The sequence below is a fragment of the Oceanispirochaeta sp. M1 genome (assembly GCF_003346715.1).
Classification (GTDB): Bacteria; Spirochaetota; Spirochaetia; order DSM-2461; family DSM-2461; genus Oceanispirochaeta.
The window spans coordinates 1-109,163 of the sequence record NZ_QQPQ01000019.1; the positions used below are offsets into that span (position 1 = coordinate 1).

The 109,163-nt window shown below is 44.8% G+C and carries 89 protein-coding genes; 55 read left to right on the forward strand and 34 right to left on the reverse strand.

What is annotated here, in order from left to right:
• Positions 1 to 260 precede the first annotated feature (260 nt).
• From DV872_RS14375 to DV872_RS14390, 4 genes are all read left to right on the forward strand, one after another.
• Positions 261 to 3,131, forward strand: coding sequence for a sensor histidine kinase (locus tag DV872_RS14375; RefSeq protein ID WP_114630647.1), 2,871 nt, complete (start codon positions 261 to 263; stop codon positions 3,129 to 3,131).
• A gap of 81 nt (positions 3,132 to 3,212) precedes the next feature.
• Entirely contained in the window at positions 3,213 to 4,661 is a 1,449-nt protein-coding gene (locus DV872_RS14380; protein WP_114630648.1) for an ATP-binding cassette domain-containing protein, read from the forward strand.
• On the forward strand, positions 4,658 to 5,437 hold the full coding sequence (locus DV872_RS14385) for an energy-coupling factor transporter transmembrane protein EcfT (protein WP_114630649.1): 780 nt from the start codon (positions 4,658 to 4,660) through the stop codon (positions 5,435 to 5,437). Before DV872_RS14380 ends, DV872_RS14385 begins: the two co-directional genes overlap by 4 nt.
• Before the next feature lie 25 nt (positions 5,438 to 5,462).
• Positions 5,463 to 6,011, forward strand: coding sequence for an ECF transporter S component (locus tag DV872_RS14390; RefSeq protein WP_114630650.1), 549 nt, complete (start codon positions 5,463 to 5,465; stop codon positions 6,009 to 6,011).
• 54 nt (positions 6,012 to 6,065) lie between these two features.
• Here the strand turns inward: DV872_RS14390 and DV872_RS14395 are convergent, their stop codons facing one another.
• The 3 genes from DV872_RS14395 to DV872_RS14405 all read right to left on the reverse strand — a co-directional run bounded on the left by DV872_RS14395 (position 6,066) and on the right by DV872_RS14405 (position 9,540).
• Positions 6,066 to 8,390 carry a family 65 glycosyl hydrolase domain-containing protein gene (locus DV872_RS14395; protein WP_114630651.1) on the reverse strand — a complete coding sequence of 775 codons (2,325 nt, stop codon included), beginning with the start codon at positions 8,388 to 8,390 and terminating at the stop codon, positions 6,066 to 6,068.
• A complete protein-coding gene (pgmB, locus tag DV872_RS14400) occupies positions 8,390 to 9,076 on the reverse strand; it encodes a beta-phosphoglucomutase (RefSeq protein ID WP_114630652.1) in 687 nt (228 codons plus the stop codon). The genes DV872_RS14395 and pgmB overlap by 1 nt, the downstream gene beginning before the upstream one ends.
• Before the next feature lie 113 nt (positions 9,077 to 9,189).
• Entirely contained in the window at positions 9,190 to 9,540 is a 351-nt protein-coding gene (locus DV872_RS14405; protein ID WP_114630653.1) for a TraR/DksA C4-type zinc finger protein, read from the reverse strand.
• 185 nt (positions 9,541 to 9,725) lie between these two features.
• Between DV872_RS14405 and DV872_RS14415 the strand changes: the two genes are divergently transcribed.
• Positions 9,726 to 11,345 carry an alpha-glucosidase gene (locus DV872_RS14415; RefSeq protein ID WP_114630655.1) on the forward strand — a complete coding sequence of 540 codons (1,620 nt, stop codon included), beginning with the start codon at positions 9,726 to 9,728 and terminating at the stop codon, positions 11,343 to 11,345.
• A gap of 124 nt (positions 11,346 to 11,469) precedes the next feature.
• Here DV872_RS14415 and DV872_RS14420 read toward each other — a convergent pair whose 3' ends face one another.
• Positions 11,470 to 12,330, reverse strand: a complete 861-nt coding sequence (locus DV872_RS14420; RefSeq protein ID WP_114630656.1) for a flagellin — start codon at positions 12,328 to 12,330, stop codon at positions 11,470 to 11,472.
• Between the two features lie 249 nt (positions 12,331 to 12,579).
• Between DV872_RS14420 and DV872_RS14425 the strand changes: the two genes are divergently transcribed.
• A complete protein-coding gene (locus tag DV872_RS14425) occupies positions 12,580 to 13,734 on the forward strand; it encodes a site-specific DNA-methyltransferase (RefSeq protein ID WP_114630657.1) in 1,155 nt (384 codons plus the stop codon).
• Between the two features lie 54 nt (positions 13,735 to 13,788).
• Here DV872_RS14425 and DV872_RS14430 read toward each other — a convergent pair whose 3' ends face one another.
• From DV872_RS14430 to DV872_RS14455, 6 genes are all read right to left on the reverse strand, one after another.
• Positions 13,789 to 15,111, reverse strand: coding sequence for a DUF6259 domain-containing protein (locus DV872_RS14430; protein WP_114630658.1), 1,323 nt, complete (start codon positions 15,109 to 15,111; stop codon positions 13,789 to 13,791).
• Positions 15,098 to 17,116 carry an HD domain-containing protein gene (locus tag DV872_RS14435; RefSeq protein WP_114630659.1) on the reverse strand — a complete coding sequence of 673 codons (2,019 nt, stop codon included), beginning with the start codon at positions 17,114 to 17,116 and terminating at the stop codon, positions 15,098 to 15,100. The genes DV872_RS14430 and DV872_RS14435 overlap by 14 nt, the downstream gene beginning before the upstream one ends.
• On the reverse strand, positions 17,113 to 18,201 hold the full coding sequence (locus tag DV872_RS14440) for an ABC transporter ATP-binding protein (RefSeq protein WP_114630660.1): 1,089 nt from the start codon (positions 18,199 to 18,201) through the stop codon (positions 17,113 to 17,115). The genes DV872_RS14435 and DV872_RS14440 overlap by 4 nt, the downstream gene beginning before the upstream one ends.
• A gap of 79 nt (positions 18,202 to 18,280) precedes the next feature.
• Positions 18,281 to 19,378: a carbohydrate ABC transporter permease gene (locus tag DV872_RS14445; RefSeq protein WP_199563485.1), complete on the reverse strand. Its 1,098-nt coding sequence runs from the start codon at positions 19,376 to 19,378 to the stop codon at positions 18,281 to 18,283.
• 2 nt (positions 19,379 to 19,380) lie between these two features.
• Positions 19,381 to 20,301, reverse strand: a complete 921-nt coding sequence (locus tag DV872_RS14450) for a carbohydrate ABC transporter permease (protein WP_114630661.1) — start codon at positions 20,299 to 20,301, stop codon at positions 19,381 to 19,383.
• Positions 20,302 to 20,379: 78 nt separating this feature from the next.
• Positions 20,380 to 21,618, reverse strand: a complete 1,239-nt coding sequence (locus DV872_RS14455) for an ABC transporter substrate-binding protein (protein ID WP_114630662.1) — start codon at positions 21,616 to 21,618, stop codon at positions 20,380 to 20,382.
• A gap of 155 nt (positions 21,619 to 21,773) precedes the next feature.
• On the opposite strand from DV872_RS14455, the gene DV872_RS14460 reads away from it, so the two are divergent.
• From DV872_RS14460 to hemL, 13 genes are all read left to right on the forward strand, one after another.
• Entirely contained in the window at positions 21,774 to 22,895 is a 1,122-nt protein-coding gene (locus DV872_RS14460; RefSeq protein WP_147283177.1) for a GntR family transcriptional regulator, read from the forward strand.
• 17 nt (positions 22,896 to 22,912) lie between these two features.
• Positions 22,913 to 23,800 (forward strand): phosphatase PAP2 family protein, encoded by an 888-nt coding sequence (locus DV872_RS14465; protein ID WP_114630664.1) that lies wholly within the window; start codon positions 22,913 to 22,915, stop codon positions 23,798 to 23,800.
• Positions 23,801 to 23,993: 193 nt separating this feature from the next.
• The gene (locus DV872_RS14470) at positions 23,994 to 25,142 is read left to right on the forward strand and encodes an ABC transporter substrate-binding protein (protein WP_114630665.1); all 1,149 of its coding nucleotides are present in this window, start codon (positions 23,994 to 23,996) and stop codon (positions 25,140 to 25,142) included.
• 65 nt (positions 25,143 to 25,207) lie between these two features.
• Positions 25,208 to 26,098: a branched-chain amino acid ABC transporter permease gene (locus tag DV872_RS14475; RefSeq protein ID WP_114630666.1), complete on the forward strand. Its 891-nt coding sequence runs from the start codon at positions 25,208 to 25,210 to the stop codon at positions 26,096 to 26,098.
• Entirely contained in the window at positions 26,099 to 27,211 is a 1,113-nt protein-coding gene (locus tag DV872_RS14480; protein WP_114630667.1) for a branched-chain amino acid ABC transporter permease, read from the forward strand. It begins immediately after the preceding gene.
• Positions 27,204 to 27,995 carry an ABC transporter ATP-binding protein gene (locus DV872_RS14485; protein ID WP_199563486.1) on the forward strand — a complete coding sequence of 264 codons (792 nt, stop codon included), beginning with the start codon at positions 27,204 to 27,206 and terminating at the stop codon, positions 27,993 to 27,995. The genes DV872_RS14480 and DV872_RS14485 overlap by 8 nt, the downstream gene beginning before the upstream one ends.
• Complete coding sequence (locus tag DV872_RS14490) at positions 27,985 to 28,722, forward strand: ABC transporter ATP-binding protein (RefSeq protein WP_199563487.1); 738 nt, start codon at positions 27,985 to 27,987, stop codon at positions 28,720 to 28,722. The genes DV872_RS14485 and DV872_RS14490 overlap by 11 nt, the downstream gene beginning before the upstream one ends.
• 14 nt (positions 28,723 to 28,736) lie before the next feature.
• Positions 28,737 to 30,041 (forward strand): phenylacetate--CoA ligase family protein, encoded by a 1,305-nt coding sequence (locus DV872_RS14495; protein WP_114630669.1) that lies wholly within the window; start codon positions 28,737 to 28,739, stop codon positions 30,039 to 30,041.
• A 7-nt stretch (positions 30,042 to 30,048) separates the two neighbouring features.
• Positions 30,049 to 30,669, forward strand: a complete 621-nt coding sequence (locus DV872_RS14500; protein ID WP_158546983.1) for a TetR/AcrR family transcriptional regulator — start codon at positions 30,049 to 30,051, stop codon at positions 30,667 to 30,669.
• Between the two features lie 375 nt (positions 30,670 to 31,044).
• A complete protein-coding gene (locus tag DV872_RS14505) occupies positions 31,045 to 32,529 on the forward strand; it encodes an NAD(P)-dependent oxidoreductase (RefSeq protein WP_114630671.1) in 1,485 nt (494 codons plus the stop codon).
• Positions 32,483 to 34,591 (forward strand): uroporphyrinogen-III synthase, encoded by a 2,109-nt coding sequence (locus DV872_RS14510; RefSeq protein WP_114630672.1) that lies wholly within the window; start codon positions 32,483 to 32,485, stop codon positions 34,589 to 34,591. Before DV872_RS14505 ends, DV872_RS14510 begins: the two co-directional genes overlap by 47 nt.
• 16 nt (positions 34,592 to 34,607) lie before the next feature.
• On the forward strand, positions 34,608 to 35,594 hold the full coding sequence (gene hemB, locus DV872_RS14515) for a porphobilinogen synthase (protein WP_114630673.1): 987 nt from the start codon (positions 34,608 to 34,610) through the stop codon (positions 35,592 to 35,594).
• Positions 35,595 to 35,641: 47 nt separating this feature from the next.
• Positions 35,642 to 36,919 (forward strand): glutamate-1-semialdehyde 2,1-aminomutase, encoded by a 1,278-nt coding sequence (hemL, locus tag DV872_RS14520; protein ID WP_114630674.1) that lies wholly within the window; start codon positions 35,642 to 35,644, stop codon positions 36,917 to 36,919.
• Between the two features lie 7 nt (positions 36,920 to 36,926).
• Here hemL and DV872_RS14525 read toward each other — a convergent pair whose 3' ends face one another.
• Entirely contained in the window at positions 36,927 to 38,333 is a 1,407-nt protein-coding gene (locus tag DV872_RS14525; RefSeq protein WP_114630675.1) for an MATE family efflux transporter, read from the reverse strand.
• 175 nt (positions 38,334 to 38,508) lie between these two features.
• Here DV872_RS14525 and cobI point away from each other — a divergent pair, with 175 nt between their 5' ends.
• Complete coding sequence (gene cobI / locus DV872_RS14530; protein ID WP_114630676.1) at positions 38,509 to 39,231, forward strand: precorrin-2 C(20)-methyltransferase; 723 nt, start codon at positions 38,509 to 38,511, stop codon at positions 39,229 to 39,231.
• Between the two features lie 21 nt (positions 39,232 to 39,252).
• On the opposite strand, the gene DV872_RS14535 is transcribed toward cobI, so the two are convergent.
• Positions 39,253 to 39,636: a nuclear transport factor 2 family protein gene (locus DV872_RS14535; RefSeq protein ID WP_114630677.1), complete on the reverse strand. Its 384-nt coding sequence runs from the start codon at positions 39,634 to 39,636 to the stop codon at positions 39,253 to 39,255.
• A 235-nt stretch (positions 39,637 to 39,871) separates the two neighbouring features.
• On the opposite strand from DV872_RS14535, the gene DV872_RS14540 reads away from it, so the two are divergent.
• The 7 genes from DV872_RS14540 (at position 39,872) to DV872_RS14570 (ending at position 47,111) form a co-directional block, all read left to right on the forward strand.
• A complete protein-coding gene (locus DV872_RS14540) occupies positions 39,872 to 42,265 on the forward strand; it encodes a PAS domain-containing sensor histidine kinase (RefSeq protein WP_114630678.1) in 2,394 nt (797 codons plus the stop codon).
• 208 nt (positions 42,266 to 42,473) lie between these two features.
• Positions 42,474 to 43,286 carry a transporter substrate-binding domain-containing protein gene (locus DV872_RS14545; protein ID WP_158546984.1) on the forward strand — a complete coding sequence of 271 codons (813 nt, stop codon included), beginning with the start codon at positions 42,474 to 42,476 and terminating at the stop codon, positions 43,284 to 43,286.
• Between the two features lie 5 nt (positions 43,287 to 43,291).
• Positions 43,292 to 44,026 carry an amino acid ABC transporter permease gene (locus DV872_RS14550; protein WP_114630680.1) on the forward strand — a complete coding sequence of 245 codons (735 nt, stop codon included), beginning with the start codon at positions 43,292 to 43,294 and terminating at the stop codon, positions 44,024 to 44,026.
• 10 nt (positions 44,027 to 44,036) lie between these two features.
• Positions 44,037 to 44,759, forward strand: coding sequence for an amino acid ABC transporter ATP-binding protein (locus tag DV872_RS14555; protein ID WP_114630681.1), 723 nt, complete (start codon positions 44,037 to 44,039; stop codon positions 44,757 to 44,759).
• Positions 44,756 to 45,433, forward strand: a complete 678-nt coding sequence (locus tag DV872_RS26850) for a 4Fe-4S binding protein (RefSeq protein WP_199563488.1) — start codon at positions 44,756 to 44,758, stop codon at positions 45,431 to 45,433. The genes DV872_RS14555 and DV872_RS26850 overlap by 4 nt, the downstream gene beginning before the upstream one ends.
• Before the next feature lie 14 nt (positions 45,434 to 45,447).
• Positions 45,448 to 46,320, forward strand: a complete 873-nt coding sequence (locus tag DV872_RS14565) for an AraC family ligand binding domain-containing protein (protein WP_114630682.1) — start codon at positions 45,448 to 45,450, stop codon at positions 46,318 to 46,320.
• 38 nt (positions 46,321 to 46,358) lie between these two features.
• A complete protein-coding gene (locus DV872_RS14570) occupies positions 46,359 to 47,111 on the forward strand; it encodes a metallophosphoesterase (RefSeq protein WP_114630683.1) in 753 nt (250 codons plus the stop codon).
• Positions 47,112 to 47,137: 26 nt separating this feature from the next.
• Here the strand turns inward: DV872_RS14570 and DV872_RS14575 are convergent, their stop codons facing one another.
• Positions 47,138 to 47,896, reverse strand: a complete 759-nt coding sequence (locus DV872_RS14575; RefSeq protein ID WP_114630684.1) for a DeoR/GlpR family DNA-binding transcription regulator — start codon at positions 47,894 to 47,896, stop codon at positions 47,138 to 47,140.
• 156 nt (positions 47,897 to 48,052) lie between these two features.
• Here DV872_RS14575 and DV872_RS14580 point away from each other — a divergent pair, with 156 nt between their 5' ends.
• The 5 genes from DV872_RS14580 (at position 48,053) to DV872_RS14600 (ending at position 53,730) form a co-directional block, all read left to right on the forward strand.
• Positions 48,053 to 49,465: an aldehyde dehydrogenase family protein gene (locus DV872_RS14580; protein ID WP_114630685.1), complete on the forward strand. Its 1,413-nt coding sequence runs from the start codon at positions 48,053 to 48,055 to the stop codon at positions 49,463 to 49,465.
• A 15-nt stretch (positions 49,466 to 49,480) separates the two neighbouring features.
• Positions 49,481 to 50,941, forward strand: coding sequence for an acetyl-CoA hydrolase/transferase C-terminal domain-containing protein (locus DV872_RS14585; protein ID WP_114630686.1), 1,461 nt, complete (start codon positions 49,481 to 49,483; stop codon positions 50,939 to 50,941).
• Entirely contained in the window at positions 50,938 to 51,825 is an 888-nt protein-coding gene (locus tag DV872_RS14590; protein WP_114630687.1) for a hydroxymethylglutaryl-CoA lyase, read from the forward strand. Before DV872_RS14585 ends, DV872_RS14590 begins: the two co-directional genes overlap by 4 nt.
• 6 nt (positions 51,826 to 51,831) lie before the next feature.
• Complete coding sequence (locus DV872_RS14595) at positions 51,832 to 52,668, forward strand: transketolase (protein ID WP_114630688.1); 837 nt, start codon at positions 51,832 to 51,834, stop codon at positions 52,666 to 52,668.
• A 96-nt stretch (positions 52,669 to 52,764) separates the two neighbouring features.
• Positions 52,765 to 53,730, forward strand: coding sequence for a transketolase family protein (locus DV872_RS14600; RefSeq protein WP_114630689.1), 966 nt, complete (start codon positions 52,765 to 52,767; stop codon positions 53,728 to 53,730).
• A gap of 81 nt (positions 53,731 to 53,811) precedes the next feature.
• Here DV872_RS14600 and DV872_RS14605 read toward each other — a convergent pair whose 3' ends face one another.
• Positions 53,812 to 54,822, reverse strand: coding sequence for a LacI family DNA-binding transcriptional regulator (locus DV872_RS14605; RefSeq protein WP_114630690.1), 1,011 nt, complete (start codon positions 54,820 to 54,822; stop codon positions 53,812 to 53,814).
• Positions 54,823 to 54,971: 149 nt separating this feature from the next.
• On the opposite strand from DV872_RS14605, the gene DV872_RS14610 reads away from it, so the two are divergent.
• The 14 genes from DV872_RS14610 (at position 54,972) to DV872_RS14675 (ending at position 70,118) form a co-directional block, all read left to right on the forward strand.
• Positions 54,972 to 55,874, forward strand: coding sequence for a TIM barrel protein (locus tag DV872_RS14610; RefSeq protein ID WP_114630691.1), 903 nt, complete (start codon positions 54,972 to 54,974; stop codon positions 55,872 to 55,874).
• 154 nt (positions 55,875 to 56,028) lie between these two features.
• Entirely contained in the window at positions 56,029 to 56,979 is a 951-nt protein-coding gene (locus DV872_RS14615; RefSeq protein WP_114630692.1) for a substrate-binding domain-containing protein, read from the forward strand.
• Positions 56,980 to 57,062: 83 nt separating this feature from the next.
• Positions 57,063 to 58,568, forward strand: coding sequence for a sugar ABC transporter ATP-binding protein (locus DV872_RS14620; RefSeq protein WP_114630693.1), 1,506 nt, complete (start codon positions 57,063 to 57,065; stop codon positions 58,566 to 58,568).
• 23 nt (positions 58,569 to 58,591) lie between these two features.
• On the forward strand, positions 58,592 to 59,581 hold the full coding sequence (locus DV872_RS14625; RefSeq protein WP_171832106.1) for an ABC transporter permease: 990 nt from the start codon (positions 58,592 to 58,594) through the stop codon (positions 59,579 to 59,581).
• A 102-nt stretch (positions 59,582 to 59,683) separates the two neighbouring features.
• Positions 59,684 to 60,367: an AAA family ATPase gene (locus DV872_RS14630; RefSeq protein ID WP_114630694.1), complete on the forward strand. Its 684-nt coding sequence runs from the start codon at positions 59,684 to 59,686 to the stop codon at positions 60,365 to 60,367.
• Between the two features lie 119 nt (positions 60,368 to 60,486).
• Positions 60,487 to 61,293: a 5-deoxy-glucuronate isomerase gene (locus DV872_RS14635; RefSeq protein ID WP_114630731.1), complete on the forward strand. Its 807-nt coding sequence runs from the start codon at positions 60,487 to 60,489 to the stop codon at positions 61,291 to 61,293.
• Positions 61,294 to 61,304: 11 nt separating this feature from the next.
• The gene (gene iolC / locus DV872_RS14640) at positions 61,305 to 62,315 is read left to right on the forward strand and encodes a 5-dehydro-2-deoxygluconokinase (protein ID WP_114630695.1); all 1,011 of its coding nucleotides are present in this window, start codon (positions 61,305 to 61,307) and stop codon (positions 62,313 to 62,315) included.
• Positions 62,305 to 63,159 carry a class II fructose-bisphosphate aldolase gene (locus DV872_RS14645; protein ID WP_114630696.1) on the forward strand — a complete coding sequence of 285 codons (855 nt, stop codon included), beginning with the start codon at positions 62,305 to 62,307 and terminating at the stop codon, positions 63,157 to 63,159. The genes iolC and DV872_RS14645 overlap by 11 nt, the downstream gene beginning before the upstream one ends.
• Entirely contained in the window at positions 63,156 to 65,018 is a 1,863-nt protein-coding gene (gene iolD / locus DV872_RS14650) for a 3D-(3,5/4)-trihydroxycyclohexane-1,2-dione acylhydrolase (decyclizing) (protein WP_114630697.1), read from the forward strand. The genes DV872_RS14645 and iolD overlap by 4 nt, the downstream gene beginning before the upstream one ends.
• A 10-nt stretch (positions 65,019 to 65,028) precedes the next feature.
• Positions 65,029 to 66,060: an inositol 2-dehydrogenase gene (iolG, locus tag DV872_RS14655; RefSeq protein ID WP_114630698.1), complete on the forward strand. Its 1,032-nt coding sequence runs from the start codon at positions 65,029 to 65,031 to the stop codon at positions 66,058 to 66,060.
• A 15-nt stretch (positions 66,061 to 66,075) separates the two neighbouring features.
• Positions 66,076 to 66,975 carry a myo-inosose-2 dehydratase gene (iolE, locus tag DV872_RS14660; protein WP_114630699.1) on the forward strand — a complete coding sequence of 300 codons (900 nt, stop codon included), beginning with the start codon at positions 66,076 to 66,078 and terminating at the stop codon, positions 66,973 to 66,975.
• A 15-nt stretch (positions 66,976 to 66,990) separates the two neighbouring features.
• Positions 66,991 to 67,815: a sugar phosphate isomerase/epimerase gene (locus DV872_RS14665; RefSeq protein WP_114630700.1), complete on the forward strand. Its 825-nt coding sequence runs from the start codon at positions 66,991 to 66,993 to the stop codon at positions 67,813 to 67,815.
• Positions 67,816 to 67,902: 87 nt separating this feature from the next.
• Positions 67,903 to 69,081, forward strand: a complete 1,179-nt coding sequence (locus tag DV872_RS14670) for a Gfo/Idh/MocA family protein (protein ID WP_114630701.1) — start codon at positions 67,903 to 67,905, stop codon at positions 69,079 to 69,081.
• 98 nt (positions 69,082 to 69,179) lie between these two features.
• Positions 69,180 to 70,118: an AEC family transporter gene (locus tag DV872_RS14675; protein WP_114630702.1), complete on the forward strand. Its 939-nt coding sequence runs from the start codon at positions 69,180 to 69,182 to the stop codon at positions 70,116 to 70,118.
• 87 nt (positions 70,119 to 70,205) lie between these two features.
• On the opposite strand, the gene DV872_RS14680 is transcribed toward DV872_RS14675, so the two are convergent.
• From DV872_RS14680 to DV872_RS14745, 14 genes are all read right to left on the reverse strand, one after another.
• Positions 70,206 to 70,499: a PG0541 family transporter-associated protein gene (locus DV872_RS14680; protein ID WP_114630703.1), complete on the reverse strand. Its 294-nt coding sequence runs from the start codon at positions 70,497 to 70,499 to the stop codon at positions 70,206 to 70,208.
• On the reverse strand, positions 70,496 to 73,603 hold the full coding sequence (locus tag DV872_RS14685; protein ID WP_114630704.1) for an efflux RND transporter permease subunit: 3,108 nt from the start codon (positions 73,601 to 73,603) through the stop codon (positions 70,496 to 70,498). The genes DV872_RS14680 and DV872_RS14685 overlap by 4 nt, the downstream gene beginning before the upstream one ends.
• A gap of 13 nt (positions 73,604 to 73,616) precedes the next feature.
• On the reverse strand, positions 73,617 to 74,582 hold the full coding sequence (locus tag DV872_RS14690) for an efflux RND transporter periplasmic adaptor subunit (protein WP_114630705.1): 966 nt from the start codon (positions 74,580 to 74,582) through the stop codon (positions 73,617 to 73,619).
• Positions 74,583 to 74,751: 169 nt separating this feature from the next.
• Complete coding sequence (locus DV872_RS14695; protein ID WP_114630706.1) at positions 74,752 to 76,101, reverse strand: sigma-54 dependent transcriptional regulator; 1,350 nt, start codon at positions 76,099 to 76,101, stop codon at positions 74,752 to 74,754.
• Positions 76,098 to 77,354 (reverse strand): PAS domain-containing sensor histidine kinase, encoded by a 1,257-nt coding sequence (locus DV872_RS14700; RefSeq protein ID WP_158546985.1) that lies wholly within the window; start codon positions 77,352 to 77,354, stop codon positions 76,098 to 76,100. The genes DV872_RS14695 and DV872_RS14700 overlap by 4 nt, the downstream gene beginning before the upstream one ends.
• A 59-nt stretch (positions 77,355 to 77,413) precedes the next feature.
• Positions 77,414 to 78,733, reverse strand: coding sequence for a TolC family protein (locus tag DV872_RS14705; RefSeq protein WP_158546986.1), 1,320 nt, complete (start codon positions 78,731 to 78,733; stop codon positions 77,414 to 77,416).
• A gap of 297 nt (positions 78,734 to 79,030) precedes the next feature.
• A complete protein-coding gene (locus DV872_RS14710; protein ID WP_114630709.1) occupies positions 79,031 to 79,657 on the reverse strand; it encodes an RpiB/LacA/LacB family sugar-phosphate isomerase in 627 nt (208 codons plus the stop codon).
• Entirely contained in the window at positions 79,654 to 80,619 is a 966-nt protein-coding gene (locus tag DV872_RS14715; RefSeq protein ID WP_199563489.1) for a transketolase family protein, read from the reverse strand. Before DV872_RS14715 ends, DV872_RS14710 begins: the two co-directional genes overlap by 4 nt.
• Complete coding sequence (locus DV872_RS14720; RefSeq protein WP_114630710.1) at positions 80,616 to 81,458, reverse strand: transketolase; 843 nt, start codon at positions 81,456 to 81,458, stop codon at positions 80,616 to 80,618. The genes DV872_RS14715 and DV872_RS14720 overlap by 4 nt, the downstream gene beginning before the upstream one ends.
• Positions 81,458 to 82,624, reverse strand: coding sequence for a Gfo/Idh/MocA family protein (locus DV872_RS14725; RefSeq protein WP_114630711.1), 1,167 nt, complete (start codon positions 82,622 to 82,624; stop codon positions 81,458 to 81,460). Before DV872_RS14725 ends, DV872_RS14720 begins: the two co-directional genes overlap by 1 nt.
• Position 82,625: 1 nt before the next feature.
• Complete coding sequence (locus DV872_RS14730; protein ID WP_114630712.1) at positions 82,626 to 84,512, reverse strand: thiamine pyrophosphate-dependent enzyme; 1,887 nt, start codon at positions 84,510 to 84,512, stop codon at positions 82,626 to 82,628.
• Positions 84,513 to 84,543: 31 nt separating this feature from the next.
• Positions 84,544 to 85,377, reverse strand: a complete 834-nt coding sequence (locus DV872_RS14735; RefSeq protein ID WP_114630713.1) for a carbohydrate ABC transporter permease — start codon at positions 85,375 to 85,377, stop codon at positions 84,544 to 84,546.
• The gene (locus DV872_RS14740; protein ID WP_114630714.1) at positions 85,370 to 86,239 is read right to left on the reverse strand and encodes a carbohydrate ABC transporter permease; all 870 of its coding nucleotides are present in this window, start codon (positions 86,237 to 86,239) and stop codon (positions 85,370 to 85,372) included. The genes DV872_RS14735 and DV872_RS14740 overlap by 8 nt, the downstream gene beginning before the upstream one ends.
• Before the next feature lie 88 nt (positions 86,240 to 86,327).
• Entirely contained in the window at positions 86,328 to 87,620 is a 1,293-nt protein-coding gene (locus DV872_RS14745; protein ID WP_114630715.1) for an ABC transporter substrate-binding protein, read from the reverse strand.
• 153 nt (positions 87,621 to 87,773) lie between these two features.
• Here DV872_RS14745 and DV872_RS14750 point away from each other — a divergent pair, with 153 nt between their 5' ends.
• The gene (locus tag DV872_RS14750; RefSeq protein WP_114630716.1) at positions 87,774 to 88,787 is read left to right on the forward strand and encodes a LacI family DNA-binding transcriptional regulator; all 1,014 of its coding nucleotides are present in this window, start codon (positions 87,774 to 87,776) and stop codon (positions 88,785 to 88,787) included.
• Positions 88,788 to 89,159: 372 nt separating this feature from the next.
• Positions 89,160 to 91,928: a DUF1266 domain-containing protein gene (locus DV872_RS14755; RefSeq protein ID WP_114630717.1), complete on the forward strand. Its 2,769-nt coding sequence runs from the start codon at positions 89,160 to 89,162 to the stop codon at positions 91,926 to 91,928.
• An 88-nt stretch (positions 91,929 to 92,016) separates the two neighbouring features.
• Here DV872_RS14755 and DV872_RS27285 read toward each other — a convergent pair whose 3' ends face one another.
• The gene (locus DV872_RS27285) at positions 92,017 to 92,211 is read right to left on the reverse strand and encodes an RQC domain-containing protein (RefSeq protein WP_114630718.1); all 195 of its coding nucleotides are present in this window, start codon (positions 92,209 to 92,211) and stop codon (positions 92,017 to 92,019) included.
• Between the two features lie 113 nt (positions 92,212 to 92,324).
• Between DV872_RS27285 and DV872_RS26600 the strand changes: the two genes are divergently transcribed.
• Positions 92,325 to 92,492 carry a hypothetical protein gene (locus DV872_RS26600; RefSeq protein ID WP_158546987.1) on the forward strand — a complete coding sequence of 56 codons (168 nt, stop codon included), beginning with the start codon at positions 92,325 to 92,327 and terminating at the stop codon, positions 92,490 to 92,492.
• Positions 92,493 to 92,667: 175 nt separating this feature from the next.
• On the opposite strand, the gene DV872_RS14765 is transcribed toward DV872_RS26600, so the two are convergent.
• Entirely contained in the window at positions 92,668 to 95,625 is a 2,958-nt protein-coding gene (locus DV872_RS14765; RefSeq protein ID WP_114630719.1) for a hypothetical protein, read from the reverse strand.
• A 243-nt stretch (positions 95,626 to 95,868) separates the two neighbouring features.
• On the opposite strand from DV872_RS14765, the gene DV872_RS27120 reads away from it, so the two are divergent.
• The gene (locus DV872_RS27120; RefSeq protein ID WP_304481679.1) at positions 95,869 to 96,039 is read left to right on the forward strand and encodes a putative quinol monooxygenase; all 171 of its coding nucleotides are present in this window, start codon (positions 95,869 to 95,871) and stop codon (positions 96,037 to 96,039) included.
• A 35-nt stretch (positions 96,040 to 96,074) separates the two neighbouring features.
• Here DV872_RS27120 and DV872_RS14775 read toward each other — a convergent pair whose 3' ends face one another.
• The 4 genes from DV872_RS14775 to DV872_RS14790 form a co-directional block, all read right to left on the reverse strand.
• Positions 96,075 to 97,568 carry a RecQ family ATP-dependent DNA helicase gene (locus DV872_RS14775; protein WP_114630721.1) on the reverse strand — a complete coding sequence of 498 codons (1,494 nt, stop codon included), beginning with the start codon at positions 97,566 to 97,568 and terminating at the stop codon, positions 96,075 to 96,077.
• A 125-nt stretch (positions 97,569 to 97,693) separates the two neighbouring features.
• The gene (locus DV872_RS14780) at positions 97,694 to 99,913 is read right to left on the reverse strand and encodes a glycoside hydrolase N-terminal domain-containing protein (RefSeq protein WP_114630722.1); all 2,220 of its coding nucleotides are present in this window, start codon (positions 99,911 to 99,913) and stop codon (positions 97,694 to 97,696) included.
• Positions 99,914 to 99,997: 84 nt separating this feature from the next.
• Positions 99,998 to 101,515 (reverse strand): helix-turn-helix domain-containing protein, encoded by a 1,518-nt coding sequence (locus tag DV872_RS14785; RefSeq protein ID WP_158546988.1) that lies wholly within the window; start codon positions 101,513 to 101,515, stop codon positions 99,998 to 100,000.
• Positions 101,508 to 103,181: a sensor histidine kinase gene (locus DV872_RS14790; protein WP_147283178.1), complete on the reverse strand. Its 1,674-nt coding sequence runs from the start codon at positions 103,179 to 103,181 to the stop codon at positions 101,508 to 101,510. The genes DV872_RS14785 and DV872_RS14790 overlap by 8 nt, the downstream gene beginning before the upstream one ends.
• Here DV872_RS14790 and DV872_RS26605 point away from each other — a divergent pair.
• From DV872_RS26605 to DV872_RS14810, 5 genes are all read left to right on the forward strand, one after another.
• Positions 103,180 to 103,350: a hypothetical protein gene (locus DV872_RS26605; protein WP_158546989.1), complete on the forward strand. Its 171-nt coding sequence runs from the start codon at positions 103,180 to 103,182 to the stop codon at positions 103,348 to 103,350. The genes DV872_RS14790 and DV872_RS26605 overlap by 2 nt on opposite strands.
• A 185-nt stretch (positions 103,351 to 103,535) precedes the next feature.
• On the forward strand, positions 103,536 to 104,852 hold the full coding sequence (locus tag DV872_RS14795) for a carbohydrate ABC transporter substrate-binding protein (protein ID WP_114630725.1): 1,317 nt from the start codon (positions 103,536 to 103,538) through the stop codon (positions 104,850 to 104,852).
• A 67-nt stretch (positions 104,853 to 104,919) separates the two neighbouring features.
• On the forward strand, positions 104,920 to 105,837 hold the full coding sequence (locus DV872_RS14800; RefSeq protein ID WP_199563490.1) for a carbohydrate ABC transporter permease: 918 nt from the start codon (positions 104,920 to 104,922) through the stop codon (positions 105,835 to 105,837).
• A gap of 1 nt (position 105,838) precedes the next feature.
• The gene (locus tag DV872_RS14805) at positions 105,839 to 106,684 is read left to right on the forward strand and encodes a carbohydrate ABC transporter permease (RefSeq protein ID WP_233516429.1); all 846 of its coding nucleotides are present in this window, start codon (positions 105,839 to 105,841) and stop codon (positions 106,682 to 106,684) included.
• A gap of 3 nt (positions 106,685 to 106,687) precedes the next feature.
• Positions 106,688 to 108,715: a hypothetical protein gene (locus DV872_RS14810; protein ID WP_114630726.1), complete on the forward strand. Its 2,028-nt coding sequence runs from the start codon at positions 106,688 to 106,690 to the stop codon at positions 108,713 to 108,715.
• The last annotated feature ends 448 nt before the right edge of the window (positions 108,716 to 109,163 follow it).

A 109,163-nucleotide genomic window follows, 5' to 3' on the forward strand; every position in this document is an offset into this window, starting at 1 on the left:
AATAATTATGGAAAATCAACTGTTTCTGGCAGAAGATTATATCAATAGGATATTGGATAAATTGATGGAATCTTTACCGGATTCTTTGAGAGGATTTATATGGCAAAATTAACTGCGAAAGTTGAGTTATAAAGAAAGACTCTGAAGGGCGACTCTGGTTTGTTCCTTCAGACGGCCGTCTTTATCTTCGTCATGAACTGACAGACAGATTCATTGATTCCGGACTTGATACAGATGCTCTGGATTCGCCAATTACCAATATGTTTACTGATGAAATAAATAAAACTCTTCTCCTTAGTACCAGGGAAGGTACTATCTATTCCTGGAATTACGGTGACAGTATTGTTCATAGAATTTCCATTTTTCAGAATGGAAATGTAAACTGTGTATTGTGGTATGCAGATGATCTTTATCTTGGTACCGATTCCGGTTGGGAAGTACTCGAAAATGGAGTAAAACATGTCCCGAAAGAGAAGCTTCCCCAGTGGTTGGGAGATACATCCCTGGCTGTTAAGGATGCTGTTCTTCAGGACTCAGTGATTTATGCAGCCAGAGGGAGTGGAGGCTTCAGTATCCATTATCCGGAACAAGGCAGATCCGATCTATATCCGGATATAGTAAGCAATACTATGGCCCTTGATTTTTCAGGTTCTGTGATTGCCGCCGGCGGCAGCAGTTACTGGCGCTTGACCCGGGATGGTACGGGTATAGAATTTCAGGAAAAAAAGCCTCCTTCTTCACTTTATATCAATACCATGACCCTCCTGCATACAGGACTGATAGCAATAGGTTCCAGGTCCACCGGATTATGGATGATTGATCCATATCTTCCCCGGGTGAATACCTGGAAACCATCAGAGAGTTCCTCTGTAAATAAGGATTTAACATTCAGCAGTGACTTTATGGCCTTTGCTGAGGACAGCAGGGGAATCCGCTGGCTTGCCAGTTTTGACGGAGGGATTATCCGCTGGGATAGGGATAAGGATCTTGTAAGCAGTTATACCGTGGGTCAGGGAAGGGTTCCCAGTGATAATTTCAAATTTCTTATGGTCGACAGCCATGATCAGATTTGGGCCGGGTCCTATGATATGGGATTATTTAGGTACAATGAATCTGAGGATCTCTTCGAATTCCCTTTTTCTGAAGAATATGAAAATGCAGAACTTATCAATACGGGCAAAATAAATCATATAATGGAACGGGAATCGGGGAACCTGATGATCAGTGGTGAAAATGGTCTGGTTGAGTATTCTCCCGAATTGAATAAGCTGACTGCTGTCAGCAGGCAGTTTGTTTCTGACGATCTTATGAAGACCTGCTGGACCACCCTGGAAGACCGGAATGGCAGTCTCTGGATAGGAACGGATAGGGGGATCTTTTTAATAGAAGATGACCGTCTTACTGATGTGGATAACAGGTTTGACAGAATATGGTTTCTTTCTCAGATAGATACAGGTGAAATTTTTGCAGCATCTCCTTCGGGACTGGAAATGATCACTCCTGAGGGAAGGTCGGTGAATATAGATGAGCTTGAGGAAGCTCTCTCAGATAAAAACGTTTATGGAGTCCTCCAGGATATGCAGGGACAGTTCTGGGTGACAACTAATGCCGGAGTTCTCCGCTGGGACAGAGAAAACAGTAAGATCCGTCATTTTTCAATTCAGGAAGGACTGCTCAGCCAGGAGTTCAATCTCTATTCAATGAGCCTTCTTGATTCGGGAAAGGTTGTTCTGGGTTGTATAGAGGGACTGAATATTATTGACCCTGAAACCCTTATACAGGATGAGAACCATCCCTGTGTCTTTATAGATCAGGTTCAGGTGTATGTTCACTCCCTGTCAATGGATACAACAGAATATGCATCGGATCTCCCTGCAGATCCTCTTGAACTGCAGCACTCCATTGTCCTTACGCCGGATGATCACCTGCTGAATATCGGCTTTCAGAGTATTGATCTCAGCAAAGGTTCACGAACCCGGATGTTTTATCGTCTGAAGGGGTTCAGTGATGAATGGATTGATGTGAGCCTTGAGCATAGAGTGAATTTTGTAAACCTTCCCCATGGAGAGTATGAGTTCAATCTAAAGGCAGTGAAAAATGATTCACTTGTTTCGGAAATACTGTCACTGCATATTGAAATTCAGCCTGCTTTTATTGAAACACCGGAATTTATACTGCTTATAGGGCTTGTTCTCCTGGTGGTCATAGCACTGGTTGTTCTTTATATTCTGAAGTTGAACGATGAAATAGTACATAGGCAGGACGCCGAAAATGACTTTGCTGTTCTGAATGCCAATCTTGAAGAACAGGTGGAAGAGAGAACCGAAGAGCTGAATAATGCTATTGAACATCTGAAGAAAACACAGGATCAGATTATTCATCAGGAAAAAATGTCTTCCCTGGGACTGCTTGTTGCCGGTGTCGCTCATGAAATCAATACCCCCCTGGGTGTCGCGGTACTGAGTAATTCCATCATCCGGCACAGGATCAAATTCCTTAATCAGAAATATGAGTCTAAGGATTTGACAGAAGAGGATCTAAGTGAATCTCTGGATGATCTGGCTGATGCTTCAGACAGGCTCTCCTACAATCTGGACAGATCCGTAGGCTTGATCAATAACTTTAAACAGGTGGCTGTTGAGAAGAACCAGCAGGATATCAATTCATTTGATCTTATTTCTTCTATCCGTTCTCTTGTAAACAGTCTATACAATGAGACTAAGAAAAACAGGGTTGAAGTTTTTCTAAAAGCTCCTGACCTTCTCCCCATGAGATCTTATCCCGGTGATATTGCTCAGGTTTTGACAAACCTGATTATGAACAGCCTGCATCATGCTTTTAAAAACAGTTCAGAGGAAAAACAGGCTGAAATTATCATTGAAATTGAACATGAAGAAGATTCGATCTACCTCCTTTTTCAGGATAACGGCTGCGGTATTCCCCCAGATATAGTGAAAAAGGTTTTTGATCCTTTCTTTACGACAAACAGGGAAGGAGGCGGAACGGGTCTTGGTCTCAATATTGTGTATAATATCGTTACCGAAAAACTGAGAGGTCAGATTGCTGTGAACAGCACAGTCGGGGAAGGTACAGTTTTTGCCTTGAACTTTCCCCGTGAACTTTCCCCGTGAACTGATAATTAAAGAGAAGGGTAGTGAATAAGCTTTACCGGAGTTCTATACAGAAACTGCCGGGCCGATTATAATGAGCCCATGGCAGCATCTGAGACTCTTCTGGAAATAAATGACTATAATTTTCGCTTTCCATCCTATCCCGGATTAGATAATAAAGCCCTCTTCAGCTCTTTAAACTTCAAATTGAGAAGAGGGGAATTCTGTATCGTTCTGGGCGCTCCCGAATCAGGGAAAACGACACTCAGCCGCTGTCTGACCGGAGTTTATCCGGGACTCACACAGGCGGAAGTCTCTGGAACTATCACCCTGGATGGTGAAAATCTTAGAAGCCGTTCAGCCTGTGACTGGATAGAATCGATCGGTATCGTCTTTCAGGATCCTGAAGAACAGATTCTCAGTACCCGCTGTGATGATGAGGCATCCATGACCCTGGAATCACTGGGGCGGGATCCTGCTGAGATCAGGAAGCAGCTGGAGATCTCATTTGAACATTTTTCAATAAATGGAAAGGAAGAAAGAGATCCCCTTTCCCTGTCGGGGGGAGAGAAAAAACGGCTTCTCCTCTCAGCACTTGAAATGCAGAATCCCGATTTATGGATTCTTGATGAGACAGTGGACGAACTGGATCGGGAAGGGCAGGTCTATCTTCTGGAATATCTTCTTGAGAAGGCTGAGGCAGAGAATAAAGGCATTATTTTATTTGCATCAAAATATCGGGAACTTTTTTCCGGTTCCCGGGCATCACTGGTACTTTTAAAGGACGGGAAGATTATAACTGAAGATTCCCGGCCAGAAAGTTTTATGACTCTTCTGGTTGAGGAGGGACTGATGTCAGGGCAGTCTGAGGCTATCCCTGATTTAGCTGCACCGGAAAAAGATCCTCTCATAGAGCTGAAGAATATACGTTTTGAATATCCCGGCAATATGGATTTTCATCTTGAAGTAGATGAATTTACTTTGTACAGGGGGGAAGCCCTGTTTCTATCGGGTCCCAACGGTTGCGGTAAGAGTACAATGGCCCATATTTTATGCGGTCTTATTGAACCGGATGCGGGGAAAGTTATTCTTAACGGAAAGACTGCCGGGAAGGATTCACTGAACCGCAGCTGTGCCTATCTGTTTCAGAATCCAGACTACCAGCTTTTTCTCCCCAGTGTGGAGGAGGAACTGGCCCTCGGATTAAAATACAGCGCTTTCAAGAGAATTGAAAAGAAGGCCCTTGTTGATGAGGCTATTGCTTTGTTTAATCTTCCATCGGGAGAAGCTGCTCCGGCACTACTCAGTTTCGGAGCCAGAAAACGTCTGCAGGGTGCAATCTATTACCTTCTGGAGAAAAATCTCTATATTCTGGATGAAGCCGACTCGGGTCTGAGTTTTTCTGACTATATATGTATTCTGCGGGAGCTGAAAAAGAAAGGAGCCGCTCTGATAGTTATCAGTCATGATCATAAGCTGCAGCAGCTGGAGACCCATAGGACTGTTAGAATGGAGAGAGGCCGAATACTGCCCGAGGGATCAGCAGAATGATTGATACCCTGTATAAAAAAGACAATACCCTGGTTCATCGTTTTGACTGCCGGATCAAGCTCTTTCTCCTTCCTCTGTTTCTGATCTACTTTTTTCTGCCCCTGCCTCTTGGTATTTACGGGGCCTTCACAGCTTTTTTTGTTCTTTTGATTATTACAATTTTGGGAATCAGAGATCTTTTTGTACCCCTGAAGATGATATTTCCCCTATTAATCATGATTTCTCTACTGACACCCCTGTTCCATAAGGAAGGCACTGAGCTTATACAGTTTGGATCCTTCACTTTTCTGACAACTGTGGGACTGGATGAAACACTCCGTTATATTGCCCGGTTCAGCGGTATCAGTCTCCTCTTTTTTGTCTTTTTCCGAAGCTCTGCCATGGATGATATACTTCTGGGTCTCAGCTGGTTCCGTCTCCCTTATACTCTGACCCTTGTCATCTCCATAGCCCTTCGTTATATTCCGCACCTTGCAGGTCTCTACGGACAGATCAGGGCCGCTCACGCTCTTCGCTGCAGTATCAATGATGTTGTACCCCGGCGCCGGGGGATAGGACGTATAAGGAACCTGTTTCCAGTGCTGGTCTCACTTGTTATTCAGAGTGTGAAGACCATACCTCTTTTGACCATGGCTCTTGAACTCAAGGGAATTGGGAGAAGCAATGTCCGTACGCAGAGTCGGATACTGGAAACTCCGGAACAAATAATCCTGCAGATTATTTGTTCAGTATTACTCCTTGTACTTATGATTAGTCCTCTGGTACTATTTCGCTAATCTAGAATATCAGGAGAATTTATTAATGAAAAATCAGACAGCTCAGTCAAAGCAGAACCTTGCTTTCCGTATTGCTGCAGTAGCGGTCCTCACGGCTCTGACGACAGTATGTACTATGATCATCCGGGTTCCTATTACTCCGACCAAGGGTTATATCAACCTGGCGGATGTGGCCATCTTTTTTACAGCTCTGACTTTCGGTCCGTTCACAGCACTTGCCGCCGGCGGTCTGGGAACAGCGCTGGCTGATATTATGGGCGGTTATGCGCAGTGGGCACCTATTACTTTTTTTGCTCATGGTGTTCAGGGATTGCTTATCGGTCTGATTTTCAGAGCCTCGGGAGTTGAGAACAGAGGAAGAATGATCCTCGCACTGGTTCTTTCATTTGTTGCGGGTACCCTGGTTATGGCGGGGACCTATTTTGTTACCGGCGGCCTGATGTACGGCTTTGGTGCAGCAGCCACCGAAATTCCCGGAAATATACTCCAGAATGTAGCCGGTATTGCAGTAGGATTCCCTCTCTACCTTGCAGTTAAGAAGGCCTATCCTCCCATCAGCGGCTACCGCTGGTAATTTTCAATCATACTCTGCCCCTTCTGTTAACAGGGGCAGAGTATGAAGCTGACTTTATTTAATCAGGTTTTCTCCTGCTTTCAATTCAATGGATTCAAAATTTTCGGCAGTTCCAAGCTTGAGTGAAATACTTTGGTTCCCCTGATTCTCCAGTTCAATCTTTCCATCAGATACGGATACCTGCATCTGAACACCCCGGTTCATCAGCTTAAAGCTGTATGCCTTCCACTCTTTCGGTCTGGAGGGATTCAGGAAGAGCTCACCCTTTCTGTGACGCAGACCTCCAAAACCCATTACTACTGACATCCATGTTCCGGCCATACTCGTAATATGACAGCCGTCTTCGGTATCGTTGTTATAGTCGTCCAGATCCAGCCGGGCTGTTCTCACATACATCTCATAGGCTTTCTCATCATATCCCAGTGAATCTGCCAAAATGGTGTGAACACAGGGACTCAGTGATGACTCATGAACCGTGAGGGGTTCGTAGAAATCAAAATTTCGTTTCAGGGTCTCTGTATCAAAATCATCTTCGAAGAAGAAAAATCCCTGTAGAACATCTGCCTGTTTGATATAACAGGAGCGGAGAATCCTATCCCAGGACCAGTTCTGGTTTAAAGGACGGACACTGTCGTCCAGTGAAGCCGCAGGCTTGATCTCCTTATCCAGATATCCGTCCTGTTGAAGATATATACCTTTTTCACTGTCTTCGGGCAGATACATCTGATCGGCTATTGATACAAAGTTTGTCAATTCCTCAGAACCCAGTTTCAGTGAAGCGGCGAGGGCTTTAAATTCGGCAGGCTTTTCATTTTCCAGCCCTGCTGCACATTCTGCTGTATAACGCAGACACCAGGCGGCAATATAGTTGGTGTACCAGTTGTTGTGTACATTATTTTCATATTCGTTGGGGCCTGTGACTCCCAGTATTACGTATTTATTTTTTGCTTCCGACCAGTTAACTCTCTGTGCCCAGAAACGGGCAATTCCCGTCAGTACTTCCATGCCCCCGGGGAGAAGATAATCCCTGTCCCCGGTGCAGTTGATATAGTCGTATATCCCGTAGGCAATGGCACCGTTTCTATGGATCTCTTCAAAAGTTATTTCCCATTCGTTATGACACTCCTCTCCGTTCATGGTTACCATGGGGTAGAGAGCAGCGCCGTCAGTGAATCCAAGTTTACCCGCATTTTCAATGGCTCTTTCCAGATGCTTATGCCTGTACACCAGAAGCTGTCTTGCAATTGATGAGTCATCGGTATTTAAAAAGAAGGGGAGGCAGTAGGCTTCGGTATCCCAGTAGGAGGCCCCACCGTACTTCTCGCCCGTAAATCCCTTGGGACCTATGTTGAGACGTTCATCTTTTCCTGTATAGGTTTGTTTGAGCTGGAAGATATTAAAGCGTATACCCTGCTGGGCAGCCACATCTCCCTCAATCGTAATATCACTCTTATTCCATATATGACTCCAGGCTTCTATCTGTTCTGCCTTGAGAGTGTCGAAACCTTTCTGCACGGCCTGAGCCAGAACTTCGGCTCCCCTGGGCAGCAGGTCTTCCGTTTTGTAATCTCTGTCTGTGAGGCTGGAGTTATATTTCTCAATCTGAACAGCTTCACCTGTTTTCAGTTCTGCTGTGAACTCCTGTGATACACGACCGGGAGCTTTAAGGGAGCCAAGTGTTTTCACAGGGCTCATGCTGTCTGAAATATCCAGATGATTTACAACTGTTGTAATCCGGCTGGCCAGTGTAAATGTTGTTTTTTTGGTTTCCAGCACTACCGCGGCAGAATCTGAATCAAGGATTTCTCCTCTGTGTTCCCAGAAGTATTCATCATAGTTGGCATCCTCGTTATGGACATTACCCTCAATAAAGCTGGAGATTTTCAGTTCTCCCTCACCTTCTGTCAGGCGCAGAATATAACGGTAGCTTCCCACTTCGGGTCTTGCCATAGATACAAATCGACTGCTTTCAATTTCTACAACCGTAGATAGATCCATACGGAGCCGGGCTTTTCTGTAGAGTATACCTGTCTTCATATCTATTTCTCTGTGAAAATCCTCAACAGTCCCTGCGGCCAGGTCAATCTCTTTTCCGTTCAATGCAAGCTTCAGACCTATCCAGTCAGGAGCATTCAGAACCTTGGCGAAGTATTCGGGATATCCGTTTTTCCACCAGCCCACTATTGTTTTATCAGGGTAGTACACTCCAGCCATATAGCTGCCGGGCAGGGTGTCACCGCTGTAGCCCTCTTCAAAATTGGCTCTCTGCCCCATGTGCCCGTTTCCAAGGCTGCAGAGGCTTTCAGATATTCTGTTATATTCGGGAATAAATCCCTCTTCAATGATTTTCCAGGGATCATGTTTGATATAATTTTTCATCAGGCTTCCTTGTTTTTTCCAGAATGCGCTTCAAGGCTGTCCTTAATCATTTGCCAGCTTATTCCGTTAAGGTCGGGGAACAGGGCATCTGCAGCACCCAGCTGATCTTTGTGTCCTATACCGACAGTAAGCATTCCTCCGGCAATTCCAGCCTCGATTCCTGCAGCCGCATCTTCAAACACGACACATTCTTCGGGTTTAAGATTCAAGTCGGAGGCTCCCAGAAGGAAGACTTCGGGGTTCGGTTTGGCCTGTGTGGTTCTGTTTCCGTCTACAACTGCATCCAGGTAGTCTTTCAGTCCCGTTTTTTCCAGAATAATGGGGGCATTCCTGCTGGCCGAACCCAGAGCCGTTTTTATACCGGCTTCCTGCAGCTCTTTCAGTAATTCAAGGACACCGGGCAGGATTCCCCGGGGTGACATATGGCTGATCATATCCACATAATTGGCATTTTTTCCTGCCATGGCTTCTTCTTTCTCTTTTTCAGTTAATGAAACGTTTCCAATGGTGAGGAGAATCTCCAGACAGGCCGCACGGGATACACCCTTTAGGCGTTCATTATCCTCTTCTGAGAAACTGAATCCCAGTGATTCGGCCAGCTTGCTCCATGCCTGATAATGATATTTAGCTGTATCTACCAGAACACCGTCCAGGTCAAACAAGACTCCCCTGATCTTTTGGTCCATTGTTTTCTCCAATTCTATTTGTAGTTTATGGTAACGTTTCCATTTTTATCTGTTTCATTTATAGCATTGCCGCGGCAGCAAGTCAATAAATTTATTATGGAGGGGGGAATATATTAGCGTTTTTGAGTTGATCTTTCCAGACAGGGAACACAGACAAGTGATTCTGGAACCGCTTCAAGCCTGCCGAAGGGCATCTCTTTCTGACAGCGGACACATATACCGTAAGTACCTTTTTCTATTCTGTCCAGAGCGTTGCTTAATCTGTCCAGGCGCTGCTTTACCTGGACGAGCATGGCTTCGTTGACGCTCTTTTCACCAATGGCTTCCATACGGGTAAGGCGCCCCAGGGCCACACTGGGTTCGATGGGCTGAGTTGCGTCCTCAAGATAGCTGTTACTCTCTTCCAGGTCAGAAATGGTTCTTTCAATAATATCTTTAAATTTACTCAGTTCATATCCTGTCATCTCCACAGGGTAGCATGAAATTTATCAGGAGTATATTGACTGTATCCGCTTTTAAAGTAATGAAGCTCATATGAATATATTTTTTATATCTGAGTTCTGCCCAATTGTAATTATCAGGGATTTTGCGATACTTTATTCTCTGCATTAAAAAATCTAATATTTGAATACCAATGGGGGAGGACATTATGTTCCATCACAAGCCGCTGGAAGAGCTGGTTGTCTACCAGATCTACACCCGCAGTTTTAAAGATAGCAATGGCGACGGAATCGGAGATCTGGCAGGTGTGACACAGAAGCTGGATTATCTGGCCGATCTGGGTGTTGATATGCTCTGGCTCAGTCCTTTCTGCTCATCTCCCAATGATGATATGGGCTACGATATTTCAGATTATCAGAACATTATGACCGAGATGGGAACCATGGAAGATCTTGATAATCTTCTGGAAGAGGCCCACAAGAGAAATATCGGTATCATGATGGATCTGGTGCTTAATCACAGCTCCGATGAACACTCCTGGTTTATTGAATCCAGAAGCAGTAAAGATAACCCCAAGCGGGACTGGTATATCTGGGCGGATAAACCCAATAACTGGGATTCCTATTTCTGCCCTGAAGCCTGGGAATACGATGAGGTCACAGGGCAGTACTATCTCCATATATTCGGAGTCAAACAGCCTGACCTGAACTGGCGGAATGAAGAGCTGAGAGCCGAAATCCACCGCATGGTGGACTGGTGGCTTGAGAAGGGAATCGACGGCATCCGTTTTGATGCCATTCATCTGATCGGCAAGCCTGAGGGGAATCCCGATTATGTACATGCTCCCGGAGAGAGTAAACGTTTCTGTCATTTCAGAAATCATGAACTGGGACATCACTATCTGCAGGAGATGCATGATAAGGTCATGAAAAAACATGATCCTGTCACTGTGGGCGAAACCGGAGGCTCCACCCCTGAGGGGGCCAGGCTCTATGTGGATAAAAAGCGCAACGAGTTTGATATGATCTTTCATCTGGGATTCCTTGAGGATGATGAGTTTGAGGATAATCCGGCTCAGAACTATAAAAAATTTTATGAGAAATGGTATAAGCAGCTCTCAATCGAGGGATGGGATGCAACATATCTGGGTAATCATGATCTGGCCCGTGCTGTCTCTGTTATCGGGGACGAGGAGAACTACTGGAGAGAATCGGCTACCTGTCTGGCAACCATGATCATGACCCAGTGGGGAACCCCCTACATCTATCAGGGAGATGAAATAGGTATGGTCAATGCCGGATTTACCTCTCTTGATCAGTTTCGTGATCCTCATACAACTATCCGCTATCATGCGGCAGAAGAAAAGGGTGACGATAGTGACGCCGTATTGAAGGAAATTATCAAGTGGGGCAGAGATAACAGCAGAACTCCCATGCAGTGGGATGCTTCTCCCAACGGCGGATTTTCCGATGCGGAGCCCTGGATTATGATGGCCCGGAACTGGGAACATATCAATGTGGCAGCCCAGGAGAATAAGAGGGGTACCATTTTCAATTATTACAAAAAAATGATTGCTCTACGGAAGAGTAATAAGAATCTGGCCTACGGAAAGATGGAGATGGTAAAGTCTGAACCAGCTGTCTTTGCCTATAACAGAATTCATGAGGGCAGGACCGTCCAGGTTGTGCTGAATCTCAGCTCATCTCCTTCAGCCCACAGAATAGATGATTTTAATGATGATCAGGTTCTGATCTCCAACTACCCATCACAGCGAAAGAATGTATCAGGATTGATGCTGCGGCCCTGGGAGGCTGTGGTTATTAGCTGATAAATTCTGACAGCTCTGACAGCGATTATAAATAAAAATACCCCGGAATCCCGGGGTATCTTTATTTTCCCTTCCGTCGGCACAGGCTACAAGCCCGCAGAGACGGAATAAGAAAAAGAATAGATTACTGCAGCAGCTGAAGAACTGACTGAGTTCTCTGGTTTGCCTGAGCCAGCATTGCGTTACTGGCCTGAGACAGAATCTGGTTTTTAGTGAAGTCAACAGTTTCTTTTGCCATGTCCAGGTCACGAATTCTTGATTCAGATGCCTGCATGTTTTCGGATGCTACATCAATACCCTTGATTGCCATTTCCATTCTATTCTGGTATGCACCAAGATCAGCTCTCTGTTTGTTCACAGTTTTCAGAGCACCGTCCAGAACTCCAATGTTTCTGTTGGACTGCTCGGGGGTAGAGATAGACATAATCTCACCTGTTCCGATCTGACGGAGACCTAGGGCCTCGGCAGTCATTGTTCCGATGAAAACCTGCTCACTCTGGTCCATGTTGGCACCGATGTGGAAGGTCATCTTCTGTGTAACTACATTATCGCCTGTATCAGCGGCAAAACGTCCTGTGAGCATGTTCATACCGTTGAACTGTGCGTGAGAGGCAACTCTGTCCAGTTCATCAACAAGCTGAGATACTTCCACCTGAATCTGCATTCTGTCTTCTGAGGAATAGATTCCGTTGGAAGACTGTACCGCAAGTTCACGGACTCTCTGAATGATATCTGTAGTTTCCTGCAGGTGTCCTTCGGTTGTCTGTATGAATGAAATACCGTCTGATGCATTCCTTGATGCCTGATTCAAACCGCGGATCTGTGATCGCATTTTCTCTGAAACAGCCAGTCCTGAAGCATCGTCTCCGGCTTTGTTGATTCGCAATCCTGACGAGAGTTTTCCCATATTGCTGGCTGAATTAGCTCCGGCAATACCAAGGTTTCTGTTTGCAGTCATCGCAGTAATGTTGTGATTAATAATCATAAATCCTCCATGAAGTTAGTACATTTTTCAGGCATCCTTGCCCGGCCAGTTTATTAGCTGACCTTATCTGTATCGGGGGTGGGTTCGCTTAAAATTTAATTATAATTTAAGCTCTCTGAATGGATGCCGATATATCGGCTTCCCTTGTATAGCTTTAAGTTATGAATAAAAAAAAAGTAATCATTTTTGCTTTTGAGCTTTCTGCCGATAGTCCTCGACAAAGGAAGGGGATCATTCTAAAATCATCCCATGACTGAGAGTCCCGATTTCTTTGATAAAAGCCCTGCAGAACTTAAAAAACTCTCGGAAGAACTGAATATTCCCCTTGATGAAATCAAGAGCTATTTTCGGGACCGGAAACTCCCATCGGGAGATCACCTTTCTCAACTTTCAGAGACCCTGGGGTACAACAGACAGCAGCTGAAACTGCTGTGGGGAGTCGTTGATGATGAGCTGCTCTCCTATCTTCAAAAGAATGTGAAGAGTATTCCGGAGATAGAAAAAAAGCCGAAAAAAGTAAAAAAACTCAATATCACCATGACAACGGAAATGGGGACACTCTATAGAAATGACTGCATGGATGTCCTGGCAGGTATTGAGGATAACTCATTGGATCTTATTTTTGCAGATCCTCCCTTTAATCTGAATAAGACTTACCCATCAGGGATGAACGACTTGATTAAAGAGGAAGAATATCTCCGATGGATGAACAGCTGGGTGGATGAACTGTGCCGTACTCTTAAATACGGAGGGGCTCTGTTTTTATGGAATCTTCCCCGCTGGAACAGTGAGATTACAAAAGGGCTTAACAGTAAACTCTATTTTAAACATTGGATCTCTGTAGATCTCAAATCCAGTCTGCCTATCAAGGGGCGGCTTTATCCCTCTCATTACTCACTTCTTTACTATACAAAGGGTAAGAAGGCCTCCTGTTTTGTTCCCGACCGTATACCAATGCAGATCTGTCCCAAATGTTATGGAGACCTGAAGGATTACGGTGGGTATAAGTCCAAGATGAATAGTAAGGGTGTGAATATTACTGATATCTGGACGGATATTCCCCCTGTCCGTCATGCCAAATACAAGAGAAGAAAAAATTCAAATGAGCTTTCAATCAAATTATTGGACAGGATTATTGAGATGGCTTCCAGACCGGGAGATCTTGTTTTTGATCCTTTCGGAGGATCGGGAGCCACCTATGTTGTGGCGGAGCTCAAGGGGAGACGCTGGATAGGCACTGATATCGGCCCTTCCAAAGAGATCATTGACCGCTTTAACATTATCCATACGGAGCGTCAGATTCTGGATGACTATAGAAATGATCTGAACTGCCTCTTTACCAAGCATGTTAAGGAGCAGAGGGTTAAACGGAAAATCTGGACCGACGACAGTTTTAAAGAATAGAATTCAAATGAAGAGATAGATGCTGCAGTCTCTGTCTCATTTTCAATTCAAAAATCAGAAGAGAGATGCAAATTTTACTATTCTTTTCATATAATCCGGACCGTAGAGTGGGAGTAATCCGCTCTTATCCATCAGATCCAGGCGGAAGCTGAATAAAGAAGGGTCAATGGTATCCCTTTTATCCATGGGAGTCAGGAGTGTTCCCTTAAAATTGCCACTATCTTTAAGAGCTTTCAGCAGGCTCAAGTCAGTCACTCCGAAGGGATTTCCTCCCCTGAGGATTCCACCTTCCAGGATCTCTAAATCCTTCCAGGTCATTTCAAAACAGTCCGCCGGATAGTAGTCCGATACTCCCTGTATCCATACTTTCATCCCCAGTTTCTGTATCCTGTGTATCAGATCAGCATATCCCTCTCCCCAGGGGCTCCCCGGAGTAACGGGAGCAGCACGGCCTGCAACCTGATCCAGCTGCAGGAGGTCTGCTCCGAGTTCATGCAGCATCAATGCCTGTGAGTACAGTTCATCCTGCCAGGCTGCGGAGGACGGGTCCATCACAAGGAAGGTTCTACCAAAGTACTCTTCCGTAAATTCCTTTCCTTCCGGGTCTTTGAGTATGCTCTCTTTGAGTCGCGGGTAGGTATCCCGACGTGATGCGTCAAGAAGCCTGGCATTCATGTAAAGGGATATCCTGAAGCCCATATCCTTTAATCTGGACAGTACACTCTTAAAGAGTTCTGATCCTCCAAGCATTTCTGAAGGGCTGTAATCCGGGTAGGCTCTGTCGTGACCGGCACCATAACCAAAGAGGTGGAGTATATGGGCTGTCTTTGTAATCGGGAAACTATTAATAATTTCCCGGCCCAGGGGGATAAGTGCCCTGAATCCCTCTTCCGCGGGTATAGCGCATTCCCCTTCAGGGCTTATCAGTCCCAGCTGGAACTGTTTTGGAATGGAATTCAAATCAGACTTTCCCTTATTCCCGGCGGCATCGGTCCAGTATGATCCGGACAGTTCTGTCACAACAAATTCTCCGATCGGTCCGGTGAACCTGAATCTCAGAATATCTGAACTGTCTGCAAATATTCTGATCTCCTCATGATAACCATTGCTTTCATTTATTTTTCTGATCAGTACCGAGGCATCTTCTGATTTCAGAATTATGGCTCTGGCAGATGCTGTAGCCGGCCATGAGAGGGAGAGTCCCCTCTCATTACAGCCGTTATCTGCAAGCACAGAGGAAACGGATTCCAGCATAAAGCCTTCACCTTCCCTGTTGGGCCATACGCAGTAGGCCCTGCCTCTGACTGTCAGTTCCTGACATGTATTATTTATCTCTATCGAATCTACAGTAAAGGAAGATGAATCAAAGATTCTCATAATGCTCCATGCTCTGTCTCATCAAGGCCCGAAGGTAATCATAGGAGTTATTCGAGCGGGCCAGATCAAAGTTTTTTTCCAGAATTTTTTCTGTGTCCCCTGAAAGAAGGCGGTCGATAATCTCCTGACAGGCTGAGCTTATACTCTCTTTTTTCAGTTTGTACAGTCCATTCTCCTGCCGTCTGGCATCATCACCCAATGATATGATTGAATAACCCTTGGGGCGGATATCGGAACGGAATACAGGGTACTCATGGACAATTACAGGTTTATGAGCAAACACTGCTTCGATAAATTGATTGCCCCAGCCTTCATAGATGCTCGGATAGGAGACCAGATCGGCATAGGGGTAGGTATCAAAAAGAGAGTAGATTCTCTTCTCCTCCTCCATCGTTCTCTGAACTGCAATTCTGGAACGCATGAAACGGTAGGGAGTATCCATTTCCTTCATCATGCCTTCAAGCTGCTGTCTATAGCCTTCTGCTTCCTGTTCGGCATAGCCTGCCAGAAGAAAGACAAAGCGGCAATCTTTGCCTGCTCTCTTACCGTTGTAGAGGGTTTTTCCCCGTATCTGATCCAGATAAAGAGTTTTGTTTAACTCTTTGATCAGGGGAGGAATAAGTTCTATTCCCTTTCTTCTGACTATTCTGGTGGCCTGGAGTATAAAAATATCATCCTCATTGAGATTGAAATCCTTCAGAAGGTGGGCGTTGTAATCATCTTTCTGCCACTGGTCAACAGAGAAGTCCAGGGTATCGGGGAAGATCATCGCGTCAATACCGCAGCGGTTCAGGAGATTCCGGGCAGCAAGAGAGTTGATCACAGCATGCTTCATCCCGGGGATAACGGGGGGGACATAGCGTTTCATAAAGGCCTTGATTAGAGGTCCCGAAACTTCTCTGAAGTCATCTCTTTCCCAATAGAAGTCATGATGGGTGGCCAATGAGGGAACCTTGTAATGTTTCAGACAGTTGTAGAACGCTCTGGCTGCTGCAATATGGCGTCCATGGGAAAATATGTTATGGAGGAGCACAAAGTCAGGCTCCAGCTCTTCAAACACCGATGAGAGCTCTTCTTCTATTTTATCCGAGAGTACAAGAAGATCCTTCTTCAGTTCCTCTTCAGTTTCATAGTCCTTCAGACCACCGAAGGCATTTCGGCTGATTTTTCTTGCCTCGGGAGTGTCAAAATCGAGATCCGGAATTGTATAGTCGGCGCCACTGCTTCCAGGACCTGCCAGCAGGCTGCATGTAAATCCCATCTCTTCCAGGATACTTTGACGTTTCTCAATTTCCAGGGATACACCATCTGTCCAGCCCACTCTGTAGTGACAGATCAGAACCTTGGGCTTTTTCTCTCTACCAGCTTCATGTACATTGTAGCCTTTTTTCAGGCGGGAGAGTCTCTGTACTGCCCAGTTCCGGGCAGCGGTGGTGTAGAAGGCATTCTCTTTCTGGAATTTATTTTCCAGATATCTGCCCCACACTGCAGCCGAGACCTTTCTGCGTCTCAGATCTGCTTCAAAACCCGTGTTTGTTACCATCCACAGGCTGTCCGCATCCCTGAGTATTCCGTCTTCCGGAGACATAAACTCCAGTCGTGTATCGTGACCTTCAATCAGCAGGCAGACCTTCTGAGTGAACTCGGCAGAATAACCTGCCTTTGTCAGAAGCCGGATTGCCAGCTCCGCACCCATTTTCTCATGGGCCAGCCTCAGTCTTCCGGCCTCAGAAAAACTCAGGTCTGAAGAGAATAGATTCGTTCTCTCTTCCTCGCTGAGCTGACTCCAGCCTATATCATGAAGCAGGGCGGCCGTAAGAACCAGCTCCCTGTCAATCTCATCATTTCCCAGTTCAAGGAGGGCCCAGGCCCATGTTGTAACAGTTTTAAAATGTCCCGCATCATCCCTTTTATCCTGATAGGGGAGGGCGAGATTAATCAATTTTTTCCAGGATTCATCAGGCAGAAAGGATTCAAGTTCCTCGGGGCTCTCATCTGGAATCATGAAATTCTTTGCTCACTGTCTTTATCAAAGAAGTGAAGATGTCTGTAATCCAGGTTAAAAGATACAGGATCTCCGGGTGAAAGCTTTTTATCAGAAGAGATAATGGTTTTGACAATTTTGTTGTCAATTTCCACGGCCAGTACCTGATGAGAGCCCTGTGGTTCTACTACCAGAACTTCCGCATTCAGTATTCCTTTTCCTGTTGTTGTGAGCTGGAAATCCTCCGGACGAATGCCCAGAATGAGTTCTTCCCGTCCATCTTTGGAGACTGCTGCAAACTCATCATCCTGCAGAGGGCAGATGAAATCGGGATGCTCCAGAATTTTTTTGTTCCCATCGTTCTTAAGTTTCACAGAAAAGAAGTTGGTAGGGGGAGTTCCGATAAATCCGGCAACGAAGGTATCTGCAGATCTGAAGTAAACATCTTCGGGGGTTCCCACCTGGATGATTTCCCCGTCTCTCATAATAACAATTCTATCGGCCATACTCATGGCTTCAGACTGGTCATGGGTTACAAAGACGCTGGTGGCTCCTGTCTTTTGATGAATGGCTTTCAATTCCGTTCTCATTACGACTCTGAGTTTGGCATCCAGGTTGGACAGGGGTTCGTCCATTAAAAAGAGTTTGGGTTTCACGGCCAGGGCCCGGGCCAGGGCCACACGCTGCTGTTGTCCTCCTGACATCTGTCCGGGAAAACGGTCCAGAAGCTGTTCTATTTTAACCATCTCCGCCACTTCGACCACAGTCTTTTTTACCACGTCTTTGGATAATCCCTTCAGCTTGAGAGAGAAGGCGATATTATCAAAGACCGACATATGAGGCCATATGGCATAATTCTGGAATACCATGGATATATGTCTGTCCCGGGGAGCCAGGTCTGTTATATCCTGACCGTCCAGAATAATAGTGCCCCGGGTGGTTTCCTCAAGGCCGGCGATCATTCTCATACAGGTGGTCTTCCCGCAGCCCGAGGGGCCCAGAAAGACAATGAATTCCTTGTCTTTTACTTCCAGGTCCATCTTTCTGACGCCCCAGACTTTTCGGTTATATCTTTTTGCTAAATCTTCTAATTGCAGTACAGCCATTTTATATTCCTTTTCTTTCTATTGTTATGAAGGATCTACCAGATCCTTCATATTTTTTCTGTACGAGGCCAAAGGTTCATTAAACTTTGACGCCCCCCCACATCTGGAGGATGAATTTCCGGATGAACAGGGTGAAAATAATGGCAGGCAGAGCCTGGGCCACGGAACCCGCAGCTATAAGATGAACCTTGTCACTGGCTCCCAGCAAGGAGCGGTAAACAATAACAGGTAATGTGGGATTGAACTGGGTCAGAATCAGTGCATTGATGACTTCATTCCAGGAATAGATGAAGGAGTACATGGCACAGGCCGCCAGTCCGGGAACGGCCAGGGGAAGGGTTACTCTGAAAAAAGCGCCTATCCGTGTGGTTCCGAAGATTTGAGCGGCCTCTTCCAGGGATTCGGGTATTCCCATAAAAATACTGGCCGTAATCCATATACTCAGGGATATCTGATTGATGGAATAGATCAGACTGAGTCCTGCGGGTTTATCGTAGAGTCCCATCTTACCCAATGTTATAACCATGGGCAGAGCAATGGCCACAGGAGGAAACATACGGACAAAAAGGACACTCAGTTTGAGAATATTCTTACCCTTGAACACATAGCGGGCAAAGGCATATCCTGCCATTCCTCCGATGCTCAGGCTTATCAGAATCGTAAAAAGGGCCGTCGTAATACTGGCCATCACCGAGTTCAAAGCCCCTGAATAAAGTTTGAAAAATCGTGTGTAGTTACTGAATAGTCCCTTCTTCAGGGTGAAATCCATTGAACCCTGACCATCGGTCTGATCCATAATCTGCAGTATTTTTTCCTGATCCAGGCTGCAGTTGGCATAGTTGCGGATAAAATTACTTAGTTTCCGTAACGACTTTGCATCTCTTGTTGTATATTCCGGACCGAAGGACATGTAGGCCTCTTCCGAATGGTTATAGATCAGCAATCCATAGGCCCTCTCTTCATTAACCTCCTCCAACAGATCAAGACGGAACTCCGTGTTCCGTAACGGCAGCAGAGGTTTCGGCCATTCTGAATAGCTTTCATAGTCGGACATCAGTGAAAATGTAAAAAGAAAAAACATCGGGAATATCAGCATCATGGCCACACCGGTCACTATTATGTACAGGGTGGTGGTTCTGACGGATCTGTACATGTTCTGTTTAAGTTTCTTTCCCATATTCAGACCCCTTTTCCGGCAGGTTCATCAAAGGCTCCCGATACTTTCAGGTAGATGAAGGATACTGACGAGACGATAAGGGACACGATGACCGACAGGGCCATACCCTTTCTGAAAAAATCTTCCGCACCGGCATACTGGTCCACATTGAGAACAATCTGTTCCAGGAGGACAGGCAGACGGTTGAATCCGAATAGCATGACGATGATAAGCCATATTTGAATTGCCGCGATGATTCTGAGGATCATCGCCGTTGTAATGGTCTGTTTCATGAGGGGAATGGTAATTTTCCGGAGGACCTGGAGCTTGTTGCCTCCGAATACATAACCGGCTTCAAAGAGTTCCGGTTTCAGTCCCTGCATACCGGATAGCAGGATCACCATCATAAAAGGAATAACCTGCCAGGCATCCACGATAATAATCAGTATCATTCGCTGTATTTGATTACCCGCAAGAAAGATAATCTTATCGGCAGCATCAATTATATTCAATCTTATTAGAAATGAGTTCAACCAGCCATAGGTGGCCAGGCCGCTCCTCCACATCGCACCGACTGCAACGGCCGGAAGGGCCATTGGGATGAGGGCCAGAAAGAGAAAGAATCCGGAGCCCTTGAATTTCATATTGATCAGAAGGGCCAGGCCGAAGGCCAGAACGAATTCCAGGGTGACTGAGATCAGCACAATAAAGGTTGTATTAAACAGAGCCTGGTAAAATATAGGGTCTTTGAACAGACTCATATAGTTGTTAAGAGTAAACTGACCTCCCTTTGCCAGGGGGGCGGACAGAAAACTGCCGCTGATGGCCTGAATGACAGGAAACAACCAGAATATGGCATAATATATGACTACAGGTGCAATGAGAAGGTAAGGAACCATCTGTTTCTTCCTTTCTCTTCCGATCGTCCATCGAGTTTGGGACATGGGAACCTCCGGATTTAGCTTTGGAATGGACATAAGACACAGCTACCGGAGCAGCCGTGTCTTATGATAAGGGCGGTTTTATTTTTTCAGGGCGTTGATCTTAGCCTGGGCTTCGTCCAGGTAAGCTTTATCTATGGCACCTCTATTCAGTATCAATTCCTGGAAAGCGTCATCATAGACCTGTTTTACAGCACCCCAGGAAGTATAATCTCCACCGGGTACACCGGATACAACACCATTTTTCATGACATTGATTCCCTTGCCGATGATTTCATCTTCCAGAGAGTCTCCCAGTTTGGCAATGGCTTCGTCGATGGGAGGAATAAATCCACCTGTTCCACGTGCTATACGTACGGCCATTTCGGGCTCTGTCATATACTCAATAAACTTAACAGCCAGCTCTTCATTGGGAGCTCCATTTACAACTCCAAATCCACTTGTTCCGGCAATAGAGCCGATTCCTTCGGGACCTTTGGGGGCGGGGCCCAGTACATAACCCGAGGGGTTGGATTTATAGGCTTCTCCACAGCGTACCATGTGGGCAACAGTCAGCCAGGCTTCCCCGGTTTTCATTGGAGAGGATACGTTGTCATAAGTATTTACAGTGGGGGTATATGCATCTTTCATCTTGGCAAGAACTTCCCATCCCCTGATGGCTCCGGGAGAGTTGATTACAGGGAATTCTCCACCGTAGGAGAGGAACATGCCGCCGTACATATAAATCAGAGATTTCATGGGAACACCGGTTACTGCGGCTTTACCTTCACCTTCGCCTTCAGCGATGGCTACGGCCCAGTCTACATATTCTTCCCAGCTCAGATCCTGAACATCGGCTCCGGCAGGAAGGTAGGGGAGTGCTTTTTTATTGGCAAGCATCAGGTAGACATCTCCACCAACTGGTGCAAAATAAGTTTTTCCACCCATGGAAATGCTCTCTTTAAATGCCTTGGAAAAAGTTCTGTCTTTCCAGTCATCTACAGGAAGGGGAACTACGTAGTCGTTGTTCATCCATTCGGACATTCTTCCGGCATGGGCTATGACTACATCAGTATTAACTCGGCCTGATTCTTTCTGGAAAGCGGCTCTCTTAAGCAGGGGATCATCTTCCATGATTTCAAACATAACGATACAGTCGTTAGCTTCTTCAAATTCAGGAAAGATCTCATCAATCAGAAACTGCTGCTCACCAGGCTGTGAGTAAAGACGTGAAGAAACAATCAGTTTTGTAGGTGCCGATTCATCAGTCTGGCCGCCGGCAAAAAGTCCGGTTGTCAGCAACAGGGAAATTAGAACAAGGGCTAATCCTATTCTTTTCATTAAAAAACCTCCATTGATTTTACAAGTAACTTAGTATACAATAGTCCGCAGAACATGACATGTCAAGTTAATTATTAAATGGTTAAAAACCTTTCCTGATATATTATGTTGTGTTATGCTTACTGTACTTGACAGTATTTACCAGGGAAAATAGATTGCTGTACATAACTGAGGAGATAACTGCATTGATTCCCCTATACCAGATTATAATCAACACAATCCAGGAACGTATCCAGACGGGTGAGTTCCGCAAGGATGATAAGCTGCCTTCAGAGGCTCAGTTAATGGAGGAATTCAATACTTCCCGTATTACTGTTACCAGGGCATTGAAAGAGCTGGAACATCGTGGGGTCATCTATCGCCTCAAGGGGAAGGGGTCTTTTGTAAAAGGTTCCGGGAAAAAGAAATACAGCGATTCAAAAATTATTTCACTTGTTCTTCCTCATAAGGAGGATTTTTTCTCCGGAGGCCAGCAGTATGCCCGCCAGATCAGTCAGAGCTGCCGTGAGAGGGGCTATCTCTGCAGTCTCCATTATTCGGATCAGTCAACTACAAAAGAGCGGCAGATTCTCGATGAAATTGCCTCTCATGATGTGTCGGGAGCCATTATTTATCCTATCAGCAACAGAAACATCGCCTCCCTCAGCCGCATGAAAATTGAGGGATTCCCTATGGTCCTTTTAGATAGAAAACTTGAGGAACTCTCACTGCCTGTAGTCACATCAGACAATTTTACGGGTGCCTTTGAAGCAGTCTCCTACCTCACTGCCAATGGACACAAACGTATTGGATTTGTGGGAGCTGAAGGGACAGATGTCGTTCAACTCCGGTACAAGGGGTACTGTCATGCCCTGATGGAGAACGGTATCCCCCTGGACAGGGATCTGCTGATCACCTCTTTTTCAGGGAGAGATGAGGATGAAAGGGAAGTTCTGGATGAGCAGGAATCAATGGTTCTTTTAAAGGATTTATTAAAAAGAGATGTGAGTGCACTGTTTTGTGTAAATGATTTAATCGCCTATAGATTTATGAATGCCGCCCGTGAACTGCAGATTCCCATTCCCGAAAGGCTTTCTCTTGTGGGCTTTGATAACCTGAGGTATTTTAATGATACGATGGTTGAACTGACAACCGTCGCCCAGGATTTTGAAACCATCGCCCGCTCTTCTGTATCTATACTTATTGAGAAAATTGAGAGCCGGAAAGAACTTCGGATTGACGATTTGATTATTCCCACAACTTTTCTTAAAGGAAATACTGTCTTTTCTTTTACATAATGCAGTAAAATAAGTCTATGCAGACTTCAATACTTCAGTACTTTCAGAATATTGCCACTCCTTTCCTGGATCATGCGGCGGAATACGCAACAATGCTGGGTGAAGAAGGGGTCTATATTCTCATTATCGCAGTTTTTTACTGGGCTGTTTCCAAGAAGAAGGGATTTATCATGGCATCCACCCTTCTTATTTCTCTATTCCTCAATACTTTTCTTAAACTGATATTTCATACACCCCGTCCCTTTGAGGCAATCCCCGACTTACAGGGAAAGCGTCTTGAAACAGCGACGGGATATTCATTTCCCAGCGGACATACCCAGGGGGCATCCAGTTTTTATGCAACCCTCATATACCTGTTTAAAAACAGGATTCTCAGAATCCTATGTGTCCTGGCAATTCTTTTTGTAGGAATTTCAAGGTTATACCTGGGGGTTCACTGGCCTGTGGATGTCCTGGGAGGATGGATTTTCGGGATCGGTACCGCCTGGTATATTGCTTCAAGAATTAATACTCTATGGGAGAATCCTGAAGGACTGAAACGTTTTCTTTATATCTTTATGCTGTTCGCCGCAGTAATCACCATTGTTATGATTGCTCTTGAGTTCATCAGCTTTAAAGGAAGCGTTAAGATTGATGATTTTTTTAAGGGTTCCGGTATGGTTCTGGGCTGTTTTTGTGGATTCCTGCTGGAGACGAGTCATATGGGCTTTGATCCTGCTTCCGGCGGCAGGGCTAAGAAAGCTCTGAGAGTTCTCTTAGGACTTCTGGGAGTCCTGATACTGCAGAACGGCCTCAAGCTGATACTTCCTGATTACTTTTTAAGTCACTTCTTTCGCTATGGAGTAATGGGATTCTGGATTACATACCTTTTTCCTATGCTGGGCATCAGGCTCAGACTCTTTTAAATTCCCCTTATAGCAAAAAACAAAGGGCAATTCATTTTTTTCTTGACCAAAATATGATTGACGTTTAATGTAGTGCTGACTAATTAGTCGGAAAACAGACTGATTAGTCGGAAAATAGACCAAATAGTCGGTTTATGTCATGTTTTGGCCATTCGGCCTTTGATTTAGAAACATCAAAAATAGGGAGAAATAAATGAAAAAGATTCTGGCAGTCCTTCTTGTCGTAGGGCTTATTACAGGTTCTGCTTTTGCCATGGGACAAAGCGATGAGGGCAGTATTAAGATTGGAGCCATTCTGGCTGTAACCGGAGGGGCCTCTTTTCTGGGTGCTCCAGAGGCAAGAACCATGGAAATGGTTGTGGAAGATCTCAATGCCGCAGGCGGAATTAACGGAAAGATGATTGAGCTGATTATTAAAGACTCTGCCGCCAATCCCGAAAAGGCCATATCCTTTGCCAAACAGCTTATCGAAGAAGATCAGGTTATTGCAATTGTAGGACCCTCAACAAGCGGTGAAACCATGCAGATTAAAGATCTCTGTGAATCCTATAAGGTTCCCCTGGTTTCCTGTGCCGCAGCTGAGGCTATTGTTAATCCTCAAGCTGCATATGTCTTTAAAACACCTCAGAAAGACAGCTATGTGGCAAAATGGATCTACACAACCATGAAAGATATGGAAATTGAAAAGATTGGTGTTATTGCTGCCAATACAGGTTTTGGAAATGCCGGAAAGGGGCAGCTTGAGAAATATGCCTCTGAAATGGGAATCGAAATTGTAATCTCGGAAACATATGATAAAGCAGCAACTGACCTGACCGCTCTTCTTACAAAAGTTAATGCCCAGGGTGTGGATGCCGTTGTAAACTGGTCTATCGTACCTGCTCAGTCAATTGTTCCTAAAAACATGAAACAGCTCGGTATGGATGTTCCGCTTTTTCAGAGCCATGGTTTCGGTAATATCAAGTATGTTGAAGCCGCAGGTGAGGCTGCCGAAGGTATCATTTTCCCCGCTGGACGACTGCTTGTTGCAGATAAGCTGCCTGAAGATCATCCTCAGAAAGCCAATCTTGTAGCCTATAAAGATGCATACGAAGCCAAATATAATGAAGTTGTCAGTACATTCGGCGGCCACGGTTATGATGCGATCATGCTTGTCATCGAAGCGCTCAAAAATAGCACTACACTGGATCGGGAAGGAGTCAGAGACTCTCTGGAATCAATTTCCGGATTTCCAGGTACAGGGGGAATCTTCAACTTTACTGCAGATGACCACAATGGTCTGGGGATGGAATCTCTGGAAATGCTGACTGTCATAGATGGTCAGTTTGACTTCTACAAGTAATTAAACAGGAAGCGGAATATTCGGGAATACGGGTATTCCGCTTCATTAAATTTCAAAGGATCAGAATGAGCGCTGAACAAGTTCTTCAATATATTTTTGCGGGTATCACCGTCGGCAGTATCTACGCCTTTGTGGCTATCGGATACAACATCATCTACAGTACAACGGGAATTATCAACTTTGCCCAGGGTGAGTTTGTTATGCTCGGCGGGATGATCTCATACTCTCTATCGGGAGTCATGCCTCTTTTTCCGGCAATTGTGCTGGCCGTCATTATCACATCCCTTGTTGGCGGTCTTATAGAAAACGTCTTTATCAGACGGATGAGGAAGACCTCGGTCATGGGGATGATTGTCATTACCGTAGGTATTTCCATACTTCTCAGGGAGGCCGCTTTGTATATCTGGGATGAACAGATCAGGGCTCTGCCATTTTTTACAGGATCAGAGATCTCCTCGGTCAGTATTTTCGGAGCCCGTATCTCTCCCCAGGTCATCTGGGTTCTGGCTGTCACCTCAGTCATAGTGGTGGCACTGTTTTTCTTTCTGAAATTCACCCTCAGCGGTCAGGCCATGAGAGCCTGTTCCGAAAATCCTTCGGCCGCCAGACTCTGCGGAATACGTACAGACAGGATGGTGAATATGTCCTTTATGATCTCCGCAGGTATCGGTGCTCTGGGAGGTTGTGTTGTTTCACCTCTGACCCAGACTCATTACGCCATGGGTTCTGACCTGGCTATCAAGGGATTTACGGTAGCCATTCTTGGGGGACTTGGAAATCCCATAGCTGCCGTAGCAGCAGGAATCCTGCTGGGACTGATTGAGTCTTTCAGCATCAGTATTCTCCCTATGGCTTTTAAGGATGTCATTTCCATCGCAATCCTTCTGATCATACTCGTTGCAAAACCAAGCGGACTCTTCGGTTCTTCCCAGGCCTCTGCATTGAAGGACTATTAGATGAAGCGATATAAATCAGTTATCATTCTGCTGGCTGCAATTATTCTGATTCAGCTTTCAGCGGTTCTTCTAGGTAAGGCCTTTCTTCTTACACAGCTCACCATGTCGGCCTACTATGTTCTTGTGGCTGTGGGTCTCTGCATGGTCATGGGTTATGCAGGTCAGATTTCGATGGGGCAGGCAGGTTTTTTTGCCATCGGCGGGTATACCACTGCAAGCCTGACAACTATCAATTTCGCGGAGAAATCAGGCACAGTTTTATATAAGCTCCTCGATTCCATGGGGCTCCTTATTTCAAAGGAGACACTCTACGGTGATATGCATATCTATCTGAATCCATGGATTACTCTGCTGGCTGTTATTTTAATCGCAGGAAGCTCCGCCTATGTGCTGGGTGTTCCTGTTCTGAAACTGAAAGGGCATTATCTGGCCATGGCGACCATGGGATTCGGGATCATTGTCTACCGTCTCGTTCTCGGGTCCAAGGTATTCGGCGAAGCTGACGGAATCTCAAATGTTCCGGCATTTCCTCTGATTCCCGGTCTTGAGGTCAGCGGTGACTTTCAAAGCCGAATCAGCAATTATTATATTGCCTGGACTCTGGTCATTCTGGGAATGATTCTGTTGATCAATCTGATCAACTCCCGGGTTGGAAGGGCATTGCGATCCCTCCACGGAAGTGAGGATGCCGCCGATGCCATGGGAGTGGATACATCACGCTACAAGGTCATCGTATTTGTTATCGGAGCTATTTTTGCAGCGGTGGCAGGATTTTTTATGACACACTATAACGGCGGCATCGGTCCCTCGGAAGCAGGGGTTCTGAAGTCGGTGCGTTATGTCTCAATTGTTGCCGTTGGTGGAATGGCCAATCTCTGGGGAGCTCTTATTATGGGGCTGGTTCTGAACTTCCTCTCTCTCCGCGGAGTCTTCGGTCATCTGGATGATGCAGTATTCGGAGTTGTTCTTGTTTTTATTATGATGTTTATGCCCGAGGGGTTTATATGCAAATCTTTCTGGAAAGGTCTACTGGACGGAGTTCGATCTCTGCTTAAAGGGAAAAAATCTTCAGACGGAATCTCTGCAGTTTCTGAGGGAGTCTCCGGTGAATAATACTTCAGATCACAATGAAAAAAGTATTCTCCGCATAGAGAAGCTTGATAAGTCCTTCGGTGGACTCCACGCAGTAGACTCGGTCTCTTTTGATGTAAGGCCCGGGATGATCAAGGCTGTGATCGGACCAAACGGTGCCGGAAAGACGACCCTCTTTAATATGATCGCCGGCTATTTTCCACCCAGCGGTGGTCAGGTCTTTTTTCAGGATACTCTTATCACCGGAATGAAACCCTATCAGGTCGCAGGGCAGGGAATCCTGCGGACATTTCAGAACCTTAAGCTCAGCAGCCACCTCTCTGTTCTGGATAATGTACTTCTGGGTCGTCACAGGGTAGGAAAGGCGGAGTTCCTTTCGGGGATGCTTGCATTAAAAAGAAGCAGGAAGGAAGAGAAGGAGGCCGAAGAGGCCGTTCTCCCTATTCTTGAGTGGCTGAATATCATCGATCAGAAAGATACGGAGCTGGGAAATCTCTCCTTTGGAAATCAGAGAGCCGTTGAACTTGCAAGAGCGCTGGCCTCTGATCCTCCCATGCTTCTTCTGGATGAACCGGCTGCCGGACTGAATATGCATGAAACAGAAGACCTTGCCCAGAGGCTTCAGACCATAAAAGAGCAAGGGAGAACCATACTGCTGGTAGAGCATGATATGTCCCTGGTTATGGATATTTCTGATGAGATAGTGGTTTTGAATTTCGGACAGAAAATTGCCGAAGGAGAACCAAAGGACATTCAGAAGAATGAAGAGGTAATCCGTATCTATCTGGGAGATGATGATGCTTAAAATACGAAATCTGGAATCGGGATACGATAAGCTCAATGTTCTTAAAGGAGTGAGCCTTCATGTGAATCCAGGTGAAATTGTGACAATCATAGGTGCCAACGGGGCGGGGAAAACTACATTGCTTAATACCATTGTTTCCCTGGTAAAGCCGACCGCAGGAACCATCACTCTTAAGGGACAGGATGTCTCTGGCGCATCCTCTGATAAAATTGTTAAAAACGGATGTGTCCTCTGCCCGGAAGGAAGACAGCTTTTTCCCGCCATGACGGTTAGGGAAAATCTGGTTCTGGGGGCATACACCCTTTATAATAAGAGGGAAGGGAAAAAAGCATCGGAGTATCTTGAAGATATCTACTCCATGTTCCCTGTCCTTAAGGAACGTAGAACTCAGCTGGCCGGAACACTTTCGGGTGGTGAACAGCAGATGGTTGCCATCGGCCGGGCATTGATGTCAGGTCCCGATCTGCTTCTGATGGATGAACCCTCAATGGGGCTGGCTCCGATCATAGTAAAAAATATATTCAAAGCCGTAGAAGAGCTGCGGCGGCAGGGGAAAACAATCCTCATTGTCGAGCAGAATGCAAAGGCCGTCCTTGAGATTGCCGATCATGGTTATGTTATGGAAACCGGGAGCCTCGTAATGGAGGGAAACGCCGCCGACCTGCTGGGTAACAACGATGTTAAGCGGGCCTATCTTGGTAAAGACTATAATGAGTTCACTGACTGACAAAAGGAGACAAAATGATATATTCCAAAGAAAATGAAACAATGCTCCGTGAAGACCTGGAACAGCTTCAGGTGGAGCGTCTGCAGATGACCCTGCATCAGGTTTATAAAAACGTATCCTTTTTCAGAAATCTATATGATGAAAAAAATATCCAGATCGAAGAGGTTAAATCTCTTGAAGATCTGAAATCTCTACCACTGACTTCCAAAGAGGATCTGAGAGAGAGCTACCCCTACGAGGCCTTTGCTGTCCCCTTAAGGGATATCGTCCGTATCCATTCCACATCGGGTACAAGCGGAAATCCCATAGTTGTGGGATATACAAAACATGATATTAAAATCTGGTCATCCCTTGCTGCCCGTGTTTTGAGTGCTGTGGGTATTACCGAACATGATCTGGTACAGATTGCCTTTGACTATTCACACTCTACCGGAGGGCTGGGCTTCCATTACGGCGCCGAGGAGATCGGTGCTTCCGTAATTCCCGCTTCCGGTGAGGATATTATGAAACAGGTTCAGATCATGAAGGACTATCGCAGTTCCGCTCTCATATCGACTCCCGGCTATGCCCTGCATCTGATCTCCGCACTGGAAGAGAAGGGGATGGACCCTCAGGAACTGAATCTCTCTATCGGATTGTTCGGTGCCGAGCCCTGGAGTGAGAAGCTCCGGAGTGAAGTGGAATCCAAACTCAAGATAGAGGCCTTTGATAACTATGGACTAAGTGAGATTATCGGTCCGGGTGTCGCCTTTGAGTGTGAACATCATAATGGACTGCATGTGAATGAAGATCATTTTATTGTTGAGGTTATCAATCCTGATACAGGAGAGGTTCTACCAGACGGGGAGACAGGTGAGCTTGTTTTTACTACTATCACCAAACAGGGATTCCCGTTGATCCGCTACAGAACAGGAGATATCTCCTGCATCCTTACTGATGAATGTCCCTGTGAGCGGACAAGCCGAAGGATCAGGAGAATCTCAGGACGCAGTGATGATATGATGATTGTGGACGGAAATAATCTATTCCCCTCACAGGTGGAAGCAGTCCTTTTTGAAATTGAGGGTGTGGAGCCTCATTTCCAGATAATCCTGGACAGAGAAGAGGGTCTGGATGTTATTGAACTTAAGGTAGAGGTGAGCAGCAGGCTCTATTCCTTTGATGAAGTCAGAGAAGTTCAGAACTTTCAGGAAAAAATTCATCATCATATGATTACGAGTCTGGGACTTCATGCTAAAATCTCTCTGGTAGAATCAAAAAGCCTGGGACGAAGCACAGGCGGTAAAGTCCAGCGGGTTGTAGACCGGCGGAATCTGTAGGGATATTGTGAAAGAAACATTTGAGAATCTATCTGAGAAGAAACAGCAGCGGGTCATCAAAGCCTGTATTGAAGAGTTTGGTGAGCATGGATATGATTCGAGCTCCATGGATGGAATCATAAAACGGGCAGGCATCTCAAAGGGCGGTCTTTATGAATATGTCTCATCCAAGGAAGAGCTTTTCAAGTTTATCGTAGATTATACATATACCAGCCTCTATAACTATCTGAATCTGAGGGTTCATGCAGAAGTGCAGGTTCTCCCTCCGGATCTGCTGGAACGCCTTAAACTGGTCTCTGAACTGGCCATCGATTTCTATATAGATAATCCCGAGTTTGTTCAGCTTATAGTCCGCACTTCAAGCCTTGCTAATGAAAAGATCGCCATGGATGTGCAGGATATATTTGAAAAACACTTTCTTGAACTCTTCGGTGATGCGGATATCTCCAATCTCCGTTACAGCAAGGAGAGAATTCTCGAGCTCTCTATGTGGCTGCTTCTGAAGACCCGTTATGATTTCCTGAAAGAGGTGAAGACCGAGGTCGAACCCGGAAAGATCAAGCAGGACTATATGGATAACTGGGACTTCTTCCTGGGAACCATGAAGTCGGGGATTTATCACTCCTGAATTATCTTATACAAAACTAATTCAGATTCTCTCAGTTCTTCTATTTTCGGGATGTGTTCATTTTCCTGCTCTGAATCATTTGCTGCATTCTTTGAACAGATTCAACGAGATAGAAATCGAAGTGATAAAGCACTTTTGAGAACAAGTTATCAAGAGTATCAAGTTCTTTATTCTGCAGTCAGTAATATCATCGATAAAAGTGTCGAATGAACCGTCTGAGTGTTTATGGGTTTCATACACATAAAAGTCGCCACCACCCGAGGCATAATCATTTAATCAGTATGATGTTTTCTTGGAATCTTATGGAAAAAAGTCCTATTGTTTCTCAAATAAATACAATAATTATCATCTATATTACAATAGACTCATCATCCTATGAAACAAATCAATCTTCCAGTAGTTCCGGCATCACTTCTTGTCAGGAGTAAACCCTGTCTTATTGTAGGCGGAGGGAACATCGCCCTGGCTAAGATCAAACATCTTATATCGGGAGAAGCTGTTGTTACAGTTGTAGATCCGGAGCCCTGTGATGAGGTTTTTAAATTGTATCAGAGTGGGGTCATCTCTCTTCGGCGCTGCCTGTTTGAACCGGATATTTTTGATGAAGAGGCATATACCCTGGTATATGCAGCCACTTCATCATCAACTGTTAATGAAAAAGTCCTTGAACATTGCCGTCTCCGGAGTATTTTTTGCTGTGCAGTAGATCAAAATTGGACAGCTGGAGATTTTCTTACACCTGCTGTTATCAAAGGTGCATCAACGACTGTTGCAGTCTCTACAGGCGGCGGCAGTCATCGAAGATCCCGGGTTATAAAAGAACAGCTGAGCCGACAGTTAAAGGCTATAGAAGAGGCAGACTTGCTGGTTCTGGGAACAAGTCATAATGAACTCTCACTCAATCGCAGAGAACCATTTCATCTTGCTGCAGAGAGGCTTGAATCTTTCGCAGCCTTTCTACTGCATCTTCGGGGGATTCATGAATTTATGATTCTTAATACCTGTAATCGGGTTGAGTTGATAGCTGTCGCTCAGGGTAGTCTTGAATCTATATCTCTTATCAAGCAGTGGCTGGGCTATAATAAGCTTGAAGAAAATGAGTATTACTGCTATTGGGGCTGGGATGCGTATTCTCATCTTAATACTCTGACTTCCGGTCTTCTATCCCAGACTCCCGGAGAAAACCATATTGTCGCTCAGGTTAAGCAAGCCCATCAGGCAGCTGCTTCATTTGGCTGGAGTGGATTGATAATGAAACAGTGGCTTGATACGACTCTCCATGTGTCCCGGCATTTACGAAATGTAAGCTCTCCCCTTTTGAAACAAGTGGAATTGGAAGACCTCTGTGTGGAGTATCTTGAACGGAAAAACAGTAGTATCCGGCAGATCATTATCATCGGAACCGGGATGATCGGCAGGGGGCTTGTTGATCGATTCTATAATCTCGGTAAGCAGATACTCTGGTGTTATCATCAAAAACAGCCGGAGTTGAGTGAAGATGAGAGAAAGCAGATCACAATGATTTCCATGGAAAATATTGAGAATCATTTAGAGGCCGGGGAAGCTTTTTTCTGCGCTACTGGAAGCGCTGAATTCATTTTAAAGAATGAGATGAGAAAACAGTTCTCTGAATGCAGGGAGAGCTGGCTCATTGATCTTTCTCTTCCCAGGAACATTGATCCTGCCCTGGATAGAGGACCAGTTCATGTCATAGATCTGGATGATTTAAAGCACTGGTACAGGCGGGAAGCCGCCGATTGGGATCTAATAAAATATCAATGCAGCAAGCAGATTGAGGAGCATCGAAGAGATTATGAAAAAATCATCAATAGTTTTGCGTGTAGGAGCCAGGAACAGTAGACTGTCTCTACTCCAGTCGGAAAAGGGATTGTTTCGGCTCAAGGAAGAGCTTTCTATTGATAGCGCTTTTCCTGCATCTTTTAGACTTCTCGGCTTTTCCAGTCCAGGAGACCGAGACAAACAGATGGACCTCCATAATAGTCCGGAAGACTTTTTTACCCGTGATTTGGATAATGCTCTGTTGGACGGGACTCTTGATGCCGCAATTCACAGCGCAAAGGATTTGCCGGAAAACTGTCCTGACGGGATAGACTGGTTCTGGCTGCCTTGGCGTGCAGATCCAAGGGATGTGCTTGTGGCTCCTTTGGGTAAGGCTGTTCCCCTGAAAGGTACTGTGGGAGTCAGTTCTCAGAGGCGCGGGGACTATTGCCGGAACTTTCATCCGGGGCTGAAGCAGAAGGTTCTCCGGGGAACAATGGAAGAACGGCTGGAGCAACTCGACCGGGGTGACTTCGATGTTATTGTTACTGCTGCTGCTGCGATGGAACGACTTGGCTGGGAAAACAGGATTACCGCCTATATAGATGAGCAGTATCTGGCAGTTCCCGAAGGGCAGGGCTACCTGGCACTGACTTTCCGTCAGGGAGATGCCCGCTTTGAGTCTATTCGTTCTCTTTTTACAAAGAGTGTTCGTTTCGTGGGTGCCGGTCCCGGTCGGGCCGGGCTCTGCAGTGTTGAGGGGCTTGATGATATCCGTCATTGTGATATCTGTTTTTATGATGCTCTCATGGATCAGTCTTTGACAGATCATTGTAAGAATGCCGTTTATACAGGTAAAAGAAGCCATTTACATAGTCATCAACAGGAAGAGATCAGTCGGATGATCCTGGATGCAGCCCGCCAGGGGAAAAAGGTCGTCCGCCTTAAGGGTGGGGACCCGGGTATCTTCGGTCGGCTGAAAGAAGAGACCGATCTCCTTGATGCCCATGGTCTTCCTTATCGAGTACTTCCAGGAATCAGCAGCATGAGTGCCGCCACTACTGGTACAGGCATGCTCTTAACTAAACGGGGCTCTCACAGGGGATTTACCGCTATGACCCCAAGAATTGCGGGTGGAGGCTCTACTTCGGCAGGGGCGGATATAAGAGTAGCTCTTCCCATTGTCCTCTTTATGTCTATTAAAGGCGCTGCACCCGTGCTTCAGGAACTTCAGAGTGAGGGCTGGTCTGTAAATGAACCGGCAGCAGCTGTTTTTGATGCAGGCTCAGAGTCTCCTCTTATCCTACGTTCTACCCTGGGAGCTCTTGCCGGGGAGCTGGAGGCTTTGGACTCCTCATCTCCGGGATTGATCATTATCGGCGAAGCCGCGGCCGATTCTTTTGGCAGCTGGGGAGCTTTGAAAGGGGAGCGTGTACTTCTTACATCATCAGAGACCCTTATTTCTGTTGCCCGAGAAAAGGTTATTGATCTTGGTGGGCATCCACTTGTACATCCACTGATAACTTTGACTTCAACAAAAGCAGAATTAGATGATGTCTGTGACTTTGACTGGATATGCCTTACATCTCCTTCCAGTGCTCGCTTCTTTCTGGCTGAATTGAAGGCACAATCTGTAGATATTCGATCATTGCCCTCTATGATGGTTTGCGGCAGGCGGACGGCTGCTCCCCTTGAAGAGGCCGGTATCTTTCCCGATATTTGTCCCGAGAAGAACTTTAGTGCAAAGGGAATGCTGGAGGAAGTAAAGAAACGGAATTTGGGTAATGCCAGGATTCTTAAGCTTTCTTCAGATCGTGGGGGACAGAAACTGGCGGATGATTTAAAGAGCCTTGGCCTGAAACTGACAGATCGGGTTCTTTATAGAAATAACAATAGAGAGGGAGGAACACTTCCTTCTTTTGACAGTATTGTATTTACAAGTTCATCCGGGGTCTTCTCATTTATTGAACAGTATGGAGTTGATGCTCTGGATGGGCACAATATCGCTGTCATCGGTCAACCTACTGCTGAGTCTCTGAGTTCCAGGGGAATTAAGGATTATGTAATCAGCCGGGACGCTACTGTACAAAGTGCTGTTGAAGCTCTGGCTCTGGCTCGTGTTCACCGGGCTCTGGAACTCTAAAATTCAAGGAGAATATATGTCTAATTATCCCCAAATGAGGATGCGTCGGCTCAGAAAGAGTGAAAGTATTCGTAGATTGTTTGATAGTCCTTTGCCAGGACCGGAAAAGTTTGTCTGGCCTCTATTCATCTCAGAGGGTGAGGGAGTCCGGGAAGAGATCACTTCCATGGAGGGACAGTACCGCCTCTCCCCGGATAAATTATGCAGGGAAGTGGAATCTGCAGCAAAGGCAGGGATTGGTTCTGTTCTTCTGTTCGGTTTGACTGACAATGATAAAAAAGACGCCTGCGGTTCTGAAGCCTACCGGGAAGAGGGATCCATACAAAAGGCAATTACAGTACTGAAAAAGGAATTTCCTGATTTACCGGTAATGACAGATGTCTGTCTCTGCGCCTACACAGACCATGGTCACTGCGGTCCTCTGGATAAAGAAGGCAATGTGGATAACGATGCCTCACTTGAACATTTGAAAAAAATTGCCCTCTCCCATGCACGGGCCGGTGCAGATATTGTTGCACCCAGTGCCATGATGGATGGCCAGATCAGTGCAATACGTTCAGCCCTGGATTGTGAGCATTTTTCTGATATTTCCATCATGAGTTATTCCACAAAATTTGCTTCTGCTTTTTATGGCCCTTTCCGGGATGCAGAGAAGTCAGCTCCCGGGAAAGGGGATAGAAAAGGGTATCAGCAAAGCTGGGCCGATCCGAGGCAGGCTCTGAGGGAATCTTTGATGGATGAGGATGAGGGAGCGGATATCCTTATGGTGAAACCCGCTCTTCTCTACCTGGATGTTATAAAAACGGTCCGTGAAAATAGTCTTCTTCCTCTGGCGGCCTACAATACCAGTGGAGAATATGCCATGCTTATTGCTTCTGCTGAGAAAGGATACGGCAACCTTAAAGACATGGTACGAGAATCGATTGGAGCTATCAATCGGGCAGGAGCTGATTTGATTATAACATACTGGGCTTCCCGTTATAACGATTTATTCAAGGACTGAAAAAGTTTGTCGATCCTGCTGATTTGAGCGGGACAGAAGGAGTTAAAATGCAAACATCTAAAGATCTATTTAATAAGGCAAAAACTTTTATTCCCGGTGGTGTAAACAGCCCTGTCCGAGCCTTTACTTCTGTGGGAGCAGATCCAATTTATATGAAAAGCGGTCATGGTGCCTGGATGGTCAGTGAAGAGGGAGATGAATATCTGGATTTCTGCGGTTCCTGGGGGCCCCTTGTTTTAGGGCATGCCGATCCGGATGTGGTTCGGGCAGTTCAGGAAGCCGTATCCAGGGGTCTCAGTTTCGGCAGCTGTTGTGCTGCTGAAGTGGAAATGGCTGAACTGATTTGCTCTCTTTGTGACGGTATCGATAAAGTGCGCATGGTTAATTCCGGTACCGAGGCCACTATGACAGCACTTCGCCTGGCCAGAGGATATACCGGCAGGGAGAGAGTTGTTAAGTTTGCAGGCTGCTATCACGGGCATCATGATGCCATGCTTGTGTCTGCTGGAAGCGGACTGCTTACACAGGGACAGGCTAGCAGTGAAGGGGTCACAGCAGGTACGGTGGCCTCCGTTTCTGTTCTGCCTTATGGGGATGCCGATGCATTTTCTCTTTTTATGAAAGAGAAGGGGGATGAAACGGCAGCAGTTATCGTAGAGCCTGTGGCAGGAAATATGGGACTTGTGAACCCCGGTAAGGACTACCTGCTGCATTTACGAAGGCTTTGCAGCTCTCATGGTACTGTTTTAATTTTTGATGAAGTTATCACCGGATTCCGTCAGGGTCCCTTTCCTTATGGAAATGCCGTAGAGGTAATGGCTGACCTGACCTGCCTAGGGAAGATTATCGGTGGGGGCATGCCCATTGGTGCTATTGGTGGAAGAGCTGATATTCTTGACTGCCTATCTCCAGAAGGGGCTGTTTATCAGGCGGGAACCCTAAGTGGAAATCCTGTGGCTCTGGCGGCAGGCATCACCACTTTAAAGAAGCTCAGAGATGAAAACCCCTATGGTGAAATGGAAAGGCTTTGTTCTCTTATGGCTGAAAAGGTCAACACTTTTGCTGAACGGAAAGATCTGGATTTTCATATAGCCCATATTGGCGGTCAATTTACACCCTTTTTCCGGAAAGAGGAAATCAGATCTTTAGAGGACGCTCAACACTGTGATACCGATCGATTTGCTGCTTTCCATCGTTATATGCTTTCCCGAAAGATCTATCTGCCTCCTTCACAGTTTGAAACAGCTTTCTTCAGTGCAGTCCATTGTGAAAAGGATGCCTTATTCCTGGCAGATGGGGTGATAGATTTTTTAGAGAATTTATAAAATAGTTTTAATAGGACTCTCTCTGTTCGGGGGAGTCGCTGTTCTGATTATTCCTTTCATATCTCTTTAAATAATAAAAGAACAGAGATATTCCCAGGATAGCTGAGAGAATATATCCCCCAGTCAACCCGGTACAGAGTCCTGCCAAACCAAAGTGTCGGGAAAGGAACCACCCCAGAGGAAGGGTCATGAAAAAATTATGACCCAGGGTCACCAGCATGGCCGGGCCTCCCTCTCCCAGACTGTTCAGTCCTCCCGAAGCGCTTGTCCGCATGGCGATAAACAGATAAGAAGGTACAAGGAGCCTCAGCATCAGTATCCCCTGTTCTAAACTCTCCTCTCCCTTAAGCATCAGTGAGAGCAGAGGACGGGCAAATATAATCAATAACAGGGATATCGGGATTAATACAATCGCTGTGAGCCGGATATTTGTCAGGTAGACTTTCCCCGTACGTTTGAATTGCTGTGCACCGTTATTCACACCCATCATTGTGACGGCTCCTCCGGAAAAACCGTGGGAAGGAATCAAAACAATGCGTCTGAATGTAAAGCAGGCAGTATAGGCCGCTGTAGCTCCTGCTCCGAAGGGTGCAATCAGCCAGTAAATGAAGCCAAGTGAGAAAGAGCTGAGAGAGCGGTTGAACATAGCAGGAAACCCTACTTTCATAATACTTCTGAATGTTTCTACTTCAATTTTTTCCCTGAAAAAGGAAGAAGGAGTCAGGAAACCTTCTCTTACTAAGATTCTGAACAGGATGATAATCGACGTTGCCCGGGCTATAACCGTTGCCAGAGCAGCTCCCCTCACTCCCAATGGTGGTACAGGACCCCATCCGAAAATCAGGATCGGGTCCAGTATCAGATTTATTACAATTGATAAGATCAGCAGTTTCAATGGGATCTTCATCTCTCCTATACCTCTTAAAAGGCTATTTCCGTAGACAAAGAAAAACTGAAAGAATGCCCCCCATAGTATAATATTTGTATAGGCAACAGCCGGTAGAAATATATCCTGACCCACAGCTAGTGTTCGGTAAAAAAAAGGTGTGAGTATTACACCTGTCAGGGGGATCAAAATTCCAGCCAGAAGAACCAGATAAAATCCCTGATGAGCCCCTTCTCTGATCTTGTCTAATTTATCGGCCCCTGCGGAACGGGAGCTGTGTGAACGAAGACCTGAGCTTAGACCGCCGCCCAGGGCCATGAGAAAGCTCTGGATTATAAAGGCAATTCCTACAGCACTGAGCTCCTCTTCCCCCAGGTGAGCTACAAATAAACGATCTACAAGGTTGAAACTATTTTGCAGAAAAAGACCCAAAGCTCCAGGTAAACCTAATTTAATAAGGAGGGGAGAAATTTCTCCCGAGAGTATTTCTTCTTTATAGCGGATATGGATTCTTTTTCTACTTTCCATTGGGTTATTCTGATTTTATTCTCTGCTCCTTGTCAATTGTTTCAAGTTGAATCATAAAATAATACAAAAAGAGCACAAATAAATAATTGTTAATTTGTAATGGTTTATATAGTCTGATTCACGGACTTAATTATTTATAGTGTATTGAATTTGAATGAAAGTGCAGGAGAGTAGAGTGGCAAAATTGTATGGAATCGGTGTTGGTGTTGGTGATCCCGAGATGTTGACTGTTAAGGCTGTTAAGGCACTTAAAGAATCGGATATTGTACTCCTGCCCCGGGCCAGAACCAAAAGCAGCAGCACAGCCTATGAAATTGCTAAATCTTATCTGCGTGACGATATTGAAAAAGTTTATGTTGATTTTGCTACTGTAGACGATGATCAGCTGCGAGAAGAGGACCGGAAAGCATATGCTGAGGTGGTCAATCGTATTATCGAAGAGGATAAGACTCTTGCTTTCATAACCATCGGCGATCCCATGACTCTCTCCACCTTCGTGTATGTCATGGAGCTTTTGGATCAGGATATTGAGGTGGAATCTATTCCCGGTATTACCTCTTTTGCTTCGATCTGTTCCCGGCTTAATACCCCTCTGCTGATGGGAGACGAACGTATGAAAGTTGTTCCCCTCCATAAGGACAGTGATATCAGTGCTGAAGTTGATTCAGCAGAGAATATTGTATTTATGAAAATTTCTAGAAATCTGGATGAATTGATATCAGTTCTACGCGAAAAAGGCTTATTGGATAAAGCAGTCCTGATCTCTAACTGCGGTAAAGCAGATGAGAAGATCTTTTACGATCTTTCCAGTGTCAGGCGGGAAAATATATCTTATTTTTCTACAGTATTGCTGAAAAAAAGCGGTGTGGTCCAATGGCGGAAGTTTACAAATCTTTAATTGAATTGATGTAATTCTCCTCTAATACATGGTATTGCCGCATTCCGTTTCTTCCGGGATCTGCTGCATTGAGTCCCAATGCTCTACAATTTTTCCATTTTCATCAAAGCGGAAGAAATCCATGGTGACATATTCATCATTTCCCGGCCAGGTCTGATGGGTATGAAGAGCAACCAGATTCCCCTCTGACAGGGCTCTCACAAACTCAATATCCTTTTCAGGATACTCTTTTGACATCTTTTCGAAGTATTTGATAAAGCCATCCTTACCATTTTTGACTAAAGGATTGTGCTGAATATATTCAGCCCCTACATATTTCTCAACGGCTTCAGCAGCTTGTCCCATATATGCAGTCCGATAAAAAGCTATGGCATTCTGCTTGTTTAATTCTAAGTTCTGTTCCATTTCAGTTCTCCTTTAAATCAGTATAAGGTATCTGACAGTAATTCAACTGTCAGTTCCCTTCTCTCCGGCTGCAGCAAGGTTCGTTTTGACATTTTTGAAATTAAATCGTAAGTTTATTTTCGCTGCTCATTCTGACTCAGGAAGCTTGTGTACATTAGCATTCTATATTTCAGTAATTGATGACTTTCCTTGTTATCATTAATATTAATGTTTATAGTTAATCACAGAGGACTGGGTGACCGCAGAAAAAAGAACTTTATTCTACAAAATATCTATCTCTCTGATTTTCGGTCTATTTGGTTTTTACTCTAATTTCCATACAATTATTTTTCAATTTGGTGAATTCACCATAGCTATCTTGTTCGGACTGATTTTTCCCCTGTTGATAACATTGAGCTGGGGATGGAAATACGGTCTGTTCTCGGCACTTGCCGGGGGATGTCAAAGCATGTGGTGGTTATGGGGACCTTCAAACGGATATGCGGTCTTTTTTGCCGTACCGCCTTTTACTCTCTGGATACTATGGCATGGATTTTTATCTGATTTAAGGAATAAAACTGATAGTTATTCATGGAAGTTAAATCTGTATCTTATGGAAATTCCTTTCAGGGTATTGAGTTCTCTGATCATATTAACTGCAAGTAGATGGGCCATCTCTATGAATCCTCCTCCCTGGTCCTGGGCTATTAATTCGGTTAATTCAATTCCCTTGGAGTTTTCGATATTTGTTGCTGTAAAGCAGGCTTCCATAGCTTTCATTCTATTGCTGATTGCCGAGGTCCTTTTGAATATCAACCCGGTAAGATTCTTTTTCAGGCTGGAACCCCTGGTTGATCAAAAAAGAACCCGTTACGTCGCAAGTTTGTCGTTACTTATAGGGTGCCTTTATTGGATTCTTGACAGTTTTTACTACACATTCATAGTAAATGATCAGCGCTCATTTATTGATTACTTTGTCCGTGATATTCCTGAATCTAATTTATTTACACGGATTGTCTTTATTCTTTTCTGTCTTGGATTTGGAACAGCCATGTCAAGAATATTGAGAAAACAGAAGTGTGATGAGCTGGAGCTGCAGAAAGCTAAAGAAGATGCAGTGCATAGAGAAGATTTTTTAAGATTTCTGTTTCAAACCCTGCCCGATCTTGTCTGGGTTAAAGATATTAATGGAAAATATATCTCAATCAATAAAAGGGTCGAAGATTTATTTGGATTGAAAGAATTACAAATAATCGGAAAAACAGATGATGAACTGATAGATAAAGAAACAGCCGAAATTTTTAATGAACAGGATCGTCAAGTCATTGAGAGTGAAAAGCTGTCTGTATTTGAAACTAACCTGACCTTTAAATCTGACGGTCATCAGGAACTCAGTGAAACTATAAAATCACCCATGTATGATAATACGGGCAATTTCATGGGCGTAATAGGCATAGGCCGGGACATATCTCTTCGAACCAGTCTTCAAAAACAACTCATACAGGCCCAAAAAATGGAATCAATCGGACGCCTTGCCGGTGGTGTGGCCCATGATTTTAATAATATGATTACCGTGATCCTTGGTGTTTCCGAAATGGTAATGAGTGATCTTCCTGAGAGAGATCCACTGATTGAAAACATGAAATCAATAAAAAATGCTGCCGAGCGTTCTGGAAAACTTACAGGACAACTTCTTGCTTTTGCCCGTCAGCAAACAATCTCACTTAAGGTTATTAATTTAAACAATGCTGTGGATGATATTCTGAAATTACTCAGACGGCTGATTGGGGAAAATATCAGTCTGGAATGGTTTCCTGTGAACAATTTGTGGAAGGTTAAAGCAGATTCGGCTCAGATTGATCAAATCCTGGCAAATCTCTGTGTTAATGCCGGGGACGCAATTACCAGTAATGGGAGAATTTCTATCACAACGGAGAATATTATATTTGATGCTGAGTATTGCAGTTCCCATGAAGGTATTACTCCGGGTGATTATGTAATGATATCGGTAAGTGATACCGGAAGCGGTATGTCCCGGAGTGATCAGGAACACATCTTTGAGCCTTTTTATACAACAAAGCAAGTTGGAAAAGGGACCGGCCTCGGATTGGCAACGGTGTACGGCATAGTGAAGCAGCATCAGGGTTTTATCAATGTTTACAGCGAGATTGGAAGAGGCAGTACTTTTAAATTGTATTTTCCCAGGTATATCGGCAAGGATAAGGGTGAAGAAATACCTGAAGCCCATAGACGGTCTTATAAGGGTAAAGAAAAAATACTGCTTGTAGAAGATGAAGAAGCAATTCAAAGGCTCTTAAAAACTCAGCTTGAGTCATTAGGATACCAGGTGATGTCTTTCTCTAATTCACTGGAAGCCATTCAACAAAGTGAGCGGGAAGGGGACATTGATTTACTTATTTCCGATGTTATCTTGCCTGACCTGAACGGAAGGGAAGTATTTCACGCAGTTCAGAAGATCCATCCCCGTATTAAATGTCTCTTTATATCAGGATACACAGCCGATATCATTGCAGAACAAGGTATTCTTGATGAAGGACTTTTCTTTCTCAGCAAACCCTTTTCCAAGAGTGCACTGGCAGAAAAAGTCCGGGTAATACTGGAAAAAGACGATCTCAAACATATCCCATGAAGCACCTTTTGTTGTTACACAATCTCCACCGCCGCGAGCCTTTTCGTTTAATCCTTTGATGTATTCAATAATAGAGATTCATGACATTTACAATTTTCAATAAGGTTTCATTTTTACAAGAAAAGAAATCATTTTTATATTCGATGAAATACATCCGGCTGTTAACTTATGCAGGCATTCTTGGAAAAAGAATATGGAGGTGCATAAGATGAAAAAAATGACAGCTGTACTGATTGCTGTATCCCTACTGTTGCTGGCAGGCTGCAGTGAGAAGTCTGAAAATACATTGAGAGTAGGGATGGATCTGAGATTCTTCCCCTTTACCGGGATGGATTCCAAAGCTGAGCCTTCAGGCGTGGAAATAGATATTGCACGGGCTCTGGGAGAGTTCCTGGAAAAGGATGTTGAAATCGTCAATACGTCGTTTTCCATGCTTATTCCTGCACTGCAGAGTGAAGAAATCGATATCATCATCGGCTCTATGTCTGTTTCAGAGGAGAGGGAAAAAACTGTAGATTTTTCTGATCCCTATCTTTTTGACAGGATTGTAGCCTTAGTAAATAAGGAATATGCAGATGCCCATGGGGTGGATGATTTCATGGAAGTTGAAACATTCTTCAGCTATAAAGAGGCACAATTTATAGGTATCACCGGTTCAGTTGCCGTCTCTATTCCCCAATCCTATGGATTTGAAGTTCAAAGTGTTACAACAGATGCGGTGGCAGAGCGTGAGATCGCAACTGGCGGGGCAGATATTCTTGTCGGTGCTTATACTCTTTACGGTATGCATGACACGAATAAAGAATCAACAATCATGTATAAAAAATCCATTGAATCAGCTTCTACTGCTATGGCAGTGAAAGAGGGTAATACAGAGCTTCTTCATAAGGTTAATAAGTTTATCAGTCAGATGGAATCAAGCGGCTTGAATGACCGGCTCCGAAAAGATTGGGATGCGGAAATCGGAAAGAAACTCTTTGATCATAATATTACCCTTGATTATTATCTCAGCCTGGACTGAATAGGATGAAAGTACCGAAACTGGTTCAAATCGCACTGGCAGTGATGCTTTATGTTGCACTATTTCTGTTTATCATCACACAGCTTGCAGATGTCCTGGATTTTTCAACATTGTTTGAAAGCCGAAGCAGGCTTCTTAAGGGGGCACTTCTTACACTCGGCCTCAGTCTTGCATCTCTTGTAAGCAGTATGATTCTTGGATTCCTGATTTTTCTTATGACCGAGTCAGTTAATGTTTTTCTAAAAACAACTGCCGGAATATATAAGGAGATTATTATGGGGACACCCCTTCTTGTGCTTGTTTTTGTAGTGGTCTATATAATCGGAGTAGCCCTTGGCATACATAATAAGATGATGCTTGGGTTTCTTGCTCTGACCCTTTATATGAGTCCTTATATGACCAATATATTCGACGGAGCTTACAAGTCCATAAGCCGGAATCAGTTTATGGTGATGGATTTTTATGGATTTAATCTGTATCAGAAATATCGATATATCATCCTGCCTCAGATGATACGGCCCCTTATTCCGGGATTGATCAATAACCTCTCCGCTATTATCAAGGGAACGTCAATTTTGAGTACCATAGCTATTGCAGATATTTTTTATACAACACAGGTTTTATCCAATAACAGCTACCGTTATATCGAAGGATATTTTGTATTGTGGATGGTGTATCTGCTTATCACTATTCCCCTTTCCATGCTGGCTAAATACTTGTCCAGACAGGAAATATACTAAAGGTTTAATTATGAATATAAATTTGAATGGTGTTTCCAAAAGTTATGATAAACAGGTACTGGATAATATTGACCTTGAACTGAATGATTACAATACCCTTGCCGTTATCGGTAAAAGCGGTTGTGGTAAATCGACTCTCCTGAGGCTGATGACGGGAATTGAAGAAGCTGATTCGGGTGATCTTGTTGTAAACGGATATGAAGTGAGACCTGAGAAACTGAAAGAGTATCAGAGTCATATAGGGATGGTTTTTCAGCAGCATAACCTGTTTCCTCATCTTACTCTGCTTCAGAATATTACACTCATACTGGAGAAGACCCGTCATATGCAGGCAGATGAGGCCCGGTTTACAGCATTGGCTCTTTTAACACAGCTTCATCTGGAAGATGAAGTAAATAAGAAGCCCCGCTTTGTTTCAGGCGGACAGGCTCAGAGAGCATCCATTGCCAGGGCTCTTTCAACAGATCCGGAACTGGTTTTCCTGGATGAACCTACCGCTTCTCTTGATCCCATACTGACAAAGGAAGTCCTTGATACCGTTCTGGACCTGAAGGACCGGGGAACCAAATTCATATTTGTGACCCACGAGATAAATTTTGTCAGACAGTTTGCCGAGTATGTCCTTTTTATGGATGAAGGGAGCATTGCAGAGCAGGGCGAAGTTGGAATCCTTGATAATCCCCAAACAGAAAAATTACAAAACTTTTTAGAAAATGAGAGGAGCATGAAATGACGATAAAAGAGATTTATGAAAAATTTGAAGCTACAGGTGTTTTGACCGCATCTACAATTCTGGGTGATGAAGTTCACTCAAGAATTATGCATTTTAATGGTTATGATGAGGAGGGGATTTATTTCAGAACCATGGGGAATAAACCTTTTGGCAGACAGCTCAAAGACGGAAAAAAAATAACAGTCTGCGGTATCGATGATGCAAGAGTTCTCGGGCACAATGAAGACGGAGTTCCCGAGTTTCCTCCCGGATACTTTGTCCGTTTAGTCGGTGAAATCAAATATCTTGATGAAGCAGCTGTCCGTGAGAAAGCTGAAACCAATAAGGCTATGGAACTTGCCGTATATGATATGGAACATTATCCCATGATGAAGGAAGGCAATTTCGTAATCTATAAGGCCAAGGGTGAGGTTTTTGATTATGATTTCGGCTGTAAAACCAGGGATCACAAGCTGTTGAGAACCAGATTTGAATTCGGCGGTATGCCCTTTAACAAAGTAGGACCGACTATTACTGAGAGCTGCATTGAATGCGGTGCCTGCTTCAAAAACTGTACTTTCAAGGCTATAGAGGAGGGATCTCCCTATAGAGTCATATCCCAACGCTGTGATGACTGCGGTACATGTATTGTGAACTGTCCCGTTAATGCCATTGAGCTCTCTAACGCTTTGTAAACAGGTAGAAAGAGATGAATCTGAAGGAAGTAGTGCAGGAGGTTGAAGAGCAGATTGCAGGCTTATGGTACAATGACGCCTACATGACTGACATGATTAATAGAATTGATTACAGGAATTCAGAAAGAGACTCAGACTTTGAAATATTAGATCTTCAGCGTTTTTTTGCTACAAGGCCTCATGCATTACTGCAGAAGGATGTGCGCATGAATTTCTGGGCCATTCTTTACATAACAGAAGGTCATGGATTTCATTTTGTTGACTTGATCCGTTTTCCCTATAAAAAAGGAGATATCGTATTTATTCAAAAAAATCAGATTCACCGTTTTGAGATTGCGGATGGGGTGAAGGGCTATATTGTTCATATCAATGAGCCCTTTTTTTACAGGATAAAAGGGTTCAACGGAGAAGTCTTTCTGGATTTTGCAGATAAGGCTTCCGGTGTTCTCTCTTTTGATAGCTCTGCTGACAGCACAAACAGGACCCTCATCAACCTTTTACATAAAGAATATAACTGCATCACTGAGAAGTTCAATATTGAATTGATTGCCTCACTATTTGAAAGTTTTATTCTTGCCTTGAAATCTCAGCTCTCTATGGAGGAGAAGATCTTCCAGTCAAAGGATTATGAGAATTTCAAATTTTTCAGGCAGCTTGTTGAAGAGAATTATTCCAGGACAAAGAGTGTGGAAGATTACTCCTGTATGATGAATCTATCCAGGAAGACAGTTAATCAGGCGAGTCGAAATGTAGCGGGACTATCTGCAAAGCAGTTTATTATCAATCGTGTTCTCCTGGAGATAAAACGGTATCTCCCGAGCAATTCAGATCCATATATAAGGATTTCGGCTATTCCGCAGCACTCTCTTATGATAAAAGTACTCTGAGCTACCTTATAGAACCGATTCCAGGTATCCAATTTTTGATGCTTGATACAAATCTATATAAGAATAACCTCAGTAATGGATATTCAGATCCTTTAGGAGCTTTAGAGGATTCGACGAGATCCTGGATCAGAGAAAAGGCTGAGACTGCAAAGAAAGATAATAAAAAACTCTTCGTTGCCATGCATCACAGTTTGATTGAACATAACATAATGGTAAGCCGCGGATTTACCATCCTGGACAATGATTCATTGATAGACATGTTCACTTCCCTTCAGATTGAGGCAGTTCTGTCAGGCCATATACATATACAGGATATTATCGAAGAGCTTAGGGGACGCGGCAAAATTTATGATATAGCGACCGGTGCATTTTCTGTGTTTCCTCATAACTATGGAATTCTGGAGTTCAGTGATAAGAACTGGATCTATGAGGCTGACAATGTTGATGTTGCAGGATGGGCTGGAGAGAAGGGGATCACAGATAATAATTTACTTGATTTCGGTCAATACTCTGCAGATTTTTTCAATGGATTCTCCCATGATATGACGAGTAGATCTTTAGCAGAAGCTGGATATGAACCTTCAGAGATTTCTGAAATGTCCAGAATTGCCGGAATCCTGAATCTGAACTTTTTTGCCGGAACAGAAGAGAAGAATACCAGTGAGCTGGAGGGAGTTGATCTGGAAAGTCTTTTTCAGGATTCTGATTCATTTCTGTTTAAGTATCTTGAGAGTATTGTCAGAGATTCGGAGCCCTCAGATAATTATCTTGCCAATGATACCAGGCCTTAAAAAATATCTATTAAGGCCCATCTGCTCTACTTTACAGTTAGTATATTTATATTATTCTCTTTAAAACTATCAATGTACTGACTGGGAAATGTGTCGCATATAAGAGTATCTATCTTGTTCAGGTCGGCAACAGAGTAAATCGATATTTTATCAAACTTATTGTAATCGGCAATCAGGTACCAGCGCTGAGCCATGGTGGGGATATGCTTGAAAATATAAGTACTTATTATTGAATCTACAGTCAGTCCGGCTTTCAGGTCCAGTCCGGATGTACTTGTAAAGGCCTTATTAACATATATATTTTCCAGCATGAGTTTGGGAGATTCCCAGCTGGAGAAGAGTGTTTTGCTGTCAGTACTCGTCACTTCTCCTCCTATTAAAAACACGCGGCTTGTATTTTTTATCAGATCCGGAAGGGCCGTTATATTATTTGTGACAACTGTAAGGTTCTGAATCCCGGCTAATTCTCTGGCGAGGATACAGCAAGTCCTGCCTGATCCGACAAAAATTGAATCTCCGTCAGCAATCTGTTCCCGTGCTTTTAGAGCCAGGGCTTTAAGAAGAGGATCTTTATACAGACTCTCCACGGGATCATCAGTTCTGGCAGATTGAGCAAGAGACGCTCCTCCGTAAAATCTAGTGGCAAATCCCTGGTTTTCCAGTTTAGCCAGATACTTCCTCACTGATACTTTACTGACATTGAACTTTTCACTTAGTTCATTGACATATACTTTCCCTGTTTTGCTTAATAGAGCTTTTATCTCTTCAATTTGAATCTCTGCCATGGTTTTTACCTCTGTAAACTTAATTATCTCTACATTAAAACAAAATCAAAAAAACATCAATCGAAACACAATCGAAACTTTACAGTTCCGATGGAAAGGGTTAAACTATCATTAAGTAAGAGCAAACGTATGCTTAGGTGCATTTTGGAGGATACAATGAGTCAAGATCGAAACAAGCCGGTAGAATATATAAGAGAATTGATGAACAGAGCCCGTAAGGCACAGAAAATCGCTGAAGGCTTCTCTCAGGAGAAGGTGGATGAGCTGGCTGCGGCTATTACCTGGGAGATTGTTGCAAACGATAAGCTGGTGCAGGAACTTGCTGAGTTTTCATATGATGAATGCCGTCTCGGAGATGTCCAGTCCAAGTATATAAAAGTCACTGCAAAATGCAGGGGTGTATATTTTGATGTAAAAGATGTCAAAACCGTAGGTATCTGCGAAGAGATAAAAGGAAAAGGACTTGTCCGAATTTCTAAACCAGCAGGAGTTATCGGATCTCTGGTTCCCAGTACTCAGTCTGAAATGCATCCTCTTATTCAGGCTATTTTTGCTGTGAAAGCCCGTGATGCCGTAATCTTCTCACCACATCCCCGTGGTAAACGCACATGTGCCAAAACAGTTCAGCTCATACGAGATGTAATGAAGAAGTATGATGCTCCCGAAGACCTCTTTATCCCTATTGAAGAGCCTTCCATTCCCCTTACCAATGAATTGATGTCTCAGTGTGATCTGGTTATGGCCACAGGCGGACAGCCCATGGTACATGCCGCATACAGTTCCGGAACTCCAGCCTATGGTGTGGGAGCCGGAAACTCCATGATTCACATAGATAAGACAGCCGACCTGGCTGATGCAGCTGTTAAAATAAAGGCAAGCAAAACTTTTGATACCGCCGCAGGCTGTTCCTGTGATAACAGCATTATCATTGATGAAACTGTATATGACGCCATGTTGGATGAGTTTAAAAAAGTAGGTGCCCATATGCTGAATACCGCAGAGAAGGCTAAAGTTCAGAAAGCCATCTGGCCCAACTGGCCTGCGGATCATGTATTAAACCGTGATATTGTTGCATCCCCTATTGAAAACATAGTTAAAATCGCAGGTATTGAGGTTCCCGAAGGTACAAGCTTCCTTCTGGTGGAAGAAGAAAAAACAGGTGAAGCAACACCTTTCTCAGGTGAAAAGATGAGCCTGGTATCCACTATTTACAAAAGCAGTGATATTGATGAAGTTATCCGTATCTCCAATGAGAACCATGCCTATTCAGGTGCCGGGCACTCTGTGGGTATTTACTCAAAAACTCCTGAAAATATTGATAAATATGCGCTGGAAACTTATACCACCAGAGTTGTTGTCAACCAGGCACAGGGGGCCACCAATACGGGAAGTTGGACCAGTGGAATGCCTTTCACAAGCTCTCTGGGCTGCGGAACCTGGGGTGGAAACAGTGTTTCTGAGAACATCGAGCTTAAGCACTATATGAATAATACCTGGGTTATACGTGAAATCCCCAGTCGACAGCCTACTGACGAAGAACTTTTCGCCGGATTTACAGCTCGTAAGTAAAGGGAGTCCTAATCTATGGATGTGATGAGTTTAAAACTTACTCCCGAAGAAGCCGCGTCTGTCATCAAAGACGGTATGACCATAGCCATGAGTGGCTGGGCCATGGCGGGATATCCCAAAGCTATCCCGGAAGAACTTGTGAAACGGAAACAGGCTGGTGAGAATCTCTCCATTAAGCTGATTACCGGGGCCAACGTACCCTGGCTGGATGAAAAGCTCGGCAATGAGGGCATTGTTAAACGGAGAGTCCCTATGGTTGCCGGAAGAGCTCTTTCATCACAGGCGAATAATGGTTCCCTGAATTATGTGGAGCAGCAGATGTGCAAAATGCCCCGTCTTCTGAAGAGTGGAAGTTTCGGAAGTATTGATGTTGCTGTTGTGGAAGCCCTGGGGTTTGATAAAGAGGGCAATCTTATTCCTTCCAGCTCTATAGGCATGACTCACTATCTGATGGATGCTGCAAAAGAAATTATCGTGGAGATCAATTCGGCTCAACCGCTAATCCTGAAAGAGCTTCATGATCTCCATATTCCTGCACCGGCTCCTGAAACAAGACCTATCCCACTGCTGAGAACCGGACAGAGAATCGGACAGGGTGCTATTCCGGTGGATAGCTCAAAAATTAGCGGCATTGTGGAAACTTCTATCCCCGAACGGATGACTGCCCAGGCGAAGGGGACCGAGCTTACGAATAAAATAGCCGGTTGTCTGTTTGAGTTTCTTGAAAAGGAATACGAAGCTGATCTTCCCCCGATTCAGACTGGGTTCGGTGGATTAGCAGATTCAATTGCCCATGCCTTTCAGCATTCAAAATTCGAGAATCTTGAATTTTTCTGTGGTGGTGTGACTGAGCCGGTTCTGGAGCTGTTGGCTTCAGGTAAGGCTGCGGCCGTATCCACTGGAGGAATCGGAATCAGTGACAGGGTCATTGAGATTCTGGAAAATACTCCTGATCTTTCAGACAAACTTGTTATTCGCAACGGTGATATTACAAACGGAGCAGAAATAATCGGACGTTTGGGGCTTATTGCTTTGAATACGGGGATTGAGATAGATATCTATGGCAATGTTAATTCCAGCCATATCGCAGGGAGCCGGGTAGTGAATGGGATAGGCGGGGGAGCAGGCTTTGCTCAGAATGCGGGACTTTCCATCTTACTGATTCCTTCTGTCGCCAGGGGTGGTGCTATTTCCGGGATTGTTCCAATGGTTTCCCATCAGGATATCAGCGAACACGATATTGATGTGGTGGTAACAGAGAACGGCATTGCCGATCTCCGCGGTCTGGATGACTTGGAACGGGCGGAAGCTATTATCGGAAACTGCGCGTCTGAAACTTATAGAGAGCAGTTATCCGCTTATCTCAATAAATCAAAAGAACTGTGCGGCGGACACCATCCTCAGCTTCCGGTAGATGCCTTTGAGTGGTATCGAAGATTGAAGGACGAAGGTTCGATGCTGGAGAAAAAAGTATGAATAAAATAGAGATCCATGAAGTCGGTCCAAGAGATGGGTTTCAGAATGTTAAAGAATATATTCCTCTGGAAACCAGAATCCATATTATTGAGGGACTCCTTAGGGCGGGAATAAAACATATTCAGATTACATCCTTTGTGAGTCCTAAAGCAATCCCTCAGATGAGAGAAGCCAGGGAGCTGACAGAATACTGTCTTGCAAATCATAAGGATGCTGATTTTTTTGCACTTGTTCCCAATCTGCGGGGTGCCGCTGCTGCCTGGGACGCAGGTCTCAGAAAAGTTTCCTATGTCGTTTCCCTGAGTGAGAGTCACAATAAGGCAAACATCAGACGATCCCATGATGAATCATTTGCAGAATTTGAAAAGATTATTTCTGAGTATCCAGAGCTGGATATCTGTCTAGATCTGGCAACCACCTTTGCCTGTCCTTTTGAGGGTATGAAAACTGCAGAAGATGTACTGCCCTTTCTCAAACCCTATGTTGAGAGCGGCATCAGGACAGTTAATCTCTGCGACACTATCGGTATGGCCAATCCGGCTCAGGTAAGAACAATTATCAAGGCTGTTAAGGAAGAATACCCTTCGCTGGATTTGCTGGTTCATATTCATGATACCCGTAATATGGGAATGGTAAATACTCTGGCTGCCATCGAGTGTGGTGTAGATAAGGTTCAATCCACTCTGGGAGGACTGGGGGGCTGCCCCTTTGCACCGGGAGCTTCAGGGAATCTTGCTACAGAGGATCTGGTTCATATGCTTTGTGAAATGGGCTATGAGATGAATATAGATGTACAGAAAATGATAGAGCTTGCTAAATTCCAGGCAGGGGCAATCCCTGATGGTCAGTTCAGCGGGCATCTTTATACAATTAGTAAGGAGTAAATCGGAATGTTAGAAGATTATACGATTGAAGAAATCCAGCAGAAAACTGTGGAGATGCGGCGTGATGTAATTGAGATGGGGTATGCTGCCCGGGGCCGGGGAGCTCATTTTGGTCCTGCCATGTCCAGTATAGAAATTATAGCCAGCCTTTTTTTCAAGGTGATGAACCATGACCCTGAAAATCCGGAAATGCCCGAGCGTGACCGTTTTGTTCAAAGTAAGGGACATGCCTGTCTCTCCTATTATGCGGGCCTTATCGAGGCAACTTATATTCCGAAAGATGATATGTATACCTTCAAGGGTGACGGCAGTTATCTGTCAGGTCATCCCAGTCGAAATCTGAAACACGGGATCGAAGTTTCTTCAGGAAGCCTTGGGAATGGATTTTCCGTAGCCTGTGGAATGGCTAAGGCAGCCAAAATCCAGAAAAAAGATCATAAGGTTTACTGCCTTGTGGGTGACGGCGAGTGCAATGAAGGAATTATCTGGGAAGCGGCTATGAATGCCAGAAAGAATAAGCTGGATAATCTCGTGGCCATCGTCGACAGGAATGGTGTTCAGCTCGCAGGTAAAACCAGTGACATCATGGATGTGGATCTGATCTCTCTCTGGAAGGCTGTAGGATGGGAAGTTCTGGTTGTTGAAGAAGGCAACGATGTTGCCTCAATGATTGCCGCCCTAAAGCAGATGAAGGATTCGAAGAACGGAAAACCTCATGTGATTATTGCCAATACAATAAAGGGGAAAGGTATTTCCTATATGGAAGGCAGCCTGAACTGGCATGCCTGTTCTATGAACCAGGAGCATTACGAACTAGCTGTTTCCGAGCTGGCAGACGCATAGCTTCGATGACCCCTCAGGGGAGTGGGGCCGAGAGACGGCCCTTCATAAATTAACCGCCGGTGCTGAGATGCAGCCCGGTCAGATAGGAGACATAGAATGAGCAAATTGCCTTTAGATAAACTTCAGGAATGGTCAAACGCAGGACATCGGACAGTTCTGGGAGATACTCTGGTCATGATGGCTGCAGATATTCCCGAGTTGTGTACAGTAACTGCTGACTTAACACCAACCGCACGTCTTACGAAATTCAGAGATACTTATCCCGACAGGTTTTTCGATGTGGGGATAGCCGAGCAGAATCTCGTCGACTTCACAGCCGGACTGGCTGTGGAAGGAGTTCTTCCCTTCGCCGTAGCCCTGGCTGCGATAGTCCCCATGAGGGCGGCTGAACAGATGCGCGTTACCATGGGTTATATGAATTTGAATGCAAAAGTCATAAGCATTGAAGCAGGCGTAAGATTCGGACCTCTGGGGAATACACATTATGCAATGGACGATATGGCAGTTACCCGGGCAATTCCTAATTTTACAGTTATTTCCCCTTCTGATCCTCTGCAGCTGTATAAGGCTCTTTATGCAGTAGCTGAACATGATGGACCCGTATATATGCGCCTCACAGGAGGTCCCGGATATCCGGTGCTTTACTCTGAGGATTTTGACTTTCAGATTGGTAAAGCCATTGAATACAGACCTGGTAAGGATGTGGCCATTATTTCAAGCGGTTCGCTCCTTGCAGAGGCTGTCTCTGCAGCAGATATTCTTCAGGAAAAGGGTATTTCAGCAAGAGTCATAGACATGCATACAGTAAAACCACTGGATACTGATATTCTGGACAGTGTTTTTTCTGATAATAAGCTGATTCTTACAGTTGAGGAGCACAGTTCCATTGGAGGACTGGGTGCCGCAGTTGCAGAGTATAAGGCAGGATTTTCCAATACTCCCAAACAGATCATTGCCAGTCTTGGAGATAAGTTTCAGAAACTTGGTGATCATGAATTCCTATTGAAGGAAAATGGTTTGAAAGCTCCCGAGCTGGCAGCCATTGCGGAAGCCAATTTATAAAGCCCATTAATTGTTAATATATATAATGACCCTGGAGAATAGTGTCAGGGTCATTTTATATAATTGGTAAAAAGGAGAGTCTTATCTTTTACAGGTTGTATTTCTTACAATAAGTTCAGGTTCCAGCAATATTCTCTGGGGCAGGGTCTTATTGCCTTCATTCTTATTTTTAATTTCATCAAGTACAAGTTTGGTCATTATCCTGCCTATGCTGTACTTAGGCTGTTTGATTGTTGTCAGCTCAATTTGAGGAAGGTGTGAAAAGCTGATATTATCAAAACCTATGACACCGAAATCTTTTCCGGGTTTTATCCCCTTTTCGGCAAGAAACTGTAGAACACCAAGTGCCATAACATCATTCCCTGCAAATACAGAATCGATATCTGAGTGTTCTCTAAACATCTGTTTTGCCATGTTGTATCCACTTTTAATATTATAGTCACCGATATAAAGCAGTGATTCATCAAATTTTAGAGAGTGTTCTTCATAGGCTTCATAGAATCCGTCTCGTCTATATATTCCGGCACTGGATTTCCAGGGACCGTGTAATATGGCGGTCTTTTTGTATCCACAGTCAATCAGATGGTTAGCAGCAATAGTTCCACCTTTCTTATTATCTACACTGACCGAGCTGAATTTATTACTCATCATCCAGGTTTCATATCCGATTACCGGTACATTCACATCTTCAAGCATTTTGGTACTTCGCTCACCAATGGATTTTGCAATAATCCCATCAACCTGTTTCTGCTGAATAGTATGAATATTGTCAACTTCCTTGTCACTGCTCCAGTTTGAAATAGACAGGAATACATCGTAATTATTGGCATTTGCAGTTTCAATAATTGCTGTTGTGATCTCTCCGAAAAGGGGATTGATAATATCAGGCATCAGAATACCGATTGTCTTTGTCTCATTGCTTACAAGACCTCTTGCAATTACGTTGGGATGGTATCCCATTTTTTCTGCGGTCTCCATTACAAGTTTTCGGGTCTCTTCACTGACACCCGGTTTGTTGTTAAGTGCTCTGGATACAGAGGAAAAATTAAGGCCAAGTTTTTGTGCAATATCTTTTATAGTTATTTTCGCCATTCGACAATGTTCTATTATTTTAACAGTGATGTAAAGCTAAATCAGTGACAAAAAATCATGTAAATGCATGAATTTGCGTATCTTTTGTTTACAGAGGTGCGAAATCAGGCAACAATAGGGCAATCGTTTGTTTTGATATGGAGAATCATATGAAATTAAATTTAGCTGTTGCACCCTGTTCCTGGGGTATCGAAGACCCTGATAACATAAATAATCCCCCCTGGGAAAGGGTGCTGGATGAAGCAGGGAAATCAGGCTTTACAGCTGTTGAACTGGGACCCTATGGTTACCTGCCCACTGAAGCAGCTCTGTTAAAAAAAAATCTTGATTTCAGGGGTCTGGAGCTTATTGCCGGTACTATCTATGACAATCTTACAGCCACCGCAGATCTGCAGGCTCTGACACAGAAGACAAAGGGTATCTGCAGTCTGATGTCCAGGGTTTGTGATGGAGAACAGAACGGATATCTTGTTATTATCGATTCTGTTAAGGACGTAAGGAATACTACTGCAGGTCATTCGGAATCGGCAGTCAGGCTGCCAGCCGATGAATGGAAGCAGATGATGGATAATATTAAAGTGATTTCGAAGGTTGCCGGAGAGTATGGGGTCAGACCTGTAATTCATCCCCATGCGGGGGGTTATATAGAATTTATGGATGAAACTGATAGATTCCTGAATGATATTTCAGAAGATATTGCAGGGCTGTGTCTCGATACAGGTCATCTTTATTATGCAGGTGACAATCCTGCTGAAGTTCTTACAAAATTGTCCTCAAGACTGGAATATGTACATTTTAAAGATATAAATTCTTCTGTTTATGAAAGAGCATTAAGTGAAAATATGGGCTTTTTCGATGCCTGTAATCTGGGTGTCATGTGCTCAATCGGTGCAGGGTGTGTAGACTATAATTCTATTTTTTCTGCTCTGGACGGCATGAAATATGATGGATGGGTGACAATCGAACAGGAGCGAGATCCTAAAAATTCAGCCGGGACATTGGAAGATCTCAGGAATAGCCATGGATATCTTATTGATTCATTGAAGGGTTGATCTAATTAACTTTGATGTCTTGGAAAGAAAGTTTGGAAATTCACAAAGAAATTATTTGACAAATTCCTGAAGTCGTTTAATAATGAAGCAAACGTTTGTTTGAATTGTGGGATTTTGTCGCATTCAGATAACAAAAAAACGGAGGAATTTTTTTATGAATAAGAAAATTATAATAGGAGTTGCAGTACTGGTTGTGCTCATCGTATCTATTGTTTTTGTAGTCACTGGGAGACAGGGTCAGGAAAGCAAAACATTGAAAATTGGTGCTGCAATGAGTAGTTTTTCTGATAAAGGACAAACTTATCTTCAAGACGGAGTTCGCGCTTTTGATGCTGAATATGATGATGTAGAAATTATTATGACAGATGCAAAAGATGACCCCGCAGTTCAGCTGAATCAGGTTGAAACACTTCTGGTTAAGGGTGTCGATGCTATTCTGATTGTACCTGTTGATATTTCTGCACTGAAGCCTGTTTTCAAGAAATGTAAAGAAGATGGCGTAAAACTGGTAATTGCCAACAGAATGCCCGCTGAAGAATTTCATAATGAGTTTGATGTATATACAGGTTCTGAATCAATTCAGGCAGGTATTCTTCAGGCCGAGTGGGTTGCCGAAGCCATGCAGCCCGAGGGTGGAACAGTCGGTATCCTGATGGGACCATTGGGACATGAAGCTGCCCGTATGAGAACTGAAGGTAATAAGCAGGTCTTTGCTAAATACGACAATATTGAAATCGTCATGGACGCTGTAGCCAGCTGGGATAGAGCCAAAGGAATGCAGGTTGCGGAAAACTGGATTCAGAGCGGTGCTAATCTTGACGCTATCCTCTGTAATAATGATGAAATGGCTATTGGAACTCTTCTGGCTGCTGAAGGTGCAAACCTTGCGGATGCAGATATCATTATCGCCGGTGTAGATGCCACTCCCGATGCTCTTGAGTATCTTGGTAAAGGTCTGGATGTAACAGTATTCCAGAACATGAATGCCCAGGGATACAACGGTGCAGCGGCTGCATATAAACTGGCAAAAGGTGAGAGTGTTGAAAAGTGGGACTGGATTCCCTTTGAAACTGTTGATCCTGCAAATATGAGTGAATATAAATAATATTTTTTTTTGAATAAGAGGGGAGCGATTTTCGCTCCCCTCGCTTTAATAAGACGTAAGTTATTTAAGAAGCGGGAGTCTTTATGAGTACGGAAAATGTCCTGGAGATGAGAGGTGTTTCAAAATCCTTTCCGGGTGTAAAAGCATTAAAAAATGTTGATCTTTCTATTAGAAAGGGAACCGTACACGCTCTTATGGGTGAAAACGGAGCGGGTAAATCCACTTTGATGAAGATCCTTTATGGTGTGTATCAGCCTGATGAGGGCGAAGTAATTTTTAAGGGCAGTCCCTATGTGGTAAAAAGCCCTATTGATGCCCTTAACGGTGGTATCAGTATGATTCCCCAGGAAATAAGCCCTGTGCCGAATCTGACCGTTGCCAGTAATGTTTTTTTAGGTAAAGAGATCACTACGGGACGTGGTTTTAATCTTGTAAATCAGAAACAGATGGTAAAAGAGACTCAAGCCCTGTTTGATGAATTAGAAATAGATATCGACCCCACGGTTATGATGTCTGAAATAAGTATTGCAAATGCTCAGCTTGTTGCTATTGCAACAGCTGTATCCTATAACACGGATCTGGTTATCATGGATGAACCAACCTCCGCCTTAACAGAAAAAGAGATTGATAAGCTCTACAAGATCATCAAAGATCTTAAAGAGAAGAAAAAAATCGCTATCATATATATATCACATAAACTGGATGAAATTTTCTCCATTTGTGATGAAGTATCTGTTCTCAGGGATGGTGAGTATATCGGTTCAGATCTGATTGAAAATTTTAACAAGGACAGTCTGATCAGTATGATGGTCGGACGATCTATGGATGAATTTTTTCATAAGGAAATTGTCGAAATCGGTGAAGTAGTTCTTGAGGTTAAGAATCTGACTCTATCTAAAAAGTTTGAAAACATCAGTTTTAAACTCAGACAGGGAGAAGTTCTGGGAGTTGCCGGGCTGATGGGTGCCGGACGTACAGAGGTTATGGAAGCCATATTCGGCTTTGTACCCGCAGAATCCGGTGAAATATATATGGATGGAGTAAAGGTTGATATTAAAGAACCTATTGATGCCATCAATCATGGTATTGCCTTTGTAACGGAAGACAGGAAGCAGACAGGTATTTTTCCTGAACTGTCCATCAAAGACAATATAATCATGCCCGATGTGAGCACTTATCTGAAGCATGGACTTCTTGATGCTAAGAAAATAAAGAAAAACTGCCAGGACCAGAGAGAGGCTATTTCAATCAAGACGCCCACCCTGGAACAGCTTATAAAGAATCTATCAGGTGGTAATCAGCAGAAAGTACTGATTTCGCGCTGGCTTCTGACAACACCGGAAGTTCTGATTCTTGATGAACCCACCAGGGGTATCGATGTGGGTGCTAAATCCGAGATTCATCGACTGATCGGTGAGCTCGCAAAAATGGGTAAAAGTATCATAATGGTTTCTTCTGAAATGCCCGAGATACTCTCCATGAGTGACAGAATTATGGTCATGCATGAAGGGAAATATTCCGGTGAAATTAATCGGGATGAAGCAACACAGGAAAAAATACTACAGCTTGCCACTGGCGAACAGCTGTAATTCTTAAGGAGGTTTTGTAGACCATGACTCAGCAAAATACATTAGGAAGGCCCTCAATAGGTGCTTTCATGAGTAAATATGGAATCGTAGTTATTTTTATTGGAATGTGTCTGATTTTATCAATAGTATCACCGGCATTTCGTTCCATGAGGAATGTCACCAATGTAATCCGTCAGGTTTCTATTATCGGTATTGTTTCCATGGGTGTTACATTTTGTATTATTACAACTGGTATAGATCTTTCTTCCGGTTCAATGATTGCCTTGATTTCAGTTGTTGTGGCATCTTTGTCACAGAACTCAGTTAACCCTGATCAACCTATCAGTGTTGTTATGCCAATAGCTTTTGGTATTGGCATCGCTCTTATCCTCGGTCTGGCTTTAGGATCTGTAAACGGAACACTCCATGCTTATGGAAAGATCCCGCCCTTTATTGCCACTCTGGGTATGATGACAGTCGCCCGTGGAGCCGCAGCACTCTTTACACAGGGACGTCCTGTGGGTGATTTGAAAGATACTTTTACTTTTATCGGTACAGGAAACTTTCTGAATGTTCCCCTTCCGATCTTAATTTATATTGCTATGGGAATACTGTCTCATATCTTATTGAGCAAGACAAAATTCGGACGCCATGTCTTTGCAATCGGTGGTAATGAACAGGCCGCCAGGATCTGCGGTATCAATGTTAGAAAAACACTGGTCAAGGTATATGCCTATGCCGGATTCCTGACAGCTGTATCTGCAATTCTTCTTACAGCCAGAACTTCTGCAGGTAACCCCACATACGGAGTTTCCTACGAACTTGATGCTATTGCTTCTACTGTTATCGGCGGTACTTCCCTCAGCGGTGGTATCGGATCTATTCCCTTCTGTGTTATCGGTGCTCTGATTATCGGTGTATTGAATAACGGTATGGACCTTCTGGGTGTGAATGCCTACTGGCAGCAGATTGCGAAAGGTGTGATTATCGTCGTTGCTGTTCTTATTGATGCCCGTAAACAGAAAAGAAAGTAAGTCTTTGTTTACCTGGACCTTTCATCCGCTTAGCTCCGGGAGGAAGGTCCAGGTATTTATCCATAAATAAACGGATCGCTTATAGCACTGGGAGAGTCATTTATGGCAGTTATTACAATTTCTAGAAAACTCGGCAGTATGGGGACATATGTCGGTAGAAAACTGGCTGAAAAGCTGGGATATGATTATATAGATAAAAATCATCTTTCAAAGATAATGAAAGAATATGGCTTCAGTAAATTTGATAACATTTATGATACCATCCCGAGTATGCGGGAAAGGTATGATGAATACCGTGAAATGACAATCAATTTTCTGGCTGAGGTTATTCTTGCTGTTGCACAGCATGATAACGTTGTAATTGCCGGACGAGGAAGTTTTGGACTCCTCGACAGTTATTCAGATGTAATCAATATTCGTATCAAGGCTCCTGAATCCTGCAGAGTACACCGAATCATGGAAGATCGTAATTTATCTGATAGGGATGCCCGGACACTGGTCCGGGAAAATGATAAGGTTCGCCGTTCCTTTGTAGAATCAGATTTTCGTTTTGATTACAACAATTCGACCGAGTTTGACCTTATTCTCGATACAAGTATTATTCCACCGGACCTATGTGTTGACTGGATATCCCAGGCCTATGATGTGACCAATGGAAAACGTGATGACGACAGACCCAGTGTTAAAACACTGAATATTGAGAAAGTGCTGGCCAAACACGTGTCAGAAATGCTGGAACGATTTCGTGAGAATAAAGAAGTCATTGAGAATAGAACTGAGGAATAAAGCTCTGAGAGCGGCCTCCGATCAGCATAGTAATACATCAGAAAGCAGAAATTAATAGAGCTCATAATTATTGAATCTTGAATCATAGGATGGAGCTGTCCTTTCAGGAAGGAGAAGAAATGGATTTAGAAGGCAAATGTAAGATAAGAAATAAAAATGGTTTCACCAAAGGATATACCGAAATTGTTTCAGAAATGAGCAATCCGGAAATGCTGATGACTTTTGGTGTTCTCAAATTGATGAAGGGTGATACTTTCAGCAATGATGAAAATCTGGAAAGAATTTTTTTACTGCTCCAGGGAGAAGTTGAACTCTCCTGGGATGGGAACAAAGAGATTGTGAAGCGGGGTAATCTCTATGATGATGATCCCAGAACCCTTCATCTTCCCCCCAATATTGAACTCACCATGAAATGCCTTGAAGACAATACTGAGTTTACCGTCCACAAGACAGAGAATGAAAAGGTCTTTCCTTCAAAACTATATGCCTCGGCAGAGCTTAGAAAAGAGACCCGGGGCAAGGGAACCATGAACGAAACAGGTACCAGGCTGGTTCGAACAATCCTTGATGTTTCCATTACCGGTGATGCAAATTTTATGATTGGTGAAGATGTTCATTATCCCGGAAAATGGGCAGGTTTTCCTTCTCATTCCCATAATCAGCCCGAAATCTATTTTTACAGATTTCTTCCCGAAAATGGATTCGGTCTCTTAAAACTGGGTGATGAAGGTGTATGCATGGAGCAGAATGATACAGTCATTATCCCACCGGATCTTGTACATCCTCAGGTGGCCGCACCAGGTTATGCAATGTACTTTCTCTGGGTTATTCGCCATCTGAAAGATAATCCCTATATCTCACCCAATTTTGAAGAACAGCATCTCTGGGCTGAAAAGCCTGGTGCAAAAATCTGGCCGGATAGATAGGAGAAACTGGATTGACCCTTAACTTTGCTGAGAATAAAACAATTGATGTTATCTCTCTCGGACGCGCCGGAATTGACCTTAATGCTGTTGATATGAATGTTCCCATGGAAGAAAACATGACATTCAGAAAAACAGTAGGCGGGTCACCTGCCAATATTGCTGTAGCCTGTTCACAGTATGAGCTAAAAGTAGGTTTTATCGGGCGTGTTTCTGATGATCAGCATGGAAGGTATATCCGTAAGTTTTTTGAGACCAAGGGGATAGACACCACACATCTGATTGTTGATAAAGACGGGGGGATGAACGGCCTGGCATTTACGGAGATAATGTCTGCTGAAAACAGCAGTTACATTCTTCACCGTGATAATGTCGCCGATTTGAACCTGGGTATTGATGACATTGATGATAGTTATATAAAGCAGTCAAAACTTCTGGTGATTTCCGGAACTGCTCTATCAAAGAGTCCCTCCAGGGAGGCTGTTTTTGCAGCCCTGGAGTATGCAGAAAAAAACGGATGCAAAGTTCTTCTGGATATTGATTACAGAAACTACACCTGGAAATCAGAAGAAGAGAGCGGTATATACCTCTCTCTGGCTGCAGAAAAGAGTCATATTATTATCGGTACCCGTGAAGAGTATGACATGCTGGAAAAATTTTCTAATCCCGGTAACAAGGATGATTCGGTAACAGCAGCACGCTGGTTTGACTATAAGGCAGAACTCGTAATTGTTAAACATGGAAAAAAGGGCTCCTTTGCTTACACTGGGGATGGAAATATCACAAAGGGTTCAGTTTTTCCTGTAACCCCTCTGAAGACTATGGGGGCAGGGGATTCTTATGCCGGAGGTCTGATATTCGGTCTGATCAGCGGCAGAACTGTTGCTGAGGGTATGGAGATCGGTGCCGGAGCAGCCGCTATAGTTGTACAGAGCCCTGACTGCTCTGAATCAATGCCGACTCTGAAAGAGGTACAGGCATTCATCTCAGACTACAGGTCAGAGAAGGTTGATCATGCTGGTTAATATGACCGCCTGTGTCCATGAGGCATCATCGGGAGAGAGAATTGTTCCCGGGTTCAATGTATTCGGATTTGAAGATGCCCAGGCCGTAATAGATGCTGCCGAAAAATTTAATGCTCCTGTGATACTTATGTCAAATAAGGATGCAATTGAGCATATGGATCTGAGAAGCAGCGCTGCTCTGTACTGCTCTCTGGCTGAATCCACCAGGGTCCCTGTGATCATTCATTTAGACCATGCGAAAACGTTTGCTGAAATTTTGCGTGCCGTTGAAGCCGGTTATACATCGGTGATGTATGACGGATCGGCATTAAGCCTGGCAGATAATATTGAAAACACTAAACGTGTTCTTGAACTTGCCCGCAGCAGAAATGTATCGGTGGAAGCTGAAATCGGATCAGTTCCCTATACGGATAGAAATGAGGAGATAAAATCAATTCTGACTGTTCCTGAAGAGGCTGCTGCATTTATGAGGCAGGCTCCCGTAGATGCTCTGGCTGTAGCTGTGGGTTCATTGCACAGAATGCAGACAAAGTCGGCCAGGATAGACTTTGAGCGTCTCAGAGACATTGAAGCTCTAACTGATGTTCCTCTGGTTATCCATGGAACATCGGGAATCGTTGATCAGGATGTCAAAGATCTGCTTAGGACAAATGTCGGGAAAATGAATATAGGAACGGCTCTGAGAATGGCCTACGGAAAAGAGCTGAAAGAGGAAGTACTTTCAAAACCCGATGAATTCGACAGAGTTAAATTACTACGAAAACCAATGGCTGCTGTTCAGGCGGCAGCTGAAGAAAAATATCGACTGTTAGGTTGGAAAGAAATATATAGGGAGAAGTTATGAAAACTATTAAATTGACTATGTCACAGGCTCTAGTGAAATTCCTGGATAATCAGTATTTGAATTTTGATGGAGAAGAGATCAAATTTGTAGAAGGTGTTATCGGTATTTTCGGTCACGGTATTGTTGTCGGACTGGGGGAGGCCCTGGAAGACAAGGATCATTCTCTGAAATTTATACAGGGAAAAAGTGAGCAGGGTATGGCACATATAGCCATGGGATTTGCAAAACAGAAGAAAAGACGGCAGATTATGGCTGTTACTTCTTCCATCGGTCCCGGAGCACTGAATATGGTAACAGCAGCTGGAACGGCTACTGCAAACAGAATCCCTGTACTTTTTCTCCCCGGAGATTCATATGGTAACAGACAGCCCGACCCTGTTCTGCAGCAGATTGAGAATAGTTATGATCACAATATAACTGCCAATGATGCCTTCAAACCCGTCAGTAAATACTGGGACAGAATCGTAAGACCCGAGCAGCTGATGAACGCCATGATCAATGCTATGCGTGTCCTTACAAATCCTGCTGAAACAGGTGCTGTCACTATCTGTCTGCCCCAGGATGTCCAGGGTGAAGCCTATGACTATCCCGAAGAGTTTTTCATGAAACGTGTTCATCACAACCAGCGCCGCTGTCTTGATGATGCAGCTCTTACACGTCTTGCTGATAAAATTGAAGCCGCTAAGAAACCTTTCGTAATCTGCGGTGGTGGAGTCAAGTATTCAGAGGCGGGAGCTGCGCTGGATAAATTCTGTACTGATTTCAATATTCCTTTCGGAGAGACACAGGCCGGAAAGAGCACTCTTCCTGCAGATAATAAATATAATCTTGGTGGAGCCGGTGTGACAGGTACTCTATCTGCAAATAAGATTGCAAAAGATGCTGATGTCATTCTCGGAATCGGTACCAGACTTAATGACTTCTGTACATCTTCCAAGTCTGCATATAAGAGTGATTCATCAATGGTAACCATTAATATCAATGATCTTGATGCCTATAAGATGAATGCCGACCCCTATTTTGCAGATGCAAAACTATCCCTCCAGCAGCTGACTGCTGAACTGAAAAAACGTGGTTATACCTCGTCTTATAAATCAGAGATTACAGATGCTAAAGCAGAGTGGGCGGAGGAACTTAAAAGACTCTTCAGTCTTGAACCTGAAGACGGGCTGGCTCAGTCCCGTGTTCTCGGTGTTCTGAGTCAGGAACTGGTAGAGAAAGATGCCATAGTTGTAACAGCATCAGGAAGTCTGCCCAGTGACTGTCAGAGAGTCTGGAATACAAACTCTCATAATGCCTATCATGCAGAATACGCCTTCTCCTGTATGGGATACGAGATTGCAGGTGCCATCGGTGCCAAACTGGCTGAACCGGAGAAAGAAGTTTATGCCCTGGTGGGAGACGGCGGATTTCTGATGCTCCATACCGAGCTTGTTACAGCCCTTCAGGAAGGAATCAAAATCAATATCATTCTCCTTGATAACAGCGGATTTCAGTGTATTCACAATCTGCAGAGAAGTCAGGGAATCCCCAGTTTTGCCAATGAATTCCGTTATAGAGATGACTCAACTGACAGATTGACCGGAAAGTGTCTTCCCATCAATTATTCAGCCCTGGCAAGTGCCTACGGTGCAAAAGGATTTGAAGCTGGAACCATAGAAGAACTCAGAACTCTTTTCCCCGAGCTTAAGAAGTCTGAAACACTGAATCTTGTTGATATAAAAGTCCTGCCCGGAACCATGACCGAAGGTTATGAAGCCTGGTGGAGAGTCGGAACAGCACAGGTTTCCAACCGTGATGAAGTAGTTAAAGCGGCAGAGAAGATCAAGGAAATGTCTTCAAAGGCAAAACAGTTCTAGGAGGATAAGAATGGCTGAAAATATTGTTGTCGGAATTATAGGTGCCGGAAGAATCGGTATCGTCCATGCTAAAAGCATAGCCAATGAGATTCCCGGTGTAACTATTAAGACTGTGGCTGATCCATATTTGACAGCAGAGGCTGAGAATACAATGCTGAGTCTCGGTGCGGGAAAAGTTACCAGGGATTATACGGAAATTATTAATGATCCTGAAATTGATGCCGTATTCATCTGTTCCTCTACAGATACACACTCCTTGATCTCCCAGGAAGCTGCCAGGGCGGGAAAACATGTATTCTGCGAAAAACCGGTGGATCTTGATATCAATAAAATTAAAGAGACCCTGAAAGTTGTCAAAGAGAGCGGAGTAAAATACCAGGTTGGATTTAACAGACGTTTCGATCACAACTTTGCAGCTGTAAAAACGGCAATTGATGCCGGAAAGATAGGGAATGTTCACATTCTTAAAATTACATCCAGGGACCCCTCTCCCCCCCCCATCAGCTACGTAAAGGTATCGGGTGGAATCTTCTGCGATATGATTGTTCATGACTTTGATATGGCCCGTTTTCTAGTTGGAAGTGAGGTTACTGAGGTTTATGCCGCAGCCGCTGTCCGGATTGATGAAGAGATTGGAAAAGCCGGTGATTACGATACGGCTGTTGTAACTCTGAAATTTGAAAACGGAGCCATTGCAGTGATCGACGCCAGCAGAGAGGCATCCTACGGTTATGATCAGAGGACTGAAGCATTCGGAAGCAAGGGGGCTGTGGCCATCGGAAATGACACACTCTCCACGGCTGTTGTCAGTGATAAAGACGGAGTCAATGCTGAGAAGCCTAAATACTTTTTCCTCGAAAGGTATATGTCTGCATTTACTGAAGAAAAAGTACAGTTTTTTGATGCAATCAGAAATGGAACTGAGCCCCCTGTCGGTGGATTCGACGGACTTATTTCTGTAGTGATAGCAGAGGCTGCTAAAAAATCTGCTGTCGAGAACAGACCCGTAAAAATATCAGAAATATCAGATCTCAACTATTAAATATTGGAGAAAACAATGATCGATAAAACAAAAATTAAACTGGCCTGTGCGCCAATTAACTGGACAAATGATGATGCTCCCGAGCTGGGTGGTGAACTTACCTACCAGCAGTGCCTCAGTGAAATGGCTCTTGCCGGATTTCAGGGCAGTGAAATCGGAAATAAATATCCCAAAGATCCTGAAGTGCTCAACAAGGCTCTCAAGCTGAGGAATCTGGAAATCTGCAACTCCTGGTTCAGCTGTTTTTTTACAACCAGACCGGAAGAGTTTACTATTGAGCAGTTTATCAAGACCCGGGATTTTCTCCATTCAGTAGGTGCAAAGGTTATCGGTATCTGCGAAGTTGGACTGAGTGTTCAGGGTGATCTCAGTGCGCCTCTGTTTGAAACAACACCCACTCTCTCAGATAAAGATTTTGAAAAAATCGCCAGAGGTTGTGAAAAGCTTGGAAAACTGGCGCAGGAAAAGGGTATGACCGTTGCCTATCATCACCACATGGGAACCGGAATTCAGACTCTCGAGCAGTACAGCAGGCTTATGGATATGACAGATCCCAAACTGGTCAAGGCTCTCCTGGATACAGGACACCTGACCTATGCCGGAGAAAATGCGGTAGAGGGATTCAAAAAGTTCATCCACAGAACAGCCCATATTCATCTCAAGGACCTTAGACGTTCTGTATGGAATAATGTCGGCCCAAAGCGCTACAGCTATGTGGGCTCTGTAATTGAGGGTGTTTTTACAGTACCCGGTGATGGAGACATGGTTGACTGGGACGGTGTATTTGAAGTCATCAGAAACAGTAATTTCGAAGGTTGGATTGTCGTGGAAGCAGAACAGGATCCCGCACTGTATGATCCTCTGGAATATGCACAGAAAGCACGTGCCTTTATTAAAGAAAAACTGGATATCTAGGCCGAAGGAGTCACAATGAAATACGGATTGCATGGACTTCTGGTCAGATATTCCAATGTTGCAACAGATATAAGAATTGCCGCAGATGCCGGTTATGATGCTGTAGAGCTTCATACAGATAAGCTTGATCGTTACCTGGCCTCGGGCTTTACGGGTAAGGACCTGAATCTTCTGTTGGAAAAACACAGTATGAAAGTCAGCTGTATCGATATTATCGGTGATGTTGAAAGTCAGAAACCCGAAGTTTTCGGGAAGGTGATGGACAAGGCAGCACTTCTTATCGACACGGCTGTTGAAATCGGATGTCCAACAATACAGCTTAATGCCTTCATGGAACTGGCAGATAAATCAGTAGATGAAAATATCAAACTGACAGCTGCCAATATCAGGAAAATCTGTGAACTTGGTCAGAAAAAAGGTATCAGATTCCAGTATGAAGGGGCTGCCTGGACACCTATTCACTCCATAGAACAGTGCCGGATGCTGGTTGAAGAAGTGGGAGTAGATAACTTCGGATTCGTTGTTGACTTCTGGCATTTCTGGGCAAGCCGTGGCGGAACTCCTGAGGATATTGCAAAGTTAAACAGCAATATGATTTACGGAGTTCATATTGCAGACGGCTTCAGACCTGCAGAGGGTGAGGCCTGGGTTGATGAAACTCTTCTGAGAGGAGCTCTGCCGGGAGATGGTGAGATCAATATTGCTGAATGGATAGATGCCGTTAAATCTACGGGTTATGACGGGTACTACTCTGGAGAAATCCTCTGTCATAAATTGTGGGAAGCAGATCTGATTGATATTGCTTCTGATACTCTTTCCAGGATGAAAAAGTATTTTTAAACTGCTGCTGAAGAAGCAGATTAAATCGGCCGGAATCTGAATAGATAAGTCAGTTCCGGCTTAAAAAATTGAAAATTGGAGATTCCCATGTTTAATGAAGAAAAAAGATTGGACCGCCCTTACAGATGGGCAATGATAGGTGGCGGACGAGGCAGCCAGATAGGTTATATACATAGATCGTCTGCTCTTCGGGATGGACTGTTTGAACTTGTTGCAGGTGCATTTGATATCAATCCTGAACGGGCAAAGAGTTTCGGTACCGCCATCGGGGTGAATGAAGATCGATGCTATGCGGATTATAAAGAGATGCTTGCCCGTGAAGCTGGTCGGGATGACGGAGTAGAAGTCGTCTCTATTGCTACTCCCAACAAATTTCATTACCAGATGTGTAAAGATTCTCTGGAAGCAGGTCTGCATATTGTCTGTGAAAAACCCCTTTGTTTTACTTCTGCCGAAGCCGAAGAGCTGAAGAAAATTGCAGAAGAAAATAAGCGGATGATCTGTGTCACCTATGGCTATACAGGGCATCAGATGGTTCATCAGGCTCGTAAAATGATCGAAAACGGTGACCTGGGAGAGATCAGGATCATCAATATGCAGTTTGCCCACGGCTGGCACTCTGAAGAAGTTGAAGCCAATGATCCCGGCACCAAATGGAGAGTCTCTCCTGAAGTTGCCGGTCCGACTTATGTCCTTGGAGATATCGGTACTCACAGTCTTTATATGGCTGAACTTATGGTTCCTGATTTCAAAATTGAGAAACTCATGTGTTCCAGACAGAGCTTTATCAAGAGCAGGGCTCCCCTTGAGGATAATGCCTTTGTTCTGATGAATCTTAAGGGTGGTGCTGTTGCCAATCTCTGGGCGTCCGCTGTTAATGCCGGAGGCATACATGAGCAGAAAATCAGGGTAGTCGGCAGCAAGGCAAGTATTGAGTGGTGGGATGAGCATCCTAACCAGCTTTCATATGAAATTCAGGGTCAGCCTAAACAGCTTCTGGATCGAGGACATGGATATCTTTACAGTGATGATGCCTGTGTGGCTGCTGATAGAATCGGATGCGGACATTCTGAAGGTCTCTTCGAGTCCTGGTCCAATCTTTATAATGCATTCGGCTTTGCAATGAAAGCAGCTGATAACAATGATAAAAAGGCTCTGGAGAGTCTGGAATTCCCTGGAATTGACGCTGGAATTGATGGTGTCAAATTTCTGGAGAACTGTGTGGAGTCAGCAGACAACGGCTCTATATGGGTCGACTTTAAATAATAAATATCCCCGGATTTAATTCTATCTCCGGGGTATTCAAATCTTAAAAGCAAAAAATCTTAGCATCGACAAATCTTAGCACCAACAGGTAAATAGTAATGGATCAGGCCGCATCAGGTATTCTTAAAATCGTAATCTTTCTTCTACTGGGTGTTCTATTCAGAAAAAAATCTGTTCTGAATCAGCAAAGTATAGAAGGGTTGAAAAAAATAATTCTGTACCTGGCCATCCCCTCCATATTATTTCTCTCTTTTTCAAGGCTCGATTTTAATTTAAGTTTTTTACCCGTGACCGCAGCAGTATTCAGTATCAATTTTATTATGTTCTGGTTTGGAGTCCTGATTTTTAAATCAAGGGGTTCGAAACATAGACTACTGCCACTAAGCCTCTCTACAATGAATTTTGCTCTACTTGGAATACCCTTATATGATGCTGTTTATGGCATTGAAAATCTCCATCACTATACTGTCCTCGGGGTGGGTAATGAGATTTTTATCTGGTTTGTTTTCTACTTTATGTTCCGGTGGTTCTTGAGTTCAGAACATGCTGAATCCACTGAGTGGAAATCATTCTATAAGAATCCGGTTATCTGGGGAATTATTCTTGGCTGCATGGCCGGTCTGTTCAAAATTGATATTACTGCCGGTGATAACTTCATTGTCTCATCTGTCTCCGATGTAATAGTCAGTGCTTCAAAACTGACAACCCCTCTTATACTTGTTTTTATAGGGTTCAACATATCTCTTTCATCGAAATACACTTTCCAGAGTTTAAAGTATGTATTGTTGAGACTTACATCCATGTATTTCCTGGGATACATCATAAAATATTTTGTTATAGATCATTTTTTTGAACCTTCTAAGATGGGAAATTCTGCATATTTTTTGCTCCTTTCTCTTCCCCCTGTTTTCTCTCTTCCAATTCTTGCTGATGAGTATCTGGAGAGTGATGAACTTTTTCTGCTCAATAATGTAATTGTGCTGCATGCGGTGATTACAATAGTGCTTTTTTCTGTATATTCAATCTTTGTTAAATGAAATAATCAGGAGAGTGTATTCCAGCTTTTGTAATATTAAAAGAAGGCCGGTATACAAGTGATAGGCCGGCCTTCGATTCAATACTGATTAAAGTTCAATCTCCATAAAGGGGATGGCAAAAACCTTAATCCCCTCCTGTGGAAAGCGCTCTTTCACCTTCCTGATGCCCCTTGCATAGCTTCGGGCATTCTCTTCACTGCAGTAGATAATCAGCATGAAATTTTCTTCAGGCCATACTCCGTCTCCCTGCCGGGGAACCTGCCGCCCCTGTCCATGGACGCTTCCCACTCTTGAAAAGCGGAGATCCTCCACCTCAGTTCCCAGGGCATCTTTGATATCTTGTTCAACCGTATTATTGGCTATTATTTCCAGTCTGATCATTTATATTTCCTTCTGTTCATAAGGGCGAAAAGCAGGGGAGTTACAAAGAGGGTCATCAATGAGCTGACCAGGAGTCCCCCGATAATTGTCTGAGCAATAGGCTGCACCTGTTCCGTACCGGCTCCTCCCATAAAGGCAAGGGGATACATTCCCAGTATTGTGGTGAAAGTTGTCATCAGGATGGGTTTGAGTCGGTTCCCAGCCGCATTCACACAAGCCTCAACCAGATTCTCTCCCCGTTTGAGGAGCATCTTAGTATAGTCTACCATAACTATTCCATTGTTTACGACCAGACCCACAAGAACTACGAGTCCCACAGCAGACATTATGCTGAAGCTGGAGCCGGTGATAAGGTATAGAAGAACAACACCGATGAGCATCAGGGGAATTGTCATAAAGATGATAAAGGGATCTTTCAACGACTCAAACTGTGCCGCCATTACCCCAAAGACCAGGATCAGTGCAATAACCAGAATTATAACCATCTGGGTACCCTGTTCGGCTATGTCCTTGAAGTCTCCCCCCATGCTTATGGTGACACCATCGGGAACTATCACTTGATCTGCAAGCAGAGCATTGATATCAGCCTGGGCTTCAGTTGAAGAGTATCCTTGATTCAGTCCCCCCAGGATGTGGATGGTACGCTGTTCATTTTCTCTGCTGATGGCAACAGGTCCGGTACTTCTCTCCAGATGGGCAACATTGGATACGGCAATCCTGGTACCGGAACTATTTACAACAAAAATCTTGTTCAGGTCGGGGATGCTGCTTTTGTCCTCTTCTCTCAGAATAACCTGAACATCCAGTTCCTCTCCGTCTACCCTGTATCGGGTGGCGGTTTTTCCCTGAATACTGGCGCTGACTTCATTGGCTACAGTATACATATCCACACCCAGGCTGTAGGCCCTGTCTCTGTCGATAACCAGCTCGATCTGGGGCAGTCCCTTGTCCATATCCATACTGAGATCCTGTACTTTCGGCAGGTTTGCTTTCATCAGTTCAACTAAGTCATCAGAAAAGGATATTGCCTGATCAAGACTGTCTGACTGAATAACAAGGTCAACAGGATTACTGTTCCCCATTCCCGGTCTCATACTCGTAAACTCAAGTGTTGCCGCCGGGAAATCATTGAACCAGGTTCTTACCATGGTTTTCATCTCATCAGCCGTCATTGTCTGGTTCTGGTAATCAGGGAGTTTTACCTCAACAGATGCCTTATTGGATTCTACAGAACCACCGAACATGCCAGATTCCCCGATGGTTACAACCATATTTTCGTAATGACCGGCCATTTCATATTCTATATTATCAACCAGTTGACGGACCTGCTGCTCTGTTTCATCAAGAGCTGTACCAGTGGGCAGCTCCATGGATACCGTAAAAGAATCTTCACTCATGGACGGTGTCAAAACCATACCCATCTTAGGTATCTGCAACATGGTGAGTGCAAAGAGGAGAAAGATAAACAGCAGGGTTTTCTTTTTGTGATTCATCAATGCGGCAAGAAGCTTTTTGTAGCCATTATCCAGAGCATTGAAGCCTGCTTCAAAGGCATTATCTATTTTTTTCAGTGCCTTGTTTTTAAGAGGTTTCTGGGTTCTTGTTCTTACCTTGAGGTAGTTGGCCGACAGAGTAGGGACCAGTGTAATTGCTACTATCAGAGATACTGACATAGCGATGATAATGGTCCAAGAAAGAGATTTGAATATCTGCCCGAACATTCCGATGTTGTCTGCAAAAAGAACCATGGGGATAAATACACAGATCGTTGTCAGTGTAGATGCAGTTATTGATTTTACCATCTCTCTGTTTCCAAGGATGGCAGAGGCCTTGAGTCTGGTTCCCCGTTCTCTGTAGCGGAAAATATTTTCAAGAATAACAATAGAGTTGTCTACAACCATTCCCAGACCGAGGATTATCCCGGTAAGTGTCATAAGGTTCAATGACAGGCCCATGAAATACATAAACAGGATTGTCACAAAAATAGATATGGGGATGGAGAGGGCAATGATCAATGTACTGGACCAGGTTCGTAAAAAGAAAAAGAGTACAACCATGGCCAGGAGGATTCCCTGAAAGAGTGAGCTGTAGGTCTGATTCATAACGGAACGAATAGAAGAGGAGCTATCAGAAAGAACCAATACTTCCATTCCTGCAGGAAGAGCATTGTTGATACTTTTAATTTCATCCTGAATCTTGTCGGAAACATCTATACTGTTGGCATCTGACTCTTTCTGCACTGAAAGAGTTATACCTGTGAGACCGTTTATATAGACCCGATTTTCTTCATCTTCAAAAGCCAGAGAGACTTCAGCCACATCTTTGAGGCGTATAACTTTAGATGAGCTGTCAGGTCCGCCTGCAATATTTGAGATAATCACATTTTCAATATCTTCAAGACTGCTGAATTCCGCATCTGTTCTTATCAGAAAATCTGTCCCTTTTTCTTCAATACTTCCGGAGCCCAGCTGATAATTCTGTGCAGCCAGAGAGGATGATACACGGCTCAGGGTCAAATTATAGGCTTCAAGGCGATTTTGAGACACATCGATTCTGACAATCTCCTGCTGTCCTCCCTTAACAGATACAGTCGCCACTCCGCTTATCCTTTCAACAAGAGGCTGAATTGTATCTTCGGCGACTTTACGCAGTTCATTCTGGGATTGAGAGCCTTCGACTGCCAGGGTCATGACGGGCATCATGTCTGAACTCATCTTAAATATAATGGGGCTGTTAGCATCATCGGGGATCATATTTGATGCCAGTTCGAGTTTATCTCGAACATCATTTGTTGCAAGATCAAGATCTTTTGAAAAATCAAATTCAAGCATAATCATACTGGACCCTTCGGAAGAGGTAGAGCTTATCTCTTTAAGATCACTCACATTGGAAAGCTGCTGTTCCAGCATTTCTGTGACATTTTTTTCAACATCCTCCGGTCCTGCCCCCGGATATGAGGTCATGACCAGGATTGAAGGCATTTCCATATCGGGAAACATCTCTACCGGGATACTCGGAACAAGAAAAGCAGCCAATCCTATAAGAAGGGCAAAAACAATGGAGACTGCAACGGGTCTGTTAACTACGGTTTCGGTGATATTCATTTACAGTATTTCCTTATGAGTTTACTTTCACAGCAGACCCGGGCTGCAGCATTGTCTGTCCCAGGGTTACAAGCTGTTCACCTTCTGAGATGCCGCTTAAAACGATGGTTCTTCCATCTATGGAGAGTCCAGTTTCAATGATTTTCATTTCAGCCTTCATATCCTGGGAGATTACATAAACATATTTCCCGTCTTCAGAGTTCTGAATGCTGTTGCTTGGAATCACCAGGGCATTTGTGTATTTGGCTGTAATTAAATATGCCGATCCGAACATTCCGGATTTTATTCTTTTATCTGTTTTATCAAGATTCAGTTTTATTTCCAGTGTCCTGGAGTTTCTGTCCAGCACGGGGCTGATCTCAGTAATGGAAGCCTCAAAGAATTCATTTTCATAGGGTTCAAAACTGATCAGGGCCTTCTGACCGAGTGCTACAGAGGCCATATCTTTCTCTGATATAAAACTCTGAATCTGCAGTGATGAGAGGTCTCCCACTGTAGCCAGGGGGACTTGAGGAGAGGATATGGTAGCTCCCACGTTATAGGGCAGGTCCGTAATCGTTCCGTTGATGGTGGATTTAACAGGGCTTGCAACATATTTCTGTCCAGGCAGAGAAGGGTCTACTTCTGCAATGATATCTCCCTTGCGTACATAGGTACCAAGGCTTACATTGAGTTTTGTCAGTTTTCCCGTGGCATCCGGATAGATTTCAACAGTTGTTTCTGCAATAACATCTCCATTGAACTTCAGGTAATCTTCAATACTGCTCAGTTCAATGCTTTGAGTCAGGACTGTGTAAACAGTCTCTTCCTCTATTTTATTTTTGGGAGCTCTCGGACCAATCTGTGCTTTTTGAGCATTCTCGGAAATGGGGGCATTGCTTATGAGAGTATTAATTCCCATGCCACCAATAACTACAACAATCAGGATAATCAGTACAAGCCCTGTGATTCGGCCTTTCTTCTCTTTTTTCTTATTCATATAACCCTCCGGCAATTTAAATTCAGTTCTTATACCGGATAGTAATGCAGGATCTGTGCCAAGTTCTGTAAGTTGTGTTTAGAGGGGTTTAAAAGCTGATTTCAGGAGAGGAGCTGTGCAGATATTGCGCAGTTCTCAACAAATGCACAGCTCGGTGAGGGAAATGGAATTATTCCGCTTTGTCCAGATTGAATTCCTGTATTTTGTTTATAATTGTACGCCGGGATATACCCAGCTCTTTCGCAGCTCGGCTGCGGTTCCCTTCCCATCGCCTGAGGGCCTGGATAATTGACTCTTTCTCCATCTCTTTCAGAGTGCGTCCCGCCTTTCCTGATTCCAGTGCGGTCATTGTAGAAACCGGAGCCTGAAGGTCTATGTCCGTATCCTGAAGTTCATTGCCTTCACAGAAAATCATGGATCTCTCCAGAATATTTTCGAGTTCTCTGATATTTCCGGGAAAATCATGGGTTTTCAAAATCTCCCAGGCCTTGTCTGAGAGCCCCTGCAGATTTAGATCCATTTTTTGGTTCAGTTTTTCAATAAGGAAACCCGTCAGCCGGGGAAGATCATCCATGCGTTCCCGAAGGGAGGGAATCTCCAGCCGGGCTATATTGAGTCTGTAATACAGGTCTTCACGGAACAGACCCTCTTTGACCATCTCTTCCAGTCTGCGGTTAGTGGCTGTAATAATACGGGCTGTAATGTCTATCTCTTCCAGTCCTCCAAGACGGCGGAACTTCTTTTCCTGTAAGACCCGGAGCATCTTTACCTGCAAAGAGAGGGGCATTTCACCAATTTCATCCAGAAAAAGACTCCCCCCCGATGCCTGCTCAATGAGACCTTTTTTTTGTTTATCAGCCCCTGTAAAGGCCCCTTTTTCATAGCCGAAGAGCTCACTTTCAATAAGATTTTCGGGGACTCCTCCAATATTTACAGGAATAAAGGGTGCATCTTTCTGGGCAGAGTTCTGATGGAGTGTCCGGGCAGTTACTTCTTTTCCCACTCCGCTTGCACCGGTTATCAGTACTGTCGCATTGGTGGATGCAACACGGAGGAGGCGTTTCTGCAGTAGAATCATTGCTTTAGAGCTCCCGTTGAAATACTCATCACCCAGAGTGTTCATACCCTCCTGCATACCCTCCTGCATATCTTCTGAAACAAGAAGATTTTCTTTCAGAGCTAATAATTTATCCAGAAGGATTTCGGGGTCGAAGGGTTTGACAATATAATCGACGGCACCGATTTTCAGGGCATCAACTGCATCATTAACCTGACCGAAGGCAGATATCATTGTCACCGGAAAGGGCTGTTCCTGAGTCTGAAGCCATGCAAGTAATTCCAGCCCCGACATTCCCGGCATTTTAAGATCAAATATTCCCGCATCATATTCATTGTTTTCAATAAATCTTTGAGCAGAAAAGGCATTTTCCGCACTGTCTACGGTGAAACCATCCTGTTCCAGTAATATTTTGAGACTTTCGCGGATGTTTTTTTCATCATCAACAACCAGAATCCTCATGATAGATGCTCCTCTTTCTCCAGCAGAGGGAAGGTTATACGGACTGATGTTCCCATACCGGGGTCGGATTCTATTTTAAGGTCTCCATGGGCGGCACTGACAAAGCTGTGGACGATTGCAAGTCCTATTCCTGATCCTGTGGATTTTGTTGTAAAGAAGGGATCAAAAAGATGCTTCAGATTTTCCGGAGGAATACCCTTGCCCTTATCTTTTACAATGAGGACTACCTGATCATCCTTTGTATCCAGATCTATGCTTATATCAGAATGGTCACTTTCACTTTGAAGGGCATTATTGAGTAGATTTTCCAGTATGGATCTAAAGCGGTCAGGATCAATGTGAACCGGAAATACATCATCTCTGGTACTGTAACTCAAATTATGGCTGTAACGTTTCATAGTTTTACTTACTTCAATGTTTAAGTCGCAACGCTGGGGTTCCCCTTCGGGATGCCTCAGGTAATCACCTACGCGCTCTGTCAGAAGAGAGAGACGATCCACTTCCTCATTGATAATCCGCAGGGATTCTTCGTGGAGCCGGCAGGATGATCTTTTTATTATGGTGGACTGAAGGCGGATGCTGCTTAGAGGGTTTTTTATCTCATGAGTCAGAGTGCGGGCTGCTGTTCCCAGAACCACCAGACGCTCCTGTTCGCCAATCTGTTTTCTGTAGGATATATTTTTCGTATACAAGTGCCAGATAAAGAATACAATAGAGATTATGATGACGGGGATGATGAACTGCAGCAGCTTGAATTTCTGAACTGTTGAATATATCAGGGGATCAATTATTTCCACATAGGTATAGCGAATCATCTGCTCCCTGTATTCTTTACTTTGGGTCTCGATATTCTGTGTATATCCTTGATTATATTTTTCGATGTCCTCCATATTTCTGAAAATAGGGATAAAGGGATTCATCATATCCCTCTGGATGACAATACTCTTTCTTTCCTTGTTGAAAAAAGGCCTTTCAGAAGTAGATTCAATCTTTGGACGGGCAGTGCCATGGATATAGAGAGGATCTCCGTAGTAGTTATAGAATGCAAATCCCAGGATCTGTGCTGTCATCTGATCATCCAGAGATTCTCCGGATGTATACAAATTGTAATAGCGTCCCAGTAATTTTTCATATTCCAGGAGAAGGCTGACCTGTTTATGCTGAATATGGGTTTCAATAATTATGACACCCATAACAGAGAACAGTACAAAAATCAGTATCAGCAGATAGATTAAGAATCTTTTTTCATTCATATTGCTTGTAATTATATGTGTATATAGGGGCTGTGACAAACGCATCAGATTTTTTCACATTATTGTACATTTCGAATCTCCATTACACTGTTAATATCTGCATTAAGCGCCAATTCCATGTCCAGAATTCCTGCAAGATATCTGTATTTACTCAAGAGTAGATCCTGATGAGCTGATAACAGTTTATTCTGTGCATCTTCAACATCCAGGAGCTCGGATGTTCCCTGAGAATAGGCGGCTTCTGTCATTTCATAAGTTTTCTGTGCCAGCTCTACAGAAAGTTCTGATGTCTCTATATTCGTCCATGCTCCCTCGAGAGTCATAATAAGAGATCTAATCTCCTGTTCTGCATTATTCATGGTATTCTCCACCTGAATAGAGGACTTTTCAACATTTCTGCCGGCACTGTTTATTGATGTCCTGTCACTGGAACCGGGAATAAAACCATCTATGGGAACACTCAAGTAAGCAGATATTGTTGCACTGTCTGACCAGGAGGGTTCTTCACTGAGACTTGTTATACCATTATCCCATTTTGCAGATAGAGACAGGGACGGGGCCATTTTTCCTGCTTTTAGCAGTTTTTCCTTATTTTCAAGGATCTCCCTGTTTTTCTGACTGCTCTGCACATCGAGTCTTCCTGTAAGGAAAGTATCCACAAGAACTTGAGCTTCCAGTTCTATCTGCGTCACTGTTAAATCCCCCTGGAGTTCAATTCTTTGGGAAAGATCCATTCCCAGAAGATTCTGAAAGGCCATAAGCTGATTTTCATAGGCTGTTTTGACATCCTGATAGGCTGGTTTTAACAGTTCAACAGAGTTCTGAGCCTGCAGGACATTTAACTCTGAAACCAGGCCGTTCTGAAAGTTAACCAGGGCCTGTTCATAGCGTTTCTGTGCCAGATCAATACTCTTCTGCTTGAGGAGTACATTTTCCTCAGAAGCCAGCAGATACTTGAACTGTTTTCGAATGGATGCTTCCAGACTTTTCTGATTATTCTCATACACAATTGACTGGGCCTCATACCCAAGGGAGGAGGCTTCCATGGAGTAAAAGTTTGTCAGGCCGAGGGGGAGTGAAATCCCTCCGCCAAAACTCATACTCCACGGATCTCCGGATGTCTGCATTGATTCAGTACTGAGAAATTCATCTTTTCGGGATACTCCGGCACTTGCGGAGAAGCTGGGGAGGAAATTATTCCATCTGTTATTTTTTTCCTCTTCACTGTTTTGATAATCCAGAGAAGAGCTTCTCAGGGACAGGTTTTGTGTCATCCCCAATTCAACGGCCTTCTCTTCTGTCAGTGTTAATGGCTCCTCTGCATATATAAATCCTGTTATAGCGATAACGCCAAGAAATCCCAAAATTAACTTTCTCATATTCATACCTTAAATGTTTGATATTTAAGATAGCGCAATTATTGTGCCAAGTGGCGAAATGGGCTTTGTGTGCAGCGAGAGGATGAGATGACGGGGAGACGCTGTGAAAAAAATGCACAGTTTACATGTTTTTCACAGTTCTTTTTCAGGATTTATTAAATGTTCGTTCCTCTCAAGATCTGGCTAAACTTGTAGATAAGCAGAGTCATCAAGTATTCAGCAAAAAATTGTCAGAAAGATGTCGTTGTCAGCATCAGGAATACACAGCTAGAACATCTCAGTAATATGCATCAGACGTTATATTCTATCTGAAAGTGCATTCTTCAACTCTGAATTCTCAATCGTAGTAATATCCAGAGTATCTAGAAATCCAGGATATCTTAAAACAGGATTAACAATATTATCCGGAAGTTTTGATATAATTTCACCAAAAGATCTATGGGCAATAGTCGAAATATCGGCAAGTTTTTTGCGGCTTTCTCCTTGAGGTATTTGTCTCTGAGCAGGATACCCGCAACCAGATTGCACACTGAAGAGACGCTGGATCAAAAAATCAAGATTCACATCACCGGCCCAGCCATAGCCCTGATTAAGGGCTAGAGAAATACAGTTTCCACCATTGATCTGGGTAAACAACCAGGCATCAAGAGGGGTCAGTATATGCCCGCAGAAGACTCCGGGATACTGCATGACCGAGTTTAGGAATCCTTGCCCTGTACCGCATCCCCCTATGACATAATCCACTCTTTTGGAATTCAGAAGCAGACCGGCCATAAATCCAGTATGTATATATTGCAGTTCAGGATTTTCACCCTTAAACTTCATACCGCAATTCACAATGCTGTGATCTGTATTCTCCAAAGCCTGTAGAATATCTTTATTTTTATCTGCAGCACTTGTTTCACTGATAACAGCTATCTTCATCCTTTTTTCTCCATTATGATTTTTTTCAGAGTCATCTCAATATTTTCAGTATTCATTCCGTATTTTGTGAATAGAGGTTCATTGTCTCCGGATTCCAGGAACAGATCCTGAAAACCAAGTCGGGTGACACGGCAGGGATACTCTTCAGCAACCGCAGAACAAACTGCTTCACCTAATCCTCCGATGACACTGTGATTCTCAACAGTCACAATATGCCCGAATTCACGGGCCGCAGCACTCACGGCTGCCTTGTCCAGAGGTTTGACTGTACCCATATGTATTACCTTTACGGACAATCCTTGCTTTTTCAGATTTTCAGCAGCCAAAAGGGCCTTTGGGGTCATCATACCTGTCGAAATAACAACTGCATCTTTCCCATCATGTATGGTTTTCGCCTTTCCGAACTCGAAAATTTCATTTTCTGAGAATATGACAGGAACAGGGCAGCGTACTGTTCTCAGATACACAGGCCCTGGTATTTTCATAGCTGCGATTGTGGCCAAACGGGTTTCCACAGGATCTGCCGGAATTATAATGGGCATTCCCGGAATGGCACGCATTATAGCTACATCCTCAATGGCAGAGTGTGACGCCCCCGCTTTTCCGGTAGGGAGTCCACCATAGGCACCATTTAACTTAACGTTTGCTTTGGGCAGAGCTATGGTATTACGAACTTGATCTCCGGCTCTCTTGCTCAGAAATATGGCAAATGTTGATACAAAAGGTATCAAGCCCTGGGTGGAAAGTCCTGCAGCAACTCCAACCATATTGGCTTCTGCAATTCCCATCTGATAAAACCTGTTTGGAAAGGCATCCCTGAAAAGGGCTGTCTGGGTAGAGGCTCCGACATCAGCGTCTAAAACTACCAATTCGGGAATCATATCTCCCAGTTCTACCAGAGTTTCTCCAAATACGACACGGGGCATGATCGAGTCTCCCCTGCTCATAGTTCTCCTTTTCATAATTCCTCCCTGTCCAGACAACCAAGTTCCGTTAGGGCCTGTTTCAATTCTTCTTTATTGGGTGCTTTTCCATGCCATTCAAATGTATCTTCCATAAAACTGACACCCTTACCTTTGGTCGTATGTGCCAGCAGGACTACCGGACCCTTACGGCTCATATCCACAGCCTGAAGCAGAGTCTTGAGAACCTTTTCCATACTATTTCCATCACACTGTAGTACAGACCAGTTGAAGGCCTTCCATTTTTGATCAAGGGGTTCCAAGTCGAGGGTATCCGCTGTTTTGGCTGCAAGTTGAACTTTGTTGTAGTCAACAATAGCAATAATATTTTTCACATTGTGGGCACCGGCATACATGGCTGCCTCCCAGACCTGACCTTCCTGGCTTTCTCCATCACCCATTAGAACAAAGGTGTTGAAATGCCTGCCTGCAGCCTGTCCTCCAAGAGCCATTCCTATGCCGATAGACAGGCCCTGTCCAAGAGAACCTGAAGAGTAATCTACTCCCGGGCATTTATTCATATCCGGATGTGCCTGAAGTCTTGAACCCATCTGATCAAAGGTCTTAAGCTCTGATTCAGGAAAATAACCGCGTCTTGCCAGAGCCGAGTAATACCCCGGTGTGGTATGCCCTTTGGATAATATGAAACGATCCCTCTCTTCCTTTGCAGGATCATCTGGATCAATATTCATAATATGAAAATAGAGGCAGCTGAGGATTTCCACCATTGAGAGGGAGCCCCCCGTATGGCCGACACCGGCATTATGAGTCGTCTTTAAGATAAGATACCTCAGATCCACTGCCAGGCTTTCAAGTTCAGATATCAATTTATTATCCATCAGAGGATTCTCCCCTTTTCCTTTAATTCATCAATAGTCAGACCCTTGCGGCCCTTTGCCTCCTGAATCTCTCTTTTTCTTCTTTCTGAGGCATAGAGTTCCGGATCCGGCTGTTCCAGTTCATCCAGATAGACTTCTCTGCGTTCCTGAGAAGATTTAATAATGGCCAGAGCGATCTTTAAAATCTCACGGGCTTCATGCCCTGTTAAGAGTGGAGCCTCCCGTCCTTTAATGGCGGAAATAAAATTGTAAGTAGCATTTCTGAAACCCGCAGACCAGTCAGATTCAATATCTTCATAATGATTCCATTTTGTTCCATTAAAATGACTGAGAGCAGGACCTTTACGGAGCTGGCCTGTGGCTCTGTTGACCAGGATGATTCCTTTAGAACCGGTAATCTCAAACCACTCATCATTGGCATAGTAGTCAGAGGGCATGTTCATATCCCAGCAATGGGTATAATCACAGCTGCCGTATTTTATGCCATCCTTGTATTTCCAGATTATATTTGCAGGACAGTCCACTATGCCATCCGCCGAATCGATCCAGGCTGACACCCGGTCAATATCGCCCATGAGGTACCAGGCGACACACCACATATGATGTCCGTGATCGAAGGTCTGCATGCCCCGGCCCTCAATGTTTTCCTGCATCCTCCATTCCCATGATTTGGGATCAATATCCCATCCTCCTGAAGAACCGCTGATAAATTTTATCCTCATATTGATAGGCTCACCGATAGCCCCGCTGTCTATAAGTTCTTTAGCTTTTTGCAGGGGAGGGTAGAATATATAGTTTTCAATAACCTTATAGACTCGATCTATATCAGCAACGGCTGCAAGCATTCTATCTGCACTGTCCAGGCTGATGGTCATCGGTTTTTGAACCATAATATGCTTACCTGCAGCGGCAGCTTCCAGAACCATGGTCTCATGAAGTTTTTGAGGGGTTAAAATTTCGATGGCATCAATCGCAGGATCTGCAATCATCTCCCTGTAGTCTCTGTAAAACTTTTCCGCACCCCACTCATTCTTTTTTGCAAGTCCTGTTTCTTCTGTCCTGGTGGACACAGCGTAGATCCTTGCCTCTTTGTTGTCTTTGTAACCAAGAGCATGAAGATCAGAAATCCTTCCCAGTCCGATGAATCCTACGTTAATTTTTTCCATTTTATAGTCCTATCTTATGTTTTTCTTGCTGTACTGAATCACACCAGTTTCCAACGTTCCAGTTTCCAAAGGCACCAAGCCCGCCTAATTCATGATCGCCGCTGTAAACAGGAATATAGACCAGAGATAATCCCTTATATTCGTATGCTGACTCCAGAGCTTGTTTCACTTGTTCAGGAGTGAATCCACCATCATAAGTTGCGACCCCTTTGAAGGCTGATGCCAGTCGTAGATAATCAACTTCAACAGAATCATCTGTTGCAAAATCTCTCCCATACTGGGCCTGTTGCAGACCGCTGATGGCTGCCATTCGTCTGTTATCAAGGAGAACAATCATTCCATGAACATCGAATTGAACGGCATCCAGCAGAATCTGGGGATTCATAAGAAAACTGCCATCACCGGTAAAGGCAATTGAGTACTCATGGTCTTCGGCCATAGCAGAGGCAAGGAGAGCAGATACAGCAAAACCCATATATGAGGAGCCCGTATCTGTGTAGGTTCTGAAAGGCACATTATCCCGTACCAATTGGAAACCGTTGGCTTGAACATCACCTGCATCAAATATTTTTACTGCATTTTTGCGATCGGCAAAGCTGATGATCTGATCCAGAGCAGCAGGCTGTGTAAGAAGGTCTTTTCCCCATTTTTTATCCGGCAGGACAGGATTCTGGAATCTTTTATTCCTGTATGCATCCCATTCTTTTCTCTTAATTCTGCAGCTGTCTATCCACTCTGCCTTGGAAGAATCCGGCGGCTGATTTTCTTTCTCCATAATTGTATTCATCTGATTAAGCAGCTCTCCACAGTCTCCCAGAAGCGGTAGTGTCCGGTTATACTGAAGAGCATCTTCCCAAATGGTGTTTATGTTGATTATCTGCCTGGTCTTTTTCCAGGCTGTCCCGGAGGAATCCCATTGGCAGACTCCCCGGGCTCCCAGAACTATAAGCAGCTCGCAATTTTCCATGGCATAATTACCGGAAATTGAGCCTTTTGAACCGCCCACAGTCATGTTTCCTTCATGATCTTCCGGCAACAGGCCAGGTACCTGGGGGCCATGCACATAAACGGCCCCGGAAAGTTCCATAAAGTGAGAAAGAACTTTGGGGTCTATGTTACGTGATCCGCCGCCGGCCTTTACCGTTATACGGGAGTATTTTTTAATATAATCTACAGCGATCCGGCAACCCTCCATATCTGAGGGAGTAGAAGGAGGTACTCTTACAGGAACAGGAAGTTCGTTCAAGTTCATCCCCTTCATAATTTTTCCCTGTATGTTCATGGGAAGGAGCATGAAATAAGGACCCTCTCTCATGGGATTAAAGACTGTGTTATATCCCCATTTCAATGCTGTAAAGAGAGCTTCTGCTGTGTTGAGGGAGTATGATCCACCCATGGCAGAGCTGATCTTCAGAAATAGATCCTGCTCCCTTTTAGCGATCTGCTGCATGTTCGGGCCTTCATTGTGGGTGGTTTCATCACCAAAAATATAGTAGACACCCAGTCCATTAGACTTTGGTACTAAAGATCCTGCAAATGCCTGAAGGGCCCCCGGACCTATGGATGTAAAGACCGCTGCATATTCACCATACTGCCATCTGAGTTGAGCCGCAGCATGAGATGCTTCTGTTTCATTCCGGACATTATAGACCTCTACCAGTCCTTCCTTTTGATATACACGAAGTACTTCGGCTACATCTGTTGTTCCATGACCGAATATCCCGACGAATTTCCGAACTCCCTGATTCATCAAACCCAGGACCAGGCCCTCGCTCAAGGATATATTTTGATATGGTTCAATTTTTCCTGAATCAAGAGCGATTCGGAGAGATCCTGCTTTTTGGATTATTCCGGCTCTTTTAATTCTTTCATCCAGCTGATTACTCATTTTTTCTCCTTTATTGACTATGGGTTCTGGTCTATTCCTTGACGGCACCCATAGACAGGCCATGGATAAAATGTTTTTGCATAAATATAAAGAGTAGAAGAGTGGGAATTGTTGCCATTAGAGCACCGGCTGCCTGATTTCCCCAAGCTAAACCATATTGTCCCCGGAGCTGCAGAATGCCCATCTGTATGGTCATTCTGTGCTCCGATTTAATCAGAATCAGTGGCCATAAAAAATCATTCCAGATCCAGGTAAACTGGAGGATGATCAATGCTGTTATTGAGGGTCGGGCCAGGGGAAGCATGATACGAAATAGAACCTGCCAGTCATTACAGCCATCCAGCATGGCTGACTGCCTCAGAGAAGGGGGAATATCCCGAAAGAAGTTTGTCATCATCAACGTACATATGGGGATTCCAAATCCTACATGAACAATGATTAGAGCGAACACCGAATCCAGGAGATTGAGGGTATTGAACAGCTTGAAGAGAGGGATAAGAACAATCTGAGGCGGAAAAAACATACCGGCTACAACAACTATGTATAACCAGCCGCTCCCTTTGAATCCCAATTTTCCAAAGGCATATCCTGTCAAACTTCCCATAAAAATCGATATGACAGTCGATGAAATGGATACCAGTACCGTATTGAGGAGAAACATCTGAATCTTTCCCCCCTTCCAGACAGTTATGAAATTATCTAGTACGGGAGGAGCGGGGAAAGCCCAGAATCCTTCCTTTATAATCTCCTGATTTGTCCTGAAGGCTGTAGTAAATGCGCCGTAAATGGGGATAAAAAAGAGAGTACATATAATAACCACCAGTAGAAAGGTGAAGATCGTACTTGCTTTATTCGCCTTATTCACTTTTTTCCTCCTTCATAACAGAATTGAAGTAGAAAAAGACCACAATAAAAACTATGAAAAAGAGAACACTGGCAATCGTGCTGCCATAGCCCATCTGATAATTCCAGAAGGACTCTCTATACATAAACGTTGTCAGCACCTCGGAGCTGCGGAATGGTCCGCCTTTCGTTGATATATACACCAGATCAAAATTCTTAAGAGAGTTAATGACGGTGAGTGAAATAACAACTATTGTAGAGTTTTTCAGTTGGGGAATTACGATGTGGAAAAAGAGCTGAAATGAGTTTGCTCCATCAATCCTGGCCGCTTCCAGAAGGTCCTGTCGAACACCGCTTAATCCTGCAAGATATAGAATCATGCAGAGCCCCGTATGTTGCCATGATGCCTCTAGAATAATGGCCGGTAATGCGGTCTTTGCCTGTGCCAGCCAGGCATAATTCCATTCCGGATAGCCCAGCATACGGATAAACAAATTCAGAATTCCCAGTCGCGGTTCATATACGAAATTCCAGATCATTCCAATAATTACATATGAAAATATCATAGGAAGATATATGACAGATTTAAAAAATGTTGCACCTGGAATACCCTTATCCAGAAGTACAGCCAGAAATAAACCCATTGATGTGGGAACAACAAGAAAAATTGAAACCCAGATCAGATTGTGCATAATGGCGCCACTGAAATTAGGATCTGTAAAGACTCTCTTATAGTTGGCAAGGCCGATGAAATCAAATTCTGGAGATAGGCCGTTCCAGTTCGTCAAACTCAGATACAGGGACTGCAAAAAAGGGAAAATAATAATTGTTGAATAGATCAGCAAGGGCAACAGCAGGAACTGCCAGGCCGTATTTTTCTGCACATTAAACTCTCTTCTTGGGTTAAAATTTTTGATGAATAATCAGGAGGGCTGCAGATACGCAGCCCCCGGTAAAGATTTGAAACAGGTTTTACATATTGCCCCAGGCCGCTTTTGCTCCCTCTTCTGTTTTCTTGAGGATCTGCATATAGTTTTCAGGACTGTCGATAAATTCTGTAAAGGCATCCAGTCCGACATCTGCTACAGGAGGAGGTGTCGCCAGGTCATAGTTAAAGGCCCAGTTTGGTACTACTGCACAATAGTCTTTGATCTTCAACTGAAGAACGTTATACATAGATGCGGGTACATTTACATTCGGAGCCAATGCACCGGTTCCTGTATTGAAGGCTATCATAGGTTCTGTCTGAGCCATGGCAATGAGAGCTTTTTTGGCAGCTTCGGGATTTCTTGCATCTTTGGCAATGACAACGCCGTCAAAGGGGCCTACGGCCGTATCCGGGATGGAAGTATCCACGACAGGGAAGGGGAAAAAATCATAATCTTCGCCCGGAGCCCATCCAATCTGATCATCCAGCTGCATCATCCAACTGCCCATAAGGGTCATAGCGGCCTCGCCGGTTCCTACAAGAACAGTTGCTTCTGCGTAGTCATAGGCATTGGCATTAGGATAAAAATAATCCTTATCGATACACTCTTTCCACAGTTCAAAGGCTTTTACAACTTCTGGATCTGTATAAGAGACTTCTCCGGCCATCAGTTTCGCACGGTATTCGGGCCCGGCTGTTCTCAGCAGTGGATAATCCAGCCAGAACTGAGCAGGCCATCTATTTTTTGATCCAAGAGCTATGGGAGCTACGCCAATGGCTTTGATTTTTTCACAGGCGTCCTGGAATTCGGCCCATGTTTCAGGGGCAGCTGCGATCCCGGCCTTGGCAAATACTTCTTTGTTATAGAAAAAAGCAACATAGTGCTGGGTCAGTGGTAGAAAATATTTATGGCCATTGTAGGTTGCAGCCCCATTGACGGCTTCAGAGAAGAGTTTGGAAACTCCATATTCTTCATATACATCATCAATGGGTGTCAGGCGGTCTGCATCAACAATAAATTGAACCCTTGATCCAGCCCAGTAAGAGAAGAGATCTGGAGGATTACCACCGGAAAGCATAACCATAATACTTGTTTTAAAAGCTTCATGTTCAACAGGTGTATGAGCTAGATCATACTCTGGGTTCTCCTCATTGAACGTCTCGACCAGATCATCCATCCCTCCGGACAGGGTTCCTGAGAAATAGTGGAAAAACGTCACTTTTTCTGCTTCTTCTGTTGTCATCTCATCCTGACCGCCATTGGCAGAAACTGTCATTGGTATCACAAACAGGGTGATTAGTAACAGAATCAAGATACTAAGAGAATTCCTTTTCATTCATTTCCTCCAAACATTAACGATAATGTACTAATTTTATGATTGGTTTTTCTAATATGTCAATTAAAATCTAAAAAATACCTATTTAAAGGCATAATTATAGTTTATTGAGGAAATAAGCTTCTCTATAATATATGATTTTGCTATAATTACATGAACGTTAATAGTGGGGGAGTTATGGCATATATCAGGCTGAAAGACATTGCAGAAAAAGCTAATGTTTCTATTAACACAGTCAGCAGGGCCCTTAAGGATCAGGATGATATCGGAGTGGAGACCAAAAAAAGAATTCAGGAAATAGCTGATGATCTTGGATATATTCCCAATGCCAGCGCCTCCCAGCTCAGAACGAAAAGCAATAAAATGATAGGTGTTGTCATCACGCATATGGATAATGCCTTTTATGCCAGAATACTTCAGGGGATTAATGATGCTGTGGCAGACCTTGGCTATACCATATTGGCCCTAAGCAGCGGGGAAAATCTGGATAAAGAAAATACAATATTGAAGACTCTTATTGCCAATCGTGTTGATGGTACTATCATTGTTCCCTCATGCGATTTAGAAAATACTCTGGATTATGACCATCTGGGAGTCCCCCATATAACCATAGTTCGAAAGGGAAATCGAAATTCACGGAGTTATTTTATCTCTGATTCATTGGAAAGCGGCAGGATTGCTGCCAGGCATTTTTACTCTATAGGCAGAAAAAATCCCGCATATATCGGATTTGATCTACCTGTTTCCTGTAATAGGGATCGACTGCAGGGATTTCAGCAGAATTTGGAAGAGTTTGGAATACCATTATTATCAGAAAGAGTTATGCATTGCCCAGCCACACATAAAGCTGCCTATGAACAGGCTACTGATTTACTTCGCAGGGATACCAAAATTGATTCTATCTTTGTTTACAATGATATTATGTCTCTGGGAGTCCTTCGGGCGATACATGATCTGGGGCTTTCCATTCCATCAGATATCCGCATTCTCGGTCATGATGATATTAGTGATGCTCATTTTTATACTCCCTCGTTATCATCTATCAGAGTTCCTAAATACAGGCTGGGATATGACAGTGCAACAGAACTTGTGGGCATAATCAGGGACAGCTCATTTCCTCAAAGGAATGTTACATATCAACCGGAACTAATTATTCGTGAAACGTAATTCAGGATAATATGCTGTTACTTGGGGCTATCAAATAACCTTTGGATTTCCCAGCGTTGGCAATTCCACTAATAATTAAATCTTCCACCGGATCTTTTATCATGACAGTTCCCCGGCACACATCACAGCTGTCACAGTCCTCAGGTTCAGCCTCCTGATACCTGTATTCGGGATGGCACTACATTAAGTGATGACATTTTTTTTAAGGATATCGATCTCATATATTTATGAATTTTATATGTGTGTCTTAACTGATTGTCCCGGTTGAGAGGTCAGGTTCAACAATACGAAACCAGCATTAAGTCCAATCTGTCTGTATCAATTATATCGAAAGTCTTTGATTATCGATTGTTAATAATATACTATAGTTTTATGAAAAAGACCGCTTTACTGCTTCTCTTTATTTACAGCACTTTTTGTGTATGGTCACAGTCAGATTCTGAGACAATAAATGTTACCCTTTTTAAGGGGCCTGATCCTTTAGTGGATTATCCAGTACAGATTATTTTAGATTTAGATTCAGATGATTGGGGTAGTGATCTCCTTGAAGTTAGAACAGATCAAAGAGGAAAGGTTCAAATTCCTCTTCTTCCTGAATACACAAGCGATACTGCAATCTGCATCCCATCCTTAGATCAAAATCCTGGTAAGAATTTCTGCATGAGCATTGATTATGCCCGTCCATCGGGTGTCGAATTAATTCTAGCAGGTTCAATACAGCATTCTATCAGGGAGAGTCTTGTATCCTGGTTAGCAATATCTGATGCCGAATATTACAAGGTAGAAGCCTATGACCTGGATGAAGAATTCTATAAACAGGAAAATGGTGGTTTATTCCTGTTTTCGAATACCCGTCAACATGAGTCATATGAAATACAGAGGCTCAAGAGTCTGGGAAACGGAGTGAATGAAGACAGTAGAGTATTCACATTTCAAGGAACAGACACCGAGTTTATTCTGCCTCCCAATATTATTCAAAATCAGAGATTGGCTATTTTAATCTCTGCATATAATAAAAATGATATCCTTCTTGCCCAATCTCCAGGGTTTTCACCACAGCAGAATAATGCATTAGGAGAGGATTCAATTCGTTTTGAATTTAAAATTTACGGTCGTGATAACAGTGATGTGAATTTTGATATTGTCAGCAAAAACGAAGATGGAGAGTTTGAAATCCTCGAGCAATTTAATACAGGAACTAATCCTTATTTACAGATTGAAAAGAAGAGTGAATGGCCTCAGGATGTATGGATCAATCTATATGCTCATGGTTACAGATCTGATGGTAGCCGTATTAGACGAAACATCAAGCTTAATAAATTATGGGGAAAGACTATCCGTCTCAATATGCAGGTCAATTTTACAATATCACTTAATGAGGAAGGGATTACTTGGTCTAAAGTTCACTTCGCTGACCATTATACTGTTTCTGTATATAGATATAAGGAAGCTAAGCGGACTAGATATATACCTCTTTTAGTAGAATATGATGTTGTGGATGACAGGAATGAGCCCTTTTCTACTCTGACACTGGCAAATTTCAGAAATCTTGTCGAACTTGATTCTGTAGTCTATGAGGAAACCCTTGAGGATATTACGGAGTGGTCATGGCCTTCAGAGCTGCCAAGGCTGAACCATTATGCAGTAGTCGTAAAATCTTATAGCGATGATGGTATGCTTACAGGTCTTTCACTTATGAAACCCTGGCCCCTTAAGACTCCTACCCTCTCCTGGGATTCTAATAATTACAACAAAGAAGCTGCGGCCGTTTCATTAAATGGCATTATGATGGAATTACATAAGACTAATTCTGATACCCTTCCCATATATCCTCTCGCACATTCAAAATATGAATCCCTTAGAGATAGAGCTCTCGGGCAGGACTGGGGTATTCATAATGAGGCTGATCTACTTAATAATCTTGAAGGTTTGAAGGATGGTGGTACATCAAGCAGTATGCAGAATATTTTGTCTATACTTAAGGATGAATCGGAGGGTCCTCTCTGGAAAAAAGCATTAGATGAGGACTTCTCTTTGAAACAGATGAGACGTTTGCAGTCAGTTCTGTATCATAGAGAATTCTATGATGATCGTTTGCTGCATGCCTGGGATTGGGGAAGAGCCACATATTTAATACGCTGGGGATATTCCTTGGGCTACATCAGTGAAGATGAAGCATGGAAACAGTTATTTCAATTTCAGAAAATGATTCAAGATGAGTATAAAAGCTGGATCGATTTTGGTCAGTCTTATGTATTGGGAAGATACTTTTGGTCTCTTTCATATAATACAGCTGCTGAAAAAGCCCAAGATGCCTGGGATGCTTTTTTAGTTCAATTCGAAAAAGAGAATAGCCCCTGGACGGGTCCCTGGATTGATAATGATCCCCAAATAAATGTAGAACTCTGGGATCTGGACTCACTTTTAAGTCTGGAATCTGAGGAAGAAATCTTCGAGTGGGCACTGGATGCTGAGAAAAAGCTTAATTCCTATCCAGATGAATTAGAATCCCTTTTAAGTAATGCACCTTCAGGCTGGGATAAACATCCACAAATTGTTCAGATGATTCTTGAGAGTTATGAGAGAAATCAGGATCATAAGGGGTTGATAGAATTTGTTTCTCCCTATCTGGAATCATTTCCTGAATACTATCCCTTCTATCAAATTCTAGCGCGTGTACAAGAAGAAAGCTCAGGAATAGAAGAGGCATTGCATGATCTAAATCAAATGGATGCACTCTCCCGGGAATCTCCTGAAAACTGTTATCTTAAGGGCAGACTCCTTTACCTTTTAAAGGAACCTGAAGAGGCAATCAAATTTCTGAGGATAGCCGGAGCCGAAGAGAACTCTGATAATTGGTATCATAATAATGCACTTTATATTACAGGTTTAATCTATGTCGATAATGAGGATTGGGGAACAGCATGCAATCTATTTGCCGATTTGAATAAGAGACTTCCGGAAAATCCAATTTATCAATATTACTATGCAGTTTCCCTTCTTTTAGGAAGTGACCCTGATTATATTTTAATCAGGAACTTGTTGACGGATGCAGAAGAGAGCGGTGAAGTTAATGTTCCCTCATGGATTTGGGCAAGAGTCGAGACAGAATATCTTGAAAATGAAATAAGAGTTTTCTGATTTTAAAAATCTTATTTCAAGATTCTTTTGATGAAGAATTCTGTATTATTTGTAAGATGATGAATAGGTGGATAGACAGCTTAGACTACTACTTTAATAGATAATTATTCTGAATTAAACCAGTAACAATTAATCCCTTTACCAGCTCTTTTACATCATCCGGATACGATCTGGACATACAGCCGAAGCCTGAAGCACTATGCCAATACCCTTGTCGTATTTTATTGCTATTGCGGCCCAGAAGAAAGTCACAAAGCAGTCTCGTGGTGAACGCTTCCGGTATTTATAAACTATCCTAAGGATTAGATCCTCAGCTGGATCTTTTGATATAACAGTTCCACAGCATACATCACAACTGTCACAGTCCTCAGGCTCGATGCAGAGGAAGCAGAGCTTATGAAGAAGCATACTATTCTGGGTTATGAAATAATGAAAAATCCTGTTTTAGGGCGCATTGTTCGTCTTGCAGATGTTCTGGATGCCCTGACAACAAATCGCCCGTACAAAACCGCCTGGAGTTTTGAAGAGTCTGCAGAAGAAATTATAAAAGGACGGGATACTTAATTTGATCCTGTACTAGTAGATGTTTTTGAGAAAAACCTTTCGAAATTCAAGAGTATATATTTGAAGAATGGATTGTAATATTTGTTTAGATTTTCCATTCTGGGGATAATGTATGCTGGAATCTATCGCATGAATTTTAAATCCTGACATTACAGTTCTCCCCCCTTTACATGTCTCAGTATTTTAAAAGTTTGTTCAATGATTCTATATACTGATTTTCTCGACTCAGATAGAAGGCCATTGCCTTGCTGTAGTTTTTGCCGAGGAAGCCCTCTAAAAAGAGATTACAGATCAGCTTCTTCCTCTCCAGAACATGCTGGAATCTCATAAATATAAGCCTTTCTTCAAGGGACATTTGCTTCACAAGGTGCTTGAGTTCTGTGCGGGCATGAGGCTGATAGTACCAGAAATAAAGTAAATCCAGCGCATCATATATAGAGGATTCTAACAATTCAGGATCCTCAATTTTAATGGCCTTGGTCAATTTTTTGGGGTTTTTCAGAAGATGAAGGACATTCTCCTCGGGGAGAAGGAGTTCCATCCTTACAAAGGAGGCGTACATTTGGTTAATTTTTCTCTGATAATCTCGTCGGCGTAGAAGAATATTGCGGTTGCGGTCGGCAGTGCCTTCTATAAAACCGGCCACACAGTCGGAGGCCGCCTTTGAAACAACTGCCGCCCACTTCTGTAGAATCAATGCTGCACCAATCACACCTAAAGAACTAAGTAGTCCCTCCAGTATGAAGTTGAAGGCAATGGCCAGGGGGATTGATAAAATTGACCGAAAAAAGTTTCCCGCAATTGCAGCAGGGGGCAAACCGCGTAATAAATTGTGACTGGATATATAGATCCCGTTCACCAGCGCCATGATTCCAAACAGGGCCAAAACATTACTTGAAGTATTTATCCCGAATCCTTTGTCTAAGAGGAGGTTTTTAATCAGAAAATCAAGAAGGGGAACCGAAAAACCTGTGTACAATAAAGAATCAGAAACCCGGCTCCAATTGACATAACTGTTCCATGACAGGAGAGGAGAGCGGTGCAGACTATCCCCTCCGATTACGGACTGTAATATATTCCTAAGCCCGGTAATCCCGAACCATATGGGAGCACCAAGATAGGCCAGCACCCACCACTCTTTTGTAAGGAAGAATGTGAGAAACGCCGGAATGAATCCAATAAATACTTTCAAGAGATTTTTGATATTACTATCTAGATAGCGCCATTTATAAGATAGGCTTTGGCGATTTTCAGTGATCGGTTCCTGTTCAAATTCTGGCTCATCCAGTTGAGGCTTCCAGCCCAGGGCTATGACGTTATTGGCCCCTTTTTTATCAGTGGAGTAGGGTTGGGCCAACCACTCAGTCCCATCTGGATAATCATTACTCCATGAGGGAGTATTTTCTTTGGGATTAAAAAAACGCTTGGTCAAGGATGGGCTATAGGTTCGTCTTCTTTTTACTGGTAGATAAATTGGTAATATCCGCTGGCTGTCTCTCTTTCGAATTTCCTTTTGCGTCTTTCTGGGGAGGGTGTCCAATACTGCTAGTCCCATACCATAGAGCTGACTTGAACGGCCTGTGGAATCACTTCCCCAGCGATCGGCAATGGGATGGGATTCATAATATCTGAGTAGACCGGGAAGGTCATTGAGTATGAGATTGAGGTTCTTTATCTGCTTCTTTTTGTAAGGGTCATCGGATTTCTCACATTCTTTGATAAAGGAGAGTATGGCCCGTTTTAATGCTATGGTATTGCCATTATTTAGAGGATGCTGAAAGGAGCGTATCCTGGGGACTTCTTTGTCCAAACCCTGTGCCCAATCCTTATGGTTGTAGATTTCCAGACCCGAAATGTGACCTTTGCATAGGTAGATCAGCACAAGAACATCCTCTGCATGAAGACCTGTGAGGTTGAGAGTCAACCTGTAACCCGAATGCATGGTGTCTAATTTTTTTATTAGCTCTGCCGGGGAGGGTGTCTTTTCATTGACTTCGGAGAACTCTTCCCGAATGGACACAAGCTCTTTTAAATATTCATCAAAGACCTGCTCGGAAATACAATTGTTAATCTTATTGTTTTGTATTTTTAGAATCTCTTTTTCTTCTCCGGTAGTCACGCCCATAGCTTCATTGCAATAGGCCTGTCTTTCTTTCAGCAGGGGCAGAGCTTTCTGAAATATAAATTCTGAGAGATGAAGCATGGAGGCCTGACCATTGCCGACGAAGTTCTTAAAATCCTTTATATCTATTTCAGGAAGATCAATACCGTAATCTCTATTAAAACGTTTCCGGTGCTTCTGGTTGAATATCTTCAGGATGGTGAATATATTTTTCTCCCGTACTCGGCTTCTCTTTCTTCCTTCCTTCATGAACTGAGCCACGTCTGTTCTCTCTATAAATCTTAGAAACCCTTCAGCATCTGTGAATCCCCTGGGAATCCAAATCAGGGAAACTCCCTTACCCTGATAATCGGCCTTGAGTTCCATTCCGATCCTCAAGTTTATCTCCATATATGAGGCCGCTGTGATCATTTCCTCAGCGGCTTCCGGAGGTATGAAATCGTAATAGATTACAGTGAGTGAACGTATCCCTTTGATCCAGGCATCCATGATTAAATGGGTCGGAGTCTTTCGTCCCTTTGTGTGGGCATCATGTACATGATGATCGAATGTTAATTGATTCCATTCTTCCGGCATTTCCAGTAGATGATATTTTTTTAGGAATTTACGAACCATGGCTGGTTTTCCCGTCAATATGGTATGAAAATCATAGGCTAACTCCAATCGTCGTTGCTCATCATCTTCTTCCCTTAATAGATCCTTCATCACCGAAAGAAGAGCCCGGGCTGTGTTTTTACTCATTGAGCCCTGAGAACTGAAAAAGACTTCATCCCTCAGGGAATGAAGAGCCTTCAGGCGGTCTTCGGGGTTACCTTCCTCCAGGGTATACAACAGATTTCTCATGAGATTTGCGACCCTTATACCTTTGGGATTCACAAGTTCTTTAATACCTCGGGGGTGCATATGATAGTTAAATAGGCGATATGCTTTTTTAGAATGAGATTGAGGATCACCCTCTGGTAGTTCTTCAAGCAGTTTTCTATCGCGCTTATTAAAAAGAAGGTTTCTCATAATTCTATCTCCCTTTCTCAAATTCCTTCTATAATATCAGACAATATGACATTATTTGAATTTATTTTAAATAAATTCCAGAAATTGTGAATTTTCTATTCCTCCTTTTTCACTGTATTCTTTCAGGAGCTTCGGATTTTCGATGGGGAGATTGCTTCCTTTGAAATGGGACCGTCTGTAATTAGCCCCGACTTGAATATTATATGAATCCGGACAATCCTTAGCCCTGATAAATAATATGAACTGAATAAAAACTTGAATGCAGAGAATAAGTTTGCCATGATCGAAGCTTGGAAGGATCAGGTCGCCATTGATTCCCATAATAGGAGTGAGCATTTCACTACTATCGTACCCCAATTGGGTGGCTTTGAAAATTCGGCTGCCAAGGTTTCTCTTTATAATAAAGTCCTTTAGATTGAACCTAATGGATTATCATCTTTAGAATAGAGTCATCCTGAAAAAATCAATCTTCCGTTATTTTCCTCTCCATTACCCTTGGACCGCATTCTTATTTTATCTATAGAGATTCCTCCACTGATAACTTCCTTCACATCATCGGGATTCCAGTCATTCAGACTGCCGAAGCCGTAAGCCCTGAACCAGTATCCCTGTCTTATTTCCCGGCTGTTTCGTCCCAGGAGAAAATCACGGAGCAATCTTGAAGTGAATCGTTTCCGGTACCTTTGGACGATCTCGGTCACAAGATCTTCCACAGGATCTTTTATCATGACAGTTCCCCGGCACACATCACAGCTGTCACAATCTTCAGGCTCTGCTTCCAGAATGGCTAAAAGAGATTCTCGACGGCATGTTTCTGAATCTTCTGCAAAGGTAAGAAGTTTTTCATAACGTTCTCTGAGATCCGCTCTTGGATTTTCAGCCTCCCGATACCTGTCTTCAGGATGGTAGAGGAGTATTGCACGGCAGGGCTGCCGGTCCCGCCCGGCCCGTCCCGACTCCTGCAGGTAGGCTTCCACCGAGGAGGGGAGGGTGAAGTGGATAACCGTACGGATATTCGATTTATCCATGCCCATTCCATAGGCACATGTCGAGCAGAGTATTCCTGAGTCTGAATTGAAATACCAGTCCTCCAGTTCACTGCGCAGCTCTTTGGAGAGGCCCGCATGATAATAGCGAATCTCCTGATCATCCAGCCTCTGCCTGAGGTAGAGGGCACACTGTTCAGTCTGTCTGCGGCTGGAACAGAAAATAAGAGCCGGTCGTTCTATCTGTGGAATTAGTTCTGTCAAGGTTCTCATCCGGGACAGGACCGGTAGAACCTTATAAAAAATATTGACCCGGTCCGGATTGGCTCTTACAAGATTGAAGCTGAGATCTGAGAAGAGGATGGATTTAATCTTATCAAGAATCAAAGGGGAGGCTGTCGCTGTGAATGCGGTGATCTGATCCACTCCCAGTTCCGGGAGAACCTTTCCCAGTTCAAGACAGGCCGGACGGAAGGACTCGCCCCATTCAGGAATGGTGTGAGCCTCATCAAGCACAAGATGGGCTATTTTAACTTCTTGCAGATGTCTCTGTACTTCCGGCAGAATCAGCATCTCCGGGTTGGTCAGAAGCATCTGTGTACTTCCGTCGTGTACTCCTTTCCATAGCGCATCCCTTGAAGCCTTATCCATCCCTCCTTTTAAGAGGGCTCCCTTCATTCCCGCTTCCTCCACCCGGCGAAGCTGGTCTGCCATCAGACCAAGAAGAGGGAAGACTACAATAGTCAGTCCATCGAGAATTAAGGCGGGGAGCATAAAGCAGAGACTCTTTCCGGCTCCTGTGGGGAGTAGAACAACCTGGTGATGGGGTGCTTCCTCCTGTTCCTCTTCTCCGAAGTATCCTGCCCGGCGGAGAATGTTGGTGATTACAAGGTGCTGGTAGGGGAAGAGATAGTCGATACCAAAGCATTCATGAGCCAGTTCTGTAATATGATTCATAGGGCCTCCGTCATTACTTTTACTTGTGGAAGTCGTGTAATGATTCAAAGAGGGGGCTGGAAAAATGTATTTTCAATGGGACACTAGTTTTTTCTGTATCCCCTGAGGACCTTTTCACTCAGCAGTCACGGTGCCATTTCAATCACGGCGTAGTCTCCCATCTCTGTGATCCTACCCGGTATGGTATGGGCCAAGTGTTTCAGCGCCGTCCAGCCGCGCAGTTTCACTATCACGGAACGGGAGGGGACAAGATCCAGTTTCGTGATCTTTCCGTCTTCCATACGGGCTCCTACGGTCACACCTCCTTCAGCCAGAAATCCTTCAAAAGTGATCTCCTTCCGAAACCGTTCCGGCAGAGCGGGAAAGAGTTCCATCTCTCCCTTTTCGCTGTAAAGCAGCATCTCCTGCAGTGCATCGGCGGCGAAGAGGTTCGCCTCCAGGGTGAAAGGCCGGTAGTGCCAGGTACAGATCCCGCTGTTCCGGAAGTCGCCGTTAAGGTGGAATCCGTTGGGGGAGCAGGTATGGCGCCAGAACAGCTCCAGCTGGAATGCCGCCCCCTCACCGTTTTTTGCTATGGCATAGAGCTGGGACATCCAGGTGAAGGAGAAACCAACCCACATGCCGCTGCCCAGGCGCTCCAGGTCGAGGATCGAGGCATCGATGATCCGTTTATCCTCATTATAAGAGTAGTTCAGGAGGCGGAGGGGGTGGACCGCCATGAGCTGGGAGAAGTGGCGGTGCGACTCCTTCAGTTCTTCGTCAGGGCTGAGCATAAGAACCCCGCTGTCTGTCACCGCCAGGGGGGGAAGCTTCTCATGAATATCCCGCCATCGGGTTTCCTCAAGGGGGGCTATGGTCCGGGCATGTTCCGCCAGTCGGTCGAAGAGCCAGCGCATCAGGGCCAGATCGTAGTTGGTGTTCGGAGTGAGCCAGGCTTCAGGGCCGTTGTCGTGGATCTCCGGAGCGGCCGATAGAGGCAGCACATACTGCCCCTCATTGTTCTCTTCTGTCATAGACAGGACGAATTCGGCGGCATCCTTCATGTAGGGGTAGGCCCGGTTTCGGAGGAAATCTTCGTCCCCGGTCATCACTGCATGGCGTTCAAAGAGCTGACTGAGCCATATCTGGCTGGTGAGGGAGTATGCGTACATCACCCAGCCCGAGAGATCTTCCCCGTCGAGGGTCATCATACTGGGAAGGCTGGACCCTTTTTCGGCGCCGTAGAACCGTCGGGCGAACTCCCTGGCCTTCGGCTGGAGGTCCCAGAGGAAATCCAGGAAGCTCTCTCCCTCCTCCCTGTGGTTGGCCTTGAGATAGCAGGAGTAGGCAAACTGGGTGTTCAGGTCGTGGTGGTAATCCCCCTTCCAGGGCGGAAGATTGCCGTCGTCGGCGGTCCAGACTCCTTGAAGGGGCATGGGATAAAATCCTTTCCTGGAAGCAGATCCCAGGAAGTACTGAGCCAGATACCAGTTCTTTTCGAACAGAGGATCGGGGAGGCGGACAGCGCTCTTCTCCCAGTAGGTACGCCACCACTCCCGGTGGTCCACAAAGGCGCTGTCATAGCCGGATGCAATGGCCTGGTCCAGAAGACCTTCGGCATAAGCGGTTAAGTCATCGCTGTCGTCGGAGCTGACTATCCGGTAGACAATGAGCCAGTCTTCTCCGCTCCACTCCAGCTTTGTGAAGATCCCGTAGCGGAAGCTGCTGCTGATTTCCTGTATATAGTAACGGAGGGAGCCGGAGTCCTGGATCTCCGGGGCGGGGTAAGTGAGGACCTTCAGGGGGGATGTGGCAACCGAGTCCACCTCGATCCCGTCCTGTCTCTTCCCTTGATTGAAGTTGAACTGCGGGTTCAAAACGCTGTAATCCGGTTCCATCTCCTGATCCAAACCGGAGATCCGGATAAAGCCGGTTCCAGTGACGGCGTGGCAGAAGGAGTCTACCCGGATTTCCCCGGCCGGCCCGCTCAGGTATACCGATGCTTCGGCTCTCCCTATATCCAGTGTATTCCGTACTTGTAAATCTTCTCCCATACGGAATTCCAGCCGTCCGGCGGGCAGTTTTGTGGGCGTTGGAGAGAGGTAGGGCGCTTCGAAGAAACGGTCGATCTCCTTCTGCTTTCCCTCTTTTACCAGGGATCTCAGATGGGCGAAGGTGTAATCGGGATGATCCAGATTGGGATGCCGTCTTCTGTCCCAGAGGTCGACCCTGTCAAGGCTGAAGCGGAGGGGATTGCCTGTTCCCCATATCAGCGCTCCCATGAGGCCGTTCCCCAGAGGGAGGGCTTCATCCCAGGATGTTATAGGTTGAGTGAAATTAAGGTTGCATTGGGGTGTCGGCTGCATAGTTTATCTCCTTTGATTCGGAGTTAATTGTAAATGCCCTTCTTCACAGAAGGAATCGAGGATATTGTCTGATTAATGCACTATTCAGCCCAGCTGCCCGATCATCTGAATATAGTCGGTGGGGTTTATGCCGTAAAGCTTATTGAACAGTCGGTTGAAGTAGGAGGGGGTGTCGTATCCTACCATGAAGGAGACCTGTTTGACTGTGTTGTCCTTAATCAGCAGCAGCTCCTTTGCCTTCTCCAGCTTGATCAGATTGATATACTGTATGATGTTGATCCCGGTTTCGGCCTTGAACAGACGGCTGATATAGTTCTCCGAGATATTGATGCTGCTGCTCAACACAGACAGTGTGATCCGGTGCTCCAGATTAGCTCGGATAAAGCGGTCGATCCGGAGAATCTCTCCCCGGCAGGTAGTTTCGGAAAAGTCGATCTTGTTGCTGCGGATCTCATCCGCCTTGGCTTCGATGGCTTGCCTGTACTGCTCCAGAGTGGCTGGACGGGCAGCAGGTACCTGTTCCTCTTCGGAAAACCAGACTCCGTAGTCCATATGGAGCAGTCGGAGGATGGAGCGGAGGAGGCGGGTGGCTGTCCCGGGGCAGATCCGCTCTTTTCTACAGTGTTCCACCGTATCACGAATGTACTGTTTCGCCTCTTCATAACGGTACTCGTTGATCAGGTGGGTAAAGTCTGCGTAGATTTTTTTACCCTTCAGATCTCCGGGGAAGAAGGAATCGGCGCTGTTTTCCCGGATCAGGGTCTCAAAGCCGTCGTAGAGAACCGATTGGGCAGCTGTGCGGCAGCGGGGCAGGACTGCATCCAGATCTTCTGATCCTCCCAGAGGAGAGGTGAGTACGAATCCGCATTCTGTATTCATGTAGAGTCTGACCAGTTTCCGTATCTGCAGAAGAGTTCGGTTCTCCGGTTCTATCAGCTCGGCGGCGAACTTACCGGGAAGCAGGATGAGCAGAACATCGGGAGCGATGGGGATCAGGCTGCTCTGCAGTTCCTTTGCCGCCTCGCTCACTACATTTCTCAGGGTGCCCGAGGGGATGTCCAGTGGATCGCTGTTCAGGAAGGAGGGGAGGAAGGTGTATAGGCCGAGGCAGGACTCTGAGAGGTCGAAAGGGGTCCCCGGATCGCTAATATGCCGACGGAGGCGTTCCATGTCTTCTTTTTCCGGTCCCGGCTGCTTTGTTTCCGGGAGGACAGAGCTGCGGCGGCTGTCAAGCTTTGCCTTCGCCTTTCGGACCGCATTGCCCATAATCTCGACGGAGATATCCGTTTTGATGATATAATCCAGAACCTCATTGTGCAGTGCCTCGATGGCGTAGTTGAAATTCTGGTAGTTGGTCAGAATTATGAACTCTCCGTCAAAACCTGATTCCCGTGCCGAGCGGATCAGATCCAGTCCATCTATGCCGGGCATGACTATGTCGGTAATTACAAGATCGGGGTTGTGAAGCCGGATTGTTTCCAGGGCGGCTGCACCGTTATTTGCGGCATCGCAGATCTCATAGCCTTCGGACTCCCAGTCAACCATGGTTCTCAGTGCGACCCGGACGATCTTTTCGTCGTCCACAATGACCGCTTTATACATGTTGTGCTCCTTCGACCAATTCCCAGCTATAGGCGATACGTACCGTGGTGCCTTCTCCAGGCCGGCTCTCGAGGCTGAATCTTTGGGATTCACCATACTGCAGTCTCAGCCGTTCCCTCACGTTTTCCAGACCGATACCCGAGAATTTACTGCTTTTAAACCGGTTGGTACTCCGGTCTATCTTTTCTTCGGGATCGAAACCCCGACCGTTGTCTGAAATGGTTATCACAGTCATCCCCTCCCGCATGGTAGCGTGTAGGGTGATACGGATATCGCTGTCGTCGTCTTTCAGGCCGTGGATAACAGAGTTTTCCACGATCGGCTGGAGCAGCAGTTTCATGATCTTTGCTCCCGTAATCATGCCGTCCAGGGAGACGCTAAAGTCAATGCAGTTGCCGTAGCGGATGGCCTGTATGGTCAAGTAATCCCGGATGTTCTTCACCTCCTGTTCCATTGATATGACTGGTTTGTTGCTGACAATGGAATTCCGCAGCAGGTGGGAAAGGGCTGACAGACCGTCGCTCACAGACGAAGCGTTACTCATGGTGGCTGCGAAGCGCAGACTGTCCAGGGTGTTGAACAGGAAGTGGGGATTGATCTGTGCCTGAAGCATCTTCACCTCGGCTTTTCTCTTTTCAATCTGTTCTCCCTCAACCTGAGTGATGAGATCCTTTACCTCCAATACGACATTGTTGTACGCCTTGGCCATATATCCCAGTTCATCGTCCGCCTCATCGGCCAGGGGGGTGTCAAATTTCACGGTTGATGCCCGATTTACTGAATTGACCAGGGCATTCAGGGGCTGGGTTATGCTTCTGATTATAATATGGGAAATTCCCAGGCAGATCCCCAGCAGGAGGGCCGCCATCAGGATGGTGGTCCACAGGATGCTCTCTGCAGAGAGATAAAGGTCTGTATAGGGTATGTAGGACACCACGGTCCAGTCCAGATCGGGATCCCGGAAATAGCAGATGAACTGTTTCTTGTCCCCGGTGAAGCGGGTTATGGAACCGGTCTGCTCGGCGGTTGTGATGGTCTCAATGACTGTCTGATCCAGCTGACTGCTTGTGTCCTCTCCATAGTGGAATGTGTTGCCGAAGGGGTCGATCAGCATCAGTTGCAGCCGGTCGTAGCCGGTGAATCGGATCTTCGGATTGTTGATCAGCGCCATATCGATTGTCAGAAGCAGGTAGCCCTGGGCTTCCAGAGTCCCGATATGAATGATTTTGCGGGAGAGGTGAATCACCGGCCGTCCCTTTCTGTCTGAGAAATACCAGAGTTCATTCCGGCTGCTGTTCTGGATTTTCAGGAAGTCTTCGTTAAGGATTTCCGGGTGGATGTATCGGTGAGAGAGGGAGTATATCTGAGTGTTGTCGGGGGTGACCAGCCTGGTGTCTTCAATGTATTCCAGCATATTGACTTTCAGTCTGACCGCCCTGGCTATTTCCCTGATCATATTGTTCTTCTCACTGTCATCCAGGGACTCGAAATCCCGCAGGGCTGTCCGTAGTAGGGGGTCCACCAGGAGTTCATCCACGAAGTTACGGCCCCGGTCGCTGCTGAGCCTCAGATTCTGTTTGATCAGCCCCATCATCTTTATGTTATATTCCATTGCCGTCCGGACGACGGCGGAACGGGCCTGGGAGTAGGCGAAGAGATTGGCCATGAGAATCGGCACTATGCTGCCCAGAAAGACCAGAAGGAGGATGCGCCGGGAGATGGGAACTCTGCGTATGAATTTACGAACCTTTAAATTTATCAGCTGTACCGCCCTGAAATGCAGTGAAATATGCGATAGTATACATCCTTATCAGTCGGGAGCAAGAATTTTTTAACCGGATTGAAGTGAATTAAATCCCTTAGCGCAGGATCCGACAAGGATCGGGATGAATAGTGCATCTGGAGGGAAGTCTCTCCCTGAAAAGTGAATCAACTTCTCCGCTTAGTCGATTTCCAGGCCACTGGATGGATCATATAATAAACACAGTTCCGCACATCGGAACAAAGGAGAATAGTTGAAATGAAAAAACTTTTATTACTGTTTTTAACACTCATCATGTCCGTGTCCATGGCATTCGCAGCCGGTTCACAGGACGACGCAGCAGGTCAGTCGGAAGGCACTGTCCTCGAGATCGCCGTATTCGAAGGTGGATATGGACGGGCCTACTGGGACGCTGTAGCCACTGCCTTTGAGGAAAAAAATCCTGGTGTTACCGTCAATGTCACTGCAAACCCCGAAATCGGCGATATCATCCGCCCCAATATCCTGGCAGGCAATCCCCCCGATTTCATCTATATGTCCACCAGCAATAACTCCGGTGTCGCCCAGGCTCTGATCAAGGACCGGGCCCTGGTGGATATCACCGACGTGATTGACGGCCTTCGAGAGCGCATCCTCCCCGGTTTTCTCGACAATTCCCTCTGTCAGCCCTACGGCGACGGAAAGGTCTATCTGGCACCCATGTATTACTCTGCCATGGGGTTGTGGTACAACAAGAACTTTTTCGAATCCAACGGTCTGACAGCTCCCGTCACCTGGGATGACTTCTTTGCCCTGGGCGAAAAAGCGAAACAGCTGGACCGCTCTCTCTATACTTATCAGGGAATCTACCCCTCCTATAACGAGAGTCTGATCTATCCCGCCATCGCGGCCGCCACCGGTCTTGAGGGATTCACTGACTGTGCCAACTACGAAGCCGGCGCCTGGACAGATCCTGCCATCCGCAGAGTATTGGATAACATCGCCCGCATAGGAATCGATGAGTATCTGATGGAAGGTACCGTGGCCCTTGATCACACTCAGGCTCAGAGCGAATGGCTTCTGGGCAACGCCCTGCTCCATCCCAACGGCGCCTGGGTCGAAGGTGAAATGGCAGACGCTCCCCGGGAGGATGGATTCGAGTTTGGTTTCTGTGCCCCTCCCGTTCTGGATGCGAATGAGGATAAGTATGTCTTCTCCACCTTTGAAGAGATCTACATCCCTGCGGCAGCCAGAAACGTCGAACTGGCCAAGAAGTTCCTGGCCTTCCAGTATTCCTATGAAGCCATCGAGCTGAATGCAAAACTGGCCAAAGGTGTACCCCCCGTGGTTGGGGCCGCCGAATTTCTCAAGGGAACTGTCTCTCCCGCCACCTATGAGTCCTATCAGATCTTCACCAAAGGGTATCAGCCCCTGCTGGGACAGCCTTTCGGAGTGGTTGCAGAAACCTCCCTGGTTCCCCGGGATGAGTTCTTTAACCAGCTCGGCGATATAATGACCGGCAAGAGATCGGTCGACCAGTGGATAGCACACACCGAAGAGGTAAGTGAACAGGTCAAGGACCATCTGGTTAAATAATCCAACAGTTCTTTGAATAGGAGCGGGAAATTTCCTGCTCCTTTCATCCCTAAAGGTAATAATAAAAGTGAAAACTCTGAATCGAACAATCAAGGGTCAGACGAAAGGGGAGTGGCGCCGCCGGGGATTTCTGGCCTACTGCATTCTGCCATCTCTCATTCTTTATCTGACCTTCATGATCTATCCGACCTTAAACGTCTTTGGAAATTCTCTATTCCACTGGAGCGGTCTGTCTCCCAACAAGCGCTTTGCCGGTCTGGAAAACTTTGCCAATCTGATGAATGACCGTGTATTCTGGCTTGCCTTCCGTAATACCATTTTTCTGATGTCGGTGGTAACGGTTATCACTATGGCTCTTTCCCTCTTTCTTGCTTTCTTTTTGACCAAAACAAGGCTGAAAGAGAGGAATGTCTACAGGACTTTGTTCTTTTTTCCCAACGTCCTGTCCTTTGTTGTAATTGGTACTCTCTTTAAAAACATCTATGCTCCCAGTACGGGGATTCTGAACAACCTGCTTAAGCTGTTTGGGCTCGACTCCTGGTGCCATGCCTGGCTGGGGGAGTCGGGAACCGTTCTTTGGGCCATCGCGGCCGCCATGATCTGGCAGGCCTTCGGATACTATATGGTTATGTACATCGCCGGCATGGATTCCATTCCCCGGGATGTGTACGAGGCGGCGGACATCGCCGGTGCATCGAAGTTCCGTCAGTTCTTTGCCATCACCGTTCCACTGACCTGGGAAATCATCCGTGTGACACTGGTGTTTTTCATCGCCTCCACACTGTCCACAAGCTTTCTTGTGGTCAGTGTCATGACCAATACCAGTCAGAACTACAGCAGCGAGGTGCTGCTTTCTTATATGTACCGCCAGGCCTTCACCAATGCCAACTTCGGTTACTCTATGGCTGTGGCGGTATTCATTTTCCTGTTCTCTCTGTTTCTGGCTATCGTCGTCAACATTTTGACTGGTAAAAAGGAGAACTGATGTGAATACGGCTAAAGTAAAACGTATAATCTATGACAACCTGATGCGGATTGTGATGCTTCTGATTAGTATCATTGTGGCGGGGCCGATTCTCTGGGCCTTTATCACCTCTTTTAAGACCAGTGCAGAATTCCTCCGCTCCCCCTGGATACTGCCGGCAAAACTCCAGTTTGTAAATTATGTCAACGCCGTACAGAAGGCACATATGGGGCAGTACTTTATCAATTCCATTGCTGTTACCTTCGTCTCCCTGGCTTTTCTGCTCTTCCTGGTGGTTCCCGCCTCCTATGCCTTGGCCCGGCAACGGTTTTTCGGCTCGAAGATGATAAATCTGCTGGTACTGGCGGGGTTGTTTATCAATGCCAACTACATTGTGGTTCCCCTGTTCATCCTGCTTAAAAATTTAAATAGCCTGGATAACCGTCTCATGCTCTGTGCGGTCTACGCGGCGACGGCGATTCCTTTCAATGTCTACCTGCTGTCGGGATTCATGAAGGGGATCTCCAGGGAATACGAGGACGCCGCCAATATAGACGGATGCGGCCCAATGATGATTCTCTACCGGATCATCGTGCCCATGGCCAAGCCCGGCCTGATCACCGTAAGCCTTTTTGGTTTTATGACCTTCTGGAATGAGTATATGCTGGCCCTGACCCTGCTGACGACTCCCGGAAAACGGACCCTTTCGGTGGGGCTGAAAAATCTGATGGAGATACAGAAGTACGCCACCAACTGGGGTGCCATGTTCGCGGGGCTGGTGATTGTCATGCTGCCCACCATGATTTTCTACGCATCAGTACAGAAAAAACTGACCGACGGCATCACACTGGGCGGGATCAAGGGATAGGATATGAGTAAATTTACATACAGTCTCCGGATAGGAATCTGTCCGGGATTTCACAGTGATGAAAAATTGGAAAATCTTGTCGGCTTTTGCCGCGAGGCGGGAATTGACGATATTCAGTTTCATATGAATATGGAAGAGATCAACCAGGGTCATCTTACGGTGGAAGAAACTGAACCCTGGCTGGAGATGATGAAGTCCTTCAAGGATCGGCTGAAAAAGGAGGGTCTCCTTTTTTCACTCAATCCCTGGACCACTACAGTTCATACTGACCGGGGACGGACACTCAAAACCGGCCAGGAATTCACAACCATGCGTGACTTTGAAGGGCAGAGCGCCGCTGTTGTTGCCTGTCCCCTGGACAGGAGCTTTCTGGACTACCTGACCGGGATGTATACCCGCTATGCAGAGCTCGGATTTGACATCCTCTGGGTGGAGGACGACTTTCGTATCCATAACCATGCTCCCCTGGCCTGGGGCGGCTGTTTCTGTGATGAGCATATGAAACGCTTTTCGGAAGCCGCGGGCCGGGAGCTGAACAGGGAGGAGTTTGTCCGGGAAATGCTTCAACCTGGGAAGGTCCATCCTTCACGCAAAGTCTGGCTCGATACCATGAGGCGGACGATGTCGGAGTTCTCTCATGCCATTGGCGAGGCGGTCCGCTCTGCAGCGCCCCGTACCAGAATCGGTCTGATGAGCAGCGCTCCCCAGGCCCACTGTGTGGAAGGACGGGACTGGAAGGCCGTAATGACGAACTTTTCCGGCGTAAATCGTCCTCTGAACAGGCCACATCTGCCCGCCTACCGGGAGATCGCCGGTCCGCGGTACTGCCTGGAATTTCAGCGTTATTCCCGCCTCACCGCCGCCTTTCTCTCTGCAGAGACGGAACTCTGGCCGGAGCTGGATAACTTTCCCCATACCACCTTCTCCAAATCCCACACTTTTGCCGCCTTTCAGATCGAGGCCTCCCTCGCTCTGTGCAGCGAGGGGATTACCATCAATATCTCTGATATGATCGGCAACGGCATTGCGGAGAGACAGAATAACCAGGCCTATCTGAAGAGGCTGCGCCCCTATCTGGACGGAGTGGCCCGGCTGGAGTTGAAACGGACCTGGGAGACCGGTGTCAGGGTCATGGTCGATCCCGACTCCTCCTATACCCTGAAGACTGACCGTACCGACACTCCAGATGGGCTGAGACCCTGGGAGACCTTCTGGGCCGAATACCTCTCCTCATTCGGAATAGCGAATGTGTACTGTCTCGATCCGAGGGTGACGGGACAGACTGTTGCTGTCGGCGGTCAGTACTTCCGGAATCTATGTGAGGATGATATCCGGCATCTCCTGGAGAACAATCAGGTTCTTCTGGACGGGGAGGCTGTTGATACTCTCCTGGATATGGGACTTCGGCATCTGCTGCCGGTGGAATCCTCCCAATGGCTGGGTCTCAACACCGGAGGTCACAGCTTCGAGCAGGTCTGCAACGGCAGGGTGTACCAAAGTCTGCCCCAGGCACGGATGTCCGCTCAGGCCATGTCGGAGACTCTGGAATCGGGTGATTGGTTGAAACTCTCCTATCATCGGGAGATGGAGGTCTTTACCGAGTTACGTTCTCCCGGGAATGAATACGCCGGACCCGGAATTGTGCGTAGGGATAATCTGATCATTTTTCCCTTTGGGAGAATCCGAGATGAATATCTTTTTCTGCTGAATCCCGTCCGGCAGGAAATACTGCAGGAGCTGTTGAAGGAGACTGGTCGTGCCGCAGTGGTTATGGTGAAGGATCTCCCCTATGTTACTGTTAATCACTTTGACAGTGGAGACAGTCAGGTCCTTCTGCTGACGAACTTCGGCTCCGATGCTCATGACCACATCGATCTGTTACTCCCCTTTGAGGCCGGCGAAGCCTGCCTGATATCCAGGGAATCAGGAGAGCCGGAACCGGTCCGGATAGTCAGGGCTGAGGAAGGGACCTGGCGGCTGGAGCATTCGCTTCAAGGCATGACAAGTCTCTGTCTCATTATAAAAGTATGACCTGGGAAGATACTATGTAATAACCTGTTACCCGGCATATTGTATCCCGGGTAACAGGGCTTTCTGATTTTCCGGGGTAAGACAGCCAGCAAGTAAAGCTATGGAAAAAAGAGCAGAGAACAACAATACGAACAGAACCCCCACAGCGATTCAAAAAAGTTATTAAATCTATGATTTTTATAGAATATCTATCTACAATTATTTTTTACACTGTACGAATTAATTGTAATAATTTAACCGTTACATCCTTAATTCATGTTTGTTTTTATGCATTTACGTATGAAAATCACTATACTATTACTATACTATTAACATCCAATATCACAGCTGTCCAAGATAATTTGAAAGGGGTTTTATAAAAGCCGATCTCCGTTTATTCTTAAGTCGACTAAAACAATACAACAAAAGGAAATCGGCTATGAGTCATCATACTACAACGTTTGGACAG

Bases quoted from the DNA above. Each gene is read 5' to 3' on its own strand.
- DV872_RS14375 (WP_114630647.1), top strand. From the start codon at position 261: ATGTTTACTGATGAAATAAATAAAACTCTTCTCCTTAGTACCAGGGAA.
- DV872_RS14380 (WP_114630648.1), top strand. From the start codon at position 3,213: ATGGCAGCATCTGAGACTCTTCTGGAAATAAATGACTATAATTTTCGC.
- DV872_RS14385 (WP_114630649.1), top strand. From the start codon at position 4,658: ATGATTGATACCCTGTATAAAAAAGACAATACCCTGGTTCATCGTTTT.
- DV872_RS14390 (WP_114630650.1), top strand. From the start codon at position 5,463: ATGAAAAATCAGACAGCTCAGTCAAAGCAGAACCTTGCTTTCCGTATT.
- DV872_RS14395 (WP_114630651.1), bottom strand. From the start codon at position 8,390: ATGAAAAATTATATCAAACATGATCCCTGGAAAATCATTGAAGAGGGA.
- pgmB (WP_114630652.1), bottom strand. From the start codon at position 9,076: ATGGACCAAAAGATCAGGGGAGTCTTGTTTGACCTGGACGGTGTTCTG.
- DV872_RS14405 (WP_114630653.1), bottom strand. From the start codon at position 9,540: ATGACAGGATATGAACTGAGTAAATTTAAAGATATTATTGAAAGAACC.
- DV872_RS14415 (WP_114630655.1), top strand. From the start codon at position 9,726: ATGTTCCATCACAAGCCGCTGGAAGAGCTGGTTGTCTACCAGATCTAC.
- DV872_RS14420 (WP_114630656.1), bottom strand. From the start codon at position 12,330: ATGATTATTAATCACAACATTACTGCGATGACTGCAAACAGAAACCTT.
- DV872_RS14425 (WP_114630657.1), top strand. From the start codon at position 12,580: ATGACTGAGAGTCCCGATTTCTTTGATAAAAGCCCTGCAGAACTTAAA.
- DV872_RS14430 (WP_114630658.1), bottom strand. From the start codon at position 15,111: ATGAGAATCTTTGATTCATCTTCCTTTACTGTAGATTCGATAGAGATA.
- DV872_RS14435 (WP_114630659.1), bottom strand. From the start codon at position 17,116: ATGATTCCAGATGAGAGCCCCGAGGAACTTGAATCCTTTCTGCCTGAT.
- DV872_RS14440 (WP_114630660.1), bottom strand. From the start codon at position 18,201: ATGGCTGTACTGCAATTAGAAGATTTAGCAAAAAGATATAACCGAAAA.
- DV872_RS14445 (WP_199563485.1), bottom strand. From the start codon at position 19,378: ATGGGAAAGAAACTTAAACAGAACATGTACAGATCCGTCAGAACCACC.
- DV872_RS14450 (WP_114630661.1), bottom strand. From the start codon at position 20,301: ATGTCCCAAACTCGATGGACGATCGGAAGAGAAAGGAAGAAACAGATG.
- DV872_RS14455 (WP_114630662.1), bottom strand. From the start codon at position 21,618: ATGAAAAGAATAGGATTAGCCCTTGTTCTAATTTCCCTGTTGCTGACA.
- DV872_RS14465 (WP_114630664.1), top strand. From the start codon at position 22,913: ATGCAGACTTCAATACTTCAGTACTTTCAGAATATTGCCACTCCTTTC.
- DV872_RS14470 (WP_114630665.1), top strand. From the start codon at position 23,994: ATGAAAAAGATTCTGGCAGTCCTTCTTGTCGTAGGGCTTATTACAGGT.
- DV872_RS14475 (WP_114630666.1), top strand. From the start codon at position 25,208: ATGAGCGCTGAACAAGTTCTTCAATATATTTTTGCGGGTATCACCGTC.
- DV872_RS14480 (WP_114630667.1), top strand. From the start codon at position 26,099: ATGAAGCGATATAAATCAGTTATCATTCTGCTGGCTGCAATTATTCTG.
- DV872_RS14490 (WP_199563487.1), top strand. From the start codon at position 27,985: ATGATGCTTAAAATACGAAATCTGGAATCGGGATACGATAAGCTCAAT.
- DV872_RS14495 (WP_114630669.1), top strand. From the start codon at position 28,737: ATGATATATTCCAAAGAAAATGAAACAATGCTCCGTGAAGACCTGGAA.
- DV872_RS14505 (WP_114630671.1), top strand. From the start codon at position 31,045: ATGAAACAAATCAATCTTCCAGTAGTTCCGGCATCACTTCTTGTCAGG.
- DV872_RS14510 (WP_114630672.1), top strand. From the start codon at position 32,483: ATGAAAAAATCATCAATAGTTTTGCGTGTAGGAGCCAGGAACAGTAGA.
- hemB (WP_114630673.1), top strand. From the start codon at position 34,608: ATGTCTAATTATCCCCAAATGAGGATGCGTCGGCTCAGAAAGAGTGAA.
- hemL (WP_114630674.1), top strand. From the start codon at position 35,642: ATGCAAACATCTAAAGATCTATTTAATAAGGCAAAAACTTTTATTCCC.
- DV872_RS14525 (WP_114630675.1), bottom strand. From the start codon at position 38,333: ATGGAAAGTAGAAAAAGAATCCATATCCGCTATAAAGAAGAAATACTC.
- DV872_RS14535 (WP_114630677.1), bottom strand. From the start codon at position 39,636: ATGGAACAGAACTTAGAATTAAACAAGCAGAATGCCATAGCTTTTTAT.
- DV872_RS14545 (WP_158546984.1), top strand. From the start codon at position 42,474: ATGAAAAAAATGACAGCTGTACTGATTGCTGTATCCCTACTGTTGCTG.
- DV872_RS14550 (WP_114630680.1), top strand. From the start codon at position 43,292: ATGAAAGTACCGAAACTGGTTCAAATCGCACTGGCAGTGATGCTTTAT.
- DV872_RS14555 (WP_114630681.1), top strand. From the start codon at position 44,037: ATGAATATAAATTTGAATGGTGTTTCCAAAAGTTATGATAAACAGGTA.
- DV872_RS26850 (WP_199563488.1), top strand. From the start codon at position 44,756: ATGACGATAAAAGAGATTTATGAAAAATTTGAAGCTACAGGTGTTTTG.
- DV872_RS14565 (WP_114630682.1), top strand. From the start codon at position 45,448: ATGAATCTGAAGGAAGTAGTGCAGGAGGTTGAAGAGCAGATTGCAGGC.
- DV872_RS14570 (WP_114630683.1), top strand. From the start codon at position 46,359: ATGCTTGATACAAATCTATATAAGAATAACCTCAGTAATGGATATTCA.
- DV872_RS14575 (WP_114630684.1), bottom strand. From the start codon at position 47,896: ATGGCAGAGATTCAAATTGAAGAGATAAAAGCTCTATTAAGCAAAACA.
- DV872_RS14580 (WP_114630685.1), top strand. From the start codon at position 48,053: ATGAGTCAAGATCGAAACAAGCCGGTAGAATATATAAGAGAATTGATG.
- DV872_RS14585 (WP_114630686.1), top strand. From the start codon at position 49,481: ATGGATGTGATGAGTTTAAAACTTACTCCCGAAGAAGCCGCGTCTGTC.
- DV872_RS14590 (WP_114630687.1), top strand. From the start codon at position 50,938: ATGAATAAAATAGAGATCCATGAAGTCGGTCCAAGAGATGGGTTTCAG.
- DV872_RS14595 (WP_114630688.1), top strand. From the start codon at position 51,832: ATGTTAGAAGATTATACGATTGAAGAAATCCAGCAGAAAACTGTGGAG.
- DV872_RS14600 (WP_114630689.1), top strand. From the start codon at position 52,765: ATGAGCAAATTGCCTTTAGATAAACTTCAGGAATGGTCAAACGCAGGA.
- DV872_RS14605 (WP_114630690.1), bottom strand. From the start codon at position 54,822: ATGGCGAAAATAACTATAAAAGATATTGCACAAAAACTTGGCCTTAAT.
- DV872_RS14610 (WP_114630691.1), top strand. From the start codon at position 54,972: ATGAAATTAAATTTAGCTGTTGCACCCTGTTCCTGGGGTATCGAAGAC.
- DV872_RS14615 (WP_114630692.1), top strand. From the start codon at position 56,029: ATGAATAAGAAAATTATAATAGGAGTTGCAGTACTGGTTGTGCTCATC.
- DV872_RS14620 (WP_114630693.1), top strand. From the start codon at position 57,063: ATGAGTACGGAAAATGTCCTGGAGATGAGAGGTGTTTCAAAATCCTTT.
- DV872_RS14625 (WP_171832106.1), top strand. From the start codon at position 58,592: ATGACTCAGCAAAATACATTAGGAAGGCCCTCAATAGGTGCTTTCATG.
- DV872_RS14630 (WP_114630694.1), top strand. From the start codon at position 59,684: ATGGCAGTTATTACAATTTCTAGAAAACTCGGCAGTATGGGGACATAT.
- DV872_RS14635 (WP_114630731.1), top strand. From the start codon at position 60,487: ATGGATTTAGAAGGCAAATGTAAGATAAGAAATAAAAATGGTTTCACC.
- DV872_RS14645 (WP_114630696.1), top strand. From the start codon at position 62,305: ATGCTGGTTAATATGACCGCCTGTGTCCATGAGGCATCATCGGGAGAG.
- iolD (WP_114630697.1), top strand. From the start codon at position 63,156: ATGAAAACTATTAAATTGACTATGTCACAGGCTCTAGTGAAATTCCTG.
- iolG (WP_114630698.1), top strand. From the start codon at position 65,029: ATGGCTGAAAATATTGTTGTCGGAATTATAGGTGCCGGAAGAATCGGT.
- iolE (WP_114630699.1), top strand. From the start codon at position 66,076: ATGATCGATAAAACAAAAATTAAACTGGCCTGTGCGCCAATTAACTGG.
- DV872_RS14665 (WP_114630700.1), top strand. From the start codon at position 66,991: ATGAAATACGGATTGCATGGACTTCTGGTCAGATATTCCAATGTTGCA.
- DV872_RS14670 (WP_114630701.1), top strand. From the start codon at position 67,903: ATGTTTAATGAAGAAAAAAGATTGGACCGCCCTTACAGATGGGCAATG.
- DV872_RS14675 (WP_114630702.1), top strand. From the start codon at position 69,180: ATGGATCAGGCCGCATCAGGTATTCTTAAAATCGTAATCTTTCTTCTA.
- DV872_RS14680 (WP_114630703.1), bottom strand. From the start codon at position 70,499: ATGATCAGACTGGAAATAATAGCCAATAATACGGTTGAACAAGATATC.
- DV872_RS14685 (WP_114630704.1), bottom strand. From the start codon at position 73,603: ATGAATATCACCGAAACCGTAGTTAACAGACCCGTTGCAGTCTCCATT.
- DV872_RS14690 (WP_114630705.1), bottom strand. From the start codon at position 74,582: ATGAATAAGAAAAAAGAGAAGAAAGGCCGAATCACAGGGCTTGTACTG.
- DV872_RS14695 (WP_114630706.1), bottom strand. From the start codon at position 76,101: ATGAGGATTCTGGTTGTTGATGATGAAAAAAACATCCGCGAAAGTCTC.
- DV872_RS14700 (WP_158546985.1), bottom strand. From the start codon at position 77,354: ATGAATGAAAAAAGATTCTTAATCTATCTGCTGATACTGATTTTTGTA.
- DV872_RS14705 (WP_158546986.1), bottom strand. From the start codon at position 78,733: ATGAGAAAGTTAATTTTGGGATTTCTTGGCGTTATCGCTATAACAGGA.
- DV872_RS14710 (WP_114630709.1), bottom strand. From the start codon at position 79,657: ATGAAGATAGCTGTTATCAGTGAAACAAGTGCTGCAGATAAAAATAAA.
- DV872_RS14715 (WP_199563489.1), bottom strand. From the start codon at position 80,619: ATGAAAAGGAGAACTATGAGCAGGGGAGACTCGATCATGCCCCGTGTC.
- DV872_RS14720 (WP_114630710.1), bottom strand. From the start codon at position 81,458: ATGGATAATAAATTGATATCTGAACTTGAAAGCCTGGCAGTGGATCTG.
- DV872_RS14725 (WP_114630711.1), bottom strand. From the start codon at position 82,624: ATGGAAAAAATTAACGTAGGATTCATCGGACTGGGAAGGATTTCTGAT.
- DV872_RS14730 (WP_114630712.1), bottom strand. From the start codon at position 84,512: ATGAGTAATCAGCTGGATGAAAGAATTAAAAGAGCCGGAATAATCCAA.
- DV872_RS14745 (WP_114630715.1), bottom strand. From the start codon at position 87,620: ATGAAAAGGAATTCTCTTAGTATCTTGATTCTGTTACTAATCACCCTG.
- DV872_RS14750 (WP_114630716.1), top strand. From the start codon at position 87,774: ATGAACGTTAATAGTGGGGGAGTTATGGCATATATCAGGCTGAAAGAC.
- DV872_RS14755 (WP_114630717.1), top strand. From the start codon at position 89,160: ATGAAAAAGACCGCTTTACTGCTTCTCTTTATTTACAGCACTTTTTGT.
- DV872_RS26600 (WP_158546987.1), top strand. From the start codon at position 92,325: ATGAAGAAGCATACTATTCTGGGTTATGAAATAATGAAAAATCCTGTT.
- DV872_RS14765 (WP_114630719.1), bottom strand. From the start codon at position 95,625: ATGAGAAACCTTCTTTTTAATAAGCGCGATAGAAAACTGCTTGAAGAA.
- DV872_RS14775 (WP_114630721.1), bottom strand. From the start codon at position 97,568: ATGAATCATATTACAGAACTGGCTCATGAATGCTTTGGTATCGACTAT.
- DV872_RS14780 (WP_114630722.1), bottom strand. From the start codon at position 99,913: ATGCAGCCGACACCCCAATGCAACCTTAATTTCACTCAACCTATAACA.
- DV872_RS14785 (WP_158546988.1), bottom strand. From the start codon at position 101,515: ATGTATAAAGCGGTCATTGTGGACGACGAAAAGATCGTCCGGGTCGCA.
- DV872_RS26605 (WP_158546989.1), top strand. From the start codon at position 103,180: ATGAGAATCGGCACTATGCTGCCCAGAAAGACCAGAAGGAGGATGCGC.
- DV872_RS14790 (WP_147283178.1), bottom strand. From the start codon at position 103,181: ATGGCCAATCTCTTCGCCTACTCCCAGGCCCGTTCCGCCGTCGTCCGG.
- DV872_RS14795 (WP_114630725.1), top strand. From the start codon at position 103,536: ATGAAAAAACTTTTATTACTGTTTTTAACACTCATCATGTCCGTGTCC.
- DV872_RS14810 (WP_114630726.1), top strand. From the start codon at position 106,688: ATGAGTAAATTTACATACAGTCTCCGGATAGGAATCTGTCCGGGATTT.